Source organism: Kineosporia sp. NBRC 101677, from assembly GCF_030269265.1.
GTDB lineage: Bacteria > Actinomycetota > Actinomycetes > Actinomycetales > Kineosporiaceae > Kineosporia > Kineosporia rhizophila.
On record NZ_BSTA01000008.1, the window covers coordinates 1 to 115,343 of the forward strand.

Annotated in this window: 72 protein-coding genes and 1 pseudogene (1 of these 73 running past the window's edge); 30 read left to right on the forward strand and 43 right to left on the reverse strand. The window is 70.5% G+C overall.

All coding sequences use genetic code 11. The annotated features are described in order from the left end of the window. Positions 1–219: hypothetical protein (locus tag QSK18_RS22755; protein WP_285622983.1), on the reverse strand; the 219-nt coding region annotated here is incomplete at its 3' end. Here QSK18_RS22755 and QSK18_RS36000 point away from each other — a divergent pair. Next, a pseudogene (locus tag QSK18_RS36000) lies at positions 125–502 on the forward strand (YdcF family protein); the annotation flags it as partial. The gene QSK18_RS22755 and the pseudogene QSK18_RS36000 overlap by 95 nt on opposite strands. A 319-nt stretch (positions 503–821) precedes the next feature. Here QSK18_RS36000 and QSK18_RS22765 read toward each other — a convergent pair. The 5 genes from QSK18_RS22765 to QSK18_RS22785 all read right to left on the reverse strand — a co-directional run bounded on the left by QSK18_RS22765 (position 822) and on the right by QSK18_RS22785 (position 8,356). Then, positions 822–3,038, reverse strand: a complete 2,217-nt coding sequence (locus QSK18_RS22765) for a M6 family metallopeptidase (RefSeq protein WP_285623007.1) — start codon at positions 3,036–3,038, stop codon at positions 822–824. 201 nt (positions 3,039–3,239) lie between these two features. Beyond that, positions 3,240–4,022, reverse strand: coding sequence for a GNAT family N-acetyltransferase (locus tag QSK18_RS22770; protein WP_285623010.1), 783 nt, complete (start codon positions 4,020–4,022; stop codon positions 3,240–3,242). A gap of 84 nt (positions 4,023–4,106) precedes the next feature. Beyond that, a complete protein-coding gene (locus tag QSK18_RS22775; RefSeq protein WP_285623013.1) occupies positions 4,107–5,537 on the reverse strand; it encodes an amidase in 1,431 nt (476 codons plus the stop codon). Further along, a complete protein-coding gene (locus tag QSK18_RS22780) occupies positions 5,515–6,966 on the reverse strand; it encodes a glutamine synthetase family protein (protein WP_352396623.1) in 1,452 nt (483 codons plus the stop codon). The genes QSK18_RS22775 and QSK18_RS22780 overlap by 23 nt, the downstream gene beginning before the upstream one ends. A 52-nt stretch (positions 6,967–7,018) precedes the next feature. Continuing rightward, entirely contained in the window at positions 7,019–8,356 is a 1,338-nt protein-coding gene (locus QSK18_RS22785) for an aromatic ring-hydroxylating dioxygenase subunit alpha (RefSeq protein ID WP_285623017.1), read from the reverse strand. A gap of 174 nt (positions 8,357–8,530) precedes the next feature. On the opposite strand from QSK18_RS22785, the gene QSK18_RS22790 reads away from it, so the two are divergent. Beyond that, a complete protein-coding gene (locus QSK18_RS22790) occupies positions 8,531–9,247 on the forward strand; it encodes a GntR family transcriptional regulator (protein WP_232810038.1) in 717 nt (238 codons plus the stop codon). A 62-nt stretch (positions 9,248–9,309) separates the two neighbouring features. Here QSK18_RS22790 and QSK18_RS22795 read toward each other — a convergent pair whose 3' ends face one another. The 4 genes from QSK18_RS22795 to QSK18_RS22810 form a co-directional block, all read right to left on the reverse strand. Continuing rightward, complete coding sequence (locus QSK18_RS22795) at positions 9,310–11,229, reverse strand: primary-amine oxidase (protein ID WP_285623020.1); 1,920 nt, start codon at positions 11,227–11,229, stop codon at positions 9,310–9,312. Beyond that, positions 11,226–12,335, reverse strand: coding sequence for an FAD-dependent oxidoreductase (locus QSK18_RS22800; RefSeq protein WP_285623023.1), 1,110 nt, complete (start codon positions 12,333–12,335; stop codon positions 11,226–11,228). Before QSK18_RS22800 ends, QSK18_RS22795 begins: the two co-directional genes overlap by 4 nt. Before the next feature lies 1 nt (position 12,336). Then, the gene (locus tag QSK18_RS22805; RefSeq protein ID WP_285623026.1) at positions 12,337–13,617 is read right to left on the reverse strand and encodes an aminotransferase class V-fold PLP-dependent enzyme; all 1,281 of its coding nucleotides are present in this window, start codon (positions 13,615–13,617) and stop codon (positions 12,337–12,339) included. 106 nt (positions 13,618–13,723) lie between these two features. Next, on the reverse strand, positions 13,724–15,190 hold the full coding sequence (locus QSK18_RS22810) for an aldehyde dehydrogenase family protein (protein WP_285623029.1): 1,467 nt from the start codon (positions 15,188–15,190) through the stop codon (positions 13,724–13,726). A 263-nt stretch (positions 15,191–15,453) separates the two neighbouring features. On the opposite strand from QSK18_RS22810, the gene QSK18_RS22815 reads away from it, so the two are divergent. After that, the gene (locus tag QSK18_RS22815; protein ID WP_232810033.1) at positions 15,454–15,879 is read left to right on the forward strand and encodes a hypothetical protein; all 426 of its coding nucleotides are present in this window, start codon (positions 15,454–15,456) and stop codon (positions 15,877–15,879) included. A gap of 90 nt (positions 15,880–15,969) precedes the next feature. Here the strand turns inward: QSK18_RS22815 and QSK18_RS22820 are convergent, their stop codons facing one another. Together QSK18_RS22820 and QSK18_RS22825 are read right to left on the reverse strand one after the other, a co-directional pair. After that, positions 15,970–16,866 (reverse strand): calcium-binding protein, encoded by an 897-nt coding sequence (locus QSK18_RS22820; RefSeq protein WP_232810032.1) that lies wholly within the window; start codon positions 16,864–16,866, stop codon positions 15,970–15,972. Positions 16,867–17,040: 174 nt separating this feature from the next. Next, on the reverse strand, positions 17,041–17,925 hold the full coding sequence (locus QSK18_RS22825; RefSeq protein ID WP_232810031.1) for a sulfotransferase family protein: 885 nt from the start codon (positions 17,923–17,925) through the stop codon (positions 17,041–17,043). A gap of 217 nt (positions 17,926–18,142) precedes the next feature. Here QSK18_RS22825 and QSK18_RS22830 point away from each other — a divergent pair, with 217 nt between their 5' ends. Genes QSK18_RS22830 through QSK18_RS22870 form a run of 9 tightly spaced genes read left to right on the forward strand, consistent with a single transcriptional unit; the run spans position 18,143 to position 29,779 of the window. After that, positions 18,143–19,612 (forward strand): flavin-containing monooxygenase, encoded by a 1,470-nt coding sequence (locus tag QSK18_RS22830; RefSeq protein ID WP_285623039.1) that lies wholly within the window; start codon positions 18,143–18,145, stop codon positions 19,610–19,612. A gap of 59 nt (positions 19,613–19,671) precedes the next feature. Beyond that, entirely contained in the window at positions 19,672–20,148 is a 477-nt protein-coding gene (locus QSK18_RS22835; protein WP_232810029.1) for a chemotaxis protein CheW, read from the forward strand. A gap of 14 nt (positions 20,149–20,162) precedes the next feature. Continuing rightward, positions 20,163–21,575: a CheR family methyltransferase gene (locus QSK18_RS22840; RefSeq protein ID WP_232810028.1), complete on the forward strand. Its 1,413-nt coding sequence runs from the start codon at positions 20,163–20,165 to the stop codon at positions 21,573–21,575. Next, complete coding sequence (locus QSK18_RS22845; RefSeq protein WP_232810027.1) at positions 21,572–22,051, forward strand: chemotaxis protein CheW; 480 nt, start codon at positions 21,572–21,574, stop codon at positions 22,049–22,051. The genes QSK18_RS22840 and QSK18_RS22845 overlap by 4 nt, the downstream gene beginning before the upstream one ends. Positions 22,052–22,053: 2 nt before the next feature. Beyond that, a complete protein-coding gene (locus QSK18_RS22850) occupies positions 22,054–23,595 on the forward strand; it encodes a HAMP domain-containing methyl-accepting chemotaxis protein (RefSeq protein WP_232810026.1) in 1,542 nt (513 codons plus the stop codon). After that, positions 23,592–25,718: a hybrid sensor histidine kinase/response regulator gene (locus QSK18_RS22855; protein ID WP_285623047.1), complete on the forward strand. Its 2,127-nt coding sequence runs from the start codon at positions 23,592–23,594 to the stop codon at positions 25,716–25,718. Before QSK18_RS22850 ends, QSK18_RS22855 begins: the two co-directional genes overlap by 4 nt. Then, complete coding sequence (cheB, locus tag QSK18_RS22860; protein WP_232810024.1) at positions 25,715–26,818, forward strand: chemotaxis-specific protein-glutamate methyltransferase CheB; 1,104 nt, start codon at positions 25,715–25,717, stop codon at positions 26,816–26,818. The genes QSK18_RS22855 and cheB overlap by 4 nt, the downstream gene beginning before the upstream one ends. Continuing rightward, positions 26,815–28,770 (forward strand): response regulator, encoded by a 1,956-nt coding sequence (locus QSK18_RS22865; protein ID WP_232810023.1) that lies wholly within the window; start codon positions 26,815–26,817, stop codon positions 28,768–28,770. Before cheB ends, QSK18_RS22865 begins: the two co-directional genes overlap by 4 nt. Before the next feature lie 16 nt (positions 28,771–28,786). Next, entirely contained in the window at positions 28,787–29,779 is a 993-nt protein-coding gene (locus QSK18_RS22870) for a phosphotransferase (protein WP_285623051.1), read from the forward strand. Here the strand turns inward: QSK18_RS22870 and QSK18_RS22875 are convergent. The 10 genes from QSK18_RS22875 to QSK18_RS22920 form a co-directional block, all read right to left on the reverse strand. After that, a complete protein-coding gene (locus tag QSK18_RS22875) occupies positions 29,755–30,258 on the reverse strand; it encodes a mycothiol transferase (protein ID WP_285623055.1) in 504 nt (167 codons plus the stop codon). The two genes, QSK18_RS22870 and QSK18_RS22875, sit on opposite strands and share 25 nt — an antisense overlap. A 19-nt stretch (positions 30,259–30,277) precedes the next feature. Then, positions 30,278–31,537 carry an Nramp family divalent metal transporter gene (locus QSK18_RS22880; protein ID WP_285623058.1) on the reverse strand — a complete coding sequence of 420 codons (1,260 nt, stop codon included), beginning with the start codon at positions 31,535–31,537 and terminating at the stop codon, positions 30,278–30,280. A 133-nt stretch (positions 31,538–31,670) separates the two neighbouring features. Next, a complete protein-coding gene (gene groL / locus QSK18_RS22885; protein ID WP_285623061.1) occupies positions 31,671–33,320 on the reverse strand; it encodes a chaperonin GroEL in 1,650 nt (549 codons plus the stop codon). A gap of 70 nt (positions 33,321–33,390) precedes the next feature. Beyond that, complete coding sequence (locus QSK18_RS22890; RefSeq protein WP_285623063.1) at positions 33,391–34,416, reverse strand: NAD(P)-dependent alcohol dehydrogenase; 1,026 nt, start codon at positions 34,414–34,416, stop codon at positions 33,391–33,393. Next, the gene (locus QSK18_RS22895; RefSeq protein WP_285623066.1) at positions 34,413–35,144 is read right to left on the reverse strand and encodes an iron-sulfur cluster assembly protein; all 732 of its coding nucleotides are present in this window, start codon (positions 35,142–35,144) and stop codon (positions 34,413–34,415) included. Before QSK18_RS22895 ends, QSK18_RS22890 begins: the two co-directional genes overlap by 4 nt. Beyond that, positions 35,141–36,196: an amidohydrolase family protein gene (locus QSK18_RS22900; RefSeq protein WP_232810016.1), complete on the reverse strand. Its 1,056-nt coding sequence runs from the start codon at positions 36,194–36,196 to the stop codon at positions 35,141–35,143. The genes QSK18_RS22895 and QSK18_RS22900 overlap by 4 nt, the downstream gene beginning before the upstream one ends. A gap of 86 nt (positions 36,197–36,282) precedes the next feature. Then, positions 36,283–36,621 (reverse strand): propane 2-monooxygenase effector subunit MimD, encoded by a 339-nt coding sequence (gene mimD / locus QSK18_RS22905; protein WP_232810178.1) that lies wholly within the window; start codon positions 36,619–36,621, stop codon positions 36,283–36,285. 5 nt (positions 36,622–36,626) lie between these two features. Further along, positions 36,627–37,739, reverse strand: coding sequence for an aromatic/alkene monooxygenase hydroxylase subunit beta (locus tag QSK18_RS22910; protein WP_232810015.1), 1,113 nt, complete (start codon positions 37,737–37,739; stop codon positions 36,627–36,629). A 9-nt stretch (positions 37,740–37,748) separates the two neighbouring features. Next, on the reverse strand, positions 37,749–38,807 hold the full coding sequence (locus QSK18_RS22915; RefSeq protein WP_285623072.1) for a 2Fe-2S iron-sulfur cluster-binding protein: 1,059 nt from the start codon (positions 38,805–38,807) through the stop codon (positions 37,749–37,751). 69 nt (positions 38,808–38,876) lie between these two features. Continuing rightward, positions 38,877–40,523, reverse strand: a complete 1,647-nt coding sequence (locus QSK18_RS22920; protein ID WP_232810013.1) for a ferritin family protein — start codon at positions 40,521–40,523, stop codon at positions 38,877–38,879. 169 nt (positions 40,524–40,692) lie between these two features. On the opposite strand from QSK18_RS22920, the gene QSK18_RS22925 reads away from it, so the two are divergent. Next, positions 40,693–42,534, forward strand: coding sequence for a GAF domain-containing protein (locus tag QSK18_RS22925; protein WP_269809855.1), 1,842 nt, complete (start codon positions 40,693–40,695; stop codon positions 42,532–42,534). Between the two features lie 8 nt (positions 42,535–42,542). Here the strand turns inward: QSK18_RS22925 and QSK18_RS22930 are convergent, their stop codons facing one another. The 4 genes from QSK18_RS22930 to QSK18_RS22945 form a co-directional block, all read right to left on the reverse strand. Beyond that, the gene (locus tag QSK18_RS22930) at positions 42,543–43,181 is read right to left on the reverse strand and encodes a hypothetical protein (protein ID WP_285623083.1); all 639 of its coding nucleotides are present in this window, start codon (positions 43,179–43,181) and stop codon (positions 42,543–42,545) included. A gap of 121 nt (positions 43,182–43,302) precedes the next feature. Next, positions 43,303–43,479: a hypothetical protein gene (locus tag QSK18_RS22935; protein WP_285623085.1), complete on the reverse strand. Its 177-nt coding sequence runs from the start codon at positions 43,477–43,479 to the stop codon at positions 43,303–43,305. A gap of 98 nt (positions 43,480–43,577) precedes the next feature. Then, on the reverse strand, positions 43,578–44,507 hold the full coding sequence (locus QSK18_RS22940; RefSeq protein ID WP_232810009.1) for a DMT family transporter: 930 nt from the start codon (positions 44,505–44,507) through the stop codon (positions 43,578–43,580). A 105-nt stretch (positions 44,508–44,612) separates the two neighbouring features. Next, the gene (locus QSK18_RS22945; RefSeq protein ID WP_285623089.1) at positions 44,613–45,317 is read right to left on the reverse strand and encodes a CDP-alcohol phosphatidyltransferase family protein; all 705 of its coding nucleotides are present in this window, start codon (positions 45,315–45,317) and stop codon (positions 44,613–44,615) included. Positions 45,318–45,672: 355 nt separating this feature from the next. Here QSK18_RS22945 and QSK18_RS22950 point away from each other — a divergent pair, with 355 nt between their 5' ends. The 3 genes from QSK18_RS22950 to QSK18_RS22960 are packed head-to-tail and all read left to right on the forward strand — an operon-like array spanning position 45,673 to position 49,734. Continuing rightward, the gene (locus tag QSK18_RS22950) at positions 45,673–47,829 is read left to right on the forward strand and encodes an MMPL family transporter (RefSeq protein WP_285623092.1); all 2,157 of its coding nucleotides are present in this window, start codon (positions 45,673–45,675) and stop codon (positions 47,827–47,829) included. Between the two features lie 49 nt (positions 47,830–47,878). After that, on the forward strand, positions 47,879–49,054 hold the full coding sequence (locus QSK18_RS22955; protein ID WP_232810006.1) for a sensor histidine kinase: 1,176 nt from the start codon (positions 47,879–47,881) through the stop codon (positions 49,052–49,054). Continuing rightward, complete coding sequence (locus tag QSK18_RS22960; RefSeq protein ID WP_232810005.1) at positions 49,051–49,734, forward strand: response regulator; 684 nt, start codon at positions 49,051–49,053, stop codon at positions 49,732–49,734. Before QSK18_RS22955 ends, QSK18_RS22960 begins: the two co-directional genes overlap by 4 nt. A gap of 12 nt (positions 49,735–49,746) precedes the next feature. Here the strand turns inward: QSK18_RS22960 and QSK18_RS22965 are convergent, their stop codons facing one another. Together QSK18_RS22965 and QSK18_RS22970 are read right to left on the reverse strand one after the other, a co-directional pair. After that, positions 49,747–50,922 carry an alcohol dehydrogenase catalytic domain-containing protein gene (locus QSK18_RS22965; protein WP_285623095.1) on the reverse strand — a complete coding sequence of 392 codons (1,176 nt, stop codon included), beginning with the start codon at positions 50,920–50,922 and terminating at the stop codon, positions 49,747–49,749. Positions 50,923–50,999: 77 nt separating this feature from the next. Then, the gene (locus tag QSK18_RS22970) at positions 51,000–51,956 is read right to left on the reverse strand and encodes an RICIN domain-containing protein (protein ID WP_285623098.1); all 957 of its coding nucleotides are present in this window, start codon (positions 51,954–51,956) and stop codon (positions 51,000–51,002) included. Positions 51,957–52,197: 241 nt separating this feature from the next. On the opposite strand from QSK18_RS22970, the gene QSK18_RS22975 reads away from it, so the two are divergent. Continuing rightward, positions 52,198–53,727: an alpha/beta hydrolase gene (locus QSK18_RS22975; RefSeq protein ID WP_285623101.1), complete on the forward strand. Its 1,530-nt coding sequence runs from the start codon at positions 52,198–52,200 to the stop codon at positions 53,725–53,727. A gap of 11 nt (positions 53,728–53,738) precedes the next feature. Here the strand turns inward: QSK18_RS22975 and QSK18_RS22980 are convergent, their stop codons facing one another. Both QSK18_RS22980 and QSK18_RS22985 read right to left on the reverse strand, forming a co-directional pair. Then, positions 53,739–56,393 carry a right-handed parallel beta-helix repeat-containing protein gene (locus tag QSK18_RS22980; protein ID WP_285623104.1) on the reverse strand — a complete coding sequence of 885 codons (2,655 nt, stop codon included), beginning with the start codon at positions 56,391–56,393 and terminating at the stop codon, positions 53,739–53,741. Between the two features lie 213 nt (positions 56,394–56,606). Then, the gene (locus tag QSK18_RS22985) at positions 56,607–81,179 is read right to left on the reverse strand and encodes a toxin glutamine deamidase domain-containing protein (RefSeq protein ID WP_285623107.1); all 24,573 of its coding nucleotides are present in this window, start codon (positions 81,177–81,179) and stop codon (positions 56,607–56,609) included. 256 nt (positions 81,180–81,435) lie between these two features. Between QSK18_RS22985 and QSK18_RS22990 the strand changes: the two genes are divergently transcribed. From QSK18_RS22990 to QSK18_RS23010, 5 genes are all read left to right on the forward strand, one after another. Continuing rightward, a complete protein-coding gene (locus tag QSK18_RS22990; protein ID WP_232809999.1) occupies positions 81,436–82,560 on the forward strand; it encodes a hypothetical protein in 1,125 nt (374 codons plus the stop codon). Between the two features lie 90 nt (positions 82,561–82,650). Then, positions 82,651–82,950, forward strand: a complete 300-nt coding sequence (locus tag QSK18_RS22995) for a hypothetical protein (protein ID WP_352396624.1) — start codon at positions 82,651–82,653, stop codon at positions 82,948–82,950. A 47-nt stretch (positions 82,951–82,997) separates the two neighbouring features. After that, positions 82,998–83,309, forward strand: coding sequence for a hypothetical protein (locus QSK18_RS23000; RefSeq protein WP_232809997.1), 312 nt, complete (start codon positions 82,998–83,000; stop codon positions 83,307–83,309). A gap of 37 nt (positions 83,310–83,346) precedes the next feature. After that, complete coding sequence (locus tag QSK18_RS23005; RefSeq protein ID WP_232809996.1) at positions 83,347–84,657, forward strand: hypothetical protein; 1,311 nt, start codon at positions 83,347–83,349, stop codon at positions 84,655–84,657. 83 nt (positions 84,658–84,740) lie between these two features. Beyond that, the gene (locus QSK18_RS23010; RefSeq protein ID WP_285623114.1) at positions 84,741–89,513 is read left to right on the forward strand and encodes an FtsK/SpoIIIE domain-containing protein; all 4,773 of its coding nucleotides are present in this window, start codon (positions 84,741–84,743) and stop codon (positions 89,511–89,513) included. Between the two features lie 41 nt (positions 89,514–89,554). On the opposite strand, the gene QSK18_RS23015 is transcribed toward QSK18_RS23010, so the two are convergent. Next, positions 89,555–89,764 (reverse strand): hypothetical protein, encoded by a 210-nt coding sequence (locus QSK18_RS23015; protein WP_232809994.1) that lies wholly within the window; start codon positions 89,762–89,764, stop codon positions 89,555–89,557. Between the two features lie 156 nt (positions 89,765–89,920). Between QSK18_RS23015 and QSK18_RS23020 the strand changes: the two genes are divergently transcribed. Then, complete coding sequence (locus QSK18_RS23020; protein ID WP_232809993.1) at positions 89,921–90,619, forward strand: helix-turn-helix transcriptional regulator; 699 nt, start codon at positions 89,921–89,923, stop codon at positions 90,617–90,619. A gap of 67 nt (positions 90,620–90,686) precedes the next feature. On the opposite strand, the gene QSK18_RS23025 is transcribed toward QSK18_RS23020, so the two are convergent. Further along, positions 90,687–92,156: a glycoside hydrolase family 26 protein gene (locus tag QSK18_RS23025; protein WP_285623118.1), complete on the reverse strand. Its 1,470-nt coding sequence runs from the start codon at positions 92,154–92,156 to the stop codon at positions 90,687–90,689. Between the two features lie 1,118 nt (positions 92,157–93,274). Between QSK18_RS23025 and QSK18_RS23030 the strand changes: the two genes are divergently transcribed. Continuing rightward, positions 93,275–93,670 carry a helix-turn-helix domain-containing protein gene (locus tag QSK18_RS23030; RefSeq protein ID WP_232809991.1) on the forward strand — a complete coding sequence of 132 codons (396 nt, stop codon included), beginning with the start codon at positions 93,275–93,277 and terminating at the stop codon, positions 93,668–93,670. Between the two features lie 373 nt (positions 93,671–94,043). Here QSK18_RS23030 and QSK18_RS23035 read toward each other — a convergent pair whose 3' ends face one another. The 4 genes from QSK18_RS23035 to QSK18_RS23050 form a co-directional block, all read right to left on the reverse strand. Then, positions 94,044–95,216: a D-alanyl-D-alanine carboxypeptidase family protein gene (locus QSK18_RS23035; RefSeq protein ID WP_232809990.1), complete on the reverse strand. Its 1,173-nt coding sequence runs from the start codon at positions 95,214–95,216 to the stop codon at positions 94,044–94,046. A gap of 99 nt (positions 95,217–95,315) precedes the next feature. Beyond that, entirely contained in the window at positions 95,316–96,041 is a 726-nt protein-coding gene (locus QSK18_RS23040; RefSeq protein WP_232809989.1) for a calcium-binding protein, read from the reverse strand. Between the two features lie 168 nt (positions 96,042–96,209). Next, entirely contained in the window at positions 96,210–97,145 is a 936-nt protein-coding gene (locus QSK18_RS23045) for an RICIN domain-containing protein (RefSeq protein WP_232809988.1), read from the reverse strand. A gap of 88 nt (positions 97,146–97,233) precedes the next feature. Continuing rightward, the gene (locus tag QSK18_RS23050; RefSeq protein ID WP_285623123.1) at positions 97,234–98,061 is read right to left on the reverse strand and encodes an alpha/beta fold hydrolase; all 828 of its coding nucleotides are present in this window, start codon (positions 98,059–98,061) and stop codon (positions 97,234–97,236) included. 371 nt (positions 98,062–98,432) lie between these two features. On the opposite strand from QSK18_RS23050, the gene QSK18_RS23055 reads away from it, so the two are divergent. Next, positions 98,433–98,873: a hypothetical protein gene (locus tag QSK18_RS23055; protein WP_352396625.1), complete on the forward strand. Its 441-nt coding sequence runs from the start codon at positions 98,433–98,435 to the stop codon at positions 98,871–98,873. Here QSK18_RS23055 and QSK18_RS23060 read toward each other — a convergent pair. The 3 genes from QSK18_RS23060 to QSK18_RS23070 form a co-directional block, all read right to left on the reverse strand. Next, the gene (locus QSK18_RS23060; protein WP_285623127.1) at positions 98,819–100,015 is read right to left on the reverse strand and encodes an MAB_1171c family putative transporter; all 1,197 of its coding nucleotides are present in this window, start codon (positions 100,013–100,015) and stop codon (positions 98,819–98,821) included. The genes QSK18_RS23055 and QSK18_RS23060 overlap by 55 nt on opposite strands. Next, positions 100,012–100,524: a M78 family metallopeptidase domain-containing protein gene (locus tag QSK18_RS23065; RefSeq protein ID WP_285623131.1), complete on the reverse strand. Its 513-nt coding sequence runs from the start codon at positions 100,522–100,524 to the stop codon at positions 100,012–100,014. The genes QSK18_RS23060 and QSK18_RS23065 overlap by 4 nt, the downstream gene beginning before the upstream one ends. A gap of 81 nt (positions 100,525–100,605) precedes the next feature. Next, positions 100,606–101,058 carry an Lrp/AsnC family transcriptional regulator gene (locus QSK18_RS23070; protein WP_232809983.1) on the reverse strand — a complete coding sequence of 151 codons (453 nt, stop codon included), beginning with the start codon at positions 101,056–101,058 and terminating at the stop codon, positions 100,606–100,608. Positions 101,059–101,184: 126 nt separating this feature from the next. Here QSK18_RS23070 and QSK18_RS23075 point away from each other — a divergent pair, with 126 nt between their 5' ends. Next, entirely contained in the window at positions 101,185–101,802 is a 618-nt protein-coding gene (locus QSK18_RS23075; RefSeq protein ID WP_285623135.1) for a LysE family translocator, read from the forward strand. Here the strand turns inward: QSK18_RS23075 and QSK18_RS23080 are convergent. Both QSK18_RS23080 and QSK18_RS23085 read right to left on the reverse strand, forming a co-directional pair. Continuing rightward, a complete protein-coding gene (locus QSK18_RS23080) occupies positions 101,799–103,574 on the reverse strand; it encodes an ABC transporter ATP-binding protein (protein ID WP_285623138.1) in 1,776 nt (591 codons plus the stop codon). The two genes, QSK18_RS23075 and QSK18_RS23080, sit on opposite strands and share 4 nt — an antisense overlap. Beyond that, positions 103,571–105,304 carry an ABC transporter ATP-binding protein gene (locus tag QSK18_RS23085; RefSeq protein WP_285623141.1) on the reverse strand — a complete coding sequence of 578 codons (1,734 nt, stop codon included), beginning with the start codon at positions 105,302–105,304 and terminating at the stop codon, positions 103,571–103,573. Before QSK18_RS23085 ends, QSK18_RS23080 begins: the two co-directional genes overlap by 4 nt. Before the next feature lie 103 nt (positions 105,305–105,407). On the opposite strand from QSK18_RS23085, the gene QSK18_RS23090 reads away from it, so the two are divergent. Genes QSK18_RS23090 through QSK18_RS23105 form a run of 4 tightly spaced genes read left to right on the forward strand, consistent with a single transcriptional unit; the run spans position 105,408 to position 109,495 of the window. Further along, the gene (locus tag QSK18_RS23090; RefSeq protein WP_232809979.1) at positions 105,408–106,460 is read left to right on the forward strand and encodes a FecCD family ABC transporter permease; all 1,053 of its coding nucleotides are present in this window, start codon (positions 105,408–105,410) and stop codon (positions 106,458–106,460) included. After that, on the forward strand, positions 106,457–107,503 hold the full coding sequence (locus QSK18_RS23095; protein ID WP_285623144.1) for a FecCD family ABC transporter permease: 1,047 nt from the start codon (positions 106,457–106,459) through the stop codon (positions 107,501–107,503). Before QSK18_RS23090 ends, QSK18_RS23095 begins: the two co-directional genes overlap by 4 nt. A gap of 19 nt (positions 107,504–107,522) precedes the next feature. Then, on the forward strand, positions 107,523–108,341 hold the full coding sequence (locus QSK18_RS23100) for an ABC transporter ATP-binding protein (RefSeq protein WP_285623147.1): 819 nt from the start codon (positions 107,523–107,525) through the stop codon (positions 108,339–108,341). Positions 108,342–108,394: 53 nt separating this feature from the next. Continuing rightward, positions 108,395–109,495: an iron-siderophore ABC transporter substrate-binding protein gene (locus QSK18_RS23105; RefSeq protein ID WP_232809976.1), complete on the forward strand. Its 1,101-nt coding sequence runs from the start codon at positions 108,395–108,397 to the stop codon at positions 109,493–109,495. Between the two features lie 45 nt (positions 109,496–109,540). Here the strand turns inward: QSK18_RS23105 and QSK18_RS23110 are convergent, their stop codons facing one another. Together QSK18_RS23110 and QSK18_RS23115 are read right to left on the reverse strand one after the other, a co-directional pair. Then, positions 109,541–109,756, reverse strand: coding sequence for an MbtH family protein (locus QSK18_RS23110; RefSeq protein WP_232809975.1), 216 nt, complete (start codon positions 109,754–109,756; stop codon positions 109,541–109,543). Positions 109,757–109,970: 214 nt separating this feature from the next. Beyond that, positions 109,971–115,343, reverse strand: partial view of a condensation domain-containing protein gene (locus QSK18_RS23115; protein ID WP_285623153.1) — the 3' portion only. The gene runs 93 nt beyond the window's last position; only the last 5,373 of its 5,466 coding nucleotides appear in the window; the start codon falls outside the window, past its right edge; it ends in the stop codon at positions 109,971–109,973.

Consider the following 115,343-nt stretch of genomic DNA (forward strand, 5'->3'; position numbering starts at 1 on the left):
CCCAAAAGCCAGCGGGCAGCTCCCACTCTCTACGCCATCCTCCGCGAACTCCAGTACCTGATCGCGACCTGGCGCGGGATCTGCCCCCAATGCCACCAACTCGTACCAACCTAACAAAGCACTACTACTCGTCGAACCGAATGCCCGGAACACCGGGGAGAACATCACGTTCACCCGAGACCTGCTCCGCAGCAGCGGCATCGAGCCCCAGTCGGTCACACTCGTCTCACGGCCCTATCAGCAACGCCGGGCCTACGCGACCTGCCGAAAGCTCTGGCCAGAAGTCGAGACGGTCCGCTGCGCCTCGCTTGCCCTCACGCTGGACGACTACATCGCCGGCATCGGAGACGCCGAACGTGTGGTGAACATGCTCGTGGGCGACACCCAGCGGATCAAACTCTACGCAGACAAGGGTTTTGCCATTCCCCAGCCCATGCCCGACGAAGTGTGCGACGCCTTCGATCAGCTGACAGCCGCCGGCTTCACCTCCCGACTCGTCTGAGCAGTGGAAGTGAGTGCCCGGCTCCGCCGCCGACCTGGCCTGTGATCGGTCAGTTGCCAGAGACGTCCTCGGGTAGCTTCAGCTGCCGAACTACGAGCAACATGACGGCCACGACGATCGCTACTGCCACACCCCAGAAGATCTGCCTGATCAATCTGCGCCCGTCCTCGCACCCAGCTCTCGGGTCCAACGAGAACGCGATCGGGCTCAAAGGTACTGGGCGAGGGCGGCGAGCCCGAAGCAGCACCAGGCTTCCAAAGCGCAGGTGCCCGCCGTCACCGTGGACGGCGGGCACCTGTACTGAGGGGCGATCAGGCGATCAGCTGGTGCTGCCACCCGGCTGCACGACACCGTTCACGGTGAGCGTGTAGGGGGCGTACTGCTGCACCTGCTCGGTGGGCTCGTCGTAGGCCACGATCGCCACGACCTGGTCGTAGCCCCTGAGCTTCTTCAGCTGCTTGCTCTTGCTGCCCAGGTCCAGGGCGGACTTGCCGTCGAAGGTGACCTGGACGGCCTGGTGCTTCTTGGCGTCCAGGCCGACCAGCCGCACGTTCCAGTTGTGCACGGCGATCGGCACGATCTCGGTGGGCGAGTCGAACGGCGCGAGGCTGGAGCCGTCGCTGATTACCGTGCCGCCGACCGTCAGGTCGTCGATCAGCAGGCCGCCCTCGTTGACCCCGCCGTCACTGACGTAACGGATGTTGATCAGGATCTTCTTGCCGGCGTAGGCCGAGAGGTCGTACTCCTGGGCCTCGAAGCCGGTGGTGGTGCCGTTCAGGCCCGGGCCGAGCGGGCCGTCCGGGACGGTGTGGTTGCCCGGGATCGGCGCGCTGTACGTCTTCCCGCCGTCGGTGGAGACGCTGACGTAGCCGTAGTCGTACGTCGCCTCGGCGCCGTACTTGGCCAGGAACTTCAGGGTCGGGTCGGCGGTGGGCACGGTGACCTCGGTGACCAGGCCGGCGTCGGTGTTGCTCTCGTTGCCGGAGAACAGCACCGGGTTGCCCGCGCGGTCCGGTTCGTCGCTCTTGACCGTCCAGGCCAGCGGCAGGGGCGGCAGGGTCTTGGCGCCGCTGAACTTCAGCGTCTTCAGGTCCTTCCCGCGGATCGCCTTGCCCTTCTTCTGCACCGGCACGAAGTCGGCGCCGTTCGGGGCCGCGCCCGGTTCGGCGTACGACTGCGGGTTGGCCAGGTTCACCGAGGTGTTCAGGCTCTTGCTGGTGACCTTGGACTTCGAGACGCCGGAGATCTTCGACTTCTTCGACTTGTCCAGGAACGCGTCCAGCAGGGTGGCGGACTGGAAGTCGTGCAGGACGTCGTACACGTCCTTCACGCCCTCGCCCTTCAGTTCGGCCGCCACGCTGGCCAGCCCCTGGAGCTTGCCGTCGTTGTGCAGCGCGGTGATGAAGTCCAGGCCGTAACGGTCCTGCAGGAACAGCATCAGCGCGAACGCGTGCCCGTAGTCGGCCAGCACCGCGTTCGGGTTGTCGGCGTCCTCGCCCCAGAGGTTCAGCGAGTTCTGGGCGCCGCCGCAGTCGCGCGGGTTGGGGTTGAACTTGGTCTGCACCGTGCCGTAGCCCTGGTGGCAGATCAGGTGGTTGTCGAAACCGGCCTGGTTCACGGTGGCCTTGGTGTCGGCGTAACCGGTCAGCGCGATGGCGATGTCGGACAGGCCCTCGTTGACCCAGGTGACCTCGTTCGGGTCGGTGTAGTACTGCAGCAGGTGCTGCCACTCGTGCCCGAAAACGCCTTCGTACAACCACGGACGAGCGGGGCGGCTCGTGCACGGGTCGTCGGTGGCCGCGTCGGCCGGGTTCGCGGTGGTGCGATGCGTCCAGTCGAACGCATCGATCGTCATCACGTTCCGGTCGAAGAGCTCGTTCAGGTACGAGGAGAAGAAGCCGGCGGTGTAGGTCTGCACGGCCGGGAAGTCGTAGTAGTTGTCATCACGCACGTTGTCGACCAGCGTGACGGTCTTCTCGCCGCCACCGGTGTAGACGCCGCCGTTGCCGTTCGCGTCCGGCCCCAGCACGGCCTTGCTGCCGTCACGGTCGGGCGGGGTGCTGAAGGCCGCGGTCTCCTTCGGGTACATGTTGGTGTCGAACTGGTTGATCAGCCCGGCCACCTGCGCCTCGGTGACCGTGGTGCTGCCCTCGACGGCGTTGCGGCAGTCGCCCTCGGGGAAGGCGATGTCGTTGGCGACCCAGACCTCGATGTGCTCGCCCACGCCGCGCAGGGTGAAGTCCTTGCGGTAGTAGCCTTCCCGGTCGTCCGAGGCGACCCACTGCCGCACCGTGCCGACCTCGGGGGTGGGCGCGGCGGCGGCCGACTTCTTCAGCTTCGTCTTGTCGGCCTGGTAGGTCGAGGGCACCTTGACGGCCTTGCCGTCGACCAGGCGCGGGGCCCGGCTGCCCAGGCTGATGTCGGACTCGGCGACGCTGGGTTCGTCCGCCGCCATGGCGGCGGAAGGAAGAACGACCGTGCTCAGGGGTAGGGCGATGGCGAGGCCGATCGTGGCCGCCAGTCGTTTCCGGACCATCAAGTCTCCCTGGGGGTGGGCGGAGGTCGATGCACGGGCGACGACTGGGACGCACAGACTCGACGGCGCAGACGTCAACCCCGACAGAAGTTGGTGGCTCCGCCGAGGTCGTACTGAAGGTAGCCAAGGCGGCACAAAATGTCAGTAGTTCGGCCGGAACGATCTGTCGAGGGCGATATCACCCGGTATGCGCCTTGCCGATCAGGCGCCGGGCGGTCGCTGCAGCAGCACCTGATGCTCGACGTCCTCGAATCCGAGGGCCCGGTAGAGGCCGAGCGCGTGGTAGTCCGGGTCGGCGATGATGACCAGACGCGACGCGCCGAGCCGGTCCAGCCCCCAGACCCCCAGTTCGTGCACCAGGGCAGAGGCCAGGCCCCGACGGCGGAAGTCCGGATGAGTCTCCACGTTCTGGAATCGGGCCACCCCGCCGCCGTCGCTGAACAGCCCAGCCCCGCATCGCATTTGCCCATCGACGAAGGCACCGAACCAGGCGCCGTGGCCGGCCGCCGCCAAGGCTCGGAACTCCTCGGTCTTCGCCGCCGCAAAGTCTTCCAGCACAGCGTCTTCACCCGAAGCCAGACGCAGGCGGGTGATCTGGTGCCAGTCCTCGTCCATACGCAACGGGCGGATCTCGGCGTCGACCGGTCGGACCGGCGTGCGGAGCGAACTCGCCGCGAGCACGGTGTCGACCAGCACGTCCAGGCCCAGATCGGCCAGATCGGCGGCGTCTTCGACCATTCCGTCAGCCGTGTCCAGGCCGAGGGCGACATGATCGGCCTCGGGGAACTCGCGCTGGAACTCGGCCACCCAGCCCGGCCACTCCCCCGCTGCAGGACGCTCGCGCAGCAGCAGGAAATTGCCCCACCAATAGACGGGGTTGGCCGGAGTACGCACCACTAGGTGAGAACCGCGGTCAGAGACCTGCGAGCCACCCAGTCGGCGCAACATCAGATCGGTTCGGTATCCGAGCGAGGCAACCTGCACCACCCCAGCCTAGGGGCCTTTGAATTATGGACGTCGGTGACCGCCCAAGGTGCCGATCGGCACCTTGGGTGCTCACCGACGTCTTCAATCGAGAACTACTGGGCGGCGGGCGAAGACGTCGGCGAACTCGCGCTCCCAGCCCAGGCCGAAGGCCAGCAGTTCCTGCTCGCCCCGATGACGGCCGACGATCTGCATGCCCACCGGCAGCCCCTGCGGAGTGAAACCGGCGGGGACGGCGAGCACGGGCATCGCGGTGGCGGTGATGCGACTGCAGGAGCGCATCCAGGTGTAGTAACGCTCCATCGACACTCCGGCAACCGAACTGGGGTATTCAATGCTCGCCGGGAACGGCGGGAGCTGGACGGTCGGCGCGATCAGCACGTCGAAGCGGGCCAGCAGGTCCTGCAGCCGGCGGAACAGTTCGGTGCGCAGGCTCAGGGCCCGGTTGATCTGCTGCGGGGTGAGCTCGCGACCCCAGGAAACATCCTGCTTGACCGTCGCTTTGACCAGATCCGCGTGGGCCTCGACGTCTGCGGTGCGACCGTCGAGGAAGCTCAGGGCCCGCAGCGTCTCGAAAACCTCGTCGGCGCCGGACAGATCCGGTTCCAGGTCGGTGACTTCGGCGCCCGCAGCGACCAGGCGCTCGCGCGTGGCTTCGGCAACGGCCAGCACCTCGGGCTCGAACGGCAGCCCGCCGACGGTGTGGTTGAACGCGATGCGGGTGCCGGCCAGCGAGCGCGGCCCGATCGCGGTGAACACCGAGCCGGGCTCGTCGATGGACAAGGGGGTGTGGGGGTCGGGGCCGGCGATCGCCGAGAGCAGCAGGGCGGCATCACCCACCGAGCGCCCCATCGGCCCGAGTACTCCGGCCGGGTCCCAGGCGTTTCCGGGGCCGGGCGACGGCACCCGGCCAGCGCTGGGCCGCAGACCGACCACGTTGTTGAACGAGGCCGGGTTACGCAGACTGCCCCCAAGGTCGGAACCGTCGGCAAGGGCGACCATGCCGCAGGCCAGCGCGGCCGCTGCTCCCCCGCTGCTGCCTCCGGCCGAGCGGTCGGTGGCGTAGGGGTTCAGCGTGGCGCCGAAGACCTCGTTGAAAGTGTGCGACCCCGCGCCGAACTCCGGGACGTTGCTCTTGCCCACCACGATCGCGCCGGCCGCCCGCATCCGCTGCACGATCAGCGCGTCCTGCTCGGGCACGTGGCCGGCGTAGATCCGCGAGCCGTAGGTGGTGCGGATCCCCGCCGTGTCGACCACGTCCTTGACCGCTACCGGCAACCCATGGAGCAGGCCCAGCGGCTCACCCGACTGCCGCCGGGCGTCCGCCGCGGCCGCCTCGGCCAGCGCCTGCTCGGGGACCAGGGTGACCAGGGCGTTGACGGTGGGGTTGACCGCGGCGATGCGTTCCAGGTGGGCGGTGAGCACTTCGACCGCGCTCACCTGGCCGGTGTGCAGCAGGGCGGCGAGCTCGGTGGCCGGCCGGTCGAGGAAGTCAGAACATCCCGAGGTACTCACGCTGCTCCCAGTCCGAGACGTGCATCAGGTAGCGGTCGAACTCCGCGCGCTTGATCGCGCAGTACCACCTGATCACATCCGGGCCGAAAGCGTCAGTGAAGGCCTTGTCCTCTTCCAGTGCATCGACGGCCTCGGCGAGCGAGCGGGGCAGCCGCTGGGCGTCGGTCTCGTAGGGGTTCTCGGTGGGGGCGCGCAGTTCCAGCCGGCGGTCGAGCCCGTCCAGGCCGCTGACCAACTGGGAAGCGATGTAGAGGTACGGGTTGGCGGTGGGCTCGCCGGACCGGTTCTCGAGGCGGGTGGCGGGGTCTGCGGGGCCACCGACGGCGCGCACCATCGCGCCCTTGTTGTCCTGCCCCCAGGCCACTCGGTCCGGAGCCAGGGAGTAGGGCTGGTAGCGCTTGTACCCGTTGACCGTGGGCGTGCTGAACGCGGCGGCGGCGCGGGCGTGGGTGAGCAGGCCCTCCAGGTAGTGCTGCGCGGTCGTGGAGAGCGGGGCGTCCGGCGCAACGAACACTGGTTCGCCCGAGACGGCGGAGGTCAGGGACTGGTGCAGATGCCAGCCGGTGGAAGCGGTCTCGGCCCCCTGTGGGCGGGACATGAAGGTGGCCTCGTAGCCCAGCCGGCGGGCGATCTGCCGTACTGCGCTGCGGCACAGCACCACTGCGTCGGCCGTGACCGCCGCGTCGGCCGCGTCCATGGTGATCTCCAGCTGGCTCGGGCCGAACTCCAGCTCGATCGAGCGCAGCGGCAGGTCCAGGGCGGTCAGGCCGCGGTAGAGGGCCTGGACCAGGTCGTCGAAACCGTCCAGAGCCTCTTCGTGCAGCAGCTGCGAGCCGGGGCTGGTCGGGAGAACCTCCCGGGCCTGGCCCGGTGCTCCTGGACGCCCGACCTGCGAAGCGTCGAAACCACCGGCGCGGAAGACGTGGAACTCCAGTTCGGCGCCCACCGTCATCCGGTAACCGCGCATCTCCAGGGCATCGAGCTGTTTGCGCAGCAGGTCGCGGGTGCTGAAGGCGACCTCCGACCCGTCCGGGAACCTCAGGTCGCACAGGATCCAGCCGGAGCGCCCGGCCCAGGGCAGCACCCGGAACGTGGTCGGGTCGGGCACCAGCACGATGTCCCCGGCCCCGGCCAGCTGCGCGACGCCGAGCCCGGCGTCGGCGCTGAACACCGGGAACACCGACTTGCCGGAGGTGTCCTTGAGCAGCAGCGAGCTCGGCGCGGTGAGGCCCGAGCGCATGGCGGCCGCCACGCCGGAGCGGGTGACGGTCTTGCCGCGCAGCAGGCCGTGCTGGTCGACGAAGGCGAACCGGACCATGTCCAGGCCGATCTCGTCGATCACCCGGCGCATCTGGGCCGAGGCGGCGTACTGCGCGTCGGTCCACAGATCGTGCCGGTCGACGAAACCGCCGCGGTCCTTGGCCAGCATCGGGCGGGCGCCCTGGCCCTCCCCGGCCTCGGCCACGTCCCGCTCGTCGTGGTTACGCATCGGTGTTCACCTCGGAGGGCACGGCGGTGCGGGCCCAGGGCGAGGCCTGGCGGCGTTCGTCCTCGCGTGCCACCCAGTGCTCCTGCCAGTTCTCGTTCGCGGCAATGGTGTCCACGGCGAGCGGCCCGGTGTAGGTGGCGGCCTCGGTCTCGTCGAGCGGGTGGGCCGGGATCCGCCCGCCCGCGGCGAACGCGTCGATCGCCTTCAGCAGCATCCGCCGGTTGGCGGTGACCGCCCGGTCGGAGACGCCGAGCCGCTCGACCGTGCGGTCCTGGATCGGGCCCATGCTCTCCACCGCCCACTGGTCGTGGACGTTGATGTCCAGGCCCATCCCGGTGTAGGTCACGTTCTTCTGCTCGACCGGGTCGAAACCCCAGTTGTTGGAGCGGTTCCGCAGCGGCCGGTAGTCGGGCAGGCTGACCTCGGCCAGGCGCTGCTGCAGCAGCGTCTCCTTGTCGGTGGTCTCGGCGAAGTCGTACCAGATCATGTACCAGTAGTGGTTGTGGTCGTCGATCGGCACGTGCCACTGGGTGAAGACCTTGGTGGTGCCGAACGGGACCACGAACGCGTTCGGGAACAGCAGGTTGGTGACCCGGACGTGCTTGACCGCCTCGGTGAGCTGGCGCACGGCGAAGACCCGCAGGCCGTGATCGGCGCTCTCCACCTCGATGTCCGGGCGGAAGTTGTCGCCGACCAGCTTGGACAGCTTCTGGCCGGTGCCCTCGACCTCCTCGCTGAACTGCTGGCCGTAGGTCTCGCGCGGGTCCTCGTCGATGAAGCGGTGCAGGAAGGAGACGTGGCTGGGGTCGATGCCGCCCTCCACCCCCTGCAGCCAGTTGCACTCCCACAGGCCCTTGAAGGCGAAGGTGTACTCGTCCGGCGCGGTGAAGCAGTCGTAGTCGGGGAAGGGCGGCGGGTCACCGGCGCCGAGGTAGGCGAAGATGATGCCGTTCTTCTCCACGCAGGGGTAGCTGGCGATCCGGATCTTCTCGGTGAACCGGCTGTGCTGGGGCTCGGCCGGCTGCTCCAGGCAGCGGCCGTCGGCCCCGTAGAGCCAGCCGTGGTAGAGGCAGCGCAGGCCCTCGTCCTCGAGCCGGCCGTAGGACAGGTCCACGCCGCGGTGGGCGCAGAACCGGCTGATCAGCCCCCAGCCCTTGGGCTTGCGGAAGAGCACCAGGTCCTCGCCGAACAACCGGACCGCCTTGACCGGCTTCTCCTCGGACATCTCCGAGACCAGCGCCGCGGGCTGCCAGTAGGCCCGCATCAGACCACCCAGCGGCGTGCCGGGGCCGGTCTGGGTCAGCTTCTCGTTGTCCTCGCGCCTGAGCACCGACACACCTCCGGTCGTTCGCCAAGAATGGATCCCAACGTAGCATTAGTGGATCCCAAAGTGGTTGGTTGATAGCCACGCAGTTGCAGATCGGGTCCATCGCCGGATTTCTGCTAGCGTTTTCGGTCTTGACCTGCGCCTGCCCGGGCGCGCCTTGAGGGGAGAACGACAGGCATGGCGGCAGCCGATCCGGCCGGGGCGGAAAAGACGGGAAACGCGCTCGTCGACGACGTCGCGGCCCGCATCCGCGAGCGCATCATGTCGGGCCAGATCCCGATCGGCGCCCAGTTGCGCCAGGCCGAACTGGCCTCCGACTTCGGCGTCAGCCGCACCCCGGTGCGCGAGGCCCTGCGCCAGCTGCAGAGCGGCGGGCTGATCGAGGTGCTGCCCAATCGCGGTGCGGTGGTGCGGGTTCCGGCCCCCTGGGAGGTGCGCGAGGCCTACGAGGTGCGGGCCGAGCTGGAGGCCCTGGCGGCCACCCGTGCGGTCAGCCGGATCACCGAGGCCGAACTGGCCGAGCTGCGGCAGGCCAACCAGGAGATGTACGACCACTCCTCGGCGCTGAGCCGGGGCGAGGAGCCCGCCTCGTCGGGCCGCCCGGCCAACGACGTGTTCCACACCCTGATCCTGTCCATCGCCGCGAACGCCCGCCTGGCCAAGGCGGTCAACGACATCAACGAGACGTTCCCGCGCAACGTCTCGGCCCAGCTGATCGTGAACGACGCCCGGCACCGGGACGAGAACTTCCGCGAGCACGAGCGGATCGTGGCCGCGCTGGCCGAGGGCGACCTGGCCACGGCCGGCCGGGAGATGCGCGAGCACGTGATCAAGGCGGGCGAGCACCTGGCGCACTGGTACGAGCGCCGCTCCTCCACGGTCTTCCGGGGCTGAAGACCTGCACTGCCGGATCCGTCAGAAGGGTTCTCCCGGAACCCTTCTGACGGCCGGAGGCCTCAGTGGCCGGAGCAGCAGGAGCCGGAGGACTCGCTGTGGGCGCTCATCGGCGCCGGTAGGTCGAGCGAGGGGTTGCGGTCGAAGAAACCGTCCGGCTCCAGCCGCATCCCGATCCGGTGCACCGGCATGATCGGCCACTCCTCCGGGCGCGGGGTGTGGTGCACCCCGACCACGGGCCAGAGCACCAGTTCGGCGCCGTCCAGCGAACGGTCGGCCTGCTGCCAGACCTGCACGCCGTCGGCCCCCAGATCGGCCTGGTTCGGGTACTCCCCGGCGATGAACCGCTCGCTGCCCTCGTAGGCGGTGGCCCACAGGTGCTGGGCCACGAACGGCGCCTTGCGCTCGACGATGCTGCCCGGCTTGGCGTACAGCCGGGCGGTGTTCTGGATCGAGACCCGGTAGGCGGTCTTGTCACCGAACCGGTTTCGTGTGTCGTCGCTTTCGATCAACCAGTGGACGGCAGTGGCCGGGTTGGCCCGGCGGGCGGCGGCTTTCTCGGTGAGCAGTGGGGTACGAACCGTCTTGCAGGCGTTGCCGTAGGGGTTGAGCTCCTCGTCCTCCTCGATCTCGGAGTGCACCTCGTACAGCCGGTTCACCGGGCCGTCCACCCCCATGTCCAGCCGCAGGCCGAAATAGTGCTGGTGGTTGGGGGCCTGGACGTTCGGGGCGACCATCCGGCCGTAGGGCGGGGTGGCCCCGTCGGCGATGCCGGAGACCGACATCACGCCGGTCAGCTTGATCTCCAGCTCGATCATGCCGTCCTGGTGGAACGACCAGTAGAAGCCGTAGTCGTAGTTGGCCACGGTGGCGAAGAACGAGACCACCAGACGCCGGGCCCGGCGCACGTCGGCCTCCCCGGTGCGGGTGTTCACGTGCTTCCAGAGGATCGAGTGGTCCTCCTCGTGCAGGCAGACCGCGTTCTTGATGGTCCGGGCCTCACCGTGCCCGTTCAGCACGGCCGCGTCGAAGTACCGGATCTCGCCCAGGCAGTCGCAGCCCAGCTCGAGCGAGGCGGTCAGCGGGCCGGCGCCGTACTCGCCCCAGTCGAAGAAGTTCTTGCGGTAGGCCGTCGGGTCGGGATCCAGGTAGGGCACGTACATCTCGTTGATCGCGGCGCGCTTCATCACCGGGCGGACGGTGCCGTGGTCGTTGTAGGTGATGTCGTGCAGGACCATGCCCTCCCGGTGGGTGAAGCCGATCCGGAACGACCAGTTCTGCCAGGTCACCTCCTGCCCGTCGATACCGAAACCGGGCCCCTGGGGCTGGATGATCTCCAGCGGAGCCACCTCGCGGTCGGGACCCCAGGTGCCGGAGCGGTAGTTGCCGGTCTCCGAGGCCATCGGCACCACGCCGTGGTCCTCGATCGCGATCACCTTCAGCGTCTCCAGGTCGACGATCGGCACCAGCCCGGAGACCGGCCGGGCGTAGCCGTTGTCGTCGGCCGTCTCGCGGTGCCAGACGGTGCCCCAGGAGAGCCTGCGGTCCTCGTAGCCCGCGGGCTCGAAACCGGTGATCGACTCGGGGTCGACCCAGACCAGTGAGACGTCGGTGATGCCGCGCTTGGCCAGCGCGTCCTTCAGCCCCTGGTCCTCACGGCAGGCGGCGGCCACCAGCCGGGCCTCCTCGCTGGAGACCCCCGGGCGCTTGGCGTCGACCGGACGCCAGCTGACTAGCGCGGCCTCTCGGTCGGAACCCGCGGTCCAGGCGGCGATCTCCCAGGCGGCGTGCGCGTCCGGGTTCATCACCACGGTGCGCACCGGCCGCCCCTGCCCCGGAGCCAGCGCCCGGGCCAGGGCCTCGTCCACCGCGATCCCCCAGAACCGGGGCCGCTCGCCGATCCGCTCGTCGGCGCGGACCAGGGCGATCACACCGGCGATCTCTTGCTCGGTCAGCGGGTCGTTCCAGTGGGTGTCACTCACGTCTGATCCTCCTGCTGGGTGGTGAGGCGGCGCTGAACGCCGATGAAGTCCAGTTCGGGGCGGGGTCTTTCCTGGACCAGGTCGGCCACCGCCTCGCCGAGGGCCGGGCCGAACTTGAAGCCGTGCCCGGAACAGGCGGCCGCGACGGTGACGGCCGGGGCCCAGGGCAGCGGGCCGAGCACGAACCGCCGGTCGGCGGTCATCGTGTACAGGCAGGCGACGGCCTCCACCACCTCGGCCCGGATGCCCGGCACGTACTGCTGCATCAGGCCGGTCAGCCCGGCGATCTCGTCGGCCGTGGGCGGGGTGGCGGGCACCGTCGGGTCCCAGACCGGGCCCAGGTCCACACCGGCCTTGAACCCGTTGCCGTCGGCGTCGGGGATGCCGAAGACCAGACCCTCCGGGCGGTCGACCGAGAAACAGCCGAGCTGCGGCACCTGGCCGGGCTCCTGCCCGGGGGCCAGCGTGACGGTGACGATGCGCCAGACCTCGAACAGGTGGGCGAGCTCGGGCACCAGGTGCCCGGCCCAGGCTCCGGCGCTGAGCACCAGCTTGCGACAGGTGATCTCGCGCTGATCGGTGGTGACGATGCACCGCTCGCCCTCCTGGCGCCAGCTCAGCACCGTCTCACCGAACACCAGTTCGGCCCCGGCGGCCCGGGCCCCGGCGCGAGCGACCTCCAGCCCACGGGCGGCCTCGAGCACTCCGGCGGACGGGTCGTGGACGGCGCGATATCCGCTGGGTGGCTGGAACCCGGGCATCAGGCGGGCCATTTCGGCGTGGTCCTCGACCAGCCGGCAGCCCGGACCCTGCATGGTGGTGGACTCGCGGAACGTGTAAAGACCACCCGTCCGGTGGAGCAGCTCCTCACCGGACGCCGCCGACCAGCGGGCCCAGCCGTCGAAGGCGCGCTCGACGAACGGGTTCCAGACCGGGTTGGGGTAGGCGCGGCGGATCATCCGGGTGCGACCGTACGAGGAACCCCGGGAGTGGCCCTCGCCGAACTGCTCCAGGCCGAGCACGTCCACGCCGCGCCGGGCGACCTCGTAGGCGGCGGCGGAGCCGTGCACGCCGAGGCCGGCGACCAGGACTTCGACGTCGGTCACCTCAGACCGCCCTCGCCTCGGCCGAATCCGCGATCCCGGCCACGGCCTCGACCAGGGCAGCGGTGTCCGTCTCGTCGTTGTACACGTGCAGTGAGGCCCGCACCACCGCGTCCACGCCGCGGGCCCCCAGGTCCCACTGGGCGTGCGAGGCGGGTACCGACACCGTGCGCAGGCCGTGCTGGGCCAGGAGCTCGTTGACCCGGCGGGCGGGCAGGCCCTCGACGGTGAAGGTGATGATGGCCGAGGGCGAGGACGGCGGGTCCTGCACGGTGACCCCGGGGACCACCACGAGCGCCTCCCGCACCGCGGCGGCGGTCTGCACCAGATGGGTCTCGATCTGCCTGGTCCCCAGGGCCAGGGCCTCGCCCAGCGCGACCCCGAGGCCGATCCGGCCGGCGATCGAGGCTTCCCAGGTCTCGAACCGGCGGGCGCTGTCCTTCAGCTCCCAGTCCCGGGCCGACGTCCAGACCGCCCCCCGCACGTCGGGCGCCGTGGGGGCGAGGGAACCGGCGATCTCCCGGCCGATGAAGGCGAATCCGGTGCCGCGCGGGGCGCGCAGGAACTTCCGGCCGGTGGTGACCATCGCGTCGCAGCCGATCGCCGCCACGTCGAGGTGCACCTGCCCGACCGACTGGGTGGCGTCCAGTACGTACCGGGCTCCGTGCCGCCGGGCCAGCGCGCCGATCTCGGTGACCGGCTCGACCAGGCCGGACGAGGTCGGGATGTGCGCCACGCAGACGATGGCCGGGCCGCCGCCGGCCAGCTCGGAGTCCAGGGCCTGCAGATCGATCGCACCGGAGGCCGAGTTCGGCACCACCACCACCTCGACGCCGTGCTCCCGGCCCAGGCTCATCAGGTGCAGGGCGTGGCTGACGTAGGTGGAGCGGCTGACCAGGAGCCGCTGCCCGGCCCCGAGCCGCAGGGCCTCGACGATCGTCCGCAGGCCGGTGCTGGCGCTGTCGAACAGGGCGATCTCGGCCGGGTCGGCCCCCACCAGCCGCGCTGCGTCCTGGTAGACCGCCTCGATCCGGTCGGCGACCTGGTGGGCCGCCTCGTACCCGCCGTGCCGCTCCTCCAGCCGCAGGTGGTCGACCACCGCCTGCACCACGCTATGGCTGGGCAGGGCCGAACCGGCGGCGTTGAAGTGGTGGGCGACGGTGGCCCCGGGCGTACGGGCCCGTTCGCGAGCCACGTCGATGGCCGCACCTGCGTGCCCGCCGCCGCCCGCACCGCTGGTCAGCAGTGGCACCGCGGCCGGGGCCGCATCGAGAGAGCTCTCCACACCATCCGCCTTTGATCGCAATTTCGGATCCGAAAGTAACATGATTGGATCCATCAACTCCAGAGATTCCGGTCCCGGTCTGCCCGCGCCAGCTGATCGGCCCGGTTCAGTAGGCGACCACGACGGCCTTGGTCTCGGTGTAGCCGAGCAGCGCCTCGTCACCCAGGTCGCGCCCGATGCCGGAGTCCTTCAGCCCGCCGAAGCCGAGGGCCGGGTCGAAGACGTTGTAGGTGTTCACCCAGATCGTCCCGGCCTCGACGGCCGCGGCGACCCGGTGCGCGCGCCCCAGGTCGCGGGTCCAGACCCCGCCCGCCAGGCCGTAGTTCGAGTCGTTGGCCACGGCCACCGCCTCGTCCTCGTCATCGAACCCGAGCACCCCCACCACCGGCCCGAAGATCTCTTCCCGGGCGATCACCATGTCGTTGCGCACCCCGGTGAACAGCGTGGGCTCGACGTAGTAGCCGGCCCCCTCCGGCGCACCACCCCCGTGCACCAGCTCCGCCCCGTCGGCCCGGCCCTTCTCGATGTAGCCGAGCACCTGGCTGCGCTGTTCGGCCGAGACCAGCGGGCCGACCGAGACCCCACCGGCCAGACCGTCGCCCATCGGCACCTTCGCCACCGCGGCAGCCAGCCGGGCCGTCATCTCTGGCAGGATCGAGTTCTGCACCAGCAGACGGCTTCCCGCGGTACACATCTGCCCGGAGTGGCCGAACGAGGCCCGCATCGCGGTGGTCACGGCGGCGTCCAGATCAGCGTCGGCGAACACGATGTTGGCGCTCTTGCCGCCCAGCTCCAGGGTGACCCGCTTGAACGTCCCGGCCGCGGAGCGCCCCACCAGCCGGCCCACCGCGGTGCTTCCGGTGAAGCTGACCTTGGCCACCAGCGGGTGCTCGACCAGCGCGGCGCCGACCCGGCCGTCACCGGTGAGCACGCTGACCACACCGTCCGGCACCCCGGCCTCGCGCATGATCGCGGCCAGCCGGAGCATGGTCAGCGGAGTCTGCTCGGCCGGCTTGACCACGATCGAGCAGCCCGCGGCCAGCGCCGGGGCGATCTTGAAGGCGCCGGTCATGATCGGGAAGTTCCAGGGCAGGATCAGCGCGGCCACCCCGACCGGGTTCAGCGTGGTGTAGACGTGGTGCCCGTCGCCGATCGGCACGGTGGCCCCGGCCAGGCGCGAGGGCGCCCCCGCGTAGTGCCGGAAAGTTCTGGCCGCGCTGGCCGTGTCGGCCCGCGAGCGCTCGATCGGCTTGCCGTTGTCCCGGGTCTCGAGGATCGCCAGCGCCTCCAGGTCGGCCTCGATCAGATCGGCGATCCGGTGCAGGACCCGGCTGCGCTCGAGCGGGGCCAGACCGGTCCAGGCGCGGTCGGCCAGGGCCTGGCGCCCGGCCCGCACGGCGGCGTCCACGTCGGCGGTGGTGGCCTGCGGCACCTGGGTGAGGCGCTCCTCGGTGGCCGGGTCGAGAACGTCGAACAGCTCACGTCCCTCCCCCTCGGCCTGCCACTGCCCGGCCAGGAAGAACGGGCTTACCTCAGGCAGGGCGGGCAGACCTTCGCGCAGCTCGGAAGACAAGGCTTCTCCTCGATCGGGTTCGCACGGCCGACGGAACAGCTCCTCCATCGCCATCTCGACTGGATCCTAACAGTTTCACTTTGGATCCATAGGGGTGCGACGGAGATCACCGGCCGGCCGATCCGGGCCGGTCGACGCAATGCGGTCAGAGGGCACACAAACGCATAGTGATCTTGTCGGCGCGGATCGTAGAGTTGCTGAGGCGGTGCGGACATCCCGCAGTAAGGGACGCCCCGACATCACTGAGCAGATGGACCAGACCAATGATCATCGTGCTGATCCTGACCGCCCTGGCCCTGGCCGCGGCTCTGGCCGCGTTCCGGCGGCGGGAGCCCGGGCGGCGCGAAGTCCTGCGTGGGCTCGCCGCCCCGTTCGCCACCGTGCCCCCGCCCCCGGAGCCGGATCCGTTCGAGGCCCTGCGGCTGCAGTTGCGCCTGCACGCCCTGGCCGACGAGATCAACCGGCTGCACTGGGACGAGTCGATCTTCGCGCGGGCCGCCCGCCTGGAGGCCAGCGCGGCGGCCTACGACGCCCTGCTGGGCCGCGCCTGCCGGCTGGCCGGGGTGCCCGAGACCGGCGAAAGCACCTGCCCCACCGGCTTTGCCACCCCTCCGCCGCAGCGCCTGGCCGGGCGCGACCTGCGCGCCCGCCGCGAACTGCTGCTGGCCGAACGCGGCTGGTCCTGGTGAGCCGGCCCGCCGCAGAACCGGTGAAGCCCCCGGTGCGGCGGCCAGTTCCGGCCACGGCACCGAGGGCTCCCTCGGACTCAGCTGTTCAGCTCACTGCTTGACCACGTTCTTGCCCGGGCCGCCCCGCAGGACGTCGGCGCCCGGACCGCCGTACAGCTTGTCGTTGCCGCCCTGGCCGTAGATCCAGTCGGCGCCGCCCTGGCCGTACAGCTTGTCGTTGCCGGCCCCGCCCTCGATGGTGTCCCGGCCGGCCCCGCCCCAGATCGAGTCGTTGCCCGCACCGCCGTCGAGCCAGTCGGCGGCGGCCTGGCCGTAGATCTTGTCGTTGCCCGCGCCGCCGTCGGCGCCGAGGTACTCACGGCCCAGGCGGATCGTGTCGTTGCCGTTGCCACCCTGGACCGAGGACTGGTCGCCGGCCGCACGACCGGTGGTGATCGTGTCGTTGCCGTTGCCGCCCTCGATCCGGCTGCCGTCCTTGGTGCCCTTGGACGAGTACACGTCGTTGCCGGCGCCGAGGTGGAAGACGTCGGCCTCGTAGCCGCCGCTGTTGTCGTTGACGTACTTGACCGAGTCGTTCTTGTCGCCCAGCTTGATCGTGGAGACGTAGCCCGGGCTCTGGGTGTGCTCCACCACCAGCGAGCACCGGATCAGGGTGCGGTCGGACGCCTGGGGGTAGGTGCACAGGTCGGCCGCCCCCTCGATCTCGACGCTGTCGTCGAACACCCAGGTGTACTTGCTGGTGCCGAACGGGCTGGTGTCGTTCTCCACGCCCTCGCTGCTCCGGGTGACGACCAGCTTGTTCACCTGGCCGGGGGCGGCCTGGTACCTGAGCTCGTTACCGTCGACGGTGACCGTGGCGGGCTTGGCGGCGGCCGGCTCGGCGGCCGTGGCGGAGCCGGAGAAGGCGACCGCGGCCGCCCCCGCGGCGAGGACCGACGCGGCTGCCGCCGCTCCCACGAGCACTCGGCGGTTCCTGGTCAGGGTCATGGAAGGGGATCTCCTTTGGTCACTGTCCGCGCCTGGTTTCTCTCACGACCCTCAGGTCGCACCAGAAATCCGAGCGTGGCAGATCCCGGTCCCCGGTGTGGGCGGAAACCGTGAAGGGCGGCTGACTTTGCCCTGACGAACCACCGGGGATGAACAGCGGATGAACCCCTGCGGTCAGTAACCCCAGCGCTCGACCATCGGCCGCAGTTCGACCGGCACGTCGGAGATGTCGGGGAGCGGGCGGCCGGGCTGGATCGTCCCGGTCTTGATCTTCTCCTTCCAGTCCCCGATGCCCTTCTTGAAGTCGCCGTGGTCCTTCTTGCCGTACTCCAGCATCCCCGGCTCCCACTCCAGCCCGAGGAACTCGCAGATCAGCTGGGTCTGCTTGACCGGCTCGGTGGTCAGGTCCTCGTAGCGGATGGTCAGGCCGGCCCGCTTGTTCCGGGCCTTCTCCAGGTACTCCATGTAGTTCAGGGTGTGTCGGATCGCCACCGGCACCGGCCGGTTCTCCGGGTCGCCCTCGTGCCAGGACTGGGCGATGGACCAGGGGTGGCGGATCAGGTAGATGAACTTCGCCTTGGGCCAGGCGGTGGCCAGCCGGTCGGCCACGAACACGTTGCTCGGGGTCTTCTCGACCAGCACCGACTTGCCGCTCAGGGTGAGCTCGCGGTGCAGCATGCGGTCCCACAGCAGGTGCTCGAGGTCGCGCTCGTTCAGGTCGAAGTGCTCCAGCGCCTGCTGGACCGGGGTGGTGTAGGCGATCACCTGGGTGCGGCGGAAGTGCATCTCGTGCGGCGAGTGGATCTGAGAGTGGCTGTTCAGGATGACCCGGGAGAGGGTGGAACCGGAGCGGACCGAGGACAGCAGGAACACCGGACGCTGGACCAGCCGGTCTCTGGGGTCGGAGGGGCGCCGGACCGGGATCCGCGGCTTCTCCTCCTCGACGACCTCGACCGGGGGCGGTGCCTCCTCGTCGTCCTTCACTCTGACCACGCGGAACCCGAACCGTTCTTCGAGCTCCCGGTTGACCGCTGCTACCACCTTGCGTCGCTGTGCCACGCGAGCAGAGGTTACGCAGTTTCCCTGTGGCTTGTACATGAGCACCCTGTGTCGAGACGTACTTGGTACAAATTCATCACGTACCTCGATCGAACGCCCGATTTCACCGGATGTCCAGCCGCCCGGGCCGGTCCGGGTTACGTTGCGGTGAAGCGATCTTGGGCGGGACCGGCCGCTTCGGCAGGACCGGGCGCGCCCCCTCACCGATGATGGCCGGGTGCCGGAAACCTCACGCTCAGCCACCGACCCGGAACACCTGGACGTCCTGGTCGTCGGCGCCGGGCTCTCCGGGATCGGCACGGCCTGCCACCTGGAGCGCTCGCTGCCCGGTCTGTCGTACGCCGTGCTGGAGTCGCGCGAGGTCAGCGGGGGTACCTGGGACCTCTTCCGGTATCCGGGGGTGCGCTCCGACTCGGACATGTTCAGCCTGAGCTACTCGTTCCGGCCGTGGACCAGCCCCGAGGCCATCGCCGACGGCGCCTCGGTACTGCAGTACCTGCGCGACACCGCCCAGGAGTACGGCGTCGAGGCCAGGATCAGGTACGGGCACGAGGTGGTCTCGGCGTCGTGGGCCGGTGAGCGGGCCCGCTGGTCGGTGCGGATCCGGCTGGGCGCGGGCGCCGAGCGCGTGATCAGTTGCTCCTACCTGATCCTGTGCACCGGTTACTACGACTACCAGGACCCGTACCGGCCGCCTCTGCCGGGCCAGGAACGGTTCACCGGCCGGTTGGTGCACCCTCAGCTCTGGCCCGAAGACCTGGATTGGGCCGGTGAGGACGTCGTGGTGATCGGCAGCGGGGCCACGGCCGTCTCCCTGGTGCCGGCGCTCGCCCCGGCCGCCCGCAGCACGGTGATGCTGCAGCGCTCCCCCAGCTACCTGATCTCGCTTCCCCAGCGGCACTCGTTCTCGCTGCCCCGCCTGGCCCGGTTCTCCCCCCGGCTGGCCGGACGGCTGGAGCGTCTGCGCGCGGTGAGCGTTACGACGACGTTCTGGCACCTCTGCCGCCTGGCTTCCTCCCTGGCGGCTCGATGGCTTCTGGGCCGCGTCCGTCCACTGTTGCCCGACGACTACCCCATGGAGCATTTCCGCCCCCGCTACAACCCCTGGGACCAACGACTGTGCGTGGTGCCCGACGCCGATCTGTTCACGGCGCTGCGGGCCGGAGACGCCGAGGTGGTCACCGGGGAGATCGAGACGTTCACCGAGAACGGCATCAGACTGACCAATGGACGTTTGTTGCCGGCAACGCTCGTGGTCACCGCCACTGGTTTGCGGGTCCGGTTACTGGGAGGCGTGGCGCTGGACGTGGACGGCACCCCCGTCGACCCCGCCGAAAAGGTGACCTACAAAGGAACGTTGCTCACGGACGTCCCCAATCTGGCTTTCCTGATCGGGTACGACAACGCCTCCTGGACGCTCAAGACCGAACTGTCGGCGCGTTTCGTGGTGCGGATGCTCAAACACATGCGCCGCCACGGTTACCGCACTGCCGTGGCCCAGCCGCCCCCGTCCGCCGAGCGGGTGCCCCTGCTGACCCTCACCTCGGGGTATCTCACCCGGGCCGCACAACTGGTGCCCTCCCAAGGACGACGCTGGCCCTGGCGGTTGTACTCGTCGTACGGAGTGGATGCCCTGCTACAGCGCTTTTCCCGGGTGGACGCAGAGGGGATCGAGTTCACCCGCTGACCAGTTCCAGCCACTTCCAGACGGTCAAGAACCGTGCTCCCCCCGCCGAGACAAGGCAGGTGAAGACGGGGGTTGGCCGCAGCGGGACCGGCATTTCCTTGCTGTTGTGCAGCACGGGGGGAAAATCGTTCGCCGTCCCGCTCACAGCCGTACGGGAGACGATGCGCCCGCTCAGCGCCGCCCCCTTTTCCGGGATGCCAGATTTTGTCTCAGGGGTCGCGCGGATCCGGGGTACGGCCGTCCCGGTCGTGGACTCGGGTGTGCTGACCGGAGGGGCGCCGGTGCGGGCCGGACGGTGGATCACCCTGATCACGGCGAACGAGCGTCAGGTGGCGTTGGCCGTGCAGGACGTCACCGGGATCCGGACCCTGCCGTCCGAGGACCTGCAGGCGCTGCCCTCGCTGCTCGGAGGCCCGGAATCAGAGCTGTACAGCGCCGTCTCCACCCGCGACCAGCAGTTGCTGGTGGTGCTGGAGGCCTCGCGGCTGGTACCGGACGAGCTCTGGGAGCAGCTGACGGAGGTGTCGTCATCCTGACCGAGCGCCAAGCTGTGGGACGAGCCGGGCCGGCCGGGCCCACCGACGACGAGAGCGCCCGGTTCGCCGCGATCGTGGAGCACCGGCTCGGCCTCACCTTCGGCCCCACCGACCGGGCCCGGCTGACCCAGGTCCTGCTGCAGCGCACCACCGCGCGCCAGGCCCCCACGGTGTCGGGGTACCTGGACAGCCTGGAGCGCTCCGGCGAGGAGCTGAGCGCCCTGGCCGGCGCGCTGACCGTGGGCGAGACCTACTTCCTGCGCCAGGCCGAGCAGTTCTCGGTGCTGACCCGCACCGTGCTGACCGACCGACTGGCCCGGCCCGACCGGCCCGAGGGCGCCGGTCCGCGGCTGCTGTCCGCCGGATGCGCCAGCGGCGAGGAGCCCTACTCCCTGGCCATCACCATGCGCGACAACGGCTACCCGAACGCGCAGATCATCGGGCTGGACGTGAACCCGCAGGCCCTGGCCAAGGCCCGGGCCGGGCGCTACACGTCGTGGTCGATGCGGGCCGTGCCCCCGGCCGTGCAGCGCCGCTGGTTCGACCAGGAGGACGGGCACTTCCTGGTCAAACCGTCGTTGCGGGAGTCGGTGGAATTCCGGCCGCAGAACCTGGCGGCTGCCGACCCGGCCTTCTGGCAGCCCCGTTTCGACGCGATCTTCTGCCGCAACGTGCTGATGTACTTCGCTCCGGCGGCGATGGCGCAGGTCGTGCAGCGCCTGGCCGACGCCCTGCTGCCAGGCGGCTACCTGTTCCTCGGGTCGGCCGAGACCCTGCGCGGCGTCACCGACGACTTCGAGCTGTGCGAGACCGACGGCTGCTTCTACTACCGGCTCAGCGACTCCCCCCGGTCGGCCACCGTACGGGTGGTGCCCCGGGGCCTGCCCGCGCGCCGTCCCTCCGGCCCCGACCGTGAGTCGTTCGGTCAGGTCCTGGAGCTGCTGCGGGCCGAGCGCTTCGCCGCTGCCCTGGGGGTGATCGAGCTGATCGACGTGCCCGCAGTCCCTCCGCGCAGCCTCTGGGACACCGAGGTGATGCTGGTCCGCGCCATGCTGCTGGCCCACGCCGGCGACCTGAGCGGCGCCGGGCGCGACGCCCACCGGCTACTGGGCCGCGGCGGTGCGGTGGCCGCCGACGCCCACGGCGTCCTGGCCACGTGTCGCGAGGCCGACTCCGACGAGCGCGGAGCGCTGCTGCACTGGAACGCCGCGGTCGACGCGGATCCCGGGTTCGCTCTGGGGCACCTGCACCTGGGTCGGCTCACCCGGTTCGGCGGCGACCAGAACACCTCCGACCGCTGCTACGAGCGCGCCGCGCAGTTGCTGACCAGCGAGAGCGAGCGCCGGGTGCTGCTCTTCGGGGGCGGTTTCGACCGCGAGGCCCTGCTTTCGGTGTGCCGGACCATCTCCCGGGCGGGGCGGTCATGACCCCCCTGCGCGCACTGACCGGGCCGAGCGAGCTGGCCCAGCGGGCCGCCGCGATGCGGGCCGAGTTCGACGCCGCCTTCGCCGAGGCCCCCGGCAGCGACGAGACCCCGATGCAGGACGTGCTGCGGCTGCGGATCGGTGTCGAGGAGCGCGGGATCCGGCTGGGCGAGGTGGCCGGGATCTCCGCCCATCCGCCGATCACCCCGCTGCCCTCCCGGCACCCGGCGATGGTCGGGATCGTCAGCAACCGGGGTTCGGTGGCCGCTGCCTGGGACCTCGGGCTGCTGCTGGGCGGTGTGGCGCAGAGCCCGCGCTGGGTGGTGGTCCCGGCCGCCGAGCCGGCCGTGGCCCTGGTGTTCGGCGACTTCACCGGTTTCGGCCGGGTCCCGGCCGCGGAACTGGCCGGCGAGTACCTGCTCTCCCTGGCCGAGGTGGTGCACACCGTCCGCGGGCTGTGCACGGGAACGGAGATCTGACCATGCGACCCAACTGGACGTTCGGCCGGACCCTGGCGGTCGGCTTCGCCGTGGTGCTGCTGCTGAACGTGATCGGCGGCGCGGTGGCGCTCTACGGGCTGAGCGAGGTGGTGCGGGCCAAGGACCGGGTGATCGAGGTGGACTCCCAGCTGGAACTCATCGCCCAGAAGCTGCTCACCGCCCGGGCCGACCGGTCCGCCGAGGTGCGGGCCTACCTGCTGACCAACGACGAGACGTTCCACCGCTCGGCCGAGGCCCGCACCGTCGAGTTCGACAACCTGATCAAGACCGCCCAGGGCATGGTGCACACCGACCGGGGCCGCGAACTGGTCAGCCGGATCGACGAGGCCGAGCAGCAGTCCCGCCAGTCGATGAACAACCTGATCGAGGTCCGGGAGCAGGGCACCACCCAGGACTCGGCCGAGGCCTTCCTGGAGGCCGCCTCGACCCGGACCAACCTGCAGGACGCGCTGAACGAGTTCGCCGCGTACGAGCACGACCTGGCCCAGGACGGCATCCGGGCGGCCGACGCCGCCCAGCGCCGCGACGTGATCACCATCTGCACCGTCTACGGCCTGGCGGTGCTGGCCACCGCGCTGATCGGGCTGTACATCACCCGGCGGCTGCGCTCGCGGATCGGCGGGGCCGTGGGCCAGGTGCAGACCTCGTCGGCGGAGCTGCAGACCACCGCCAACCAGCAGGCCGTGGGGGCGATGGAACAGGCCACCGCGATGAGCGAGATCTCCACCACGATCAACGAACTGCTGGCCACCTCGCGGCAGATCACCGAAAGCGCCCAGCGGGTGGCCGCGGTGGCCGAGCAGACCGCCGAGGCCGGCGGTTCCGGCGGTGGCACGATGGCCACCGCCCAGCAGTCGATGAACGAGATCCGGCACCAGGTGCAGGTGATCGTCGACCACATGATCGAGCTCGGCGAGAAGTCGCAGCAGATCGGGGCCGTCCTCGACATCGTGTCCGAACTGGCCGAGCAGACCAACATCCTGGCGATCAACTCCACCATCGAGGCGGCCGGGGCGGGTGAGTCCGGCCGCCGGTTCGCTGTGGTCGCCGACGAGATCCGCAAGCTGGCCGACCGGGTCACCGAGTCGACCAAGGAGATCCGCACGCTGATCGACGTGGTGCGCAACGCGGTGCACACCACGGTGATGGCCACCGAGATCGGGGCCAAGTCGGTGGACTCCGGCAGCGCCCAGTTCGAGTCCGTGACGGCCCAGTTCGACCAGATCGTGGAGCTGATGCGCACCACGATGGAGGCGGCCCGGGAGATCGAGCTGAGCACCAAGCAGCAGACCACCGCGGTGGAGCAGGTGAACTTCGCGGTCGGCAACGTCACTCAGACCACCAAGGAGAGCGAGGCCGGGTCCGGTCAGATCCTGGCCACCGCCTCGCAACTGGCCGAGCTGTCGGCCCGGCTGCGGGGGCTGATCGAACCGGACTCGATCACCCCGGCGGCCCGCCCGCGGGCGGCCCGGGCGGGCGTCGGCGGCGGCGGCGGAACGGGGAGCGGGTCGACGCCGCGGTGAGCGACCTGCTGCAGTACTTCCGGATCGAGGCCCGGGAGCTCGTCGACGAGCTCACCGTGGCCCTGTCCGAGCTGGCCCGGGGCGGACCGGCGGCCGACGCCGCCCGCACGGCGCTGCGGCACGCCCACACGCTCAAGGGTGCGGCCCGGGTGGTGGGGCAGACCGACATGGCCGACCGGGTGCACGAGCTCGAGGAGATGCTCGGGCCCCACCGCAACAGCGAACAGCCGCTGCCCACCGCCGAACTGGACCAGATGCAGCAGTTGGTGGACGGGCTCAGCGCCGGTCTGGAGCAGCTCGGCGGCAGTGAGGAACCCGCGCCGGAGGCTGCCCCGATCCCGGCTCCCCGGGCCAACCCCGAGGCCCCCGCCTCGAGCACGCTGGACCCGGCCCCGGCCGAGCGGATCCCCGACCCGCTGCCGACCGCCCGCGCCTCGCTGCTGGAGATCGACAACCTGATCAACGGTGTGGTGCAGACCCGCACCCAGCTGAGCACGGTACGCGACGGCGCGCTGCGGGCCCGCCGGCTACGCGCCGTGGCCGAGGCCACCGGCCGGCTGACCGACTCGCAGATCGAGGAACTGACCACACTGGCGCGGATTCTCGAGACCAGCGCCGACCGGATCGATCGGGAACTGCGCGAGGTGTACACCACCGCCGAGCAGCTGCGCCTGATCCCGGTCGAGACGATCGTGCCCGACCTGGAACGTGGGGTGCGGGACGTGACCGCCGCCCAGGGCAAGCGGGCCCGGCTGGAGGTGCGAGGCGCCGAGATCGCTCTGGACGCAACCATTCTGGCCGGAGTCCAGACCGCTCTGCGGCAGATCGTGCGCAATGCGGTGGCCCACGGCGTCGAGACCCCGGCGCAACGAAGGGCCCTGGGCAAGGACGAGAGCGGGCGGGTTCAGGTGGAGATCAGTCACGGCGCGCAGGGGGTGCGGTTCCGCTGCACGGACGACGGGCGCGGCATCGACCTGGACGCGGTAAGGCGCAAGCTGGTGCAGACCGGGCGGGCTCCCGACGCCGGGATCGACGACGCCCAGGTGCTCCAGCTGCTGCTCGGCAGCGGGATCAGCACGGCCGGCACGGTCAGTGAGATCTCCGGGCACGGGATCGGCCTGGACGTGGTGCAGGACGTGGTGCGACGCACCGGGGGGCGGATCGAGATCACCACCACCCCCGGCCAGGGCACCACCATCGACCTGACCACCCCGGCCACGATGACGGCGCAGGAGGTGGTGCTGGTCCGGCCCACCGAGAGCGCCGACCTGGCCGCCCTGCCGCTGCGCGCGGTCCGGCAGGCCCGCCGGATCGGCCCGGACGACTTCTCCGGGGCCCTGGCCGTGCGGCACAACGGCCGTCGCATCCCCTACGTCCCGCTGGCCGACGTCCTCACCCTCCCCGCCGACTCCGTCGGCCCGGAAGAGAACGGCCGCACCGTCCTGCTCCTCGAAGGCGGCCGGGGCCTGGTCGCGGTCGGCGTCACCCGCCTGGTCGGGACCGCCGAGGTGGCGGTCCGGGCCCTGCCCGAGCTCGCCCCCGTACCCCCGCTGGTGTGCGGCATCTGGATCGACATCGACGGCCGGGCCCGCCCCGTCCTCGACCCGGCCGAGGTGGCCGCCGTCGCCGCCACCCGCCGCCTGCCCCGGGTCAGCACCCCCGTCCCGCTCCCACCCGCCACAGCCTCCCCCACCACGGCCTCCCCCACCCCCGGCGCCCCCGTCCCGATCCTGATCGTCGACGACTCCCTGACCACCCGGATGCTGGAACGCAGCATCCTGCAGGCGGCCGGCTACCGGGTGGACGAGGCCGGGTCGGCGGAGGAGGGCCTGGCCATGGCCGCCCGCCAGCGCTACGCGGTGGCCGTGGTGGACGTGGAGATGCCGGGGATGAACGGCTTCGCCTTCATCGAGCAGACCCGCACCCGCCCCGAACTGCGGCACATGCCCTGCATCCTGGTCACCACCAAGGCCGGCCCCGAGGACCGCGAGCGCGGCCGGGCCGCCGGCGCCCGGGCGCACATCGACAAGGGCGAGTTCCACCAGAGCACCCTGCTCGACGCGGTCGCCCGGCTCGTCACCGAACACACAGCCGAACGCCCGAGCGCCGAGGATGCCGGATGAGCCCCGACGGCCGGCCGATCCGGGTGCTCGTGGTCGAGGACTCGCGCACCGTACGGGCCCGGATCGTGGCCGCCCTGCGCTCGGACCCGGCCTTCGAGGTGGTCGGCGAGGCGGGCGACGGGGAGACCGCGATCCAGGAGTGCCAGCGGCTGCGCCCGGACCTGGTCACCATGGACATGATGCTGCCCGGGCTGTCCGGGCTGGCCGCCACCGAGCAGCTGATGCAGCACTGCCCCACCCCGATCCTGGTGATCTCCAGCGCCGACAACCGGGCCGGGTTCATCGACACCATCGCCGCGCTCGACGCCGGTGCGGTCGACGTGCTGGACAAGCCGCTGGGCCGGGACACCACCGGCGGGAACGACGCCTGGGACCGCGAGTTCCTGCGTACCTGCCGGCTGGTGTCCCGGATCCGGGTGATCCGCCGGATCGGTCACCATGCCTCGGTACCCGCCGCCCGCACTCCGGAACCACTTCCCCCACAGGCAGATCCGTCTCATCCTTACTCGCTGGTGGCGATCGGGGCCTCCACCGGCGGGCCGACCGCGGTGGCCACCGTGCTGCGCACCCTGCCGGCCACCTTCGCCCTGCCGATCCTGCTGGTGCTGCACGTCCACGAGTCGTTCGGCAACGCGTTCGCCTCCTGGCTGGCCGAGGCCACCGACCGCCGGGTGCGCCTGGCGGTCAGCGGCGAACCACTCACCAACGTGCGCCCGGGCGAGGTGGTGATGGCCCCTCCGGGCCGGCACCTACGGGTACGCAGCAACACGCTGCTGCTCACCGACGAACCCGAAAGGCACTCCTGCCGGCCCAGTGTCGACGTGCTGTTCGAGTCCCTGGCGCAGTCGCACGGCCCGCGGGTGGCGGCCTGCCTGCTCACCGGCATGGGCAAGGACGGCGCCGCCGGGATGCTCGAGATCGACCGCACCGGAGGACTCACCATCGCTCAGGACGAGGCCACCTCGGTGGTGTTCGGCATGCCCGGAGAGGCGGTGCGGCTGGGCGGGGCCCAGCACGTCCTGCCGATCGACCGGATCGGGCCCGCGCTCGGCCGGCTGACCGTACCTTCCGACCTGGCGGTACGAATGAGGCCACGATGACGAACAACGGAAGCATCGGCACCGTGCTGATTCTCGACGACAGCCTGACCGTGCGGATGGACCTGGTGAACGCGTTCGGCGAGGCCGGGTGGCGCACCGTGCCCTGCGCCACGGTCGCGGCTTTCTGGGAACAGCTGGCCGCCGAGTCGGCCGACTGCGTCGTGCTGGACGTGGTCCTGCCCGACGGCGACGGCGTGGACGTCCTGCGGCAGCTGCGCACCGACCCGGCCACTGCGGCCCTGCCGGTGCTCATGCTCAGCAGTGAGGCCGAGGTGAAGGACCGGATCCGCGGGCTGAGCACCGGCGCGGACGAGTACCTGGGCAAGCCCTACGACTCCGGCTACCTGGTCTCGCGGGCCCAGGAACTGATCACCGTGCCCAGCTCGGACGCCGAGCACCCGTTACGGGTGCTGGTGATCGACGACAGCACCGAGGTGCAGGGCCGGTTCACGCAGATGCTGCAGGACAACGGTTACGAGGTGGTCCAGGCCGACTCCGGGCTGGCCGGGCTGCGCCAGGCGGCGGCCCGCCGGCCGGACGCGGTTCTGGTGGACGCGGCCCTGCCGGACATCGACGGGGCCACCGTGATCCGCCGGATCCGGCTGGACTCGGCCCTACGGGCGATCCCCTGCCTACTGCTGGCCGCCTCGGACGACGCCGGCGCCGAGCTGACCGCCCTGGACGCCGGGGCCGACGCCTTCGTGCGGGCGGGCACCGACGCGGACGTGGTGCTGGCCAAGCTCTCGGCCGCGTTGCGGACCGGGGCGGCACCCGGTCCGGTGGTGGACACGGCCAGCCTGCAGCGGCTGAAGAAGGTGGTGGCGATCGGGGCCTCCGGCCTCACCGGTTACGCCGAGCACCTGCGCGGCGAGGGGTTCGACGTGGTCCAGGCCCGATCCGGCGAGGAGGCCCTGGAACTGCTGGCCTTCCAGCGTTGTGACTGCATCCTGATCGAGGGGGCGGACGGCCTGGAGGTCTGCTCGAAGATCAAGGCGGCGCCCGGCGTGCGTGACGTGCCGCTGATCGTGATCGGCGACGACGACCGTCGGCAGACCATGATCGACGCGCTCGGGGCGGGCGCCGACGACTACGTCCAGGCCGCCACCGACACCCGGGTGCTGCTCGCCCGGATCCGCGCCCAGATGCAGCGCAAGCAGGTGGCCGACGAGCACCGGCAGATCCGCGAGAGCCTGCTGCGCAAGGAGATCGAGGCCGCCCAGGCCCACGCCGACGCCGAGATCGCTCTGACCAAGGCCGCCATGGTGGAGGAGCTGGAGCGCAAGAACCTGGAGCTGGAGGCGTTCAGCTACTCGGTCTCGCACGACCTGCGCAGCCCGTTGCGGGCGATCGACGGGTTCACCGCGATGCTGCTGGAGGTGGTCGAGGAGCACCTGGACGAGACCGGGCAGCACTACGCCGCCCGGATCCGGGCCTCGGTGAAGCGGATGAACGAGATGATCGACGACTTGATCGAGCTGTCCCGGGTGGGCCGGGCCGAGCTGTCGCGCCGCCCGGTCGACCTCGGCGTGATCGCCGGCGAAATCCTCAGCGACCTGGCCGCCGGGTCGCCCGGGCGGGTGGTGGAAACGGTGATCGGGCCGGACCTGACCGTCTCGGCCGACCCCCGCCTGCTGCGCAACGTGCTGGAGAACCTGCTGAGCAACGCCTGGAAGTTCAGTGGGGCCACCGAGGGCCCGCGGATCGAGATGGGGCGCTCGGCCGAGGGCGACTTCTTCGTGCGGGACAACGGCGCCGGGTTCGACATGGCCCAGGCCCAGCGGCTGTTCTCACCGTTCCAGCGGCTGCACAAGCAGAGCGACTTCCCCGGAACCGGGATCGGGCTGGCCACGGTGCACCGGATCGTGGAGCGGCACGGCGGGCGGATCTGGGCCGAGTCGGCCCCCGGCCAGGGCGCCACGTTCCGCTTCACCCTGCCTGACCAGCCCGGGTGACTGGCACGATGGGCCGGTGAGAGACGAACGGGTCACTGCGGCCGTCGACTGGGCCCGGGACGTGCTCGGGCCGGTGGAACTGCACCGGCTCCGCTCCCGGCCCTGGGCGGTCACCTGGCGGCTCACCCGGCCGGGCCACGCCGATGCCTTCCTCAAGTGCGCGACCGCCCGCACCGGCCACGAGGCCGTCGTGCTGCCGGTGCTGACCCGGGCCTGCCCCGCCCTGGTGCCGGAGCTCCTGGCCACCGACCCGGCCGGGCACCGGCTGATCGTGGCCTCGGCCGGGACGGTGCTGCGCGAGCGGGAAGGCGACACCTTCCGGCTGGAGGTCTGGATCCCCCTCGTGCAGCGGTTCGCCGAACTGCAGCGCAGTCTCACCTCTTACGTGGAAACGCTTCTGGAACAGGGCGTCCCGGACGAGCGCCCGCACCGCTACCTCGACCTGCTGCGCCCGTTCACCACCGCTGAGCAGGTACCGGCCGACGAACGCAATCGGCTCGCAACCCTCGCCGCCGGCTGGGAGAGGCCCACGGTCCCCCACCGCCTCCGGCTTCGGGAGGTACCCCCAGTCCTCAAAGCGCCGTTGGTTCCCCCTTCGTTGCAGCACGGCGACCTGCACGACAACAACGTGGCGGTGGACGAAGCGGGCGCCTACCGCTTCTTCGACTTCGGCGACTCGTGCGTGGCCCACCCGTTCAGCACGATGGACCTGCCGCTGATGTTCGCCGCCGAAGGCGTGGACGCCGCCGGAGTGGCCCGGCTCGAGGACGCCTACCTGGAGGTCTTCACCGACCTGGCGCCGCTGGCGCAGTTGCGCACCGAACTGCGCGCGGTGCTCGCCCTGGCCCCGCTGCACCGGGCCCTGAGCTGGCTGCGGGCCTTGAGCCCGGACGAGGCCGCAACCGGGTCCGAGGTGGTCTGGGACCCGGTTGCGGCCGCGGAGTGGGAGGAGCCGATCCTCTACTGGCTGGCCCAGTTACGAACTCAGGGCAGGATGCCGCGCACGTAGGCGGCCTGGCCGATGTGCTGGGTGTCGTCGTTCAGCACGCTGACCAGCCGCACGCCCAGCGTGACGGGCGGGTCCCAGCGCTCGTCGACCACTTGGTCCAGGTCGGCCTCCTTCAGCCCGCCCAGGTACTCCAGCGTGCGGGCGTGCACCGCGTTGTAGTAGCCGACCAGCAGATCGCCCGACTCCACCCGGACCTGCGAGACCTCCGCGCTGGACTGCGCGTACCCGGTCTCCCCGGGCTCGAAGGGCAGAGCGAACCGCTCCACCCAGCCCTGCGCGGTCCAGATCTGCTCGGTGCCCGCCACCTCGGCCACGTGGTCGTCCTGCACCCGGGTGAGGTGCCACAGCAGCCAGCCGATCGAGTTGCCGGTGCCACCCGGGCGGTGGGCGAGCTGCTCGGCGGTGAGCCCGTCGGCCACCTCGGCCACCGACTCCTTCACCCGCTCGAAACCGTCGGTCAAGAGTTCAGCTGTGTTCATACCGGGAAACTATGCCCGCTCAACCCAGAAACAGCGTGCCCAGCAGGAAAACGTTCAGTGCGACCACGGCGCCCAGCACGATCGTGGCCACCACGACCGTGCTCATCCGGTTCCGGCTCTCGCCCATCACCGCCCGGCGGCTGGTGAACCAGATCAGCGGGGCCAGCGCGAACGGGATCCCGAACGAGAGCACCACCTGACTCAGCACCAGCGCCGCGGTGGGATCCACCCCGACCGCCAGGATCACCAGCGAGGGCAGGACCGAGATGGCGCGCCGCACCCGGAGCGAGACGCTGCGGTGCAGGAACCCGGCCATGATGGTCTGCCCGGAGTAGACCCCCACGCAGGTCGAGGCCAGGCTGGAGGCGAGCAGGGCCGAGGCGAACACCCAGCTGCTGAGTTCGCCGGTGAGATCAGCGAATCCGGCGTGGGCGCCCTCGAGGGTGTCGGTCGGTGCGAGCACGGTGGCGGCCAGCATGATCGAGATGTTCACGGTGGCGGCCAGGAGCATCGCCCCGACGATCTCGCGCCGGGTGATCCGGATCAGCCTCGGCATGCTGCGCCGGGAGATCAGCGCCTCGCCCTTGGTCAGGTGGGAGTGCAGGTAGACCACGTGCGGCATCACCGTGGCCCCGACGATCCCGGCCGCCAGGTAGGCACTGTCGGTGCCCTCCAGCCGGGGCTGGAACCCCGAGGCCAGTTCGGCTCCCCCGAGGTCGGCCAGGAACGCCTGGTAGAGGAAACCCGCTGCCACCACGGCGAAACAGACGTACACGACCGGGCGGAACGCGTCGCGGCCGCGGATGTGCAGGGCCAGGATGACGAAGGCGGCCACCACCATGATCAGGGCCCCGGGCAGCAGGGGGACGCCGAAGAGCAGGTTGAGCGCGATGGCGCCGCCCACGATCTCGGCCAGGTCGGTCATGACGACCACCAGCTCGGCCTGCAGCCACAGGCCGATCCGGGCCGGCCGGGACAGGTGCCGCTTGCACTGCTCGGGCAGCGAACGCCCGGTGACCAGGCCCAGTTTCGCCGACAGGTACTGCACCAGCATGCCCACCGCGCTGGCCCCGACCACCACCCAGACCAGCATGGTGCCGTACTGCGCGCCGGCCGAGACGTTGGTGGCGAAGTTGCCCGGGTCGATGTACGCCACCGCGGCCACCAGGGCCGAGCCCAGCGTGGTGCCGACCGCGCGGCGGCCGGTGCTGTTCTCGCGCACCCCGGTGGCCTGGACACCGGCGTGGACGGTCGTGGGGGTGGCCAACGGTGGATTCATCTGACTCGCTCTCTGCCTGCGGTGAGGTGGGGTGCATCGGCGCTGCACCCCACCTCACGTTTGGCCCGCTCCCGGTCGTCTTCCCGGGCGGGAGGGGGCTAGGGACGGCCTTATTACGGTGAACTCAGACCCGTCAGTAAATGTTGGACGGCCGCACCATCCCCTCGGCGAGGTCACCGAAGCCCGGCGCCACGATCGCCCCCGGGTTGCCCAGCACCTCCTCCACGATCAGAGTCTCGGTGGTGAGCAGCAGGGCGGCAATGGACGCGGCGCTCTGCAACGCCGACCGGGTCACCTTGAGCGGGTCGATGATCCCGAAGTCGAACATGTCGCCGTACTGCCCGGTGAGCGCGTTGAACCCCTGCCCCACCGGCAACGACGCCACCTCGGCGACCACCGCGTCACCGTCGTGCCCGGCGTTGATCACGATCCAGCGCAACGGCTCCTCCAGCGCCCGCCGCACGATGTCGCGCCCGACCGCCGCGTCGCCCTCCAGCGCCAGCCCGTCCAGCACCGGCTGGGCCTGCACCAGGGCCGTACCGCCCCCGGACACCACGCCCTCCTCGATCGCCGCCTGGGTGGCCTGCAGCGAGTCCTCCAGCCGGTGCTGCTTCTCGCGCAGCTCCACGTCGGTCACCGCACCCACGTTGATCACCGCGACCTGCCCCGACAGCCGGGCCATCCGCAGCCGCAGCGTGTCCTGGTCGTGCTCGTTCTCGGCCCGGGCCAGCTCCTTGCCGATCTGCTGGACCCGGGCGCGCACGGCCTCGGCGTCGCCGTCACCACCCACGATGGTGGTGCCGGCCTCGGTCACCGTGACCCGGTGGGCCCGGCCCAGGTTCTCCAGGCGCACCGAGGACAGCGACACCCCCGACTCGGAACTGACCACGGTGCCGCCCAGCACCACGGCCAGGTCCTCCAGCTCGGCCACGCGGCGGTGGCCGAAGCCCGGCGCCCGCACCGCCACCGAGTGGAAGGTGTCGTGCAGGTGGTTGGTGATCAGCATCGACAACGCCGGGCCGTCGACGTTCTCGGCCAGCAGCACCAGCGGCCGGCCGGTGCGCCGCACCTGCTCCAGCACCGGCATCAGGGTCTGCACCGAGGTGATCTTCTCGTTGGTGAGCAGGACGTAGGCGTCTTCGAGGACCGCCTCCATCCGGTCCTTGTCGGTGACGAAGTAGGGCGAGATGTAGCCGTGGTCGAACTCCACGCCGTCGGTGTAGCTCACCCCCATACCGAAGTGCGGCCACTCCTCCACCGTGACCACACCGGTGTTGCCCACCTTCTCCATCGCCTGGGCGATCACCTCGCCGATCTCGGCGTCGTTGTTGGCCGACAGCATGGCCACGTGCTGCAGGTCGGAACGGCCGCCCACCGGCACGCTGCGATCGGCCAGCACCTCGATCACCGCCGCCACGGCCTTCTCGATGCCCCGCTTCACCTGCATCGGGTTCGCGCCCGCATCAACTGCTTTCAGACCCTCCCGAACCAGGGCCTGGGCCAGCACGGTGGCGGTGGTGGTGCCGTCACCGGCCACGCCGTTGGTCTTCATCGCCACCTCCTTCACCAGCTGCGCGCCCATGTTGGCGAACGGGTTACGCAGCTGGATCTCACGGGCGATGGTGACGCCGTCGTTGGTGATGGTCGGCGCCCCGGTGAGCTTCTCGATCACCGCGTTGCGCCCCTTGGGGCCCAGGGTGACCTTCACGGCGTCGGCCAGGGCGTTGACCCCGGCTTCCAGCAAGCTTCGTGCGTCCCGGTCGAAACGCAGGTCCTTAGCCATGGTCAAACTCCATCTCCAAAGGAACAAGGCGGGCTTGTCCGACGACCAAAGAGCAGTCGCCGGACAAGCCTCACGGAATCAGAATTGCCCGGCCACGAACGTTCCCGCGGTCCAGATCGGTCAGCGCCTGGGCGAAGTCGCTCAAGGAGTAGGTAGCGGTGTGCAGCGTGACCTTGCCCCGTGCAGCCAGCACCATCAGCTCGGCCAGGTCGCTGTACGAGCCGACCAGGTTGCCCACGAAGTTGACCTCGGTGGAGATGATGTCGATGGTCGGCACCGAAAGCGTTCCGCCGTAGCCAATCACGTAGTAGTTCCCGGCCCGGCGCAGCATCGCCACCCCGTCTTCCAGAGCGCCGCCCTCACCGACGAAGTCGATCACCGCCTCGGCCCCGTTGCCCTCGGTGAGGTCGAGCACCTGCTGCACCTGGGTGCCGTCGGCCACGATGGTGTGCTCGGCCCCGAGGTCCGCCGCCAGCTTCAGCGCATCCGCAGAGCGGTCCACCACGATCAGCCGGGCCGCCGACAGGGCCCGGAACACCTGAACTCCGATGTGCCCCAGCCCACCGGCCCCGATCACCACGGCAGTGTCACCCGGCCGAAGCACCCGGGCCGCCTTGGCCACCGCGTGATAGGCGGTCAACCCGGCATCGGCCAGAGCCGCCACGTCGGCCGGCTGCAGCGCCTGGTCCAGCTTGACCACGGAACGAGCGTTGCTGAGCAGGTATTCGGCGTACCCACCGTCGGTGTCGATGCCCGGGAACTTCGAGTTGACGCAGTGCACGTCGTCGCCGTCTCGGCAGGCCCGGCACAGCCCACAGGTGACCAGCGGGTGCAGGATCACCGGGTCGCCCACTGCCACGTTGGTCACCGCGGAGCCGATTTCGGCCACCCAGCCCGCATTCTCATGACCGATCGTGTAGGGCAGCGCAACCCCCGACTTCTGCTCCCACTGCCCCTCGATGATGTGCAGGTCGGTGCGACACACTCCAGCGCCGCCCACCTTGACGATCACGTCCAGGGGCGAACTGAGGACGGGGTCAGGCACCTCGGTGAGGACGGGTTGCGTTTCGTACTGGCCCAGTTGGACAGCTTTCATGACGCCCTCCTCCAGAGGTCGGTGACCGGGATGACGCCGGACAGCGTGCCCGGGCCGGATTCGTCGCCGTAGCGGGTGGCCAGCAGGCCCCGGCAGAAGATGCCGTTGCCGTCGATGCTCACACGCACCGTCTTGGCGAACCGCAAGTGCTTGTGGACGTCGGTCACGGGCCGGCCGGTGGCGTCCACCACGAGTGGGTCGCCGGGTTCCGAGTCGAGTCCGATCTCCGACCGTCTGCGTAGGAGCGCATCTTTGGCGGCTCCGGCCGGCAGGTCCGAGAGCCGGGCCCGGGAGAGACCCTCGACCTCCCACCCGGCGTCGAGCAGCGAACGGCACGAGCGTTCCAGGCAGGCGGTGTGGGCCTTGCGCTGGAAAGTTGCCCGCAGCTCGTCCAGTTCGCCCTCGCTCTGCCCGGGGAACGAACCGCTGAATCCGGCGTCGTCGGCCACGCCCCCGTTGATCTCGTCGGAGGCGAAGTGGTCTTCCAGGCGCACGGTCACGTCCGTGGCCCAGGAGAACCGGCTGACCACGTCGTGCGCGTCGACCACCATCAGGTAGGCGAAGTTGGGGGCGCAGAAGTAGGTGGGCAGTCGCAGCCGGACGAGCACGTGGTGTTCACTCACCCGGACCTCGGTCACGAAGTTCAGGTCGGTGATCGGCTCGTCCAGCTCCGGATCCCGCACCAGGCCGAGGGCGATCCAGACCTCCTGCTCGCGCGGCGCTCTCACGCCGTCACCGGGTCGGACACGTCGATCGGGGCCGAACCCTTGGCCGCCCCGGTCTCCAGACCGGGGGTCTTCACCTGAGCCTCCTCCGGCACCTCGAACCCGTACAGGCGCGCCGCGTTCAGCCCGAGGATCTTCTTCTTGATGTCGGTGGTGAGCACCCCGTACTCGCTCTGCATGTCTTCCGGGATCTGGAAGTCGACGAACTGCTCGATCAGCCACCGGGGCTGCCAGATCGCGTAGTCGCTGGCGAAGGTCAGCCGGTTCTCGTCCAGCCAGTAGAGCAGCTCGCCGATGATCTGGGCGAAGTAGCGCGGCCGGCTGTGGATGAACGGCATGGCCACGGCCAGGCCGCCGTAGACGTTCGGCTCCTGGGTGGCGATCCAGCAGAAGTCCTCCAGCCGGGGCAGGCCGACGTGCTCGATGATGAAGTTCAGGTTCGGGAAGGCGGTGGCCACGTCGTCCACGTCGGCCACGTCGAAGGCGTCCCGGTTCAGCGGGTAGATGGTCGGGCCCTTGTGCACGTGGATGTTCCGGATGCCCAGGGCCTCGCACTTCTCCAGGTACCGGTACGACCAGGGGTCGGTGAGCTTCCAGCCCTTCGAGTCGCCCTTCCACTCGGCCGTGTACAGCTTCACGCCCTTGAGGTTCCAGCGCTCGTGCAGGGCCTCCAGCGCGTCCAGGCCGGCCTCGCCGTCGCGCGGGTCCCAGGCGCCGTTGGTGATCAGCTTCTCCGGGTGCTTCTCGGCCAGGGCGCCGTTGCGCTCGGTGGTGTTGAAGCCGTTGATGTAGAAGTCGGTCAGGTAGGTGGGCTGGAAGATGCCCTTGTCCACGTAGCCGACCTCGAACAGGTCGTGCATCAGGTCTTCCTCGGTGTACGACCCGAACTTCTCCAGCGTCCAGACCTCCTCGGCCGGGCTCAGGTTCTTCGAGTAGTCGTAGAAGCACCCGGTGAAACCCGCTCCGTAGCGGTTCTTCTGGTTCGACTCGCCGCCGTCCCAGAAGTGGATGTGACTGTCGACGACGTAGTACTTCTCACCATCTTTTTCGTACATGATCTCTCCTCAGCCTGAACCCCGGCGGCCCGCCCGTGCGTCCGCGACAACGCACGGACAGGCCGACAGGGCCGTGAATCAGTGGATTACTCGACGACCTTCAGGTCGAAGTCGATGTACTCGGCCGCGTCCTCCGGATTGGCGAAGAGCATGGTCCGGTCGTCGAAGTGGACCATCCGCCCGTAGTGGGTGGACATGATCTCCTCGAAGTCCGACTGGTCGAAGTCGGAGCCCAGGGCCTGGGTGATCTCGTCGAAGTCGAAGGTCAGCAGACGCTCACCGTCGACCCGGATCATCGAGGGGAACTCGGCGATCTGCACCCCCTCCTTCTGCCGCATGACCTCGGCGACCACGTACCCGTTCTGGTTGTTCATCAGGGTCACGCCGCACTTGTTGGACGACCCGGTCCCGGCGCCGAACACCATGTCGCTCACCGGCTCAGCTCCTTCGGCTCGGGCAGATCGAGGTCGGACAGGACGGCCCGCAGGTCGTCCTTGGCCGCCGAGAACGACTCGGCGAAGGGCAGCACCCGCTCGGCCGGGTGCGACCAGATCGGCTGCAGCTCCTGCGCGGCGTGCAGACTCACCGGCAGCCAGGTGCTCAGCCACTCCTGCAACTGCGCCCGGTTCGCGGCGCCGTGCTCGGGATCGCGCACCAGCAGGGTGAACAGCGCTCGGGTGTAGGCCAGGTCGCGGGCGTAGTCGTTCTCCCCGGTGCCGACCAGCGAGGGCGTGACGTAGTCGCCGTTGCGGGCGCTGATCTGCATCACCAGGTGCGAGCGGAACAGCCCACCGACCAGCGACTCGTACACCACGTTGGTGGCGAACAGGGCCTCGGCCCAGTCGCCGATCGCGGTCAGCCGCTCGGCGTTCTCCCGGACCCCCTGCCACACCGGGTCGGTGTGCCAGACCGAACGGTGCGCCGAACCGTCGAAGCCGATGCCGGCCTCGCTCAGGTCCAGGTTGTACAGGGCCAGGTCCTGGGCGAAACGCAGCTTGTGGGCACTGTTCACCGCGATCGCGTTGTTGATCATGTTGGTCGGGGCGGAGCGCTGGCAGGCGACGAAGACGTGCAGCCCGAGGCCGTTCTCGGCGTGCATCCAGGCCCCGAGGTTCCGCTCCACGAAGTGCACCCAGCCCGGGGCCCACCCCTGGTAGGCCTTGGCCAGCTTGGCGTTGGCCAGGTTCTGCTGGATCTGCCGCACCACGTTGGCGTTGTTGCGGAAGATCGTCTGTTCCCACTCCTGGTTCGGGTCGCGGAACTGGTGCCAGTCGCCGGACTTCAGCGCGGTCCAGTCCTGCGGGTAGCCGCCCTCGCCGTCGGCGAAGCCGTAGATCCAGCCCTGGGTCAGGTGCCGTTCCGGATCGGGCTGGACGTCGAACGTGACGTCCTCGTAGGTGGTGGCGCGCAGTTTCGCCGGCTTGAAGTAGTTGTACGAGCGGCTGTTCGAGCTCGGGAACTCCAGGGCGCCGGCCTCGGCGTCGGTGAACTCCGGCTTGGGGAAACTGCGTACCCCTTCGGGCTTCTTCACAGGTGCTGCCATATCGGGTCCTCAGCTTTCGGAGACGCTGGTGGTGAACTTGTCGAAGTGGATCCGCTCGCCCGGCACGTCCCGGCTCTCCAGCAGAGCGATCGCGGCGTCGACCATGGGCGGCGGACCGCACAGGTAGCAGTCGGTCTCGGTGAGGTCCGGCTCCTGCCGGTCCACCACGTCGGTGATCAGCCCGAAGTCCCCGGTGACCCCGAGCGTCGCCCAGTCGGCCTCCGGCCTGTGCGAGAGCGCCGGGACGAAGCGGAAGTCCTTGATCTTCAGGCCGAGCGAGACGATCTCCGGCAGGTAGAACAGGTCCTCGGCTGTTCTGGCGCCGTAGTAGAAGACCACCGGTCGCTCGGTGCCGCTCTCGGCCAGCCGGCGCAGCAGCGACAGGATCGGGGCCATGCCCGCTCCCCCGGCGATGCAGACGATCCTGCGGTCCGAGGACGCCCGGAGCGTGCAGGAGCCGTACGGTCCGGTCAGCACGACCTCGTCGCCCGGTGCGAGCGTCGAGTCCAGCAGCCCGGAGAAGTGCCCGCCGGGGTACTTCTTGATGATGAACTCGATCTCGCCGCTCTCCTCGGTGGACGACGGGGTGGTCGCCATCGAGAACGAGCGTTTGACGTCGCTGTCGGGCAGCCGGATCTCGGAGTACTGCCCGGCCTTGTGCACGAACCGTTCCCCCTCAGCCAGTTTCAGCCGCAGCGAGACGATGTCGCCGGTCAGTGGGACCAGCGCGGCGATGGTGGTGCGCACGGTCTGGATCGGGACGGCGTCGTGCAGTTCCTCCTCGTCGAAGTTGATCAGCTCGACCGTCAGATCGCTGTACGCGTGCGTCTTGCACAGCAGCACGTAGCCCTCTTCGCTCTCGTAGTCGGCCAGCGCGAAGGTGGAGTAGCGGGCCATCTGCACATCGCCGTCGAGCAGGAACGACTTGCAGGCCGAGCACTGCCCCTCCCGGCAGCCGTGCATCAGCGAGATGCCCTGCCGGAAGGCCGCGTCCAGCACGGTCTCGTCCTCGTCGACCTCCATCTCCAGGTCGACCGGCTCGAAGTGGACGCGATGCTTGTCACCCATGGGTACTCCTTAAAAGGTCCGGTGGCGGCCGAAGCTGAGGACCGCCGCCACCGGACCGTCCTGGGATGGTCAGGCGGCGGCGGGTCGTCCGCCCGGACCGCCGGCCTTGTAGGCGGCCACCGCGGCTTCCCGCTCGGCGTCGGACATCTCGTTCAGCAGCACGTTCGGGCTCTGGAAGGTGATGCCGCGCACGTCGTCGAGCGTCCACAGCTTCTTGGGGTCGTCCAGGTCCAGGTGCGGCTGCGGGATCAGCGTCTTCCCGTCGTCGCGCACGTAGCCCAGCTGGCTGATCACGTCGGCCAGGTCCTGGTTGTGGTGCAGCGTCTCCCACTCACGGTGACCGGTCAGGCGTCCCATGTTGGGGGTCGGGCGCCCCTCGTACTCCGGCCGGAACGCCTTGATGTCGGTCCAGGCGCAGGTCTCGGAGCAGTAGGTGCGCCACTGCCCGTCCACCTTCTCGGTCACCATGTCGGGCCGGATCAGGCAGGGCACCATGCAGGTCCAGCAACGGTGCGGGTACTGGTAGTCGACGTCCTCGAAGGCGATCGGCTTGTTCCGGCCCGGGTAGCGCAGCCGGTTGTAGTTCTCCCACCAGACGCCGTACTTGTTGTACCAGCCGGGGTACTTGGTCTCGAACCACTCGAAGTCCTGGTCGGTCATCGGGTCGATCCGCCAGTAGTTCACCGGCCAGCCGGTGGCGAAGAACTGCGCCACCTCGTGCACGTAGCCCTTGTTGACGATCCGGTTCCAGGCCTCCTCGACCAGGTCGTGCGGGATCTTCAGGCCGTACTTCTCCAGCGGGATCAGGTAGCTGCGGTAGTAGTCGTCGTAGATCCAGCGGCGCCACATCTCGGCGTAGGAGTCACGGTCCTTGCGCCGGTCCTTGGTGCCGTACTCGATGAAGGTGCCGATCGCCGCGTCCACCACGCAGTGGTTGTTCCACCAGGCGTAGCGCAGGTCGCGCTCGAGCAGCTGGCGGTTCGACTCGTCGGCCAGGGCCATCAGCAGGATCGAGTAGCCGTTGCTGATGTGCCGCGACTCGTCCGACTGCACCGAGTGGAACACGGTGGGCAGCAGGTAGTCGCCGTTGGCGGCGGCCTCCGAGGGCATGGCCACGAACAACGTGTTGGTGAAGGCGGTCTCGGCCACCACGGTGAGGTAGATGTTGGCCGCGGTGATCGCGTCACCGGTGATGAAGCCCTCGCCGAACTGCCGGCCGATGGTGCCCGCGTAGTTGTTCGCGAACGCCTTCTCGCTCATGTCGAAGCCGGCCGGGTCGATGTAGTGGTTCATGTAGAGCCGCTTGAGGTTCATCTGGATCGTCGAGTGCCGGACCTCGTCGATCATCTGCACGGCCAGGCCGTTGTGGATCTCCGGGTTGGGCACCGCGTCGATCGCCATCGGCATCGCCCGGGCCGCGGAGATCTCCGGGAACGGGATGATCGACAGGAACAGCTTCTGCCACTCCATCCAGCGCTGCTGGACCTGGCGGAACATGTTGCCGCGGATCGCGCCGTCCATCGCGCCGAAGACGCGGTTGTCCTTCTCCTCCTCCATCGGGAAGTAGGAGCGCAGGATCTGCTTGAGCGGATCCTTCTTCGGGGCCTTCTCGAACGTGTAGTCGGTGCCGAAGCGGGTCGCCGGCGTGGCGAACGTGGGTTCCCACGAGAGCTCGGTGATCTTCTTGTGCGCCTTGCTGAGGCTTTGCCTACTCAACGTGCCTCCCCGGTTGTGGTCTGGATCGATCACAACCCGGGGCGAGGCCGTTCGGCGTCTCAATCTGAGACGGGCGTCACTTCCGACGGGTCAAACCGTGGCGACGCGAGTTAGTGTGCTTGACGGGAACTCCTCCCAGCTGGCGACCACAAAGGGCGGTGGGCGGCGGATGTTCGCTGGGCCGGATCAACGGTCGGAGCAGACGGGTTCGTCGCCTTCGTGGCGGCGGCGGGTGGCCGATGCCCGCGAGCGATTCCTTACCGAGCAAGAGGTTTCACCCGACATCGTGCGCGAGCCGATCCTGGCTTCGTGGTCCCGCTCGCACCGCCGGGGGCTCGAGGCCGACCGGATCGAGCTGCCCTTCGTCACCGATCTGGACACCGACTCGCCGCTGGTCACCTGTGCGGCGCCGATCCTGCGGCAGCTCGGCGAGCAGCTGCAGTCCGAACCGGTCAGCATCATCCTGACCGACGCCCAGGGCGTGGTGCTGGACCGGGTGGACTCGGACGGCGCGATCGCCCGCTACCTCGACCGGGTCGACCTCTCCCCGGGTTTCAGCTACGCCGAGCGCTGGGTGGGCACCAACGGCATCGGCACCACGCTCAGCGAGGGCCGGCCCACCCTGGTGCACGGCCCGGAGCACTACGCCGAGAACCTGGAGCACCTGACCTGCGCCGGGGTGCCGATCAAGCATCCGGTGCAGGGCACCGTGCTGGGTGCGCTCGACCTGACCTCCTGGGCCGGCCGGTCGTCCACCGCCATGATGCAGGCCGTGGCCGGCGCCTGCGCCGAGCGCATCGAGCGCGGTCTGCTCAACACCGCCGGGCTCACTGAGCTGGCCCTGTTCCGCGAGTACCTGCGCACGTCACAACGCACCAACGGGGTGGTGCTGGCGGTCAACGGCGACGTGGTGATGATGAACGAGCAGGCCCGAAGGACGCTCGCCCCGGCCGACCAGCACTCGTTGATGGAGTGGGCGGCCGACGTGCGCGACGAGTCGGCTCCGGTCACCCTGATCTGCGACCTGCCCAGCGGGCTGGTCGCGCGACTGAAGTACCGGCCGGTGACGGGGCACCGGGGGCAGCTGGGTGGGGTCATCGAGGTGCGGTTCAGCAAGCAGCCCTCGGCCGAGCCCGCCCCCGTGCTCCCCCGTCAGAACTCCCTGCCGGGGCTGGTCGGCAGCAGCGGGGTGTGGCAGCGCTGCGTGGCCGAGGTGGAGGCCTGCTACCGCAGCCGGGAATGGCTGGTGCTGTCCGGCGAGGCCGGCACCGGCAAGCTCGCCCTGCTCCGCGCGGTGCTGGCGAAGCATTCTCCGGCCGGGCATTTCCGGGTCCTGAACGGCGAGGACACCCGGACCTCGGAGGCCGTGGACACCTGGCTGGACGAGGTGGCCGGCGAGCTCACCGAAGAGGGCGCGCTGGTGATCCGGCACGCCGAGAGGCTGTCGGTCGAGGCGCTGATCGGGCTGGGCGACCTGCTGCAGGCTCACGCCCTGGGCGGGGCGAGCGACGGGGTCTGGGTCGCGCTGACCATGACGGTGTCGGACGGGCCGGGGGCGGTGCCCGACACCGAGACCGCGGCCTACCTGCTCCCCCACTTCCCGCACACCGTGCAGGTGCCGGCCCTGCGGCACCACGGCGAGGACGTGGCCGAGCTCGTCCCGTCGTTGCTGTCCGGGCTGTCGCGCAGTCACCGGCTGCGTTTCGACTTCGAGGCGATGCAGCAGCTCACCCGTGCCACCTGGCCCGGCAACGTGGCCCAGTTGCGCTCGGTGCTGCTGGAACTGCTCAACCGCCGCCGCTCGGGCACGGTGCGCGCGGCCGATCTGCCGGCTCAGGCGCGCTCGGCGATCCGCCGCCAGCTCAGTCAGCTCGAGGCGCTGGAGCGGGACGCCATCGTGCGCAGCCTGACCACGCACGGGGGCAACAAGACCCGGGCCTGCGCCGAGCTGGGCATGTCGCGCGCCACGATCTACCGCAAGATCCGCGACTACGGGATCAGCGGGGTCTGAGCCGGGATCTAGCGGGCCACCTGCTTGTCGCGCTGCTTGCGGGCCTTGCGCAGTTCCAGCCAGGCGTAGGGCCCGGCCAGCAGCACCGGCACCACGTAGCTCACCCAGCCGGGGATGGGCAGGTCCGGCAGGTCGGGCAGGTCGGGCAGCGGGACGTCCCAGGTAGGCAGCTCCGGCATGGGCACCTCGAGCTTCCACACGAACAGCGCGGCCAGGGCGGCGAAGATCAGCGGCACCGCCAGCCCGGCGGCGGCCAGGCCCACCTTGCCGGCCAGGTACTGCAGCGGGTGCTCGTTCATCCACTCGAGCTGGGCCTCGGCCCGGCTGCCGGGCTCGGGGCTGAACTGCTCACCGTCACCCCGCTCGGCGAAGGCGGCCCGGACCAGGGCCTGGTCCGCGTCTGGGCCGGAGACGGTGTGCAGAGCGACCTCCTGCACCGGGCCCGGGTAGGCCGGCAGCCGCAACCGCAACGCCCCCCGCTCCTTGCCGTTCAGCACCGGCGTGGTGTCGAACGTCTTCTTGCTCTCGATCTCGACGCCGTCGCACTCCCAGCGGATCTGCCAGCGCAGACCGGCACGCCCCGCCTCGACGGTGTGGACGTGCCCGTCCTGGTCGCTCAGGTGCCAGCTCTCCGTCGTCTGTGCCATGTCCGTGCCTCGTCTCTTCCGGTGTCCGTCTCGACCGGTATGAAACGTATTTCGAGGCACGGGGACGGGGCGTCCGGCAGAAGTCGGAAGCAACCTCCGCCCAAAGCATGATCCGGAGGGATCAGAAGGACGTGGAGGACCGGCTCGGGCCGGACGGGCCGACCGTGCCGTCACCACCGCGCAGCGCCCGGTTCTCCAGACGCCCGGCCATCAGACGCTCGCGGTGCGTGCGGAGTGTGCGCCGGGCCCAGAGCGCGACGAACCCCAGAGCGAATCCCACCAGTACCCAGACGATCATGTCCGTCTCCCCCTGCTCCGGCTGCCTGTGTTGCAGCGATCGTCCATCATCACCCGAACCAGCGTTAAGCAGGCTGAAACATCGGATGAAGGCAGGGATCACTCGCCCTTGGCAGCACCGGCCGAGCTCGTGGAGCTGCCCGGACCGGCCGGGTGGGTCGGGTGGGTCGGGTGGGTTGGATCGGCGTCGTCGTCCGCCTCGCGCACCGGGTCACCGATGCCCTCGAAACGCACCAGCACCGCCGCCGCCACCGCGGTGAGCAGGAACCCGACGACGAAGAGCGGCCAGTACCCCTCGCGCACCTCGTCGCCCAGGAACGCCACCCCGGCGATCGTCGGGGCGATGGTCTGGGTGGTGATCAGCGAGGTGGTCGCCGCGGTGACCGAGCCCCGCTGGAGGGCCAGCGAGTAGATGAAGAACGCCAGCACTCCGGACGCCACCAGGGCGTACGTGGAGGCCGAGGTGATCAGGTCGGCGATCACGAAGTCGGGCAGCAGGCGGGAGGCGATCGCGACGATCGCGTAGCCCATCCCGCCGGCCAGCCCGAGCACGGCCGCCGCCAGCGCGCCCTCGAACCGGGTGGCGAAGAAGACCACCACCACGATCAGCGCCAGCACCACGAACAGGCTGGTGGTCAGCGCCGGGGTGGCCCGTTCGGTGCCGGTCTCGCCGGCCGACGCCGACAGCAGCACCAGCCCGGCCACCACGGCCACGATCGCCCCCCACTCCAGGCGGCTCAGCCGGTCGCCGAAGTAGCGCACGGCCAGCAGGGCGGTGACCACCAGGCTGACCGCGATCCCGGTCTGGGCCAGGAAGAGCGGCACGTGCCGCACCGAGACCAGGTGGAACACGTAGCCGAGCAGCAGCAGGAGGATCGAGGCGAGCAGCAGGGGCTGGCGCAGCAGGCCGATCACGGTGCCCGGGGTCAGACCCCCTTCGGGGATCTCCCGCGAGGCTCTGGCCTGCATGATCGAGCCCACGCCGTACATGACGGCGGCAACCAGGGCCGAGCCGAGTCCGAGCAGCACGCACCCATCATCCCAGGTGCTCCTGTCAAGGGCACAGGGGCCCACCCACAAGGACGAAGGCCCGCCCGGTGGCACACCGGGCGGGCCTTCGTTCGGGAGCGGGGATCAGGCGGCCTCGACCGGCTCCGCCTGCGGGCTCGCGGTCTTCCCGGTCAGCGTCAGGTACACGCTGCTCACCAGGTAGTAGGCGATGTACAGCAGGGACAGCCAGATCAGCAGCATGCTCGGGTCGGGCATCTGGGTCAGCAGCACCGCGTACGCCACCAGCCAGGCCGCCGTGGCCGCGAGGTTGGTGCGGCGGAAGGCCCGGGTGCGGGACGGGTAGATGTACTTGATCGGCACGAACACCAGCGCCGAGCAGACCGCCAGGATGATGCCGGTGGTGGCCGGGCTCAGGCTCGCGATGATCACGTAGAACGCGACCACGTTCCAGTAGCTGGGGAAGCCCAGGAAGAAGTGGTCGTCGGTCTTGGCGTCGACCCGGCAGAACTGGTACGCCGAGGCCATCAGCGGCAGCGCCGCGAGGACCCCGCCGAGCGTGCCGTCGGGCAGGTAGCCGCCGGTCCACAGCAGCACCACGGGCACGAACGCGTAGGTGATGTAGTCGACGATGTCGTCGAGCCGGGCCCCGTCGAACGAGGGGATGGTCTCCTTCACCCGCAGCCGGCGGGCGAGCATCCCGTCGGTGCCGTCGATCACCAGCGCGGCCAGGCTGATCCAGAGGGCCCGGATCGCGTCGCCCTCGAAGGCCGCGATCACCATCAGGAACGCGAGAACGGTGCCGCTCGCCGTGTAGACGTGGACGGCCATGCCAGCAAGTCGGAATCGAGCCGATGCTTCGAAAGGCTCGAATACGACGTCGTGTGTCGTCAGCGGAACCCCCGGGGCAGCAGGATCGATCTGGGTGGGTGGACTCTTACCCGAACTGGGCTCGAGCGGGGAAAGTCTCTCACAGGTCGGATGTGCCTCGGCCCGCCCGAAGGTTGCCCTGCGGTCATATCTGCGTTACCCGCAGTCATTTCCCCGGTTCCCCACCTTCCTCGGGAGGGCCGGTGAAGTACATCGCAGGATGTACTTCGCTGCGCGTAACCCTGGTCGTGGACCGTGCACAGGTGCCCTCCCGGGACGGACGCGACGCACCCCCGCCGGACGCGACGCTCTCCCCATGACCGAGAAAACGTCACTGCTGAGCCGCTTCACCCGGCTCCTCCACGCCGCACCACGCCGGTCCCTGCTGGCCGTCCTGCTCTTCGTCGCTCTCGCCGGTGTGGTCGGCGGCCCGGTCGCCGGGGCCCTGGACACCGGAGACGGGTTCACACCACCTGATGCCGAGTCGACCCGCGCGGTGGAGGTGGTCGAGAAGGCCACCGGCATCGACCCGTCCACCGGTGTCGTCCTGCTGGTCGAGACCCCGGGCGGTTCGCAGGACGCGGTCACCGCGGCCGCCGCGACCCTGGCCGGGATCGAGGGGATGACCCAGGTCGAGCCGGCCGGGGCCGCCGACGACGGCAGCAGCGCGCTGGTCGTCGGGTCGATCACCGCCGAGGCGGTCGACGAGGAGGTGGCGCACGACGTCGTCGAGGCCTTCGACGGCAACGAGGCGGTCACCCTCGGCGGCGAGGCGGTCATGGGCCTGCAGCTCGGCGAGCAGACCGAGGAGGACCTGGCCCGCGCCGAACTGCTGGCCCTGCCGATCCTGGTGCTGTTGTCGATCCTGATCTTCGGCGGCCGCGGGGCCGTGCTGCCCCTGCTCATCGGCATCACCACCGTGCTCGGCACCTTCCTGGTACTGATGGGCGTGAACCAGCTCTACGGCCTGAGCATCTTCGCCCTCAACCTGGTCATCGGCCTGGGCCTGGGCCTCGCCATCGACTACGCGCTCTTCCTGCTCAACCGCTACCGCGAGGAACTGGTGACGCAGGGACCGGGTGCCGGTGCGGTGCTCACCACCATGCAGACCGCCGGCCGGACCGTGGTCTACTCCGCCGCGACCGTCGCGGTGGCCCTGGCCACGCTGGCCGTCTTCCCGATGAGCTTCCTGCGGTCGATGGGCATCGCCGGTGCGGCCGTGGCCGCGGTGGCCGCGGTGGCCTCCCTGGTCGTCGCTCCGATCATGTTCGGTCTCTGGGGCGCCAAGCTGGCCCGCCGTAAGTCGGCCAAGTCGGCCGAGTCGGAAGCGGCCGCCGAGGGCCGCTGGTACCGCTTCTCGCACTCGGTGATGCGTCGGCCGGGCGCCGTCGCCGCCGCCACCGCCCTGGTGATGCTGGTACTGGCCGCTCCCGCCCTGCGGGCGAACTGGACCCCGGTGGACGCCTCGATCCTGCCCGAGGACCTCAGCTCCCGGGTGGTCGCCGACACCCTGGACGAGAAGTACGGCTCGGACAGCAACACCGCCGTCGCCGTCGCCCTGCGCAGTGACGACGCCGCGAGCATGAGCAGCTTCGCCACCGAGGCCTCGGCCCTGCCCGGGGTGAGCGCCCCGGCCGAGGCGGTGGACCTGGGGCAGAACACCTGGCAGGTGAACCTGCTGGTCGAGGGCAGCTCGGCCGGTGACGAGGCCCGGCAGGTGGTCGAGGAGGTCCGCGACCTGGCCGACGTCTCCGGGGTCGACGCGCTGGTGACCGGCCCGGCCGCCGCCTTCCTGGACCAGCAGCAGGCGATCGCCGACACCCTGCCGGTCGCGGTGACCGCCCTGGTTCTGCTCACCATGCTGGTGCTCTGGCTGATGACCGGCTCGGTGGTGCTGCCGGTGAAGGCCGTGATCATGAACTTCCTGACCGTCGGGGTCTCCCTCGGCGTGATCACCTTCATCTACCAGGACGGCCGGCTGACCGATCTGCTCGGCTACACCCCCAACGGCGGCGTCGAGCCGACCAACTTCCTGGTCGCCGCGGCCATGGTGTTCGCCCTCTCCACCGACTACGGGGTCTTCCTGCTCGGCCGGATCAAGGAGGCCCGGGAGTCCGGTCTGCCCGAGCGCGAGGCCGTGGCCATCGGCCTGGGCCGCACCGGCAGCATCGTGACCGCCGCGGCGATCCTGCTCGCCGTCGCGATCGGCGCCTTCAGCACCAGCGAGATCTCGTTCATGCAGCAGATCGGCATCGCCACCGCGGTCGGGGTGCTGGTGGACGCCTTCATCGTCCGGTCGCTGCTGGTGCCCTCGCTGATGGCGATGATGGGCAAGTGGAACTGGTGGTCGCCGATGTGGCTGCGCAAGGTGCACGACAAGGTCGGCCTCTCGGAGGGTCGCCCCGAACTGGCCACCCCGGTCGCCCCGGTTGCTCCGGTCGCCGCCGACGAGCCGGTCGATGCCGGGCGCTGACCATGTGAGCACCCCCGGAACCGGGTCACCCGCACCTAGAATTACGCGGGTGACCCGGTTCCGCGCGGTACGTCCGGCCCGCCCGGGCCTGACCGATCTGGTGCTCACCCTGCTGTGCATCGTGGCCATGGGCGCCGAACTGGTGCTGCGCGAGCAGCCGGGGCGGGCCTCGGTCGTCGTGATGATCGTGCTGAACAGCCTGCCGGTGCTGGTGCGCCGGCAGTCCCCGGCCGTGGCCCTGGGCCTCTGCTTCGTCCTGCTCTTCGGGTTGTCCGAGCTCGACGCCGACATCTACAGCACGATCCCGGGCCCGGGGGTGCTGTGTGCCTACGCCTTGGCCGATCGCTACGGACGCCGGGTCGCCCTGGCCTGCGCTCCGGTCGGGGCCGCGGTGACCATCGTCATCCTGCAGGTCTACAGCCCGCACGTGCTCTTCAGCTGGAGCACCGTGCAGAACCTGGCGCTGGTGTTCCTGCCGCTGGCCCTCGGGGTGGCCGCGCACGACCGCCGGGCCTGGACGGCGGCCCTCCTCGAGCGGGCCCAGGCGGCCGAGCGCAACCAGGAGGAGATCACCCGGCGCCGGGTCAGCGAGGAGCGGCTACGGATCGCCCGCGACGTGCACGACGTGGTCGCCCACGCGCTGGTCACGATCAACGTGCAGGCCGGGGTGGGGGCCTATCTGGTCAAGACCGACCCCGAAGAGGCGCACTCCGCCCTGCGCACGATCAAGCAGGTCAGCGGAGATGCGCTGACCGATCTGCGCTCCACGCTGGGGCTGCTGCGCGAGACCACCGAGACCCCGGCGCCCCCGGTGCAGGGCATCGCGGCCCTCGGTGAGCTGGCCGACGGCCTGCGCACCGCCGGGGTCGACCTGACCGTGGACGTCGACCCCGCCACCCACAGCCTGCCCACCCCGGTCGACAGCACTGCCTACCGGATCGTGCAGGAGTCGCTGACCAACACGCTCAAGCACGCCGGCCCGACCACGGCGCGGATCACCATCTCGCACGAGCAGGACCGGGTGCAGATCGAGATCACGGACGACGGCGGCACCCCGGCCGAGCAACAGCTGAGTACCAGCGGCTCGGGTAACGGGCTGCGCGGCATGCGCGAGCGGGCGGCCGCCATCGGGGGTTCGCTCCAGGCCGGTCCCCGCCCCGGCGGTGGCTGGCAGGTCGTCGCCTCACTCCCCCTCACCGCTTCTGTGGAGGTACCAGCCAAGTGATCAAGGTGCTGCTGGTCGACGACCAGCCCCTGCTGCGCGGCGGTTTCCGCGCGCTGATGAACGCGGTGCCCGACCTGGAGGTGGTGGGCGAGGCCGGCGACGGCGACGCGGCGGTGCAGATGGCCGTGGCCACCCGGCCCGACGTGGTGCTGATGGACGTGCAGATGCCCCGCGCCGACGGCCTGCGGGCCACCGCGCGGATCACTGCCGACCCCCGGCTGGCCGACACGAAGGTGATCGTCCTGACCACCTTCGAGCTGGACGAGTACGTGTTCGGCGCGCTCCGGGCCGGCGCCTCCGGGTTCCTGCTGAAGGACATCGAGCCGGAGGCGCTGATCGAGGCGGTCCGGCTGGTGCACGAGGGCCAGGCGCTGCTCGCCCCGCAGGTGACCGGGCGGCTGATCCAGGCGTACGTGGGCGGTTCCGGCCCGGCGCCCACGCCCGAGGCTCAGGCCCCGAACGCCCACCGGGAGAAGATCGCCGAACTCACCCAGCGCGAGCGGGACATCCTGGGCCTGGTGGCCGCCGGGATGTCGAACAAGGAGATCGCCGAAGAGCTGGTGCTCTCCCCGCTGACCGTGAAAACCCATGTCTCCCGGGTGCTCAGCAAGCTGGGCGCGCGCGACCGCGCCCAGCTCGTGGTGATCGCCTACGAGGGCGACCTGGTCGGCCGCCCGTAGGTCCCAGGTGCGTCAGGTGCGCGGGTCGATCACGGCCACCCCGCTGGGCGGCCGCTCGGCCATCGCGGCCAGGGCCGGCCCGGCCTCGTCCAGGGTGAGCCGCGTGGTGATCATCGCCGCCGGGTCGAGCCGGCCGGCCGCCACCAGGGCCAGCAGCTGCGGGTAGGCGTGCGCCGCGAGCCCGTGGCTGCCCAGGACCTCCAGCTCGCGGCCGATCACCGTGTGCATCGGCACCGCCGGCAGTCCGAGGGTCGGCGGCAACAGGCCGACCTGCACGTGGCGTCCGCGCGGGCGCAGGCTCTGGATCGAGTTGGCGCAGGTCTCGGGGCTGCCCAGGGCGTCGAGCGAGAGGTGCGCGCCACCGCCGGTGAGCTCCTGGATCAAATGAGGGACGGCGGTGCTGGGCGTCGGGTCGGGGGTCCCCTCAGTGGTGAGCAGGTTGGCAACGGGTGTGGACTGCCCCCCGATGGCCACCCCCACGGCCAGGGCCAGGGCGTCCACCTCACCGGGCGCCGGAATCCGCGGCCTGCTGGCCACTTCGGTGCGCACCACGGCCTCGGCGCCGAGCTTCAGGGCCAGCTCGAGAGCCCGCGGCGAGACGTCGACCGCGAGCACCCGGGCTCCGGCCGCCACTGCGATCGCGACCGCCGAGAGGCCGACCCCGCCGCAGCCGTGCACCGCGACCCACTCCCCCGCACGAACGCGACCGACCTGCGTGACTGCGCGGAAGGACGTCCCGAATCGGCATCCCAGGATCGCGGCCACCGGCATCGGCACCTCGTCGGGCAGCGCCACCAGGTTGACCGCGGCCCGTTCGACCACCACGTACTCGGCGAACGAGCCCCAGCGGGTGAAGCCGGGCTGGCGCTGGTCGAGGCAGACCTGGCCATTGCCCTGACGGCAGGGCCCGCAGACCCCGCAGGCGTACACGAACGGCGCGGTGACCCGCTGCCCCACTTCGAAACCGGTTACCCCGGAACCGATCGTCTGCACGCGGCCGGCGAACTCGTGCCCCGGGACGTGCGGCAACTGCACGTCGTCGTCGTGCCCGGCCAGGGCGTGCCAGTCCGAGCGGCACAGGCCGGTGGCCTCGACTGCGACCACCACCCCACCCGCCGGCGCCTCCGGCTCGGGCACCACCCTGACCTCGGGAACCTCGCCGAACGCCTCGAAGATCACTGCGCGCACCGGATCCTCCTGCTTCTGCTTCCGTCCGACCTAGGCAGGAACGTACCGGCCTGGCGCGGGACAGGTGCGAGCAGACCTCAGCCGAACGTCCAGACCTGGTTGTCGGCCTCGGAGCACGGGCTCAGCATCAGCCGGGTGTCCACCGGGCTGCCGGCCGCGTCGGTGCCCTCCGGGTCCAGGCACAGCCCGCTCTTCACGTTCACCAGGAAGAAGCCGGAGCCCGAGGCCTGCTTCTTGAACATCTGGTTGTCGTCCGGGCCGAACCGGCAGGTGAAGGTGATCGCCGAGGTGCCGGCCGGGACGCTGTCGTAGCCACCGACGTCCAGGCACCACTGCGACTTCACGTTGCGCAGCACGAACGTGCCGTCGGCCTGGGTGATCGTCTCGTAGACCTGGTTGTCGTCCTTGCCCGGGAAGCAGTTGGTCTGCAGCAGCTCGACGTTCTCGGAGACCGCCCCCAGACCGGGCAGGTCCACGCAGTACCCGGTGACCGCGTTGCGGATCACGCCGATCTTCGCGGTCACGGTTCCCGGGCTCTTCTCCGCCTTCTCGGCCGCCTTCTTGGCCTTCTTCTTCTCGGCCTCGGTCTGCTTCTTGGCCTTGGGCGACTTCGTCGGCCCGGGCTCGCGGGTCACCGTGCGGGTGCGCACCGGTTCCGCGGTCTCGGTCTTGGTCTTCTTCGGCTTCTTGGTCGCCGTCGCCGTGGGCTCCGCGCTGGCGGTCGCGGTCGGCGTGACCGTCGGCGAGGGCTGCTGGGTCTGCAGATCGGAAGACGTGAGGGCGGCGTTGTTGGACGAGCCCCCGTCACCGCCGTTGGAGGACACCGCGTTCACCGCGGCCACCCCACCCAGCACCACACCGACCACGGCGGCCACCGAAGCGGCGATCACCGCCAGCCCACGCAGGCCGCGAGTGGGGACACCGATCGAGGGGCGCCCACCGAGCATCGACTTGTTCCAGGAGGAGAGGAACTCCTGCTGACGCTGGGACGGTCCCTCGCCCTCCGGACGGGGCTCGGAGTTCGGGCTGCTCACGGTGTGTTCTTCTCCCACCAGGCACGGGGACGGCTAACGCTTCACCATGACAGCCCGCCGCCCCGGCCCCGGTGTCCGATAGGCCGGAGTTCCCCTCCACACCGCGAACACTGCCCGGAAGTACCGCATCCTCCTTTCTGATGATCATCGCCGACCCTGAAGGCAGGCCCGGGCCGCCGGAAGATGCATTAATCGGCAACACCGTTGCTGCCCGTCGCCGGCCCACATCAGACTCCGGCTTATGCGGACGAAACCCCTCGCGCTCGCGGCCTCGGCCATCCTCGGTACCAGCCTGCTCCTGACCGGTGGCTCCCCGGCGCTGGCGAGCACCGGCACACCCGCGACCCGGACGGCCTTCGAGGCCAAGCCGATCATCTGGAAGAAGTGCCCCAAGGGCCTGCTCCGGGATCTGAAGGCCCAGTGCGGCTTCCTGGTGGTGCCGTTGGATCACAGTAGGCCGAAGGGCAAGAAGATCCGGCTGGCCGTCTCCCGGATCAAGCACACCGCCAAGAAGGCCGACTACCAGGGCGCTCTGCTGATCAACCCGGGTGGGCCGGGCGGCGCCGGCCGGGACGAGGTGCTGCAGTCGATCCTGGTGTCGGAGAAGGTGGGCGCCGCCTACGACTGGATCGGCTTCGACCCGCGCGGCGTCGGCGCCAGCCGCCCCGCCCTCAGCTGCGACAGCAAGCACACCGGCTACGACCGACCCCCGTACGTGCCGAACACGGCCGCGGGCGAGAAGATCTGGCTGAAGCGGTCGAAGGACTACGCCGCCAAGTGCGCCAAGGCCGGCGGCGCACTGCTGGACAACCTGAAGACCACCGACAACGTCAAGGACATGGAGATCCTGCGGCGGGCGCTGGGCAAGAAGAAGATCAGCTTCCTCGGCTACTCCTACGGCAGCTACCTCGGGCAGGTCTACGCCACGCAGCATCCGAACCGGGTCCACCGGATGGTGCTGGACGGCGTGGTCGATGCCCGGAAGACCTGGTACGAGAGCAATCTCGAGCAGAACCACGCGTTCGGGCGCAACATGGACGCGTTCTTCGCCTGGATCGCGACCAAGCACTCCACCTACCGGCTCGGCCGCACCGGCGCCGCGGTCGAGAAGCAGTTCTACAAGCAGCTCGCAGCCCTGGACAAGAAGGCCGCCGGCGGCCGGATCGGCGGCGACGAGTGGACCGACATCTTCCTGTCCTCCGGCTACGCCTCGAACGTCTGGGCCGACAACGCCGAACTCTTCGCCGGCTGGGTGCACGAGCGCCGGTGGAAGCCGCTCAAGGCGGTCTTCGACTCCGACAACCCGCAGGGCCCCGGCGAGGACAACGGCAACGCCGTCTACCTGGGCACCACCTGCACCGACGCCGAGTGGCCGGCCGAGTGGTCGAAGGTCGAGAAGGACAACCGCGCCAGCTACCGTCGCTCCCCGTTCCTGACCTGGTCCAACGCCTGGTTCAACGGCCCCTGCCTGACCTGGGCGGGCAAGAGCGGCACGATGCCGAAGGTGGACGGCTCCAAGGCCCCGCCGATCCTGCTGGTCTCGGAGACCTACGACGCCGCCACCCCGTACGAGGGCGCGCTCGAGGCCCGCAGCCGGTTCCCGAAGTCGGCCCTGCTGGAGGGCGTCGGCGGCCGGAGCCACTCGGCCTCGTCACTGGGCTCGAAGTGCACCAAGACCACCATCGACACCTACCTGCTCACCGGCAAGCTGCCCAAGCGGGTGCCGGGCCGCACCTCCGACAAGCAGTGCGCGCCCTCGTTCCGGCCCTGAAACCGCAGGGTTCAGATCGAGTGCGGCGGGAGGTCCGCCGGCTCGATCCGCTGAAGCTCCTCGGCCGAGGCCACGGCCAGGTCCAGATCGGCCAGCCGCGCCGCCTGCCGTTCCGTCATCAGCTGGAACAACTGACGCGACACCCGCCCGTTGCCGAACCCGGTGTTGCGCGGATGAGCGTCGAAATAGGTGACGAGGGCGGCGCGGGTGGCCGGGGTGATCTCGTACTGGTGGTGCCGGGCCTGCAGTTCGACGATCTCGACGAGCTCCTCGGAGCTGTAGTCGACGAACTGCAGGGTGCGCGAGAAGCGGGACCCCAGGCCGGGGTTGGAGTTCAGGAAGCTGGCCATCTCGTTGGAGTAGCCGGCCACGATCACCACGATCTCGTCGCGGTGGTCCTCCATCAGCTTCATCAGGGTGACGATGGCCTCCTGGCCGAAGTCGTTGCTCTGCCCGGGCGGCGACAGCGAGTACGCCTCGTCGAGGAACAGCACCCCGCCCAGCGCCTTCCGGAACACGGCCTCGGTCTTCGGAGCGGTGTGCCCGACGTAGGAACCGACCAGCGCACCCCGGTCGGCCTCGACCAGGTGCCCCTTCTCGAGCACCCCCAGACGAGCCAGCAGTCCACCGTAAAGCCGCGCCACTGTGGTCTTTCCGGTGCCCGGGTTGCCGGCGAACACCAGATGCCGATTGAGCGGAGGGGCGGCCAGCCCGGCCTCCTGGCGGCGGCGGACCATCTGCATCAGCTTCACCATCGCGCTGACGTCGGCCTTGACCTGCTCCAGGCCGATCAGCCCGGTGAGCTTCTCCCGCAGTTCGTCAAGCGACTCCTCGGGCTCCTCGCCGGGCGTGATGTCCACTCCGAGTTCGGATTCCGAAGGACCGGCCGAGGCCCTGACCGCCTTCTCGGCCCGCGCCCCCACCCGCTTGCGCACCGCGGCGGCCGGGATCGTCGAGGCCTCGACGTTGCTGATGGTGATCTCGGCGAAGTCCGGGGCCGCGTCCTCGTCCTGGCTCAGATCGGCCTCGGTGTCATGGATCCGGCAGCCGCTCACCTTCGGCGTGGCCTTCTTGCCCACGTGCAGGGCCGGGAAGCCGGAGGCCGAGATGTCGCAGTTCTCGTAGGTGCCGGCCGCTCCGTCACCCACGAAGATGCCGTTCTTGGTGGTGTCCCGCACCGTCAGCCCGGTGACCACGGGACGGGCGCCGGTCCAGACCACCAGACCGGAACCACCGGCCCCCTCGATCCGGCAGTCGTCCACCGTGCCGCGGGCGTCCTTCTCCAGCACGATGCCTGCCGTACCCGCTCGCCGCACCCGCACCTCGCGCAGGGTGGCGGTCGCACCTGGGCCGATCTGCACTGCAGAACGCTCACTTTCGCCTACAACGGCCTTCTCGACCGTTGCCTTGGCTCGCGCGGCCAGGGCGATCCCCACTGCACAACGATCGACTTCTGTACCCGAAAGATCCAGCTCGGCGTCGCCCTCGGTCTGCACCCCGCACAACCCGGCGCCCCGAACCAGACCTGCGCGCACCCGTCCGTTCGCTTTGCCCTTGAGATGTAGGCCGTGTTCGGGAGTTTCGAGCACCGAGAGATCGACCACGTCGATCGTGGCCGAATCCCCCGCGCAGACCGCACTGAAGGTGGCCTTCTCGACCCGCACCTCGCTCAGCCGGGCACCCGAGGCGCCGGACAGGAAGAACCCGTTGCCCCCGCTGCGCCGCACAGCGCCGTCGACGAACTGCAGCTGGGCCTTGTCACGGGCCACCACCCCGGTACCGGCCAACCGGTCCAGCACACAGTTCTCCAGCGTGAGCGCGCTGTCCCCAGCCGCCACCAGCCCCGAACGACCGGTGCCCTCGACCCGGCAGTCACTCAGCCGGATCTCGCCCGAACCGGCCAGAATCCCGTCTCCTACGGCCTTCTCGATCACACAGTCATTGAGGACGACGCCGGTCGCCTCGGCATCGGGAACGGACGACTCGGTGATCGGACTGCTCCCCAGAATCCGCAGCCCCTCGGTGCCCGCACGCTCGATCCGGCAGCCCCGCATGATCACTGAGCCGGCGTCCTCCACCAGCACCCCGCTGCGCCCGGTGCGGGAGATCTCGCACTCCTCGGCCTGGGCCCGGCCCCGCCCACGCACCCGCAGACCGGAGCCGCGGGTCGAGCGGATCTGACTGTCGGCCATCGCCAGCTGGGCGGAATCGCTGATCACCACGCCGGTTCCGTCGATCGCGGTGATCACCGAACTCTCCAGCACGCCCCGGCTGGAACCGGTCAGGTGCAGGCCGACCATCGGCGCACTGCTGATCCGGCAGCCGGTGATCCGCGCCGCCGCCTCCCCCTCCAGGTCGATCCGCCCGGCCAGGAACTCGCACTCACTGACCTCAGTGGTACCGCCCAACACGCGCAACAACGGAGCACCATCAGTGGCCCCGGTAAGCACCAGTCCGTGCAGGCGGGCGGGCGCTACCACCGTGACCCCTGCGGGACCGGCGCACCGCACAGTGCCCGGCCCCTGCTCAGCGACGATCGCCACCGAACGCTCCACCACCAGGTTCTCCGGATAGACACCAGGAGCCACCGCGATGGTCTGCCCGTCCTGCGCTACCCCCAGCGCCTCGGCGATGGTGCCAAAGGCCTGCCGATCGCCCGGGGCCACCCGCAGAACCCCCTGCTGGCTGGGCCGCGCGGTTTCCTGAGGTGCCGCCCGCCGTGACTCCCGCCCCAGCCTCACTGCGCCCCCGGCCGGCTCAGGCGCTGCTCGCCGGTCGCTGCGTTCATGATGCGTCGCTCTCCGTACCTACAGTCGGGCTGACTTCCTGGGGGTCGTTCACATCTTTCACCTTTTCCCCGATCGGGCCAACGGTGAGTGTCATCGCTCACCCTCCCCGGGCCCGTGCAGGCCGGACGCCAGCAGGGCGAACGCCTCAGCAACAGCCTGGTCGGAGTGGGAGGGCAGCGGACTGGGCGCCGCCGGGCGGTCCGGCTCCCGGCGCGGCTTCTGGTCACCGTTGTCGTCCGGCGTCTTGATCGCGGCGGCCACGCCGGTGGTGGAGTGGTCAGTCCGATGGGGGACGGAGGTGTCCGGCGTGGTCTCGGACGGCGCCGGCGTAGGTGGCTCGGGAGAAATTGAGGACGCGGGTGTGGGGTCGGGCGCGGACGGCGGGCTCCCAGGGGCGGCGAGTGTTTGAGAAATGCTTACGGACGTCCGTGGTGGGGTATCCGTCACCGGTGAGCCAGCCGGAGTGGCTGGGTTGGGCACCTCGACCGACCCGGCCAGCAGAGCACCGAGCACGTCGTCGCCGGTAGCCGTGATGTGCCCACTCGGCCGGATCACCACCGGCTCCACCGGCACCGGCGGCGCAGGCAGGGACGGCCGCACCGGCGCCCGCGACGGATCCGGACGCCCGAGGTCGAACACCACCGGGATCAGGTCGTCGGCGAGCTCAGCCACCGGACGCACCGTCTCCCGGGTGGGCAGCCCGGTGCCACCCTGCGCCGACCAGGACTGCAGCAGCGCGGCCAACAGCACTACGCTCAGTCCGCTACGGATCTGCTCCCTGGCCTCGTCGCCCCGCTCCGCCACCCCCTCGGTCACCGCCAGGCGGTTGTTCACCATCGAGTTGGCCACGAACGACAGCGGCGCCACGGCCACCGGCTCGAAGTTGTCCACCACCAGCTCGGCCTGCGCCTCGAGCCCGGCCCACCAAGCGCCGCGGGCGGCCACGAGGTCGGGCGCGGAGCCGGTGAGCTGGGTGAGCCGCTGCCGCAGGGCGACATGATGCAGATCGTCGGGCCCCAGAGCCGGAACGGACACCGTGTGCGAAGGCTCCGGCGTACTTGGCTGGGGCAGCCTCGGCAGGCCCAGCGCCCCCACCAAAGTGCTCACCATCGCCTCGGCTGCCTTGGCGGCCGGCTCGGTGAGGCCACCAGTGAACTGCAAAGCATCCCGGAGGAACACCATAGCCATCGGAAGGACCTGCTGAAGCAGCGGTTCCGAGGCCGAAGAACCACTGACCCGGCCGACGATCTCCCCAGCAATCTGGCGTAGCTCGGAAAGAACGTCCGACGGCAGAACACTCAAGCTCTCCTCGGCCGAGTTCGCCTGCTGCAGCAGCCAGTTCTGACGAGCATCAACGAAAACCTGCGGACCACGCGCACGCTGCATAGCCACATCACCAAGGCCGGCCACCAACGGATGCCGCGAGAGATCGATCTGGTCGACCCGCCCCTCAGGCAGCTCCGCCTCCCCCGCCGCCCCCCGACCCGACACCGCTTCACCCGAGCCCACCTCAACCGGGCTCACCTCAACCTGGCTTACCTCGACCGGCACCGACTCACCGTGGCCCACGCCACCCGGCTCCAAAGTGTCCGCCGCCAACTGCCCCGGCCCCGGCTCGCCCAGCTCACCCGACACCGCGTCAAGCGCCGCCCCTCGGCCCAGCGCAGCCCCATCCTCGGCCGCGGAACCGAGCGTCCGCTCCCCGCGCACCTCTTGAGCTGGCCCCGACTCGTCCAATACCACTGCACCGCGGGCCAACTCGCTTGCAGACAGCCCACCCGACCCGAACTCGTCCGCCGCTACATCACCGGACGCCGACCCGACCGTTGCCTTCCCAACGCCCGCCAGCTCGCTTGTTCCCACCCCAACACTTGTCAGATCGTCCGACGCCACTCCACCGGACGCCACCCCGACCGTTGCCCCGCCAGCACTCACTGGCTCGTCGATAGCCAACCCCATGCCCGCCGACGCGTCCGCCGCAACCCCGCCGGACGCCGACCCAACCCTCGACTCACCAAGCCCCACCAGCTCGTTCGAGGTCAGCCCCACGCCAGCCCGATCGTCCAACGCCACTCCACCGGAAACCGACCCGGCCGTTGCCTCTCCAGCACTCACCGGCTCGTCGGTAGCCAACCTCACGCCCGCCGACGCGTCCGCCGCAACCCCGCCGGACGCCGACCCAACCCTCGACTCACCAAGCCCCACCAGCTCGTTCGAGGTCAGCCCCACGCCAGCCCGATCGTCCAACGCCACTCCACCGGAAACCGACCCGGCCGGCGCCCTCGCAACGCTTGCCGACTCGTCCGTTGTCACCTCTACCAACGCCGGGGCGTCCAGCGCCGCTCGGCGGGTGCTCGACTCTCCCGCGGCCACAGCTTCCCGCTCGGCGAGCACCTCCTTCACCGTCTCCAGCATCGAGCGCCGGACGCTGCGCACGCCGCTCTCCCCCGTGGTGGCGATCTCCCAGGTGTTGCGCGTGTCGAGCGCCGCGTGGATGCGCGCGTCGGCGGCGATCCCGTCCGGACGGCTCACCCGCAGCTCACCGAAAGGCGTTGCCAGCGGACCGGTCACCGCAACCACCCGGATACCCGCCGGCAGACCGGCCGTGCCAGCCACCCCGTCCAAAATCGGGGTTCCGGCCGGCAGGGAATCCGACACGAGAACGACTACCCGGATGCGCTTGTCGTGCTCGAGGATCGGCCTCACGTAGCGGCTGGCGAAGTCGGCCGGTGAGACGTCCTCGCCGTAGACCCGGAAGGTGGTGGGCGGCACCGGCTGCTGCCGGGCGCCGAACTCGGCCGCGATCGGCGGCTGCGGCGTGCGGAACGCGGTGTGGATCACGGCGACGCTGGGGTCGTCGATGGCCGGGAATGCCTGTGTCGCATCCAGTTCCCGGGCATTAGGAGAATGGTGGACGTCGGCGGGCAGGTACCAGCCGGAGGGCACCTTGATCGGTACCGGCGTGGCGGCCCAGTCGCGCAGTCCGGCGTCGTGCAGCAGGCGCTGGGGCGACCAGGCCGCCTCGAACAGGTTGCGCACCCGGAAGGTCAGGGGCAGTTCGGTGCCGCCGTAGCCGATCTTGTCCCGTTCGTTGCGGGTGGTCAGGGTGATCGTGACCAGGGCGTCCAGGTGGACCGGGCCGAACCAGGTGGTCTCCAGCGACCAGGCGTCCCAGTTCGAGCCGGCCCGGTGCGAACCACCGGCCTGGATCTTGGTCCTGCCCGAGTACATCGGGGCCGCGATGCCCAGCGGGGTGACCGATTCCGGGGCCGGCCTGCCCCCGTTCTGGGCGAGCGGGGCCTGGGGCGGGTTGCCGCTGAAGTACTCGTTCGGGGCGCCGCCCCGGGCCGAGCCGGCCAGGTCCTGCCGGCCGATCGGGGTGGAGTTCATCGTCATCACGTCGGCTTTGCCGGTCACCTGGGCCGCCGGGAACACGGTGGTGACCTTGGGGGCGACGAGCCGGAAGCTGACCGAGAGGCTGCCCGTGGTGTCGGTGAGCACGCTGCCCGTAGAACGGAGGGGGACCGGCAGGCGGGTGTTCGTCCCGCTCGCCCCGGTTCCGGTCTTGAGCAGGTGGTTCTCCAGCACCGCAGGGTCGGACAGAGCCCGCAGTTCGTCCTGGCCGATCTGTCCCCAGGCGGCGAGCAGGGCGGGCGCGCCGGCGTGCTTCTCCAGGGCCTTGGTCCAGGCGTCGTAGAGGTGGCGCACCTTGTCCGGGTCGATCCGGAAGACGATGTCCTTGCCGCGTAGTTCGGCGCCGGTGAAGGAGACCTCGCGAACGCCGGCCGGCACGCTCCCCGGGGCCAGGCGGGAGATGATCGGCTCACCGGTGCCCGGGGGCAGCGGCCGGATCAGGTCGGCGGTGGGTGCCACCACCGACTCGCCCAGCGGCACCACCTTTCGGCCCACCGTGGCCGCGGTGCCCGACGGGGTGGAGGCGGTGACCTTCTGCGAGTGCCGCGAGAGGCTCATCGGCGCGCCGAGGCCAAGCGTGTTCAGCAGCGGCGAGGGGCGCCAGACGCTGATCAGCGTGACCTCGATCTGCACCTCGCCGACCAGCGTGCTCAGGTCGCCCTTGGTCTCGAACCCGTCGTAGCGCATCGGCGCGAACGCGTACGAACCGCCGGATCCGGAGTTCCACCCGCGGGCCAGTTCGGCCACGAACTGGGTCTGCTGGAACGAGGGCCGGGCCAGGCCGTCGACGATCCCGGTGAGACCGGCCGAGAGGTTGATCGCACGGGCCGTGCTCCAGCTCTGGCCGGTGCGCTCGTCGCCCCGGTTGGTGAAGCCGACGGTGCCGTCCAGGCTCTCGGCGCTCAGGTAGCCCCGGCTGCGCGGGTCCCGGTTCAGCCGGATCAGCAGCTGGGTGACCCGCTGGCCGAGGAACCGGCCGTCCACCCGGGTCAGCATCAGGCCGCCGGCGCGTAGCACCGGAGCCTGGGCGTTGAGGGCCTGCGGCGAGAGCATCACGTCGAGGCCACCGCGCATGGTGGTGCCGGAGGTCTGCAGCTGCCAGGCGCCGGTCAGGGCTCCCGGCTCGTACTGGGCCAGCAGGTCACCGGCCGCCCGCAGCACCGGGTTCACCCGGGAGAGCGGCTCTGCCCCGGGCGCCGACAGCAGGTACTCGGGCACCGAGTTGAGCGGCACCACCGGGTATTCCGGCACCAGCGTGGCGTCGGTGTCGCTGAGCGGCGCCAGGGGCACCACACGTTCGGTCTCGTTCTGGCCCATCGGGCCGAACCGCTGGACCCCGCTGGGCGGTTCGGCATCCGCGCGAATCCGCCGAGGCTCGTCCGTACGCAGTTCGGGCAGTTTCTTCGAGGCGTTCGGGGCGAGCAGAGCCTCGAGATCGGTCAGCGTGAACGTGGTGCGGTCGGGGGCGTAGAACTGGATGCCCTGGTCGATGTCCACGTCGGCCGCCGCGGCGCGCACGCCGAGATGCTGGTCCAGACGGCGGCTCTCGGTGAGGTTCCGGGCCGAGACCACGATGATCCGCCAGCGCACGGTGCCGGTGCGGCCGGTGTGCTTCAGATCCATCTTCACCGACTGCCCACCCGAACGGGCCAGCGCCTGTGCCGTGCCCCAGGTATCGGCCTGGGTGAACGAAGGGCCGAAGCGGAAGTGGGTGCCGCCCCCGGCCGGGTTGCCGAAGGCGTCGGTCTCCCGAACCACCGAGACGCCGAACCGGGCGTTGGCGTCGATCCCGAAGGTGGCCGTGCTGGCCGCCGAGAACGTGGCCGAGGTGCCGTACTCCAGGGAGACCCCGGTCTCGAAGGTGGCGCTCGTACCGTCGTCGGTGACTCCGTGAACGACCGGGATCAGTGCGTACTGAGCCTCGCGATCGCCGAAAGTGAGCTTTTGCGACACGTTCCCGGCCTGGCCGGTGGCCTCGCGGACGAACAGGCCGCGCAGGTGGTCCTGGTTGATGTTGGCCAGGGCCCACACCCGGGCGGTGCTGCGTTCGATGCCGACCGCGGCCAGCTGCTCGACCAGGGCCGCGCGCAGCCGGTCCACCCCGTCGACGTGGCGCACCCGGTCGATCGGCCGGATCGCGACGGTGCCGGACGGGTCGGACAGCGGTGAGAACACCCACCCGGCAGAGAACTTCCACCAGGACGCGGCGGCCCGGTCGGGTGTGGTGGTGTGAGTTCCCACCTCGGTGCCGGCGGCGAAACGGTGCAGCCGGCTGTCCACCCTCTCCAGGGCCAGGGGCGGGGACGGCTCGACCGCCTCGCCCGGCGTGGCCGTCAGGCCCCTTTCCAGAAGCGGGTCTTCGAGGGTGGTGAACGGCTCAGGCACCATCCAGGCGGCCAGTGTGCCGAACCGGGCCTGGGTGCGGGCCTCCAGCTCGGGCGCAGGGCGGTGCACCAGCTTTCGCGTCCCGGACTCCAGCGCCTTCACGATCTGCGCCGAGATGTCCCGGGAAAGAACCCGGGTCACCTCGACCGTGAGAGTGACCTCGCTCGGATAGCGGTACACCCAGGCCGGGCCGGAGTAGGTCAGCGGCTTGGTCACCGAGCCTGAGTGCAGCACGTCCACGGTGTCGGTGTGCCCACGGGCGGCCGAGGAGTTGAACGCGATCCGGCCGATGAACTTGCGGCCGGTGCCGGGGATCGGCACGCTCCAGTTCCAGCGCGAGCCCACGGTGACCCCGGTGGTCGTGGTGTCGGCGCCGGAGTGCGTGGTCTCGAACGAGGAGTTCGGCTTGAGCGCGATCGAGGCTTCCTTCACCGCGACCGAGTCGGTGGGCACCGGGCTGGTGCGCCGGGCCGAGATCCCGAACGTGATGTGCTGCACATCGCCGGAGTTCAGCTCCCGCACGTAGGTCTCGCTCCGGCCGCCGGAGGCGAACATCTCCTCCTGCCCCTGGCGCAGGTTCGGCTCGTCGAAGCGCTCGAGCAGCCAGTCCTGCAGGTCGAGCTGCTGGCTGCGGGTCCACTCGTCGACCCGCACCAGTCCCTGACCAGCCCGTCCGGTGCTCTCCACCTGGCCGAGCAGGGCGGTGAACTGCCGCACCAGGTTCTGGGCGCCGGTCAGGCCGAGGGTGCCGGCGAAACCGGCCGGGCCAGTGGGCTTGGTCAGGGCCAGCGGCGCGTAGTGCGTGACCCCGTCGGCCGGGGCCGGAAGGGGTCGGCCCGTGAGTTCGTGCAGCGCCCGCTCGAACAGCGGCGCCAGTTCCTCGGCCACGTAGACCGTGACCCCGAGGTCGGCCTTGAGGTCGGCCGGCACTTCGCCCGGCTTCGTCTGCCCCGCCGTGAGCGTCTCGGCCGAGAGCGTGTAGCGCACCTGCACCTGGTACGGCACGCTCGAGCCGGAACTGGCCACCTTCACGCCGGATCCGGCGGCCAGACCGTTCTTGAGCGTGACCCCCCGGCCGGTGCCGAGCGGGAAACCGATCGCGATGTAGGGCGCGACCGTGCCCAGCGGAGCCGGGCTGACCGCCAGGCCCGCGGTCAGACCGAACGTCCCGGCGTTGCCCTGGGCGCTGAACTGACTGCTGGCGCCACCCTTGTCCAACTGCACCGGCACCTCGACAGGCGGGCCCAGCCGGCGCACGGCCAGCACTTCCGCCCCCGCATGGGTGACCAGCGAGCGTCCCTTGTTCCAAGGCAGTGGCGCCTGCGGCACCTTCGTGCCGAGGATCCGGGGCAGCTCGGCCCGCAGCACGGTCTCGGTCAGCCGGTGCTCGATCACCCGGGCCAGCTCGGAGCCACCGACCGGCGAAAGCGTCCGCACGAGAGCCTGGTTGAGGAAACCGAGGCCACCGACCGGCCCGATACCGGGCATCACCCCGGCCAGCGCCCCGGTGAGCGGGGACTGCTCGGAACCCACGAACCACGGGCCCGGGGCCGGCACGTGCGCGACCACCTTCTCCGGGAACCCCACCCGCAGCGTCTCGTTGAGCGCGGCCCGGTGCCGGACGGCGCGCTTCCCGGTGACCCGGACCTCGCTGGCCAGACGCGCGGGAAGGTCGAAGTAGACCTGCTTGCCCGAGGCGGAAATGGTCTCGGTGGTGCTGGAGTCGAGGGTGAAACCGAGGCTGCGGGAGGTGGTGGAGCTGGCGTTCAGACCGCCGTACGGCAGGAGCACCAGGTTGCCCTGGGCGATGCTGACGAACAGCGAGGCGTCGAAGGTGCCGGTGCGGGAGAACTCCTGGGAGATGTTGGTGGAGCGGGCCACCAGCTTGTCCATCGGCCCGGCGGCGGTCTCACCGGAGCGCAGCAGCGGCTGCTGCGACGGGCGCACCCGCTGGCCGCGAGCCCGGTCCACGTCCTCCAGGCGCAAGGTCAGCGTGTGGCCGGCGGCGCTCACTTCGAGTCCGCCTTCCAGCATCGAGCGCACCGCAGTGGTGGCCCCGAACTCGTTCAGGTGACCGGTCAGCCCTTCCTGCAGGGCAGCCAGGGTGGCCGGAGCCGGCGCGGGGGTGAAGTTCGTGGCCCGCGCCACGAAGGCCTGCTCGGAGAAGCCCACACCGCCGAAGCTCTCGGCCCGGCCGCCCGGCCCGAACGCGAACTGCTGCCCACCGGCCACCACACCGGCCCCGGCCACCGGGAAGACCGGGGTCTCGGCGAAGCCGCTGGGCAACTGGGCCGCGGTGGCCGTCTGGTCGAGCTGTTCGGCCGCCAGTCGCTCGACCACGTCCTGGGTCGTGCGAGTGAGCACGGCCGCGTCCTGACCGGCGGCCAGGCGGGCGAGGTCACGGACCATCGAGACCAGCACCAGCGCGTCGGCCAGGTCCGGAACCAGGTCACCGCCGGCCTGGGCGACCAGCCGCACCCAGTCCGGGTTGGTCGGTGCGGGCACCATCTGCGGGTCGATCTGCGCCTCGATCCGCTCGGCGACCGTGGCCATGATCCGCTCGTGCTGCGGGTCCACGTCGGCGCTTCGCAGCCCGTCGTCGAACCGACCGGCCACGAACGGCGCCCAGGCCAGGTTCTCGGCCAGACCACGCAGCCGTTCCTGGTCGGCCACCTCGCCGGTGGCCTGACCCGCCGCAGCGTCGAAGCTCTGAGCTCCCCGGCCCGCCAGTTCGTCCATCGCTTCGGCCAGGGTGCCGTCGGCCGAGAGCCGGGCGATCCGGTCCAGCCCGGCCAGGAAGGCCCGGGCCTCGGCGTCGCCCAGCAGTGTGTCGAGCAAGAGCTTTTGGACGACTTCGGCCGCCAACGGCGCTCGGGCGGCGGAGAGTTCGTCGAGCCCCATGGGCAACCGGTCGGCGATCTGGCGCAGGCCGGCGATCAGCGCGGCCGACCGGGCCGAGTCCAGAACGGCCGGGGTGACGGTCGTGGGCTCCGGTGCCTTCACCGGCCGGACCGGATCCAGGTTCTGGAGCTCGAACGTCGGCGCGGCGCTGGTCGAGGCCAGGCCGGGCATGGCCGAACTCGCGGTCGGTTCCGAGCTCATGGGCGCCGACCCGAGCCCGGGCAACGGGGTGAGCTCGCTCAGCGCCACCGGCTGCGCGCCCGCGAGATCGCCCGACATCGGCCACAGCTCGAACCGGGTGACGCCGTCGGGCAGCAAGGCCGCTCCACCCGCCTGGGCATCGAGGAACCAGACCCGGCCACCCCTCGTCACCACATTGATCACGTGACCCGAACCCCGCGCGGGAACGTCGAAGACCAGGGCGGCCTGGGTGCCTTCGCCGGAGGCGAGCATGGCCGAGTGGATCTGCTCCAGCGATCCGGTGCGCAGAACCTGAGGTAGTGCGTCGTCGGCCAGACCCAGCTGCTGCCGCTGCCAGGCCGCCAGTTCGGCGTGCGACCACATCTCGCTGGGTGGTGCCTGGAACCGGCCACCCTCACGCAGGGCGATGGAGAGCGTGATGAACGAGATCACGCAGTTGGTGTCGAACTCACCACCCCGGGCCCGGTACGGGTTGATGCCGCCGACCTCCGGGAAGTGAACGCGAACCTCGGCGTCGTCGCCCAGCAGGCGGCCGGTGCTCTCACCCAGGCCGGCGATCCCGTAACGGGTGCCCCAGTTGTCGGCCAGCTGCTCGGAGATCAGGCCCAGGTCGCGCGTGGTGAAGCCGGGACGGGTCTGGTACCAGGCCTTGAAGTCGCGCCACGTCTGCCGGCCGCCCTGCAGATAGGCATTGCGCAGATCGGCCATCCAGGCGGACTGGTACGAGCCGAACCGGGCCACCAGCTGATCCACCCGGGTCAGGGTCTGCAGCGTGTCCCGCAGCCCGGCCGGGCTGCCGAAGACGGCCAGGCCGTCGTCCCAGGCCTGGGCGACCGGGTCCCAGCCGAGCTGCCCGGCCAGGCGCTCCAGCTGCTCGCCCAGTCCCTGCTTCTCGGCCGGGTTCAGCCGCAGCACGCTCTGCCACTGCTCGCTCTGGGTGAAGCGGCCGAACTCGGTGTAGAGCTCGGTGAAGCCGCTGACCCACTGCCATTCGCCGTCGGCGTTCTCGTAGCCGCTGTCGCGGAAGCCCCGCAGGGCCTCGATCCGGCCGGCCACGTCACGGGAGGAGACGCGCTGGACGTAGGCGATGCTGGCGTGGGCGGCCTTGGCGGCGTCACTGAATCCGGCCACCGCCCACTCGTCCAGCTTGTACAGCTGCCCGGAACGGGTCGGGGCGTTGTCCACCACCAGCAGCGAGTAACGCATCTGGCGGCCCGGGTCGTGCGGCGGGTTGATGTCCTGGTTCACGCCCAGGTTCGCCCAGCGCTGCATCCGGTCGGTGCTGATCGAGCCGGGCTCCTCCAGGTAGGAGACCTTGTGCCCGGAAAGGACGAACGCTTCCAGGTTGCCGCTGCGGAAGCCCAGGTGCTGGGTGTGGGCGGCCAGGTTCAGGTACTCGTACACGCCGAGCTGGTTCACCCGGGCATCGCTGGAAAGGTGCGCGGAGCCGGGAGTGATCAGATGGGCCGCGGACGGGTCTTTCCAGAACTCGGTGAGATCGGCGACCTGGAAGTTGCCGCCGGTGTTGAAGTAGGCGTCGGCCATCTGCTGGTAGTGGTTCACCGGCTTGCTCCCGGCCGTACCCCAGTCGGGGTGCCGGTCGCCGGCGATCACTACCAGGCGGTGCCGGCCCGGGGGCACCGAGCCGCTCAGTTCCCCGAGCAGCTGCGCCACCCCGGTGAGGCTGGTGTCGTGCTCGATGTGGGCCTTGCCCTTCTTACCGCTGAACCGCGACCACAGCACCAGCACCTCGGTGTGCGGCGTGAGGTGAATCCCCTTGCTCTGCAGCCACTGCCCGATCGCCGGGCCGCGGGCGGCCATCGAGACCGGGTCGATGCGCAGGGCCTGCTTGAACCGGCCGCCGAAGTCCTCGGCGAACTGCTCCACGTAGCGGGTCCCGAAGGTCACCGAGACCTGGTCCAGGTCGGCGAAGGCGGACCGGGCCGAGCGGGTCAGCTCACCGATCGTCTGCACGCCCATCACCGTGACCTGGTCGCCCACCCCCGTGGCGCGGTAGAAGTCCCGGATCGACTTGGCCAGCGGGCGGATCGCCGCGTCCGGCCCGTTCGCGGCCGGGATGCCCAGGGCCACGTGCGCGTTGGGGTTGTGCAGCAGCGTGGCCAGGATGCCCCACTGGTCGCCGGTGGCCATACCGGGATGGGTGATCAGGAAGGGCTGGTCGTAGCTCTCCAGCAGCTCGGCCTGATCGGCCATGCCCAGCCGCGGCAGGTCGGTCAGCTCGTTCACCGAAACCGCCCGGGCACCGACGGGATCGGCGATCTCCGGCGACATCGGCCAGAACTCGACCTCGCTCACACCGTGCGGCAGAACCGCTGCCCCACCGGCCTGGGCGTCCAGGAACCAGACCTCGCCGTCGCGCGTGACCACGTTGACCACATGCCCGAAGGATTGCGTGGGCACGTCGAAGACCAGGGCCGCCTGAGCCCCCTCGCCGGCCCGCAGCATGGCCGCGCGGATCGCGTCGAGATCGGTGGTCCGGAGCACCCGCGGCTGGGCATGGTCGGCCAGTCCCAACTGCTGCCGCTGCCAGGCCATCAGCTCCTGCTGCGACCACATCTCGCTCGGCGGGGCCTGGAACGCCTCACCCTCGCGCAGCGCGATCGACAGGGTGATGTACGAGATCACGCAGTTGGTGGAGAACTCACCGCCGAGGGCCAATCGCGGGTTGACGTGACGGATCTCCGGGAACCGGGCCCGCACCACCAGGTCGTCGCCGAGCGGCTGCCCGATCCGGTGTTCCCCACCGGCGAGCCAGCGCCGGCCGGTCCAGTTCTCCCGCAGCTGGCCGCGGATCAGCTCCAGGTCGTTCGTGGTGAACCCGGGCTGGTAGCCGAACGCGGCCTTGTACTGCTTCCAGGCCTGCTTACCGGCGTCGCTGCCGTCCTGCCGGTACGCGGCCCGCAGATCGGCCATCCACGCGGACTGGTACGAGGCCAGGCGCTCGACCAGGCTGTCCAGCCGCTGCATCGTCTGGACCGTCTCGGCCAGCCCCGCCGTGGTGGTGAAGGCGGCCCGGGCGTCGTCGCCGGTCCCGGTTCGGTAGTCCCAGCCCAGCTGATCGGCCAGGCGCTGCAGGGTGGTGCCGAACTCCGCCTTCTCGGCCGGGTTCAGCCGCAGCACGTAAGTCCATTCCGGGCTGTTGGCGAGCCGCGAGAAACCGGCCCACAGCTCGTTGATACCGCTGACCCACTGCCATTCACCGCGCGCGTTCCAGTATCCGCTGTCGCGGAAACCGCGCACCGCATCGGTCTTCGGGCCAGACACCCGCTCGATGTAGGCGAGACTGGCATGGGTGTCCTTGGCCAGCTGACTGAAGCCCTGGGTGGCCCACTCGTCCAGCTTGTAGATCTGCCCGGCCCGGGTGGGCGCCTGCTCGGTCACCAGCAGCGAGTACCGCATCGAGCGGTCCGGGTCGTGCGCCGGGTTGATCTCGCGGTTGACCCCGAGGTCGGCCCAGCGCTGCATCCGGGCGGTGCTGATCGAGGCCGGCTCTTCCAGGTAGGACACGTGATGCCCGGAAAGGACGAACGCCTCCAGATTGCCGCTGCGGAAGCCCAGGTGCTGCACCCGGGAGTTCAGGTGCAGGTACTCGTACACGCCGAGCTGGTTCACCCGGCTGTCGCCGGACAGGTGCGCGGGACCGGGAGTGATCAGATGGGCCGCCGACGGGTCCTTCCAGAACTCGGTGAGATCGGCCACCCGGAATCCCGGCCCGCTGAACGCCGTGGCCATCTGCTGGTAGTAGTCCACCGGCTTGCCGGTGTCGGTTCCCCAGGTCTTGGGCCGGTCACCGGCGATCACGACCAGACGGTCCCGTCCGGGGGTCGGGTTCGCCTGTAGGTCGGAGAGCAACTGACGGACGCCGGTGAGGCTGGTGTCGTGTTCGATGTGGGCCTTGCCGTTCTTGCCGCTGAACCGCGACCACAGCACCAGCACCTCTGTGTTGGGGGTCACCGTGACCCCCTTGCTGCTCAGCCATTCCGCGATGACTGGCCCACGGACGTCCATTGTTCTGGTGTCGATCCGCAACGCCGACTTGAACTGCTCGCCGAAGTCCTCGGCGAACTGTTCCACGTAGCGGGTGCCGAAGGTGAGGGAAACCGGCTGCAGGTGCGGGAACTGGTTCTTGGCGGCCCGGGTGAGCTCACCCATCGAGTGCACGTCCATCACGGTGACCTGGTCCATCACACCGGTCGCGCGGTAGAAGTCGCGGATCGACTCGGCCAGCGGTCGCATCGCCGCATCCGGCCCGGTCGCGGACGGCACACCGAGGGCCACGTGGGCGTTCGGGTTGTGCAGCAGCGTGGCCAGGATGCCCCACTGGTCGCCGGTCGCCATGCCCTGATGGGTCAGCAGGAACGGGACGTCGGGAGCGGCCAGCAACTGGTCCTGGTCCAGGGTGCCGAGCCAGGGCAGATCGGTGAGGTCTTCGGCCGGAACCGGCCGGGCACCTTCCAGATCGCCGATTCCCGAGGACATGGGCCAGAACTCGAAATCGTTCACGCCGTGCGGCACCACGGCCGCGCCACCGGCCTGGGCGTCGAGGAACCAGACCTCACCGTTCCGGGTCACCACATTGACCACGTGCCCGAAACCCTGCTCCGGAAGGTCGAACACGAGGGCCGCCTGGGCCCCCTCACCGGCCTTCAGCATGGTCGCGCGGATCCCGTCCAGCCCAGCGGTCCGAAGCACCCGCGGCTGAGCATCGTCCGCCAGCCCCAGCTGCTGCCGCTGCCAGGCCATCAGCTCCTGGTGCGACCACAACTCGCTCGGCGGGGCCTGGAACGCCTCACCCTCGCGCAGCGCGATCGACATGGTGATGTACGAGATCACGCAGTTGGTCGAGAACTCGCCACCCCGATGGAGATCGGGGTTGACCCTCCGGATCTCCGGGAAGTGCGCGCGCACCTGCAGTTCGTCGCTGAGCAAGCGCCCGGCCCGCTGCTCCTGGCCCCCCAGCCAGTGCTGCCCGGTCCAGTTCTCCCGCAACTGGCCGCGGATCAGATCCAGGTCGTTCGGGGTGAACCCGCGTTCGTAGCCGAAGGCCGCCTTGAAGTCGTGCCAGGCCTGCTTGCCTCCCTGCAGATAGGCCGGCCGCAGTTTGTCCGCCATCCACGACGACTGCAGATCACCGAACGGCTTGACCAGATCGTCGACCCGCCGCATGGTCTGCAGAACGTCCCGCAGCGCAGGCCAGTCGTGGGCGAAACCGGCCCGGCTCTCGTCCCAGCGCGCAGCGTTCCAGTCCCAGCCCAGCTGATCGGCCAGCTGCCGCAACTGAACCGGCAGGTCGGCCTTCTCCGGCGGGGTGAGCCGCATGACGTAGGGGGCGTACTGGTTCTGCGCGAAGTCGCCGAACTTGCCCCAGAGCTCGTTGAAACCGCTGACCCACTGCCACTCACCGTCGCCGTTCAGGTAACCGCTGTCGCGGAAACCCTTCACCCCGGCCACCAGCTGGTCGAAGTCGGCCGGGATCCGGAAGATGTAGCCCAGGCTGGTGTGCGCTTCCTTGGCGGCCTGGGCGAACTGCTGTACGGCCCACTCGTCGAGCTTGTAGATCTGCCCGCTCAGGGTGGGCGAACGATCCACCTGCAGCCGCGCGTAGCGCATTTCACGGTGCAGGTCGTGCGGCGGGTTGATGTCCTGATTCACGCCCAGACCGGCCCAGCGCTGCATCCGGTCGGCGCTGATCGAACCGGGCTCCTCCAGGTACGAGACCTTGTGCCCGGAAAGGACGAACGCCTCCAGGTTGCCGCTACGGAAGCCCAGGTGCTGAGTGTTGGCGTGCAGGTTCAGGTACTCGTACACACCGAGCTGGTTCACCCGAGCATCGCTGGTCAGATGGGCGGGGCCGGGGGTGATCAGGTGGGCGGCGGACGGGTCCTTCCAGAACTCGGTGAGGTCGACCACCTTGAAATCGGCCGTGCGGTAGTGGTCTCCGCGCTCCTGGAACAGACTGCCCGGCTTGCCGTCGGCGGTGGTACCCCAGTCCCGGTGCCGGTCACCGGCGATCACCACGATCCGCTCACGGCCCGGCGTAACGGTGCGCTGCAGATCACTCAGCAGCTGGTCCACGCCGGTCAGGCTGGTGTCGTGCTCGACGTGGGCCTTCCCCTTCTTGCCGCTGAACCGCGACCACAGCACCAGCACCTCGGTGTCCGGAGCCGGGCTGATCCCCTTGCTGTGCAGCCACTGCCCGATCTGGCCGCCCCGCACCTGCATCGAGGCCGAGTCGATCCGCAGCGCCGACTTGAACTGCTCGCCGAAGTCCTCGGCGAACCGCTCGACGTACCGGGTGCCGAACGTGACCGAGACCTGGTTCGCCGACGGGAAGACCGTTCTCGCCGTCTTGGTCAGGTCGCCCATCGCCCAGACGTCCATCACCGTGACCCGGTCCATCACGTTCGTGGCCTGGTAGAAGTCACGCACCGACTCGGCCAGCGGGCGCATCGCCGCATCCGGCCCGTTCGCCATCGGCATGCCCAGCACGACCCGGGCCTCGGGGTTGTGCAGCAACGTGGCCAGGATCCCCCACTGGTCGCCGGTCGCCATGCCTTGGTGGGTGATCAGGAAGGGCACGTCGGGCCGCGACAACAGCTGCGCCTCGGTCAGCCGGACCGGTGCGGAGGACGAACTCGAGGACGAGCCGTGCACATCCGGGTCGTAGTGCTGCTGGGACGAGGGCGCCCCACCCGGAAGCCACTCGCGGTAGTTCGGCATCCCGTTCTCGTTGGCCCAGCGGCGGAAGATCTCCCGGGCCAGGTCGATGCTGGAGTCCGGCTTCACACCCGGCACCGGGTCGGCCAGCAGGTCGTCCAGAGCGGCCTGTACGTAGGCGGGATCCGGCCGGCTCGGAACGACCACCCGGTCGCCACCGGCCGCGCGCACCAGGGCATCGTGCTTGCCCCGCACCTTGTCGTACACATTGTCCGACAACGAGATCGACCCGGAACTCTCGGCCGGGCGAGACCGCTTGGCCGGCGGCTGGGTCAGATCTACGGACGTTTGTGGCGACGACGATTCTTCCGACGCCGGACGCTTGAGTCGCGTCGGCAGAACAGCCTCGCCCGTCTCGCCCATCCGCACGTCGGGCGCACCCTCGGCCCACGTGCCGGAGAGGCGGTCGCCGATCCTGGCCAGGTCGCCGTCGGTGAAGCCCCTGGTGTCGGCGAAGGGCGCCTTCAGCTCGTCCCAGCGGGCTGCCTGACCGGTGTCCAGCAGGTCGGCCCGCAGCTTGACCAGCCAGGCCGAGCGGTCCTTGGAGAGCGGGTCGAGCAGCCGGGACAGTTCGCGGATGTTCTCCACGGTGTCCCGCTGACCGGCCTTGTCGTCGAACAGCGCGCGCTTCTTGTCAAGCTGCCAGTGGCCCTCGTCCTGGTGCCAGCCGAGCTGCCGGGCGAAGTCCTCCATGCGCTGGACGAGCTGGGGCTTGTCCTCCGGACGGACCCGGATGATGACGTCCTGGTCCCACTCCGGGCTCTTGCGGAGGGCCTCGAACCCGCCCCAGAGGTTGTCGAAGCGGCTGGTCCGCTGCCACTGCCCGCTCTGGTTGGCGAATCCGTTGTCGCGGAACTCGCGCAGCGCCTTGGCGATCTGGTTGTGCCCCAGCCGGGCATCGAAGTTCTTGACCACGAAGTCGAGGGCGTAGAGCGCGTCCGCCACCGACTCCATCAGGCCTTCGAGCTGGGGGTTGGTCACACCCCGCACGGCCAGCTCGTCCACCTTGTAGAGCTGCCCGCTCGCGGTCGGCGCGCGCTCCAGCTCCAGCAGCCGGTAGCCCAGGTCGTTCCAGGGCTTCATCCGTCCGGAGCTGAACGAGAGGTTCTCCTCCAGGTAGCTGACCTTGTGCCCGGAGAGGACGAACGCCTCCAGGTTGCCGCTGCGGAAGCCCAGGTGCTGCAGGTTGCCGTTCTGGTGCAGGAACTCGTAGATCCCGAACTGGTTGAGCCGGGCGTCGGAGCTGAGGAACGGGTTCGCACCGGGTTTGATCAGCGGGTGGCTGGTGACGTCGTCCCAGAACTCGGTCAGATCGGCGACCTTGAAGGTGGGCGAGTCGCCGTAGCTGTCGGCCAGCTGCTGGAAGTAGTCCCGCGGTTTGTGGCCCGGGGTGCCCCATTCCGGGCGGCGGTCACCGGCCAGCACCACCACCCGGGGCCGGCCGGCCGACGTCCTCAGGTCGTCCAGCAGTTGGCTGATGCCGGTCAGGCTGGTGTCGTGCTCGAGGTGGGCGTTGCCCTTCTTCCCGCTGAACCGGGTCCACAGCACCAGGACCTCGGTGTCCGGGGTGAGCCGGATCCCCTTGCCGTCCAGCCACTCCCCGATGGCCTGGCTGCGCCCGGCCATCGACGTCTCGTCGATCCGCAGGGCCTGCTTGAAGGTGTCGCGGAAGGCCCCGCCGAACTCGGCCTGGTACTTGGTCACGTACTTGGTGCCGTAGTTCAGCGGCACGATGTGGCCCAGATCCACGTCCGGGTGCTTCTTCAGCGCCTTGCCGAAGTCGTCCAGGGCGTTCATCGGCACCGGGATCACCCGGTCCCCCACCCCGGCCGCGTGGTAGATGCTGTTCATCGTGTCCGCGCCCCGCGCCGACACCGCGTCCAGGGCCGGGCGGCCCAGGGCCACCTGGGCGTGCGGGTTGTGCAGCAGCGTGGCCAGCACGCTCCACTGGTCGCCGGTGGCGTAACCCGGGTGCTTGACGATGAACGGGCTCGCGCGCTCGATCGCGGGCAACTGGGCCCGGCCCTGCCCCTGGGGGGCGGCCTGCTGCCTGCCCTTGCCCTTCCAGTTCGGCGCGCCCCCCAGCAGCCGGTCGGGCTGGCGCAGGTCGAGCTTCTGGATGATCTCGGTGGCGATGTTGCGTACCGGCTGCACCAGATCGGCCGTGAGCTCCTGCCCAGCGCGCAGATTCGCGCCGAGCAGGGCCGCCGTCACCGGAACCACCTCGGAGTCCAGCCGTAGCTGGCGTGCGTTCGGGTTGGACGGGCGCAGCCAGTCACCGGACTGCCGGAACACCAGGTGCCGGGCCAGGTCGGTGAGTTCGGCCCGCACCCCGGCCGCCAGGCCGGTGACCAGGGCTCCGGCCAGGAGCTCCTGCTCCTTCCACCAGCCCGCGAGATCTCCAGTTCCCGACAGACCCGTGACAAACGTCCGCAATTCGAAGTTCGCCCTGAGGTTCTCGTCGGTGATCTCCTCGATCCGCGAGACCGGCGGTGTTCCGACGGCAGTGTCGACGGCAGTGTCGGCCCCCAGGACGACCCGCAGTTCGTTGGCGGTGAAGGGGACGGCCGGGTGCACCACGAAGTCGTGCGGGCGCAGGATCGGCGGCAGCGCCTCGATCAGGTCGGCAACCTGGGAGAGCCCCGGAACCTGGCCGTTGGCAGTGGGTTCGATGTGCAGAACGCCGTCGAGGTCGCGGGCGGGAACGGCGATGCCGAGGTCGTCGGTGCCGATCGGCCGCACCACCGTGCGCCCGTCGAGCGTGAGGATCTCGAGCGACTTCAGGGCGGGCGAGCCGGGCAGGCTGTCGATCATGGCCTGGCCCCAGCTGGTGCGCCCGGTGACCAGATCGTGCAGGATCTGGCCGGGGTGCATCGGGGTGGCGTGCGCCTCGGTGAGGCCCTGGCGCAGCTGGGTGAGCAGTTCGGCGTTCAGTTGGTTCAAACGGACGTTCGCCTCGGCGAACGCTGAGGGGTTCTCGAGCAGGACCTTGACGTCGTCGACGGCCCGGCCCAGGTTCGCGGTGAAGTCGTTCTGCGCCTGGGTGACCAGATCCTCGTTGCCCAGCTTGTCGAACCGGGCGTCGGCGTGTGCGAGCAGGTTGTCGGCCCACTGGTCGACCTTGACCGGGGCAGTGTCCGGAGTGGTCAGGTGTGGGGCGCGGGGCGGTTCTGCCAGCACCTGGTCGAGCACACCGTCTATGCGGGCGCCCAGGCCGCTGAGACCGGCCCCCGCCGAGTCGACGCGCGTGAAAACGCTGCCCGGGGTGGAGTAGAGCTTGGTGAACACGTCGTTCACCCCGTCCGCGACCGAACCCAGGGCGTCGATCCGGACCTGGGCCTGCTCGGCCGGGCTCAGGTGGGTCAGGTCGGCCTGGTCGATCCGGGCCAGCACCTTGCTCTCCAACGAGTTCGCCGCCACCTCGACCTGCTGGTGGAACCCGGCCCAGGCCTGCGGCGTCTTCAGCAGTTGCTGGTAGGCGAAGTGGAGGTTGACCGGGGCGCTGAGCGAACCGGCGTACTGCACCCCGGCCTTCATCGCCGAGTCCAGGCTGTGGCCGCTGGCCTGATGGATGTTCACCAGGCCCTCGGCCTGGGCCCGGAAGTTGCCCAGCACGGTATCCGAGACCGACTGCGGCACACCGGCTTCGGCGAACCGGGTTTCGAAGATCGCCACGTCGTGATCGAGGGCCGCGGCCGGGTTGTCGTAGAGCTGGCGTCCGCTGGAGAACGGGTTCTCGGTCTGGGGTTTCGGAAGCTGCGGGGCCTGGTCGACGGCGGGCCTGGGCAGCTGGATCCCCTCGTTCACGCTGACCGGCCTGACCTGGACCTGCACCTGAACGTTGCCGCTGTCGCCGGCCCGTACGTCCAGGCGTTCCGGGGTCTGCACCGGCTCGACCTTGAAACCGCCCGCGTCATAAGCGAGCTGCGAACTCGTGCCCGGGCTCTCCAGAGCACTGTGGCCCGGGCTGCCCTCAGCCGACGAAGCGTCGCTGGGCCGGGGCGCACTCCCCTGGGCCTGATCTGCCCGCCAGTCGGCCTGATTCGCCCGCCAGTCAGCCTGGTTCGAACGCCAGTCGGCCTGGGCCGATCGTCCGCCGTGGAAGGCGTCGCCGTGGCTCATCTCGTGGTCGAGCCAGCCCCGACGGCTGCCCCCGGCGCCGTAGGCGTCGTGGAAGGCGACCGCCAGCTTCTCCCGGTAGTCGGTGGCGATGGCGTCGAGGAGCTTCGGTTCGACGTCGGCGCCGTCGGCCATGTCGTGGAACTGGCGTCCGGCGTCGTCCAGGGCGCCGCCGGCCTCGTTCTCGAAACGCAGCCGGTCGGGCACCCCCTGGGTGATCTCGTCGACCTTGGCCGACCAGTTCCGGAACGCGTCGTCACCGAAAGCCTTGTTCAGGGCGGCGGTGTCGGCGAAGTGCTCGAGACCGGCCGGGTAGTCGCCCAGCCCACGGTACGGCGCGGGCGAGCCGGAGCCGGCGGCCGCGTCGCCGAACAGCTCGTCGCGCATCGACTGCAGCTTCGGGTCGATCTCGGGCGTGACCTCGTCGCCACCCCGGCCGGTGAACCGGATGTCCAGGTCGCGCACCGTCTGGTTGAACGAGTTCCGCAGTTCACCGACGTAGTTGATCTTCGCCCGGCCGACCGCGTCGGCCCCGACCTCGTCGCCCCAGGAGGCGTTCCCCTTCGTGCTCGCCACCATGTCGTCGAACTTGGGCAGCGAGGCGAGCAACTCGTCCTCGAACCGGGCCTGCCGGGCGAACGCCTCGGGCAACCCGTCGGCGATCTCGCGCAGCACGTCGTCGAACATCGCCTCCAGCTCGAAGTTCGAGCCCGGCGAGTGCTGCAGGTCCAGGAGGTTGGCCCGGGCCTTGTCGACCACGTCGTTCCAGACCTTGGCCAGGCCGTCCATCGACAGCCCGCCGGGCGGGTCCAGCTCGCGGCCGGGCACGCTGGGCAGGTCCTTGGGCGCGCCGTTGAGCGAGACCGCCCCGTCCCGGTCGCGGAAGATCCGGACCACGTCCGAGGCCTCGAGACCGGGCGGAACACTGCCTGCCCGCAGCGGGTCGGTCTGCCACTGGGCGAACCGCAGTCGGTCGGCGGCCAGGTCCACGTCGCCGCCGGCCTTGGCCGCGAAGTCCTGCCAGACACCCTTGAACACGTCACGGAATCGCTCGAAGGAGGCGTCGCCGTGCAGGGCCTCGATCAGCCGGCGGTCGCCGGGCAGTTGTCTGAGGGCGTTGCGGATCTGGTCGTCGCTCGCGCCGAACGCGCCCAGGCCACCGGACTCCTTGTAGGCCTGGACCGCCGACGGGCCGACATCGCGGGCCTGGACGAACTTCTGGTAGTCGGCCGGGTCGACGCCGAGCGAGTCCAGCGTGGCCCGCAGGGTGTCGGCGTCGACCTTGGCGTTGCTGAAGTTGAGGTCGGCCTGGGCCTTGTCCAGGCTGCGCCACTGCGCCTCGTCCAGGCCCAGCGCCTTCTTCGGGTCGAACGCCTCCGGGGTGGCGAACAGCTCGTTGTCCCTGAGCGTGACCGGGCCGCCGGAGCCGGCACTGCCGCGGACGGCGTCGATCTGCTTCTGGGTCCGGATGTCGATCTCGACCTTGGCCTCGGCGAACTTCAGGTCGCCGGCCTCCAGCCCGGCCAGCCGGGCGTCGACCTCGACTCCGGTGAGCCCGTGCTTGGCCAGGTTCTCCTCGGCCTTGGCGAGCAGCCGTTCGGCGACCACGATGTCGTTCACCTGCTGCACGGCGACGTGGGCGCCGTCCCCGGCCTGCAGTCCGCCGGCCTTGGCCAGCTGGGCCTGGTGCAGCAGCCCCTGGGCGGCCTGGTAGGTGACCACGGCGTCGGCCTGGTTCGGGAACAGCCGGTCGGCCAGGTGTTTCACCTCGGCCAGCGGATCGCCGGCCCCGTGCGGCGTCGGCACCGAGTCGATCGTGCTCGGGGTCTCCGGCCGTACTCCGCCCGGATCGACCACACGCCCCTCCGGGGTGACGGCCAGAGGCTGGCCGTCCCTTGCCGTGAGATCCACGCGCGCAGTGGTGACCTCGCCGCCGGCCAGGTCGGGGCGAGGGCCGGACGACGACCCGGCGCTGTCCACGTCCGGGGTGTGCGCGCTCACCGAGTCCGGCGCGTCGACCCGGCGTGGCACCTCCACGTCGGCCAGTTGGGCCAGGGCGTCCTCGACCCGGTTCGCGCCCGGCGTCTCGATCCGGGCCACCTGCGGCTCGGCGAACCCGCTGCTGCTCTGGATCACCGGCTGCCGGGCCGGGCCGGCGTTGAAGGTGCTGCCGTCGGCCCGCGCGGTGGGCATCTCGATCGGGGCCGGGCCGGCCTGCCCGAGTTTCGCGGCCCCGCCCGCGCCCAGGTTGCTGCCGATGTGGGTGATCGCGTCGTCGGACAGGCTGATCTGGACCGACTCGTCGGTCTTCTTGAGGATCTGGAACTCGTTGTCCATGATCTTCGGCAGCTCACGGAAGGCGAAGTCGCTGAGGTCCGCGTGCAGCTTGGCGTTGTGGATCGAGCCGAAGGCGTTGCCGCCGGCGGAACCACCGGCGAACGAGACCGGGCTCACGCTGCCGGCCCCGGGGAACATGGACTGCATGTTGTGCAGGGCCGTGGTCTGGTCCAGGCCCAGCAGGCTCTGCAGGCCGCCCGGGGTGGACAGGTGGTCGGTCAGACCGCTGATCCCGCTGACCGACACCGGCGCCCCGGCCCCGTCCACCATGCGCAGGTTCGCGCCCAGGTCGACCGAGTTCACGCCGTCGCTCAGCTTCAGGCTGTGCAGGTCGAAGGTGGTGCCGCTGCCGTTGGTGAACTTCAGGTCGGTCAGGCCCAGACCGGTGTTGCCGTGGGTGATCTGGAGCTTGCTCACGTCCACCGAGGCCGCGCCGTCGGTGAATCGCATACCGCCGGTGCCCGCCCCGGCGTCCACCCGCAGCCCGGTCGGGGCCACCGTGGCCACCCCGTCGGTGAGCTTCAGGCCGTTCAGGTCGAAGCTGACGCCCGAGCCGTTGGTGATCTTCAGGTCGTTCAGGCTGATCGAGGCGCCGCTGCCGTCGACGAGCTTCAGGTCGCCGCCCCGCAGGGTGACGTTCCCGTCGGTGATCTGGGTGGTGCCGCCCACCTTGCTCAGATCGCCGAGCTGGTTGAGGTTGCCCACCTTGGTCAGCACGTCGAGGTCACCGATCGCCTTCAGCGACCCGACCGCCCCGGCGCCGCCCAGGCTCTCGGCGATCCCGGGAATCTTCACCGCGCCCAGCCCACCGCCGAGATTACCTACGTTGCCGAGGTTTCCGGGCAGCACCAGCTTGCCCAGCCCGGCCCCGGCCTCCCCCAGCCCGGGGGTGCTGACGTGCGCCCCGGCGTTGGCGATGGCGTCGATGCTGCCGAACTGCCGCAGATCGGCGCCGCCCACGTCACCGAGCGAGGAGAAGGCCGAGTTGGGCACCTGGATGCCGCTCGGGGTGCTGCTGAACGAGGTGTTCGCGTCGTTCACGTGCCAGGTGCCGCTGTTCAGGTCGGCGATCGTGGTGTTGTTGCCGATCTTCACGCTGCCGAAGTCACCGTTCGGCCCGCGCAGCAGACTGGTGTCCACGTCCGGCATCCGGCTCAGCACGTCGGCCTGCCGCAGCGGAGGCATCTCGATGATCGGGCGGGGCAAGGCGGGCGGCGCCTGACCGAGACCGCCGGCCGAGCCGCCGGGGGTGATCAGCTCCGGCTTCATCACCTTCGACCAGGCGTCGTACACGCCCCCGCTGGTCATCGTGATGCCCTTGACGATCTGCACGGTGTCACCGAGCTTGTCGACCAGGGTCATGTTCTTGAAGCTGCTGATGTTCAGGCCACGGCCGAGCACACCGACCTTGAAGGCGTTCAGCACCCCCAGGCCGCGGATCTCGTGACCGGCCATCGGCAGGAAGATGCGCAGCGCCTGCCAGCCGCCCAGCGACTCCTTGGTGAGCTGGACGAACCGGGTGTTCAGGAAGGCGTCGACGGCACTGTTGATCTTGGCCACGCCGGCCCCGGCGAGCTTGCCCAGGCCGTTGACGAAGCCCGAGGAGACGGCCGAGATCGTGGTCTTGGGCAGCGCCACCAGCCCGTGGGCGAAGGCGCCGGCCCCGACCACCGCCTTCGGGATCCAGGCCGCCCCGGCCTTGACCGAGGTGATCACCACGTTGCCCAGGTCGGTGACGTTCTTGGCGATGCCCGACCAGCTCAGGTTCCGGAAGATGTTGGCCAGGTCGTTGCCCAGGCCCTTGACCCCGGCCCAGGCGCCCTTGGCGATCGCCGCGGTGGCCGACTTGATCGAGCTGACCAGGTCGCCCAGCTTGAGCGCGCGGGTGCTCGGGAACAGCACCCCGACCAGCGACAGCAGCAGCTCGCCGATGCTGCTGTTGCCCTGGGCGAAGTCGACGATCTCCTTGACCGCCAGGACCACGTTCAGGGCGAACGCGATCAGGCCGAGCGGGCCACCGACGAAGATCGCGACCACGGTGATCAGCAGGACGATCCAGAAGAAGGCGTCCCAGAACTGTTCACAGGCGCTCTTGGCCCACGGGTTGGTGGCGTGCGCCACCGAGTCCACCGCCGAGGACGCGGTGCCGGCCGCCGCCTCCAGGTCCGACTTGGCCTGTTCGGCCTGCTGTTTCAGGGTCTCCCGGCGGGAGTCGTCCTCGGCCAGGCCCTGGGCCTGGGAGAGCGCGTTGTCGGCGGAGGCCTGGGCGTCGCGCAGCTTCTGGGCGTAGGTCGACATGGCCGGCGAGGCGGTCTCGAACGCGCTGGCCACCGCCGAGAGGAAGGTCTTGGTCTTGGACTCGATCTCCTCGCGGAGCCAGTCGGCGGTCTTGCCGACGAACGCCCCGTCCCCCGTCCCCGACATGATGTTCTTGATCCCCTGGTCCGCCTCGGTGGCGGCCTCCTGGATCAGTTTCATGTAGTTGACGATTCCGTCGACCACTTCGGGGTCGCCGGGCGTCGGGTCTCCACCCAGACCCAGGGGGGACCAGTCGCCGGGACGCGCCAAGACTTCACTCCTCGATCAGCTTCTCGGTTCAGGGGCCGAGGGGGTCTGCGGGCCGGCCGCGCACGCAGGACACCCAGCTGACAACTCTCACCGGCCTCCGGGGTCACGGGCCAGAGCCCGGGCGCCGGGCCGCCCGAAAGCTCCCTGGCAATCTGCCCTCGCGTACCGCCGCGTTGACAAAGCCCATCCTCAGCCCGAAACGTGTGTTCTCGAGCAGCCTTGAGCACACCTGAGCAGATACGGAGGCACCCGCGCCGTGGCCGACGGACAGCCGGACCTTCAGATCAACTACGACCAGCTGCACAAGCTGGCCAACGACGCCCGGACGCTCAAGGACAACCTCGACAACGAGGTGCCGGGCCTGAGCACCGGCATCAGCGGTGTGCGCAAGCGGTCCGAGGCGATCGGCAGCCAGAAGCTGTCCAGCTCGCTGATCAAGTTCCACACCGCCTGGGAACAGCCGTTCAAGGACGCGATGGACCGCCTCGGCGACCTGGCCGGGCTGCTCGACGGCGTGGCCACCAAGTTCTTCGACATGGACAGCGACTTCGCCACCAAGTCGAGCAGTTCGCTGGCCAGCCTGATCCTGGCCCAGTGGCAGGGCAAGAAGGACGAGTGGGACCGCTACCAGGCCACCAAGGACCTGAAGTTCACCCCCTCACCGCTGTGGGACGAGCACGGCAACAAGGTGCAGGGCGAGGCCGTCCCGCTGATCCCCTGGGGCACGATCCCCGAGGACCCGGGCGCCCGGCCCACCCACACCGACGCCCAGTCGATCTACAACGAGCAGCACAAGGACAACAAGAACGTCTCGGCCCCGGTCTTCGACGGCAATCCGGCCAAGACCGACAGCCAGTACGACGAGTCCGGCCGGCTCACCTCGCAGACCTCGAAGAACACCTCGCAGGAGGGTCTGGCCTACGAGACCACGACCACCTACAAGTACGAGGGCGACAGCGAGCGGCCCAGCTCGACCAGCACCACGCTGAAGCACGGGGACGGCTCCACCGAGACGATCGAGACCAAGTACACCTACGACTCCGACGGGCAGATCACCTCGTTCGTCAGCGACAACAAGTTCGACGACCCGGACGACGACGACAACGACAGCACGTCGACGACCACGACCACCCCGACCCGCGACGCCCAGGGCAACGACACCGGGTACACCGCGGTCAGTGTCGAGGACGGCAAGGAGACCAAGGTCGAGGTCACCAACAACAAGACCCCCGACGGCACCGCCATCGACGCCAAGATCGACAACGACGTCAAGGTGATGACCGACGAGGACGGCACGGTGCGCAAGTGGAAGGGCAACGCCGACACCGACGACTGGACCCAGACCGAGGGCCCCGGCCTCTACGAGGACGAGGACGACTGACCCGCGGCGGTTCTCGGCCCTGCCCTTCCCTCTCCCTGAGCGCCCGGTGACCGCCGGGCCCGACCGAAAGGAACCAGCCCCTTGAGCGACATGAAGGTCGTCTACGAAGACGTCCAGGTGGTGGCCACGAAGCTGCGCCAGGTGGCCACCGACACGGTGCCCAAGCTGACGCTGATCCAGAACGCGGTGAACGGCCTGCTGGCCGACGGCGGCGGTCTGTGGCTGATGCAGTCCAGCCCGGTGCTGAACGAGAAGTACCAGGCGTTCAACACCTCGGTGACCCAGGCCGTCAACAGCATTCCGTCCTGGGCCAACCAGTTCGAGAACATCGTGGCCCAGCTGCGCGACATGGACGCCCAGATCGTCGAGGCGGCCAAGGCCACCGGCTGATCGCGGTCCCGCCCTGACCTGACCGAAACCAGCGAGAGAAGCCCGCCATGCCCGACGTGAACGTCGACCCGGTTGCCGCGCGCAACGTCATCAAGGTCATGAACGACAACAAGGACACCATCATCACCGAGCTCGACGACCTGCTCGCCAAGGTCACCGCGCTGCTGACGAACGACGGCGGCCTGTGGCTGAAGCAGTCCAGCCCGGTGATGAGCACGGAGTTCGCGACGTTCCAGAAGAACCTGCGCGACGCGATCGCCAACATCAAGAACTTCGGCGACAGCTTCGAGAGCACGATCAAGAACCTCGAGGACCTCGACCTGGGCTACTCCAAGCCCTCCGAGTCCGCCGACGCCTGATCCCCCACCTCCGCACGGACGCCAGGATGCCTAGTTCATGAGCGGTATCAGCCTGAGCAGGACGACCGTTCTCACGGTCGTCCTGCTCGTCGAGGTCGCCGTGGTCCTCTTCTTCGTCGCCCGCTGGTACAGCCGGCGATGGGGCTGGAAGTCGACCTTCGGGCGGATCCGCCGTTATCTACGGGCCACCTTCGCCGACCTGGTCAGGCCGGCGGTGCAGGTGTACCGGTTCGGCCGGAACGTGCGCCTGATCGCCGCCCAGCTCAACGATCCCGAGCTGGGCGGCGTTCTGCGGACCGGTCTCGGCGACGCGAACGCCCGGCTGGCCGGGGAGCCGGACACCCGGCCGTTCGCCGCCCTGGTCTCGCGCACCACGCTCACCCTGGCGCTGTCCGGCCTGCGCCGGGTGGAACCGGGCCAGGGACCCTGGCGGATGCGTGAGAACCGTTGGGAGGCAAACCGTCAGGCGGTCACGCCCGGCCCCGCCGACCTGGTCGACGACGTACCGGCCGTGCCGGTCGTTATCGGGGCCGAGAACGGCACCGTCACCCTGCTCGACCTGCTGCGCGCCCCCGGGGTCATCGAGGTGACCGGTCCCGACCGTCAGGTCGGCAGCCTGATCTGTGCGGTGGCTGCCCAACTCTCGGCCCGGCTGGTCCCGGCCGGGAGCCTGGAGCCGGACGTCGTCGTGGCCTCCGGTCTGCATCCGCGCTTCTCCGGCCCGCAGCCCCTGGCCGTGCTGCGTGACCTGGACGCCCGGGCCCGCACCGGGAACTACCAGCACCCGCTCACCGTGCTGTTCTGCGGGCCGCTCAACGACACCGAGGCCGACCTGCTCACTGCGGTGGCCCCCGGTCTGCCGATGCTTCGCGTGATGATCGCCGGCCCCTACGCCGGGCGCCGCTGGAAGCTGCCGCTGGACGAGACCGGACGGGTGGTGGCACCGGAACTGGGGCTGTTCACCGACTCCGCACCGGTCGAGCGCGGCGTGGCCCGGGCGCTGAAGAAGCGCGCCTCCGGCGGGATTCCCGACCGCCCGGTGGCCCGGCCCGCAGCCCCGGCCCCTTCTGGACCTCGGCCTGCTGCTCCCCCGGCCCCGGCCCCGGCTCCGGTCGTCCCGGCCTACCTGGAAGAGCCGGAATACGAGGAGACGCCGCAGTACTCGTACTCCCCGGCCCAGCCGGAGTTCGAGCCCCAGTACCAGACCACCGGGGGCTGGGAACGCCCAGAAGCCCCTTCGGCGTGGGACCTGGACGAGCCGGAACCCGCCTCGCCCCAGACCGGCGGTCTGAGTGTGAGCGCGGTCAGCGCCCGCGACCAGGAAGACGACCGAACTTCCCGCCCCTGAACGACTTCCGGCCCCGAGGCCGGCGAACTGGACAACTGGGTTCCTGCCCCCGCAACGGCAGCCCGGCGTGAAAGGACCTACCCGTGCAGCTGGTGATCAGCGTCGCCACCCCGGCCGAGGACGACCCCGACCAGCTGGCCGCCGGCGGCGCCTCCCCGGTCCCGGGTGAGGCGCCGCTCGCGTCGCGGAGCTGGGACGTCGTCCTCGACGTGCACAAGGAGACCCCGATCGGCGTCCTGGTGGGCGCCGCGGCCGGGACCGGCGGCGCGGTGGTGGACAACCTGGCCCCGGCCGCCACCGGCGCCTCCGCCCAGGCCTGGAGCAGCTACGCCGAGGCGGGCCCGGCCGGGCAGCCCTACGTGGACGGCCGGCCGGTCGACCCGGAGGCCACGGTCGCGCAGATCGGCCTGGTCTCCGGGCAGCGGATCGGCCTGACCGCCCCCACCCCGCCGGACGACGCGGACTGGCGCCCGGCCGAACCCGGGGTGGACTGGCTGGAGATCCACGCCGTCGGCGGCCCCGACGCCGGCCGGATCTGGCCGATCGGCTTCGGCACCTACGACATCGGTCGCGCCCCGGGCAGCTGGATCCGCCTGGACAGCGACCAGACCCCGCTGCAGGGGCCGGAACTCACCGTCGACCAGGACGGCGTGGTCTGGCTCTCCGGTCTGGGGCAGACCCGGCTCACCCAGACCGGCATGACTCTGGCCGACGAGACCGCCACCGTGCGCGGCGGCCGGCTCAGCCTGCCCGAACCGCCCCGCGAGGAGGTCGGCAGCCCGGACCCGAAGTACCGCCGGGCCCTGGAGGACGCCGCGATCGAGTACGCGGCGCTGATGGAAGGACACCAGGGCGCCCGCCGCTGGCCGGTCGGGATGGACCTGGCGATCGGCGACACCCTGCTGCGCCTGGCCCGCCGCTTCGACCCGGACGCCGCCCTGGCCCCCGCCGAGGACCGGATCGGCCGCGACTTCAACCGCCCGCCGCGCCTGGTCCCGCCGCTCATGCAGCCCCCGGTGAAGATGCCGACGCCGCCGAGACCACCGCAGCGGCGCCGCATCCCGCTGCTGATGATGCTCATGCCGATGGTGATGGGCCTGGCCTTCGTCTTCTTCTTCAAGTCGTACTTCTTCCTGCTGATCACCCTGATGACCCCGCTGATGCTGCTGGGCAACTGGGTGGCCGACCGGCGCAGCGGGGCCCGGCAGTACCGGGAGGACAGTGCCGAGTACCGCCGGCGCCGGATGCAGGCCGAGAAACAGGTCTTCGCCAGCATCAACGAGGAACGCCTGGCCCGCTGCGCCGCCTCGCCCGACCCGGCCCTGGTCGGGCTGATCGCCAACGGCCCGAGCAGCCGGCTCTGGGAGCGCCGCCGCACCGACCCGGACTTCCTGGTGATGCGGCTGGGCACGGTCGACCAGCCGTCGCTGATGGAACTCGACGACCCGGCCCGGGAGGAACCGAACCGGCGCTACCGCTGGACGGTTCCGGACGCCCCGGTCGGCGTCTCGCTGATCGAGCGCGGCGTGGTCGGGGTGGCCGGGGAACCGCAGGACACCGGATCGATCGTGCGCTGGATGGTGGCTCAGGCGGCCACCCTGCACAGCCCGCGCGACCTGCGGCTGTACCTGTTGCTGGCGCCAACCGGCATGGGCGGCCCGGCCGGTCAGCCGGTCGAGCGCTGGAACTGGGCGCGCTGGCTGCCGCAGGCCCGCCCGTTCGCGGCCGGCAGCGGTGGCCCGCTGGTCACCGTCGGGAACGACCCGGAGACCATCGCGCACCGGGTGGGTGAGCTGAACCAGCTGATCAAGGCCCGGCTCGAGGCCCGGGGCTCGCAGCTGGGCACGGTGCTGTTCGCCGAGCCGGACGTGCTGGTCGTGATGGACGGCGCGCGCTGGCTGCGGGACGTGCCGGGGGTGATGAACATCCTGGTGCAGGGACCGGCCGTGCGGGTCTTCACGATCGGCGTGGACGCCCTGGAGCGGCTGCTGCCCGAGGAGTGCACCGCCGTGGTCCGTGCCGACCACGACGGGCTCACCCTGCGCCAGCGCGACCTGCCCAACGTCACCGGCATCCGGCCCGACGACGTCAGCCCGCAGTGGTGCGAGGACGTGGCCCGCTCGCTGTCCAGCCTGCGCGACGTGACCCCGGACGAGATCGCCGGCCTGCCGCAGCAGGTGAACCTGCTCGAACTGCTGCGGGCCGAGCCGCCCACGGCCGACCTGATCGCCGGGCTGTGGGCCCGCCGCCCGGCCTCCACCACCTTCCCGCTGGGCAAGGGGTTCGACGGCACGGTGGCCTTCGACCTGGTGCGGGACGGACCGCACGGGCTGATCGCGGGCACCACCGGCTCGGGCAAGTCGGAGCTGCTGCAGTCGATGGTGGCCTCGCTGGCCGCCGTGAACCGGCCCGACGAGCTGGTCTTCGTGCTGGTCGACTACAAGGGCGGCAGCGCCTTCCACGCCTGTGTGAACCTGCCGCACACCCTGGGCATGGTCACCGACCTGGACGAGGCGCTGGCCCTGCGGGCGCTGGAGTCGCTGGCCGCCGAACTGCGCCGGCGCGAGCAGATGCTGGCCGACGCCGGGGTGAAGGACCTGCTGGAGTACCGGGCGCTGCGGGCACGTAGTCCCCGGATGGCCCCGATGCCGCGGCTCCTGCTGGTGATCGACGAGTTCGCCACGATGGCCCGCGAGACCCCCTCGTTCGTGCCCGGTCTGGTCAGCATCGCGCAGCGCGGCCGGTCGCTGGGCATCCACCTGATCCTGGCCACCCAGCGCCCGGCCGGGGTGGTCACCTCCGACATCAAGGCCAACACCAACCTGCGGATCGCCCTGCGGGTCACCGACATCGGCGAGAGCCAGGACGTGATCGACACCCACGACGCCGCGCACATCTCGGCCCGGACCCCGGGCCGGGCGCTGGCCCGGCTGGGGCACCGCTCGACCATGCCGTTCCAGACCGCCTACGTCGGTTCCCCGATCGCCGGCGAGGAGGACGAGTCGGCCGCGGCCGACAAGGTCCTGCCGCCGCCGCAGGCCGAGCGGCTCACCTGGGGCCGGCTCGGCCGCCCGGTGCAGCTGGCCGACCGCCACGACGACCCGGCGGCCGACCTCTCCCTGCCCGGCGACGAGGCCGAGCGCACCGACCTGGACGCCCTGGTCGAGGCCATCCAGGAGGCCGCCCGCCAGGCCGAGGTGCCGGTGCAGCCGAGCCCGTGGCTGCCCGCCCTGCCGCCTCTGCTGCTGCTCGACGACCTGGACCGGCTCAACCGGGAGCAGGGGGTACCGGTCTTCACCCGGGACGGGCTCACCATCGCCTCGTTCGCCCAGGCCGACCTGCCGGCCCACCAGAGGCAGCAGACGCTGGCCTTCGACCCCAGTACCGAGGGGCACCTGTTCGTGATCGGAGCACCCCGGGCCGGGCGCTCGCAGGTGCTGCGCACCCTCGCCGGCAGCCTGGCGCGTTCCAACTCCAGCGCCGACGTCCACATGTACGCCATCGATGCGGCCGGCAGCGCGCTGAGTGTTCTCACCGACCTGCCGCACTGCGGCGGGGTGGTCCCGCGTGCCGACACCGAGCGCCTGACCCGGCTGATCACCTGGCTGGCGGGCGAACTGGAGCGCCGGCACCAGCTCCTGGCCCAGCACACCGTGGCCGACCTGCCCGAGCTGCGGGTCAAGCTGGGACGCGAGGCGTCTCAGGCCGCCCCGGCCCACATCTTCCTGTTCGTCGACGGCTGGGACGCCCTTGCCACGATGCTGTCCGAGTTCGACGGCGGTGCGCTGTACGCGGTGCTGCAGGAGATCCTGCGCGAGGGCGCCGGGGCCGGGATCCACGCGATCATGACCTCCGAGCGGGCCCTCAGCGCCGGCCGGGTGGCCTCGCTCAGCGACAACAAGCTGATGCTGCGGATGACCGACCGCAGCGACCTGGGCATCATCGGGGTGCCGGCCAACCGGCTGCCCACCGTGATCCCGCCCGGCCGGGCCTGGCGCACCCAGGACCAGGTCGAGGTGCAGGTGGCGTTGCTCGCCGCCGATCCCTCCGGCCAGGGACAGGCGCTGGCCCTGCGGGCGATCGGCCTGGACGCCGCGCAACGCGACCAGCACCTGGCCGACTCTCGGCGTCCACGTCCGGTGGCCGCTCTGCCGTCCCAGGCCGCGTTCTCGGACCTGTTCGGCCGCTGGCCGCAGGCCGAGCGCCAGCCGCTGCACGCTCTGCTGGGGGTCGGCGGCGGCGACCCGACTCCGCTGACCGTCGACTTCAGCGGGCGGGCGCACGCCTTCCTGGTCGGGGGGCCGTCCGGCTCGGGCCGTAGCAATGTGCTGGCCACCCTGGGCATCTCGCTGCTGGCGACCGGCACCAAGCTGATCGTGATCACGCCCCGGGAGTCGCCGTTGCGGCGGCTGGCCAACCACCAGTCGGTCCACCTCCTGTCCGGGCTGCGCCCGAACGTCGAGGAACTGCGGGCCCTGGTCGCCCCGGGCGGGCCCGGCGGCAGCCAGACCGTGCTGCTGATCGACGACGTCGACCTGCTCGGCCCGGGCCATCCGCTCGACCCGGTACTGCGTGAGGTCGCCTCGGTCGGCCGGGACCGCGGGCTGGGCATCGCCTTCGCCGGGTCCGGCGAGGTGCTCACCGGTCCGGCCGGAGGCTGGCTGGGCGAGGCCAAGCGCAGTCGCCAGGGCGTGCTGCTGGCCCCGCAGACCAGTCTGGAGGGTGACCTGCTGGGGATCCGGCTCACGCACAGCCAGATGCGGGTGCCGGTGCGGCCGGGCCGCGGCTACACCACCCTGGGGGCGGGACAGGGAAAGGCGCAGATCATCGCCATTCCGCACACCACACTGAAATGAGCCTGGCGAAAGTTCCGGTCACGCTCGGCAACTGATCGATTTCAGGTCCGCCCTCCGGGGCGGGCCTGAATTGTTTTGCGCACTGTCGCGGGTCTTTCACGGTCAGCAGCATCCGGCTCTGTATCGGTCGGCGGGCGGAAAAAGTTCTCGGCGCGCTGATCAGCAGTTTCTTTATCAGAGAACGGGATCTGACGTTGGCTTAAGGTTCCGATCATGTCCTTAAGGGCCAAAATCGCGGTATAGATAGACACCCGTCGTTCAATCCGGACGCCAGGAGGTTCAGAACCAGCGGAAATGCGTCTGGCGGAAACGCTGGTTCTCCCGATCCTCTCGGCCGGTACCGGCCGGAAGCAGCCCGGCCGAGCGGCACAACAGGACCCGTGACACGTGGAAGCGATGGTTCGAGCATGAGCGTTGGCCCGCAGACCAGCCCCCGCACCTGGCCCGGAACCAACCGGCCGGCCGTGGTGAGCGAGCGGTACCCGAGAAGGATCGGGATCGCCGTCGAGGCGGCCGACGTGTTCAGCCGGGCCGGCGTGGCCGGCCTGGTCGGCCCCGGCCAGGGCATCCAGCTGCTGCCCACGGCCCAGCTCCCCCAGGCCGACGTGGTGGTCGCCGTGGCCCCCCGGCTGAGCGGGCGGCTGCTGCACCGGCTGCGGGTGCTGCGTGAGGTCTGCAAGCCGCCGTTCGTGCTCATCCTCGATGACATCGATGACGGCGACTGGCTGGCGGCGGCGGAGATCGGGGTGGCCGGCGCGATGTCCCGGGCGCAGATCACTCCCGACCACTTCAACGACCTGATCCGCACGGTGGCCGAGGGCGACAGCCAGCTCCCGCCCCGGGTCCAGGGCCAGTTGCTGCGCGAGGTGGCGCACCTGCAGCAGAACGTGCTCGCCCCGCGTGGGCTCACCGCCTCGGGTCTGGAGACCCGCGAGGTCGACGTGCTGCGGCTGCTCGCCGACGGTCTCGACACCGCCGAGATCGCCGAGCGGATGAAGTATTCCGAGCGCACGGTGAAGAACATCCTCTACACCATGATGACCCGGCTGAACCTGCGTAATCGGTCCCATGCGGTGGCCTACGCGATGCGTTCGGGCATCATCTGACAACGTGGTCAGAAGAAAACCCCTGGTCATTCGACCGGGGGTTTTCTTCTGAGCGGTGCCGGCCGGGCTACTTCCCCAGCAGCTCCTTGAACGTGTTGCCCGAGGCGGTGTGCGTGGACAGCGCATGGTTGCCGTTGTCGCCCACGTCGTACTCGAAGTACGCCTGGTAGGCCACATTGTTGTCCGGGTCGTTGATGAACTTGTACATCTGCTCGATGTAGTAAGGGTTGTCGCCGCCGCCGTGGCCGTCCGGCCGTTCCCACAGACCCCATTCCGGCAGGGTGATCGGCTTGCCCTTCGACCGGGCGAAGTCGGCCCAGGTCTTGAGCCCGAAGGTGCCGTTCAGCTTGTCGTTCCAGGCGGCCTTGCGGCGCTGCAGCTTGCAGGCCTCGTCGCAGTCGGCCGGGAACGGGTAGGCGCCGGGGGCCCAGGAGATGTCGTAGATGTCGACGCCGACGTAGTCGACGTACTTGTTGCCGGGGTAGTAAAGACGGGAGTCGTAGGTCTCCCCGCCGATGTTCGGGTTCCAGTCGAACTGGAGGTTCTCGGTGCCCGGGACCGAGCGCATCGCGTCGACGATGTGCCGCCAGTACCCGATGAAGTTCTCCTTCGTGTCCGGGTGCCAGCGTGAGGCGCTGAGGTTGAACTCCCAGCCCAGCCGGATGATCGAGTCGCCCTGACCGGCGGCCACCAGGTTCTGGGCCAGCGTGCGGAAGTGCTCGTCGTACTCGCCCCGGGCCCCGGCCGCCATGGTGGCCGACATGTCCTGGGTGGGCAGCATGGCGGTGGCGTAGACCATCCGGTAGCCCGAGCCCTTCCAGGCCTCGAGCATGTAGTGCGGGTTGGCGATCTCGTCCCAGCTGGTGCGGGTGGAGAAGTCCATCGCGTAGTCGACGTCGCGGCCCAGCCACTCGCCGAACTTCTGCACCTCAGCGGCCGAGGTGCCGCGGAACACACCGACCTTCACCGCTCCGGCGGCCCCCACCGTGCGCGGTCGGCCAGCGCTGTCGGCACTGTCGGCGGCCTTCTTCTGAGCCGCCTTCTCGGCCTCCTTGGCCGCGGCGGCCTTCTGGGCGGCCCGGGCGAGCTTCTCCTTGTCGACCATCTGGTCGAGCGCAGGTGCCCGGCCCAGGTTGGTCGGGTTCCGGGCGGACTGCGTCTCAGCGTCCAGCGCGGAGGCCGCAGCCGAGGGGGTGGCATGCATCGACACGGAGGGCAGTTCACTGACCGCCGTGGTCGACGTCATCGCCGCAGTGTTCTCCTGGCCGTCGCCGGGGATCTTGTCCACCGCCACCACCACCCCTCCGAGCACCGCGAGCACGCCCAGGGCAGCGGCCGCGATCTGGGGCAGCTGCAGGTGGCGGCCACGGGCGGTGCGCTCGGTGTTCTCCTGCTCCCGACGGGCCCGGCGGCTTCCCGGCCGGGCCTCGGCGCGGCGAGCACCAGGCTGCGGCTGCTCGCGGCGGGCATCGGCCCGCGATCGACGCGAAACCCCGCCCTCCGCCTCGCTTCCGGAGCCCAAGCTCTCGGCGATCACGTCGTCCGAAGCACTCCCAGAGCCCAGACGCTCAGCGGCACCGCCGTCCAACACATTCCGGGAGCCCCGACGCTCAGGGCCCCTGCCGCCCGGCACACTCCCGGAACCCAGGACCTCGGCGATCCCGCCGTCCGCCCCACTCCCGGAACCCAGACGCTCGGCGACCCCGCCGTCCAACGCACTCCCGGAACCCAGACGCTCGGCGACCCCGCCGTCCGCCCCACTCCCGGAACCCAGACGCTCGGCGACCCCGCCATCCGCCCCACTCCCGGAACCCAGACGCTCGACGACCCCGCCATCCGCCACACTCCCGGAACTCGGGGACTCGGGGACCCCGCCGTCCAACGCATGCTCAGAGCCCCGACGCTCAGCGTCCCTGCTGCCCGCCCTCCTCCTGGAGCGCGAGCTCAGACGCTCGGCGACCCCGCCGTCCATGACATGCCCGGGCCTCAGCCCCGCGTCGGTCCGGCCATCCCCAACGCCACGTCCGGCCCCACCGTCCACGACATGCCCAGGCCTCAGCCCTGCGTCGGTCCGGCCATCTACGACACCACGTCCAGCCCCAACACCACGTTCATCTGCACGGCCACGTTCACCCGCGCTGACACGCCCCCTGACCACGGCGTCCGCCACACCCCCGCCGACGAAACCCTCGCGCCGTTCGGACCGGCCGACGGCGAAGCCCGTCGAACGCAACGGGGCGGAGGGCGCCACCGCGACCGGGACGGGGCGGTCGATCGGCTCCTCGTACGGGTCCAGCCCGTAGGGGTGCGCGGGGCGATCAGGCATGGACGGGCACCGGCCTTCTGCTCCGGCCGCACGAACGACTGGCCGAGGGCTACGACCGCGTGCACACGCCGGAACGACGATTGGTTACGTTCAGAGAGCGTAGCTGCTGACTTGGCCGGTTTCGCTCGCTTGACGAAGATTTGACCGTCACTATAAGTCGCCGTAATGCAGCAGGTCAGAGTGCCTCTGCGCGGTGTCGAACAAGGCAGATCTCACTAACGCACCATGACATTCGTACGCCCCCAACGGTGACGTGACCGCACTGGTCGAGGCCCCCGGCAGCCCGAAGAGTGGAGGTACGCATCCGAGCCGGAGGGGAGAACCGCATCATGTCCTGGAGCACCCGCGAGATCGCCGAACTGACCGGCGTCACGCTACGGACGGTCCGGCACTACCACGAGGTCGGCCTGCTGCCCGAGCCGCAGCGCGGAGCCAACGGCTACAAGCAGTACGACAGCGGCCACCGGGCCCGCATCCTGCGCATCAAACGCCTCACCGAGCTGGGCTTCTCACTCAGCCGGATCGCCGGGATGGGCGAGTGCGAGCAGGTTCCGCGCGAGGCCGTGACCGCCCTGCACGCCGAGCTCACCGAGAACATCCAGCGTCTCGAACGGGCCCGGGAGGACCTGCAGCAGATCCTTCGGGACGCCCCCGCCGGCGACGGGCCTGCTCAGGAGCAGGAACCCTGCCTGGCTGCGGACCAGACGGCGTTCTGCGCGAAATAGCCGGCCCCCCGCCCAAGAGCCGAGACCGGCCGCCGGACCGCCGTGATCGCACCCATCGCTCCGGCAACCGTCTCCAGCCCAACACCCCAGCGGCCACCTCCGTGCACTGCCGCCACATCCGCGCTCCGGCCGCCGGCTCTGTGCACTACCGCCGCATCCGTGCCCCAGCCGTCCCCCGCGCACTACCGCAGCCTCATGCCCGACCGCCGTCCGTGTGCACTACCGCCGCACCCGTGCCCCAGCCATCCCCCGCGCACTGCCGCCGCCCCAATGCCCGACCGCCGTCTCCGTGCACTGCCGCCACATCCGTGATCCAGCTACCGTCCCTGTGCGCTGCCGCCACATCCGCGCCCGGCCGCCGCCGTGAACCGTCTCAGCCGAGCCGCACCAGGTCCACCTTGATCTTGCGGCCACCGCTGTGCACCACGAGCTTCTTCGGGGTCTGCCCCTCGGCCAGCCCGCCCGGCAGCGAGATCCGGAACGACAGCCCGGCCCAGCCCGGCGACTTCACCGCGCTGCGCACGCCGTAGCGGTAGGTGCGGCCGTCGTCCTTCTGCACCGACACCAGCGCCTTGCCCGGCTTCAGCAGCGTGACCTCGCGCAGCGCCTTACGGGTCGAGACCACCATGTTCTTGCTGAACTTCTGCGCGTTGGCCGAGTAGGCGTCACCCCGGGCCCCGAGCATCACCCCGTAGATCGTGCGGGTCTTCCCGCCGACCACGTCGGTGGCGGCGAACAGCAGACACCCGCCGGCCGCGAAGGTGGTGCCGGTCTTGATGCCGATCACGCCGTTGGCACCCAGCAGCTTGTTGGTCGACTTCAGCTTGTTCTGCGGGATCTTCGCGCCGCTCTGGCGCACCACCTCACGGAACGCGGGCATCTTCATCGCCGCCTGGGCCAGGTCGAGCAGGTCCTCGGCGCTGCTGCGGGACTGCTCGTTCACCCCGGTGACATCGGCGAAGGAGGTGGAGTCGAGGCCCAGCTCGCGGGCGTTCTGGTTCATCTTGTCGATGAAGGCACCGGTAGAGCCGGCGTCCCAGCGGGCCAGCGTCTCGGCCAGGTTGCCGCCCGAGGCGATCAGCAGGCCCTGCAGCGCCTGGCGCTGGGTGAGCCGGTTGCCCGCCTTCACCTTCACCACCGAGGCGCCTTCCTTCTTCAGCCGGGTGTAGGCGCTGACGTCGGCCTTGGTGATCTTGATCTTCGGGCCCTTGGCCCCGGCCCGGAGCGGGTGCTCCTCGAGGATCGTGTACGCCGTCATCACCTTGGTGATGCTGGCGATCGGCACCGACTCGGTGCCGTCGCCGACCGCGCCGACCGTGCCCAGGCCGGCCACCTCGATCCGGGCCCGGCCGGAAGCCGGCCAGGTGATCGCCGGGCTGCCCGCCACCTTCTGGTCGGCCGCCACGACCAGCTGCGGCCGGGTGGCCGAGCCGGCTCCGGGCTGCGCCGAGGCCAGCTCCGGTACCACCGGCACCGCCAGGACGGCAGTGGTGAAGGCGGCCAGCGCTGCGTAGCGCTTCCTGATGGTGCGGCGGGGGATGTTCACGAGCCGAAGACTAGGGGAAAACGGACAAAGAGAGCGTCAAAACGAGGCAGCGGGTGCGCGGGTCACACCGGACCACAGCACACCCGCCGCTCGCGAGGATCAGGCCGGGACGTTGCCCTGGTAGATCTTGTCCTTCCCGGCCCCACCGAAGATCTTGTCCTTGCCGCCCTCACCGGCGATCAGGTCGTTGCCCGCGTTGCCGTAGAGCCGGTCGGCGCCGGCGCCCCCGAGGATCTCGTCGTTCCCCTTGCCGCCCTGGATCTCGTCGCGGCCCGTGTCGCCCATCAGCGTGTCCGCGCCCCCCTCGCCGGCCATCTGGTCGTTCCCCTGGCCACCGCTCAGCAGGTCCTCGCCGGCCCCGCCGAGAATGCTGTCGTCGCCGGCGCCGCCGAAGGCGAGGTCGTCGCCGCCCTCGGTGTCGATCAGGTCGTCACCGCGGCCACCGTCGATGAAGTCCATGCCGGCGGCCCCCAGCAGCGCGTCGGAGCCGGCCTCGCCGTAGATGACGTCGCCCCCGGCGCCACCGTCGACCGTGTCGAGCCCCGCGCCGGCGCAGATCAGGTCGTCGCCGCCCTTGCCGTCGATGATGTCGTCGCCACCGAGCGCCACGATCACGTCGTCCCCGGCCGTGCCGACCAGTTCGTCGTCGCCCTCGGTGCCCCGCACGGTCGCCTCCACCCCTTCGCACTCGAAGGTGGCGGCGGCGCGGGCGCCGGAGGCCACCGGGCCGGTGGCGGCGGCGGCCGAGGTGACGGAGGCCAGGAGCAGCCCGCTCACGCCGATCGCGGCGGCCATCGAGGAGAGCGCAATTCGCTTGCTGTTCATCGTGATTCGTTCCTTCCAACCGGTGATCGCTACGTGGACAAGCCTGCCCGGCAGGCCTGTCCCGCCGCGTCCGTCTCCGGGCTGGTCGGGGTGGTCACGCTTTGGTCGTACCGGGTGCGGCCCGCTCCACCGAAAGGAGTGGGCCGCTGCCCGGAAAGGCAGCTGGACTCAGCCGATCGTCCAGATGTGGTCGTCGTCCGGCGAGCAGGTGTAGAGGGTCAGCACCTGGCCCGGCTGGTTGCGTTCCTGGTCGTCGGCGCCCGACACGTCCAGGCACAGGCCGGTCTTCACGTGCTTCAGGTAGTAGCCCGCGCCCTGGGCCTCGGCCCGGAACATCTGGTTGTCGGTGGGCCCGGACTGGCACGGGCCGACCACCACCATGGAGCCCTGCGGGACGCTGCCGGTGCCGGGCAGGTCGAGGCAGTAGTTGGTCTTCAGGTTGCGGATCATCAGCTCACCGAACTGCTCGACCAGTTCGAAGTCCTGGTTGTCGGTGGCTCCCGGGATGCAGTTGTACTGGTTGACCACGGTGCCCACGGCGGGCACGTCGGAGTCGGGCAGGTCGGCGCACTGACCGGTGACCAGGTTGTGGAGGATGCCCATCGGGGCCAGCGGCGCGGCCTTGGGCGTCTTCGGGGCGGCCTTCTCCTCCGACTTCACCTGGTCGACCTGCTTGCCGCCGGTGCCCGAGCCGCTGCCCGAACCGTTACCGCTGTTCTTTCCGTTCCCCGAGGCGTCCGGCGAGCTCTTGCCCGCGTTCTCGCTCTTACGAGGCTTGGGGTCGGAGTCCTTGGTGGACTTGTCGTCCTCGGTCGGCACGGGCGGAACCGCGGTCAGGTTGCCGTCTTCCAGCAGGGCGCTGCCGTCAGGGCGGTCGCCGTCGAAACGGGCCACGCTGTCGACTGCGAGGGCGCCCCCGATCACGGCCGCCGAGACGATGGTGACGAACCCGAGAACCGCCGCGGTGCCCTGGAGTCCGCGGACCGACAGACCGAACGGCAGACGCGGTTGCGCCGAGGTGGATTCTCGCCCGGGGGAGGCGGACTCACCCAGATCGAGCTCACTCTCCGTGTGCTGTTCGGAACTCAGTTCGCGGGTCTCCACGATGCCCACCTTTGCACTAGAAGCGGTGTCAGGGAAACGGCCGGGAGCAGGGTCAGGCCCACTTTCCGCGATCCGGCCGGTCGAACGGTCAGCCGACCCCGGCGATCACCCCGGCCAGGGCCTCGGGCCGGGACAGGAACGGTGAGTGAGAAGTGTCCAGGGGGACGACCGTGGTCGGCCGGGCCGACACCGCGTCGATCTCCCGCACGAAGCGCTCCTGCAGCGGCAGCCGGATCATGTTGTCCTGGGCGCAGGTGACGTAGGTGTGCGGAACCGAGCCGAACCGTTGCGGCGTCACCGCGAACGCCTCGGCCGCGATGCCGACCGGTGCGTCGGTGTTCAGCAGACCGATCGCCGCCCCGGCGGTGATCGGGTCGACATCGGCGTAGAACGCCTCCCGGATCGCGGCCTGGCCGGCCGGGTCACCCGGGTCGATCCGCGACGCGCCGATCGCGGCCGGATCGCCCTGCAGCAGGCCGGTGCCCAGTTCACCAGCGTTCTCCTCGCTCCCCACGTAGGCCCCGGCCGGCACCCCGCTGACCGGAGCCAGGGCAGCCACGTAGACCAGGTGCGCGAACAGCGCCGGCTCCAGCTCGGCGGCCAGCGTGGCGACCACTCCAGCCATGCTGTGCGCCACCACCACGCAGGGCTCACCGTCGCCGATCAGCCGCAACCGCCGGATCAGCGACCCGGCGGCCGAGGTGGCGGTGACCGCGGCAGCCGGCGAGGGTTCCTGGGCGAAGGCGCCGGCGTCGAACGGACGCCCCCAGCGACCGGCCGGAGACACCCCCTCCAGGCCCTGTCCTTCCAGGTCGAGGGCCACCGAGGCGAGGTTGCGGGCGGCGAGCTGCTCGGCGACCAGACTCCAGGACCAGGCGCCGTGCCAGAAGCCGGGTATCAGGACGGTGTTCCGCATGGGCGACGACCCTACCCACCGGTTACCGATCCGGCCCGCGCAAAAGGCCGATATCGGGCAGGCCGCGGCCGCCGGTCCGGCTTCCCGATCCCCCTCCGGATCAGGCCCGCCCGGACCGGCGGCCGACGGCTCCCCCCATGGGCAAACTTCACCGGCCGGGTCCCTCCGGCCGCCGCGGTGACCCCCACCGAAACCGCGAAGACCGTCCTGGCCGGCGGGTCTGCCCCACCAGGAGAACGTTCTCTCCGGCGGTAAATATACTGTACGGACTCGCGTCGGTGAACCAGGCGACGTACATTCTCCTTTACGGTTCCATTGTGGAAGTACCGTTGGGCTCCACGGACCGCACCGACCAGACTGGGGGCGAGGGGTTGTCCGATCCCCGACCGGCGTTCGCCGACCGGCTGAACGAGCTTTTCGCCACGATCGGCCACCGCGACGAGAACGGCACCTGGCGGGAGTTCTCCACCCCCTACGTGGCCCGCACGATCAGCGAGGACCCGGCGCACGACACCTCGATGTCCCGGGTCTACCTGGCCACCCTGCGCTCGGGCAGCAACACCAACCCGACCATCGCGGTGGTCCGGGCGATCGCCGCCTTCTTCGACCAGCACCGGGCCCCGCACGACGCCCCGGTCACCGCGGCCTACCTGCTCGGCGAGGATCCGCAGGAGATCGAGTGGCGCCGCCGCCTGGCCGACCACCAGGTCCGCACGATCGCGATGCGGGCCGGGGAGATGAGCCCGCAGCTACGCCGTCAGGTGTTGCGGATGCTCGACGTGCTGGACGAGACCGCCTCCACCGAGGACTGATCCGTCATCGCCCGGGCCAGCCGGGCCAGCCAGCGGGCGTCCGAGTCCAGGTCGTCGCCGCCCAGCGCAGGCAGCACGTAGGGCTCCTCGACCGGGAGCCCGGCCTGCTTGCGGCGCAGGGCATCCTCGGTCAGCCGGGCCCGCACCCAGATCTGCGGGTCGGCCGTCTGCTCACCCTCGGCCCGGACCGCCACCTCGGGATCGTAGTAGGGCGCCAGTTGCACGATCATGTCGCGGATCTCGATCACCCGCCGGAAGTACGCCCGGTACGTCCAGGGCAGCCAGCCGCCGGCGAAGCCGGGCACGTCGCTGTCCAGCACCAGGTGCGGGAACGCCTCCCGCATCCGCAGCCAGAGCGGGCCCAGGGTGCGGTAGAGCCGGCGCCGGCGGCGGGCCTGGCGCACCCGGCCGGGCAGCGAGGCCACCGCCGGATAGCAGAAACCGATCACGATCAACGTGGTCCCGACCAGGACCAGCACCGGGTAGACCCGGCTGAGCAGGATCAGCCCCTCGTCCTCGGGCCGCAGCCCCTCCACCACGCCCAGCGCCAGCGCCACCCCCGACTTGGCCAGGCAGGCGACGAGCAGGGCGGCCAGCGCCACCGAGACGATGCGCAGACTGGTCCGAAGCCGCGTGCGGTGGGCGGCCCGGGCGTAACGCACCGACCACCAGAAGGCCTGCCCCAGACCGAAGGCCATGTAACCGAGGGCGGCCACGGTGAACAGCGCGCCGTGCCAGTCGTCCAGGTTCTCCAGGGCGCCGGGTGAGAGCCGGATGTTCAGCGGGGCCAGGCTCCAGGCGGCGATCATCACCGCCTGCGCAGCGAACAGGCCGAACAGCCGCCGGCGGAGCCGGGCCTCGGTGCCGGGCCCGCCCACCGAGTAGCCGTAGAAGGCCATCAGGCAGTAGGTCGCCGTCACCGTGAACAGGTTCAGCCAGAGCTTGGCCAGACCCGGCACGGCGTCCTCGACCAGGTCGTTCAGTCCCGGCAGGACCGGCAGCGGGCCGATGGCCAGGCAGAACAGCAGCCCGGTGACGGCGGCCAGCGGCCGGTCACCGGGTGAGCGACGCAGGTGCCGCAGCTTGGCGATGGCCGCCCACCACAGGCCCATGGCCAGGGCGAGACTGAACGCGGTGCTCACGACCACCCCTGCCCGCCGGTCAGCGCGTTGGCGATCCGCTCCAGGGCGGCGGCCTGGTGCGGATCGGTGACCGCCTCCGGGTCGCGCTCCCCCAGCCCGTCCCCCAGCCCGTCCGACCTTCCGGACCACTCGAACAGGATCGTCGCGATCAACTCGGCCTCACGTTCCTGACGGTTGTCGTAGGCGGTTCGCCGGTGCACCCGCACGGACTCCTCCGGATCCACCGACTCACCGTCGTGACCGGCGATGATGTGCCCCACCTCGTGCAGGATGATGTGCTCCTGATGGGCCGCGGTGGTCTGGGACTGGTAGACGATGACGTCGGCGACGTCGGTGGCCAGCCAGATCCCCGAGGGCCCGGGCTGCTCGATCGGGAACGGCATCAGCCGGATCGGGCGACCCCGGTGCCGGGCCAGCCGCCGGCACAGCTCGCGATGACCGAACGGCCTGGGCACGTCCAGTTCTCGCAGCAGGGCCCGGCAGCGCCGGCGCAGGTGTCGCTCACGCATCCGGGCTCACGCTACCGGTCCACCCCGTCACAAAAGTAACCTGTCTGGCAGATCACACCTTATTGCCCTTGAACGGCTCCTTCACAAGGGCAGGCCCCGCCCCTCGACCACGCTCTTCATCACCAGCGTCGAGGTCAGCTTCTGCACCCCCGGCAGGGTGGCGAGCTCGGTGTCGTACAGCTGCTGGAAACCGGTCAGGTCGGCGGCCACCACGCGCAGCAGGAAGTCGGGGGTGCCGAACAGCCGCTGGGCCTGGAGCACGTGCGGGATCTCGACCACGGCCTGCTCGAACGCCGCCACCGTGCGGGCGCTGCTCTCGGTGATGGTGACGAAGACCAGCGCCTCGAAACCCAGTCCCACCCGGGCCGGGTCGAGCTGGGCCCGGTAGCCGGTGATCACCCCCTCGCGCTCCAGCGCCCGCAACCGGCGATGGGCCGGCGACACGGTCAGGCCCACCCGATCGGCCAGTTCGGTGAGGGTCAGCCGGCCGTCAGCCTGCAGCTGCGCAAGAATTTCGCGATCAAGGTCGTCCACCGCGGGATTCTTTCCCATCCGGGCCCTGGTGACGACCGGATCCGGTCAGCACTTCCCGGCGTTTCCTCCGTACTTTTCTGTCTGGGCGGCAACCGGCCGCCGGAACCGGAAAGGCAGGTCGGCAGGATGACAATCGGGATGGTTGGCGCGTTCTGGGCGGTTTCGGCCCTCCTCGTGCTCACCCCGGGCGCCGACTGGGCCTACGCGATCACCGCCGGGCTGCGCTATCGGTCGGTGCTGCCGGCAATCTCCGGGCTGCTGGCCGGCTACCTGGTGATCACCGTGGTGGTCGCCGCAGGGGCCGCCGCGCTGATCACCAGCACCCCCGGCGCGCTCACCGTGCTCACCCTGGCCGGCGCGGGTTACCTTGCCTACCTGGGCATCACGACCATCCTCGACCCGCCCACCCCGCAGGCCGACGGTTCCGGCGAGGGTTCCTGGCTGACCCAGGCGGGCCGGGGCGCGATGGTCAGCGGGTTCAATCCCAAGGCGCTGCTGCTGTTCCTGGCCCTGCTGCCGCAGTTCACCGACCCGGCCGCGGCCTGGCCGCTGACCGTGCAGCTGGTCGCCCTGGGCGGCCTGCACATGCTGATGTGCGCGGTGGTCTACACCGGCGTGGGCACCGGATCCCGCACTCTGCTGCGGGCCCGGCCGGCTGCGGCCCGTCTGGTGGCCCGCTGCTCGGGAGTGGCGATGACCGCGATCAGCGCCGGTCTGCTGATCGAGCAGATCCGCCACTTCTAGGCGTCTTTCGACCAGGCCTTCCACAACTGGGCGTAGATTCCCCCGGCGTCCAGCAACTCCTGGTGCGAGCCCTGCTCGGCCACCCGCCCGGCCTCCATCACCACGATCCGGTCGGCGGTGACCGCCTGGGTGAGCCGGTGCGCCACCACCACCGCGGTCCGCCCTTCGAGGGCCTGCAGGGCCGAGCGTTCCAGCAGCCGTGCCCCGGCGCTACCGGCCTCCGCGGTGGCCTCGTCCAGGATCGCCACCGGCGGATCGGCGAGAACCAGCCGGGCCAGGGCCAGCTGCTGGGCCTGGGCCGCGGTGAGCCCGTGCCCGCCGTCGCCGACCACCGTCTCCAGCCCCTGGGGCAGTCGCTGGACCCATTCCAGCGCCTGCACTTTCGCCAGCGCCGCCTCCAGTTCGCCGGTCGAGGCCGAGGGCCGGGCCAGGCGCAGGTCGTCGGCCAGCGGCCCGGCGAAGACGTGCACCTCCTGGGTCACCAGGGCGACCGTACGGCGGATCCCGTCCGGGCCGAGGTCGCGCAGGTCCTGACCGCCGAGCCGGATCGTGCCCGACCGGGGCGGGTGGAAACCGGCAATCAGCTTGACCAGTGTCGTCTTTCCGGCCCCACTGGCCCCGACCACGGCGATCCGCCGGCCGGCCGGGAAGTCCAGATCCACGTCGGTGAGCACGTCGTGCCCGTCCAGGTAGGCGTGGCCCACCTTCTCAACACCTATGGACGCCGGCCCCGGCGCGATCTCGACCGTCCGGTTCCCGGGTGGGTCGGGCAGGTCGACGACCCCGACCAGCCGGGCCAGGCTGGCCGCGGCCGACTGCGCCTCGTCGAGCAGGAAGAGCGCGACGTTGACCGGGGCGAAGAGGCTGTGGAAGTAGAAGGCCGCGGCCGAGGCCGTGCCGATCGACACCGAGCCGTTGCCGACCAGCACGTAGCCGACCACCAGAACCCCCGACAGACCGAGGAACTCGGCCAGGTTCAGCCGCCCGAAGAAACCGGTCTGCAGGGTTATCCCGTCGAGCGTGCGCCCGACCGTGCGGGACGAGGCCTCGGCCACCCGGGGCAGCTGCCGCCCGCCCAGCCGGAAGGCCCGCACCGTACGGGCCCCGCCGATCGTCTCCAGAAGCTGTTGCTGCTGCTCCCCCGCCGCCAGCCGCTGGGCGGCATAGATCTTTCCGGAGCGGGCGAGGAACCAGCGCACGGTGAGCACCTGCACCGGCAGTGCGACCAGGGCGGCCAGCAGGAAGCGCCAGTCGAGCACCGCCAGGGCGACGAGCGTGAGGACGATCGCCAGCCCGGAGCGGGCGAACTCGGGCAGCGCCTCGCGGACCCCTTCACTGATCTTGGTGACGTCGTTGGTCACCCGGGAGGTCAGGTCGCCGGAGCCGGCCCGCTCCACCTCGGCGATCGGTAACCGCAGTGCCCGCTCGACGAACTGCTCCCGCAACCCGGCCAGCGCCGACTCCCCCGCGGTGGCCAGCCGGGCCAGGCCGAACGGGGTGAGCAGGGCCTGGACCAGCGCCACCACGGCGATCCCGGCGGCCGGCCCGATCAGCGCGGAGGACGGCTGACGCTCGGCCACGATGTCGACGATCCGGCCGAGCAACGGCTGGCTGGCCAGGCCCACCGCGGTGGCCGCGACCAGCAGCGCAACGCCGGACAGGGCCGCCCGGCGTTGCGGTCGGATCAGGATCCCGACCACCTGGCGGCAGCGCGCGCCGGTCGCGACCGGTAGCCGCACCCGCGAATCGTCCATTGTTGGAAAGGAACTCATGACAGCACCGTCGTCCGGTAGATCTCGTCGTCGCGGACCAGGTCGGCGTGCCGACCCTGGGCCGCACAGCGGCCCTCGACCAGCAGCACCACCCGGTCGGTGACGGCCAGCAGGGCCGGGCTGGTGGTCACCAGCACGGTGGTGCGAACTCCCCCACCTTCCCCGGCCGGATGGCGCAACCGGCGGATCCCGGCTGCGATCCGGGCCTCGGTGACACTGTCAACCGCCGTGGTCGGGTCGTGCAGCACCAGGATCGGCGCGTCCAGGTTCAGGGCCCGGGCCAGCGCCACCCGCTGCCGCTGGCCGCCCGAGAGGTTGCCCCCGCGCTCGGTGAGCACGGTGGCCGCCCCCTCCGGCAGGCTGCCGATCACTTCGTCGGCCGCGCTGGCGGCGAGCACCTCGGCCGTGAGCTCACCGCTCCCGCCGAGGTTTTCCAGCAAGGGACCGCCGAACAGCTCGGCGTCGTGGGCAGCGACCAGGATCTGGCCGCGCACCTGGTCGGGGTGCAGGTCGCTGAGCCGGTCGTCGCCGAGCCGGGCGTGGCCCACGTGTGGGTCGGTCTCCCGCCCGATGATCCGCAGCAGCTCCAGAGCGTCGGCCGGGTCACGCGGCACCACGCCGACGAGTTCACCCGGCTCCACCCGCAGGTCGATGTGCCGGAGGCAGCCGGAGGCCACACCCTCCAGCGAGAGCGCGGCCGACGCGGTACCGACACGGCCGTCTCCGCCCACCAACTCGGGGCTGGAGAGCACCTCGGCCACCCGCCCCGCACTCGCCCGGCCCGCCGCCAGTTCGGTGCCGACCCAGGCGAACACCTGCAACGGCCCGAGCAGGAACTGCGCCAGGCCGATCGCCGCGGTCAGCTCGCCGATGCTGATCACCCCGTCCAGCGCCAGCTTTCCGCCCACCGCGGCCACCAGGGCCAGGAAGACGCCGGTCATCAACAGGATCGCGCCCTCGTAGGCACCCCGGGCCCGGGCCGCCCGCACCGTCGCGGCCAGCGCCCGGCGGCTGGGCGTGCGGTAGCGCTCGACCGCGACCTGCTCGGCCCCGATGCCCTTGAGCACCCGCAGCCCGGCCACCAGGTCGGCGGCCACCCCGGAGGCGGCCGCGGCCTCTTCCTGCTCGGCCTCGCTGCGGCTCTCCAGCGGGCGGCCCAGCAGGTGGGTGAGCCAGAGCATCAGCGGCGCCCCGACCAGCACCACCAGCCCGAGCGGCAGGCTGACCCACAGCAGCGCGACCGCGGCCACCACCATGGCCGTGATCTGTGCCGAGGCCACCCCGACGGCCATCGCCACCGCCCCCGCCCGCTGGGCGTCGCTGGTGGCGATGCTGGTGAGGGCCCCCGGCAGCCGGCCTTCTTCGGCCCCGCCGCGCGCGTGCAGCACCCGCTCGGTCAACTGCAGACGCAGGTCGTGCGCGCTCCACTCGGCCACCGCCTCGATCTTGCGGGCACCGAACTGGTAGCTGAACGAGAGCACGGCGAAAACCACCGCCAGACCGGCGATCCAGCTCACCAGGCCGCCCAGCGCACCGGTCCCGGCCCCGGCCACCGCCTCGTCGATCACCCGCCCGATCACCACCGGCACCAGGACCTCGCCGAACTGGTGGGAGCACAGCAGCAGGGTGGCCACGACCATCTGACCGCGCCGGGCCGAGAGCATCCGGCGCAGGACATCCGGGCCGGTCACCGGCCCGACCGCGGCCGGGGAGGCACTGGACACGCTCATGTGAAGTGAGGCTAACCTAACGTTCGGGGCACTCAGCGGGCCCGCCGAATGCTGTCTGCCGACCCTCTCAAAAAGGCCGGTCCGGTGTCATGGAGGAGGTCGGATGGCGGTCACCGTCGATCTGCCGGAAGAGGCCCCGGTCGAGTCCCGTCAGCTCGGCGGCCGAACCTCGCTGCGCCTGGCCGGTCTGCTGGTCTCGCTCGCCCTGCTGGCGGTGGTGATGGTGGCCAGCCTGGCCTTCGGGGCCAAGTTCATCCCGTTCGGCGAGAGCTGGCGGCTGTGGTGGGACAACGACGGCTCCTCGAACGCCGCGATCATCCACGACCTGCGCCTGCCCCGCACGATGGTCGGCCTGCTGGTCGGCGCCGCCCTGGGGCTGTCCGGTGCACTGATGCAGGCGCTCACCCTCAACCCGCTGGCCGAGCCGGGTCTGCTCGGGGTGAACCTGGGCGCGTCCGCCGGGGTGGTGCTGGCGATCGCCTTCCTCGGCATCACCACGATCAGCGGCTACGTCTGGTTCGCCTTCGCCGGTGCCGCCCTCACCTCGGTCGTGGTGTTCCTGCTGGGCAACACCGGCCGCTCGGCCACCCCCGACCGGCAGATCCTGGCCGGGGTCGCGATCACCACGGTGATGGGCAGCGGCATCTACGCGATCCTGGTGCTGCGGCCGGAAGTCTTCAACAAGTACCGGTTCTGGGAGGTCGGCTCGCTCGGCGACGTCAGCGTCCCGGCCGCCTGGCGGGTGGCCCCGTTCGTGGTGGCCGGCCTGCTGCTGGCGCTCTCGCTCGGCCCGGCCCTGAACGCCCTGGCGATGGGCGAGGAGACCGGCCGGGCCCTGGGCGCCCACGTGATGCGCACCCGGCTGCTGGGGATGCTGGCGGTGACCCTGCTGTGCGGCGGCGCCACCGCGGTGGTCGGCCCGATCTGGTTCGTCGGTCTGGCCGTGCCGCACATGACCCGCATGTTCACCGGGCCCGACCAGCGCTGGATCCTGCTCTACTCGATGGTGCTGGCCCCGGTGCTGCTGCTGGCCGCCGACATCGTCGGCCGGGTGGTCACCGCCCCCTCGGAGCTGGAGGTGGGCATCGTCACCGCGTTCGTCGGTGCCCCGGTGTTCATCGTCCTGGCCCGTCGGCGCCGGCTGGCCCAGCTGTGAGCGCGCCCACCCACGAACGGGTCCTGAGCGGCCGGGTGGTGCGCAACGCCACCGGCTCGGTCTCGGCCCGCATCGACCTGCGGGCCACCACGGCCGTGCTGGTCATGCTGCTGCTCGCCCTCGCGATCGCCCTGCACAGCCTGGCCAGCGGCGACTTCGACGTGCCGCTGCCCGACGTGGTGCGCACCCTGCTGGGCCAGGAGACCGGCGGCGCCCAGTTCATCGTGCTGGACCTACGTCTGCCCCGGACGCTGACCGCGGTGCTGACCGGCGCCGCGCTCGGGGTCAGCGGGGCGATCTTCCAGAGCCTCACCCGTAACCCCCTGGGCAGCCCCGACTTCATCGGCCTGACCGTCGGGGCGTCGTCCGGCGCCCTGGTGGTGATCCTGGTGCTCGACGGCAGCACCAACCAGATCGCGGTGGGCGCGCTGATCGGCTGCACGGCCACCGCGCTGGCCATCTACCTGCTGGCCTACCGCCGGGGCGCGCAGAGTTTCCGGCTGATCCTGGTCGGCATCGGGATCGGCGCCATGCTCGACGCGTTCAACTCGTTCCTGATCACCCGGGCCCGCCTGGACGACGCGGTGGGCGCCCAGGTCTGGCTGATCGGCACGCTGAACGGCCGCTCCTGGGACCAGGTCCGGCCGCTGCTGCTGGCCGTGGTGGTCCTGCTCCCGCTGGCCTTCTGGCAGTCCCGGCACCTGAACATGCTCGCCCTCGGCGACGAGACCGCCACCGCCCTGGGGGTTCCGGTCGAGCGCACCCGCGGGCTGCTCTTCGCCTGTGCGGTGGCCCTGGCCGCGGTCGCCACGTCGGCGGCCGGGCCGATCGCGTTCGTCGCCCTGGCCGCCCCGCAACTGGCGGTGCGGGTGACCCGCAGCGCCGGCGCCGGTCTGGCCGGGGCCGCCGCGATGGGGGCGCTGCTGATGGTCACCAGCGACTGGGTGGCGCAGCGGGCGCTGCCCTCCGGCCCGGTGCCGGTCGGTATCGCCACCGGGCTGCTCGGCGGGGCGTACCTGTGCTGGTTGCTGATTCACGAATGACGGAAGGGTCGTTGATCTCATGAGCAGGCTTCGGGCCGAGAATTTGACCCTCGCCTACGACCAGCGGGTGGTCGCCGAGAACCTGGGCGTGTCGATCCCGGACGGCGAGTTCACCGTCATCGTCGGGCCGAACGCCTGCGGCAAGTCCACGCTGCTCAAAGCCCTGGCCCGGCTGCTCGGGCCGAAGGCCGGGCAGGTCTACCTGGACGAGAAGGAGATCGGCAGCTACTCCACCAAGCAGGTCGCGCACCGGCTCGGCATGCTGCCGCAGACCCCGATCGCCCCGAGCGGCATCACCGTGGGCGACCTGGTGGCCCGGGGGCGCTACGCGCACCAGTCGCTGCTGCGCCAGTGGTCCAAGCAGGACGAGGCCATCGTGGTTCAGGCGATGGAGCAGACCAGCGTGCACGACCTGTCCAAGCGCTACGTCGGCGAACTGTCCGGCGGGCAGCGCCAGCGGGTCTGGCTGGCTATGGTTTTGGCCCAGCAGACCCCGGTCCTGCTGCTCGACGAGCCCACCACGTTCCTCGACATCACCCACCAGGTGGAGGTTCTCGACCTCTGCGCCGACCTGCACGAGCAGGGCCGCACCCTGGTCGCCGTGCTGCACGACCTGAACCTGGCCACCCGCTACGCCACCCACCTGATCGCCATGCGCGAGGGCCGGATCGTGGCCGAGGGCGACCCGGCCGAGATCGTCACGGCCGCCATGGTCGAGGAGACCTTCGGCCTGAGGTGCCGGGTGGTCCCCGACCCGGAGACCGGCACCCCGCTGATCGTCCCGGCCGGCCGGGCCGCCCGCAGGTCCCGGCCCGGTCACGATCTGGCCAGTCGTTGAAAACGCGATCATCCGATCATTAGGGTAGGCATACCTAATTCACGGAGGTCTGCATGTCTGCCCGTCCCCTGCGACCCGGTCTGTCCCGGCGGGCGTTCGGCGCCACCGTCGCCACCGCCACCTTCGCCCTGATCGCCGCCTGCGGCAGCGACTCCGACGACTCCGGCAGCACCGGCGCCGGCTCGGGCGAGGGCACCGCGGCGGGCAGCGACGCGTTCCCGGTCTCGATCGAGCACAAGTTCGGCACCGCCGAGATCCCGGCCAAGCCCACCAAGGTGGTCGTGGTCGGCCTGGTCGAGCAGGACGCGCTGCTGGCCCTGGGCACCGTGCCGATCGCCACCACCAAGTGGTTCGGTGAGAACGAGGGCGCGATCTGGCCCTGGGCCAAGGACAAGCTCGGCTCCGGCGCCGTGCCGGAACTGCTCGACAGCACCGACGGCATCCAGTTCGAGAAGATCGCCGCCCTGCAGCCCGACCTGATCGTGGGCATGTACTCCGGTGTCACCCAGGAGGACTACGACAAGCTCGCGCAGATCGCGCCCACCGTGCTCGCCCCGAAGGACACCAACGACTACGCGGTCGCCTGGGACGTCATCACCCCCACCATCGGCCGGGCCCTGGGTCTCGAGGCCGAGGCGCAGAAGCTGGTCGACGAGGTGAACGCGCGGTTCGAGACGGCCCGGGCCGACAACCCCGGCTTCGCCGGGCAGACCGCGCTGATGGCCACGCTCTACGAGGGCTACTACGTCTACGCCGAGGAGGACCCGCGCGGGCAGTTCCTGAAGTCGCTCGGCTTCTCCCTGCCCGACGGCCTGGCCGAGGCGGTGGGCGAGGAGTTCGGCGCCAGCATCAGCAAGGAACGCATCGACCTGCTCGACACCGACGCCCTGGTCTGGCTGGTGCCCGACCCGGTCAAGGACAAGGCCGGTCTGGAGGCGGACGGGCTGTACAACAAGCTGGCGGTGAACACCGAGGGCCGCGCGGTCTACCTCTCCGACGGGACCGAGGGCGGCGCACCGCTTTCCGACCTGGGCGCGGCCACCTCGTTCGTCACCGTGCTGAGCCTGCCCTTCCTGATCGAGAACCTGGTGCCCCTGATCGCCCAGGCGGCCGACGGCGACCCGGCCACCGCGGTCGAGGACGAGAGCGCCTGATCCACCGGACTCCACCGGCGCCTCAGCAGGGCCGGTGGAATCCGTTCAGGAGTTGTCGTCCATGAAGTCGGCCAGACTCTGCGGGCGCAGGTCGGTCCAGTTCGCCTCGATGTACTCGACGCAGGCCGGGCGGCCCTGCGGGCCGAAGACACTGCGCCAGCCGGCCGGGACCTCGATGAAGCCGGGCCACAGGCTGTACTGGTTCTCCTCGTTCACCAGCACCAGGTAGCTGCCGTCGGGGTTCTCGAAGGGGTCGCTCACCGCTCTTCTCCATGGTCGTTCTCACGGGACTTTCCGCACTGCGGCACCGAGCGGGGCCACGGGGAGACGCAGAGGGGCCAGCACTCCCCTCGACGCGGGCATTCCCCCCGTGACCCGGCGCGATGCCGCGATCAGGTTCGACCACCTTCTCGACGTACTGCTCATCCTAGCGTAAACACTTGTACCGCAGGCAATATCCAAATGTGGCGAGAATCTACCCAGAGCCCGGCAGCACCTCCAGAACCCCGTCCGGCGACCATCGGGCCAGCTCTCCGGTGCGGTACATCCGCTGCCCGGTCTGGTAGGGGTCGGCCACGAAAGCGCCTGCGGTGAGGGCGAACCGGTTCACGTAGCCGTAGGCCAGTCCCGCCCCGGCCACGTACAGCCGTCCCGTCACCCCGGCCGGTACCGGCCGCAGCGCCTCGTCGAGCACGTAGGTGCGCACCCCGTCGAGCCGGTAGGCAGCGCGGCCACCGCCGGCCTCACCGTGCCAGCCGTACCCTTCCAGCGCGGCCTCCGGCAGCCCGTACAGGTGATGCACGGCCAACCCGGGAGCCTCGCACATCTGTTGCCAGACAGCCGGATCCACCGAACGTCCATGGATCAGCACCGTGGACAGCCCGGCCTCCAGCAACCCGGCCGGGAGCAGGCGGGCGAGATCGGCGGGAGTGGTGCAGAGCACGTCGACCGACGCCTCCCGCAGCCACCGCACCGTCGGCTCGATGGGCACGTGCAGCTCGTGCCCGGCCAGCATCCACAGCGCCGGCTCCCACCACGAGTCCTGCTCGAACGAGGCTCCCAGAGCCACCCGGCGGCGCGCCCCCTCCGTTCCGGGCCGATCCCGGTGCGAGGCGGCCAGGTTCACGATCGCCGCATGCGGCACCACCACACCTCCGGATCCCGGCGGGCAGACCAGGTACGCCGGCATGTCCGGCCCCAGCCTCCCGCCCCGGTCCGGATCGCTCAGCGGGGCGTCCGACTCGTCGCCTTCCAGCAACGACGCGGAATCGATGGTGAGAACCGGCCGGACCTCCTCGAGCAGGCCCGGCCGGTGTCCGGGATCGATGGTCAGGCAGGCCGCCCCGGTCTTCAGCACGGCCAGCACCGCCGGCAGCATCCAGGCCCGGTCGAGGTTCAGCGCGATCACCCGGCCCCGTAACGGACCGGCCCACAACAGCACCCGGGCCGCCCGGTTGGTCCAGGCCTCCAGCTCCTCGAACGTCCAGGTGCGCTCGGCGGTGACCAGGGCGACCGCCTGCGGCGAGCGACGAGCCTGCTGCGCCAGCAGGTCCACGACGGTCAGGCCCATGGTCTCGAGCGGCACCGGACCTCCGGCCGCCCATTCCCCGGTCAGCTTCGCGCGTTCGCCGTGCAGCAGGGCCTCGTACTGGCTGAGCCGCCGGGTCGGGGCCTGCGCGATCTGCTCCAGGACCCGCACCAGCCGGGCTCCCAGCAGCGCGGCGTCGGCCGCGTCGAACCGGTCGCTGCGATAGCCGATCGAGCCGTCCAGACCGTCCGGGCCGAGATCGCCCACCTCGAAGGCCAGGTCGGCCCGGCAGGTCGTGCGGTCGACGCGAACCGGCAGGCACGAGAGTCCGGGCAGCCGCAGCGCACCGTCTTCCGGCCCGCACCAGGTCACCGTGACCGCGGACTGCGGCGGGTCGAACAGGGCGTCCTGCCGGTCGAGCGCGGCCAGCGCGGTGTCGCGCACCTGAGCCAGAAGAGCGGTGAAGGCCGGATCTCCGGAAGCGTTCACCCGCAGCGGCAACACCCTCGCGAAGGCCCCGGCCATCTGCTCCGAAGCGGTCTCCGGACGCCCGTCGACCGGGAAGCCCAGCGGGATGTCCTCGCCCGCTCCGAGCTTGGCCAGCAGTACGGCCACGGCCGTCTGGATCAGCATGAGCATCGAACTGTCCTGCTCGGCCGCGACCTCCCGCAGCCGAACGGCCAGATCCGGCTCGATCAGGAACGGTTCGGCGCCACCCGCGAAACCGCTACGATCCGTTCCCGGCCGACCGGCCGGCAGGGCCAGTTGTTGCGGCATTCCGTCCAGATGCCGTTTCCAGTAGGTCTTTTGTTTTGAGGACGTTGCCTGGTTGCGTTCCAGCGCACGTTGCCAGAGCGCGAAGTCGGCATACTGCACCGGCAGCGGGGCCCACTGCGGAAGTCGGCCTCGGGAGCGAGCTGAGTAGGCGGCCGAGAGGTCGCCGAGCAGGATCGGCACGGAACGGTCGTCAGCGGCCAGGTGGTGCACCACGACCACCAGGACGTGCTCGTCCTCAGCAACACGGAAAAGCGTCGCCCGAAGCGGCGTCTCGACATCCGGTCGGAAGCAGTAGCGGCACTCCTGATCGATCAGGGCCTTCAACTCGGGCCGCCTTGCCTCGACCACCCGCAGCGCCGGCAGCTCAGCCTGCAACACCTGGTACGACACACCCCCGTGCTCGGTGACCACCGTGCGCAGAATCTCGAGTCGCTGGGCCAGATCAGCCACTGCCTGGCGCAGCGCCGGCTCGTCGACCGGCCCGATCAGGCGCCAGGCGGTCGGCCGGGTGAGGGTCTGCCCGTGCTCGATGCGGAACTGCTGCTGGGCCGACGACAGCGGAACCCGTTCCGGCCGCGGGCAGGCCGCCTGCAGACGGGGGCGGTCGGCGCGCCCTCGCACCGGCAGCCGCCGGGAAAGCCGCTCGACGTCGGGCGCGGCGAAGATGTCCCGCACGTCCACCTTCACCCCGAGTTCCGCCCGCAACCGCCCGGCCAACCGCATGGCCAGCAGCGAGTGCCCACCGAGCGCGAAGAAGTTCTCCCGGATGCCGACCTGTTCCATCCCCAGAACCTCGGCGAAGAGCTCGGCCACGGCCGTCTCGCGCTCGGTCCGGGGCGGCACCGGAACGGCTTCGGCGACGGCGGGCAGCGCAGCCAGATCAAGCTTTCCGCGACTGGTGAGGGGCAGCCGGTCGAGCATCACGATCGTCGAGGGGATCATGGCCGCGGGCAGGCGCCCGGCCAGGGCCGCCCGGATCTCCTCGGCCTGGGCCGGGCGGGTGGTGCTCAGGTAGGCGGCCAGCCGACCGTCCTCGCCGCTCACCACCGCGGCCTGGCTCACCAGGCGCAGGGCCCGGAGCGAGGCCTCGATCTCGCCGAGTTCCACCCGCATCCCGCGGATCTGGACCTGGCGGTCGGCGCGCCCGGCCAGTTCGAGCACCCCGCCCGCCGTCCACCGCGCCCGGTCGCCGGTGCGGTACATCCGCTCACCTTGCTGAAAGGGATCGGCCACGAAGCGTTCAGCGGTCTGCCCCGGCCGCTTCAGATACCCCAGCGCCAGACCCGGCCCAGCCACGTACACCTCGCCGGTGACCCCGGCCGGAACCGGGCGGAGAAACTCGTCCAGGACATAAGTCCGCACGCCGTCGACCCGGTAGGCCTTGCGCCGCCCGGCCCGGTCACTGACCCAGCCGTACGCGTCCACTGTTGTTTCGGTGGGTCCGTAGAGGTCGTGCACGCGTAGGCCCGGTTCCGCACAGACACGTTGCCACAGCGCCGGATCCATGGGCTCGCCGCCCACGGTGAGAAGCTTGAGCCGGCTCTCCAGCAGACCCGCCCCCACGAGTTCGGCCAGCTGCGAGGGAGTCAGGTCGAGGGCGTCCACACCGTGCTGGTCCACGTAGGTGATCAGAGCCTGCGGATCCTGGGAAATGCTTTCGGCGATCACGTGCAACTGGTGCCCGGCCACCGTCCAGAGCACCTGGTCCCAGGCAGCGTCGAAGCCGAACGAGTTCAGGTGGCCCAGCCGGAGCCGGCCGGGAAAGGCACTCATCAGATGACGTCGGTGGCTGGCCAGCAGGTTGCCCAGAGCCGCGTGGGTGGTCACCACCGCGCGGGGAACCCCGGTCGAGCCCGAGGTGTGCACCACGTAGGCGGGCATGGCCCCGGTGATCCGGGGAAGTTCCGAAGTGGCGGCGAACCAGGCGTTCTCGAGCTGTTCCACCGAACGGACGACCATGGCGGGCGAGACGTCGGACAGCATCAGGTAGGTGCGGGCGCTGGGGCCGGACTCGTCGAGGGCCAACGCGGCGGCCCCGGTCTTCATCACCGCCAGCAGGGCCGGCAGCATCCAGGCCCGCGGCAGGCAGACGGCGACCGTCTCACCCAGCAGGTCGTGGTGATGGTGGCGACGCAGCCCGGCGGCGACCCGGCTGCTCCACTCCTCCAGCTCGGCGTACGTCCAGCGCTGCACCTCGGTGACCAGCGCAACCGCGTCCGGGGTGGCACGGGCCTGGCGACTCAGGGCCTGAAGGACGGTTGCGGGCCGCGTACCGGGGTTTTCACCCAGGGCCCAGGAGCCGAGCAGCTTGGCCCGCTCCCCCTCCAGGAGCAGGTCGAGCCGCCCGGCTGAGGGAATACTAGCCTGCCCCAGTTGCCGAAGTACACCGACCAGACGCTGCAACACCTCGCGGGCTGCATCGGCGGTGAAGCGGTCGGCCGCGAATTCCAGCTCCAGAAGCAGCTTCTCACCGGGCCGCACGGCCAGCGAGAACGGATAGTGCGACGCGTCGCGGACCGCGACGCCGGCCACCTCCACGTCACCCACGCAGCGCGGCAGGTCACCGGCCGGGGACCGGTTCTCGAAAACCGTGATCGTGTCGAACAGCTCGCCCACTCCGGCGAGCCGCTGGATCGCGGTCAGACCGAGATGGTGATGCTCACCCAGCGCCCGGTGCCCGGCCTCCAGATTGCGCAGAAGCTCACCCACCGACTGCGCCGGATCGATCCGCACCCGCACCGGAACGGTGTTGCTGAACGACCCGACCATCTTCTCGACTCCGGGCAGTTCGGGCGGCCGCCCGCTGACGGTGGCCCCGAACACCACGTCCAGCGAACCGGTCAGCGCCGAGAGCACCAGCGCCCAGGCCCCGCGCACCACCGTGTCCAGGCCGACCCGCTCGTTCTCGGCGAAGGCCAGCAGCGGCCCGGCCTCCACCTCGGCCACCACGTGCCCGGGCAACTGGGTGGGCGCCGTGCGGTCGCCCGAGCCCCGGGTGCCCACCAGGGTGCCGTGTTCGAGACCGGCGAGCGCCTGGGCCCAGGCCGTGCCGGCGGCTTCCTGGTCGCGCCGGGCCAGCCAGTCCAGATACCGGCGATGGTCCGGCCCGGCGCCCGGCAGAACCCCGTCGGGGTCGGCGAGGGCCAGCAGCTCGTCCAGCAGCACCGGCATCGACCAGCCGTCGAGCAGCAGCTGGTGATACGTCAGAACCAGCCGGTGGCGCGCCGGGCCGAGCCGGTAGAGCGTGACCCGGGCCAGCGGGGCCAGCGAAGGGTCGAAACCGCGCAGCAGGTCGTGTTCCAGCAACCCGGCCAGTTCCTGCTCCACTGCGGCCGCACCGTGCCCGGCGGCCAGCAGCGCGCCGAGATCGATCTCCTGCCAGGGCAGCGCCACGTCCGGTTCCACCCGGGCGACGTTCTCGCCGCTCGGGAGCTGCTGGAAGGCGACCCGCAGATTCGGGTGCCGGTCGAGCAGGCCCTGCGCGGCCGAGCGCCAGCGGGCCGGGTCGGGTTCACCCTGCAGGTCCAGCACCAGCTGACCGGT

Coding starts and splice junctions, on each gene's coding strand:
- QSK18_RS22765 (WP_285623007.1), bottom strand. CDS start 3,038: ATGGTCCGGAAACGACTGGCGGCCACGATCGGCCTCGCCATCGCCCTA.
- QSK18_RS22780 (WP_352396623.1), bottom strand. CDS start 6,966: ATGCTGGCCAAGGACCGCGGCGGTTTCGTCGACCGGCACGATCTGTGG.
- QSK18_RS22790 (WP_232810038.1), top strand. CDS start 8,531: ATGGCGGCAGCCGATCCGGCCGGGGCGGAAAAGACGGGAAACGCGCTC.
- QSK18_RS22815 (WP_232810033.1), top strand. CDS start 15,454: ATGATCATCGTGCTGATCCTGACCGCCCTGGCCCTGGCCGCGGCTCTG.
- QSK18_RS22820 (WP_232810032.1), bottom strand. CDS start 16,866: ATGACCCTGACCAGGAACCGCCGAGTGCTCGTGGGAGCGGCGGCAGCC.
- QSK18_RS22845 (WP_232810027.1), top strand. CDS start 21,572: ATGACCCCCCTGCGCGCACTGACCGGGCCGAGCGAGCTGGCCCAGCGG.
- QSK18_RS22850 (WP_232810026.1), top strand. CDS start 22,054: ATGCGACCCAACTGGACGTTCGGCCGGACCCTGGCGGTCGGCTTCGCC.
- cheB (WP_232810024.1), top strand. CDS start 25,715: ATGAGCCCCGACGGCCGGCCGATCCGGGTGCTCGTGGTCGAGGACTCG.
- QSK18_RS22865 (WP_232810023.1), top strand. CDS start 26,815: ATGACGAACAACGGAAGCATCGGCACCGTGCTGATTCTCGACGACAGC.
- QSK18_RS22875 (WP_285623055.1), bottom strand. CDS start 30,258: ATGAACACAGCTGAACTCTTGACCGACGGTTTCGAGCGGGTGAAGGAG.
- QSK18_RS22880 (WP_285623058.1), bottom strand. CDS start 31,537: ATGAATCCACCGTTGGCCACCCCCACGACCGTCCACGCCGGTGTCCAG.
- groL (WP_285623061.1), bottom strand. CDS start 33,320: ATGGCTAAGGACCTGCGTTTCGACCGGGACGCACGAAGCTTGCTGGAA.
- QSK18_RS22890 (WP_285623063.1), bottom strand. CDS start 34,416: ATGAAAGCTGTCCAACTGGGCCAGTACGAAACGCAACCCGTCCTCACC.
- QSK18_RS22900 (WP_232810016.1), bottom strand. CDS start 36,196: ATGTACGAAAAAGATGGTGAGAAGTACTACGTCGTCGACAGTCACATC.
- mimD (WP_232810178.1), bottom strand. CDS start 36,621: ATGGTGTTCGGCGCCGGGACCGGGTCGTCCAACAAGTGCGGCGTGACC.
- QSK18_RS22910 (WP_232810015.1), bottom strand. CDS start 37,739: ATGGCAGCACCTGTGAAGAAGCCCGAAGGGGTACGCAGTTTCCCCAAG.
- QSK18_RS22915 (WP_285623072.1), bottom strand. CDS start 38,807: ATGGGTGACAAGCATCGCGTCCACTTCGAGCCGGTCGACCTGGAGATG.
- QSK18_RS22925 (WP_269809855.1), top strand. CDS start 40,693: ATGTTCGCTGGGCCGGATCAACGGTCGGAGCAGACGGGTTCGTCGCCT.
- QSK18_RS22930 (WP_285623083.1), bottom strand. CDS start 43,181: ATGGCACAGACGACGGAGAGCTGGCACCTGAGCGACCAGGACGGGCAC.
- QSK18_RS22935 (WP_285623085.1), bottom strand. CDS start 43,479: ATGATCGTCTGGGTACTGGTGGGATTCGCTCTGGGGTTCGTCGCGCTC.
- QSK18_RS22945 (WP_285623089.1), bottom strand. CDS start 45,317: ATGGCCGTCCACGTCTACACGGCGAGCGGCACCGTTCTCGCGTTCCTG.
- QSK18_RS22950 (WP_285623092.1), top strand. CDS start 45,673: ATGACCGAGAAAACGTCACTGCTGAGCCGCTTCACCCGGCTCCTCCAC.
- QSK18_RS22975 (WP_285623101.1), top strand. CDS start 52,198: ATGCGGACGAAACCCCTCGCGCTCGCGGCCTCGGCCATCCTCGGTACC.
- QSK18_RS22995 (WP_352396624.1), top strand. CDS start 82,651: ATGAAGGTCGTCTACGAAGACGTCCAGGTGGTGGCCACGAAGCTGCGC.
- QSK18_RS23000 (WP_232809997.1), top strand. CDS start 82,998: ATGCCCGACGTGAACGTCGACCCGGTTGCCGCGCGCAACGTCATCAAG.
- QSK18_RS23005 (WP_232809996.1), top strand. CDS start 83,347: ATGAGCGGTATCAGCCTGAGCAGGACGACCGTTCTCACGGTCGTCCTG.
- QSK18_RS23020 (WP_232809993.1), top strand. CDS start 89,921: ATGAGCGTTGGCCCGCAGACCAGCCCCCGCACCTGGCCCGGAACCAAC.
- QSK18_RS23030 (WP_232809991.1), top strand. CDS start 93,275: ATGTCCTGGAGCACCCGCGAGATCGCCGAACTGACCGGCGTCACGCTA.
- QSK18_RS23040 (WP_232809989.1), bottom strand. CDS start 96,041: ATGAACAGCAAGCGAATTGCGCTCTCCTCGATGGCCGCCGCGATCGGC.
- QSK18_RS23050 (WP_285623123.1), bottom strand. CDS start 98,061: ATGCGGAACACCGTCCTGATACCCGGCTTCTGGCACGGCGCCTGGTCC.
- QSK18_RS23065 (WP_285623131.1), bottom strand. CDS start 100,524: ATGCGTGAGCGACACCTGCGCCGGCGCTGCCGGGCCCTGCTGCGAGAA.
- QSK18_RS23075 (WP_285623135.1), top strand. CDS start 101,185: ATGACAATCGGGATGGTTGGCGCGTTCTGGGCGGTTTCGGCCCTCCTC.
- QSK18_RS23080 (WP_285623138.1), bottom strand. CDS start 103,574: ATGAGTTCCTTTCCAACAATGGACGATTCGCGGGTGCGGCTACCGGTC.
- QSK18_RS23085 (WP_285623141.1), bottom strand. CDS start 105,304: ATGAGCGTGTCCAGTGCCTCCCCGGCCGCGGTCGGGCCGGTGACCGGC.
- QSK18_RS23090 (WP_232809979.1), top strand. CDS start 105,408: ATGGCGGTCACCGTCGATCTGCCGGAAGAGGCCCCGGTCGAGTCCCGT.
- QSK18_RS23100 (WP_285623147.1), top strand. CDS start 107,523: ATGAGCAGGCTTCGGGCCGAGAATTTGACCCTCGCCTACGACCAGCGG.
- QSK18_RS23105 (WP_232809976.1), top strand. CDS start 108,395: ATGTCTGCCCGTCCCCTGCGACCCGGTCTGTCCCGGCGGGCGTTCGGC.